The organism is Micromonospora parathelypteridis (genome assembly GCF_014201145.1).
In the GTDB taxonomy this organism is placed as follows: domain Bacteria; phylum Actinomycetota; class Actinomycetes; order Mycobacteriales; family Micromonosporaceae; genus Micromonospora; species Micromonospora parathelypteridis.
Genome location: NZ_JACHDP010000001.1, coordinates 5488084 through 5603426, shown reverse-complemented (window position 1 = coordinate 5603426; position 115343 = coordinate 5488084). Strand labels below are relative to the sequence as shown.

Sequence of the window (115343 nt, the reverse complement as noted above, 5' to 3'; positions counted from 1 at the left end):
CGTGGTTCCCTGTTACAACTACGGCCGTTATCTTCCGGCCTGCGTGCAGAGCATTCTCACGCAGGAAGGCATGGACGTCGATGTCCTCATCGTCGACGACGCCTCACCCGACGGCAGCGTCGAGGTGGCCCGCGAGATCGCCGTGGATCCGCGGGTCCAGGTGATCGAACACGTGGTCAATCAGGGTCATCTCGCCACGTACAACGAGGGCTTGGCGAAGGCGACCGGCGACTATCTCGTCCTGCTCTCCGCGGACGACCTACTCACGCCCGGTTCGCTGGCACGGGCCACCGCGTTGCTGGAGGCGCATCCGGAGGTCGGGTTCGTCTACGGCTTCTCCGCGGCGTTCAACGACCGCACTCCCACACCGCGGACCCGGGCGACCTCGTGGACGATCTGGACCGGCGCCGAGTGGCTGCGGGAGAACTGCGAACGGGCCACCAACCCGGTGTCGACGCCCGAGGTGGTGATGCGGGCGAGTGTCATGCACGACCTCAAGGGCTACGACTCACGGGTGCCGCACGCTGCGGATTTCCTGCTCTGGCTGCGGGCCGCCGCCCGCGCCCACGTCGGCCGGGTCAACGGCGTCGACCAGGCGTTCTACCGCGTACACGGTGCCAACATGCATGTCCAGGAGTTCGGCGGCATGATCCGCGACATCACCGAGCGGAACAGCGTCTTCGAGATCCTCTTCACCGAGGAGGGCGACCGGGTCGAGCCGGTGCGCCACCTGCACACCGCGGCCCGGGCGGCGCTCGCCCGCACGGCCCTGTCCCTCGCGTGCCGGGCCCACGAGCTGGATGACGGCGGGGACGAGCTGCCCGAGCGGTTGGCCGACCTGGCGGAGAGCATCGACCCCGAGGCGCGGGGGTCACGGCTCTGGCGACGTTACGAACGCAACGCACGCCGCGGACCACGGCCCGAGCGCCCACCCCGACTGCGGCGGCTGGCCGACCGAGTGGATCGCCGGGTGCGGTGGGGTTGGTGGCGTTGGCGCGGCATCCGGGTCTGACCGGCGCGGCGAACAAGCAGATCCACGAGGGTGAAGGGGGCGGTTGACGGCATGTCGGCGATTTCGGAGCGAGCGGTTGACGTCGGCGTGGCCGACCTCCCGTCGGCCGGGCGATCGGAACCACCTACCCCAGCGGACGGCCTCGGCCAGGCGCAACGGGTCGGCGCACGGTCACCCGCCGACGCCGAGGAGGTCCTCGTCCTGTCCGGCCTGACCAAGGTGTACGAGCCGACGCCGAAGTGGATGCGGGTCCTGGCGCGGACGCACATCAAGTCGGACGTCATCGCGCTCGACGGCATCGACCTGACCGTTCGCGCCGGCGAGATCTGCGCGATCGTCGGCCCGAACGGCGCCGGTAAGACCACCCTGTTCCGGATAATCGTCGGCCTGACCACGGCGACGAGCGGCGAGGGCACCCTCCTCGGGCTCGATGTCGAGCGGGACTCCGAGCAGATCCGCCAGGTCGTCGGCTGGATGCCGGCGGACGACCGGAGCCTGCTCATGCGGGCCACCGCCCGGGAGAACCTGCACATGCACGGTCGCCTGCAGGGCATGTCGCCGCGGTTGATGGCGACCCGGATTCCCGAGGTCCTGGCAACGGTGGATCTGGAGTCGCGGATCGACACGGTCGTCGCCGGCCTCTCGGCCGGCATGAAGGCCCGGCTGAGGCTGGCGCGGGCGCTGCTCTCCGGCCCCCGGGTGCTCATCCTCGACGAGCCGACCGGGGCGGTGGATCCGATCGCCGCGCACGGGCTCCTCGATCTGATCACCGATCTCGTCCAGCGGGAACGACTCGCGGTGCTGATCTCGTCGCACCGCCTCGAAGAGATCGAGGCGCTGCGGTCCCAGGCCCTGCTGCTCGACAAGGGCCGGGTCAAGTACTTCGGCGACCTCGACAGCCTGCGGGAGCAGTGGGAACGACCGCAACTCGAACTGGTCTTCGCCTCGACCGACGCAGCCGACCAGGCGGCTGCGGACCTGACGTCGCTGGGCCTGGAGCTCACCGTCGACGGGCCCACCCTCCGGTGCTGGCTCAAGGTGCGCGACGGAGCGGGTGACGTGCTGGCCGCGCTCGGCGCTGGCGCCCGGCAGGTCCGGCACGTCCGCGAGATCCCGATGCCGCTGCGGGACCTGATCGCTCGCGCCTACCGTCACGACCAGACCGCAGAAGGCGGAGCGACATGAGCCTGGCCTACACCGCCCCGATCGGCCGTCGTGGGCTCTGGCGCAAGTCGCTCGACACCTGTGCGGCCTACGTCCGGATCGACCTGGTGGAAGAGCGGATGTTCCCGGCCACCACCATCCTGCGGTACGCCGCAGTGGTCTTCCCCGTGCTGCTCTACTTCTTCCAGGGCACGTTCCTGAATGCCACCGACGCGTTCGCCTTCATGCTCATCGGCGCGAGCGTCACCGCGGGCTTCCAGGACGCGCTGACCGCGTTGACCAACCGGCTCCAGTTCGCGCAGGAGCGCGGCACACTCGAGACCTACCTGGTGGAGCCCGTGCCGTGGGCGCTGATCCCGATCGCGATGAACATCTGGCGCAGCGTCACCGGCACCGTGATGGCAGCCTTCATGATCGCGTTCGGCAGCCTGTTGGGTGCCCAGATCGAATGGCGGTCCATCCCCCTCGCGCTGCTGGTGTTCCTGGTCGGGATAGCCGCCTGCAACGCCATCGGCACCCTCGCCGCCAGCTTCATCATCCTGTTCAAGCGCGGCGAGCCGGTCATCATGCTCTACAGCCTGGCCGCGGGGGTGCTCGGCGGCACCCTCTTCCCGATCAGCGTGCTGCCGGACTGGATCCGCTGGGTCAGCTACCTCGTGCCGCACTCCTACGTCATCTCCGCGGAGCGGCAGTTGCTCATGGGTGACCCACCGGCCGAAGGGCTGTCCCCGCTGGTGTCGCTGGCGATCCTCACCGGGTTCAGTGTGGTCATGTTCGCGATTGGCCTGACCGTCTTCGACCGCTCTCTCCGGCTCGCCCGCAAGCTCGGCATCCTGAGCATCTGACGGCGGCGGACGATGGGCCTTGAGGAGCAGGCACGGCGGGCGTACCGGGTCTACCAGCAGTACCGGCAGCACGGTCCGCCCAAGATCCGGTTACGGGAGACGCCTTCCGCGGCGCCGACCATCTACTACCTGGCCCGCGACTACAACAAGCCCTCCGGCGGCATCCGCACCCTCTACCGACACGTCGATGTGCTCAACGAGGCCGGCGTCGCCGCTGCGGTGCTGCACGAGCGCCGCGGCTTCCGGTGCACATGGTTTCCTCATCGCACCCGCGTCACCGACGTGCGGTCGAGCCCACTCGGACCCGACGATCTCCTCGTGGTGCCCGAGACCGACGCCCGGCTGCTGCCCCGGTTGCCGGCGAGCGTGCGGCACGTCGTCTTCAACCAGAGTGGGCACCTCACCTGGAACGTGGACGCGGAGCTGGTCACGCGGCACTACCTGGCAAGCCCCGGTCTGCTCGGCGTCATGGTGGTCTCGGAGCACAGCCAGGACCTCCTCGAACACGCGTTCCGCAGGCCGATCCACCGGGTCCGGTTGAGCGTCGACGCGGCGCTGTTCAACCCCCCCGACCGGCCCAACGGACGGGTGATCAGTTACATGCCCCGGCGCGGGCGGGCGGACGCCGAGACGGTCCTGCACCTGCTGCGGGCTCGCAGCGCGCTGGCCGGGTGGACCATCGACGCGGTGGACGGTGTCTCGCAGGAGGAGGTCGCCCGCCGGCTACGCGCCTCGACGATCTTCCTGAGCTCCTGCTACCAGGAGGGGTTCGGGCTGCCGGCGGTCGAGGCGATGGCGTCCGGGAACTACGTCGTCGGCTTCCACGGTTTCGGCGGCCGGGAGTTCTTCGATCCCGCGTTCAGCCAGCCGACTCCCACCGGCGACCTGCTTGCCATGAGTCGCGCGCTGGAGGAATGCCTGACCCGGGAGGTTGAGCAGCCCGGCTGGTGCTGGTCGCGGGGCGTGGAGGCAGCGCGGTACGTGCGGGCTGAATATTCGGCCGAACGGGAGGCCGCCAGCATCCTGGCGTTCTTCAAGGAGATCGGCCACCGCCCCTGACCTCGCCGGTGGCCGCACCACACGGCCCCGGACCGCTCCCCGGCCGCCGGAATTCCGGCCCCACGAGGGTGGGACCGGAATCCGGGTGATCGACCGCGGGGTACGTCAGGACGTCACGGTGTGATCTTGTAGATGTGGTACGCGGACTCCCGGGCGAACGAATCCTGCAGTGCGCCGCCGCTGATCGGCACCGTTCGGTTCTCGAACAGGACCTCGGCCCGCGCCCCCTTCAAACCGGGCGGGAGCGTCAGCGTCTGGGCGCCCGTGCCGGCGGTCCGGCCCGGCATCGCGAAGACGTAGTACGCGTTCCCGTACGCCTTGAGCATCGTGTCGAGGTTCGGGTTGAACCGCCACTCGTACGACTGGGTGTTCAGCACCGGCGCCAGGGAACTCACCCGCCGGTTCAACTCGGTCACCACCGGTCGGACGGCAGCGCCACACCGATCGCGCAGCACGTGCTGGGAGAGGCAGGAGCCACCGAAGTTGTGGTTGAAGTACTGGATGCCCCGCGCCTCGTGGATCAGCGAGTTCATCACCGCGCCGGCGATCTGGTCACCGGTGATGGTCGGTGCGTTGTTCTCGGTGAACGGATGCCCCAACTCCACGAAGGCGAAGATCGGCTGACGCTTGCCGTCCGCCCCGTCGAGGCTGCGCATCCGGTCCATGGTCCGGCCATAGTTCGCGGCGCGCCGGCAGTTTTCCCGCAGGACGCCAATGCCAGGCCCCTCGGACGGGGAGTTGCAGACGCCGGGGTCGGTGTACCAGTAGATGTCGTTGGAGACCACGTTGGTGTAGCTGTTGACGAAGCGGCCCGCCTCGGCGTCGGTCTCCCAGAACATGACGCCCTTGCCGTAATTGGAGTACCGCAGCCGCCCGTCGGCGGGGAACCGCTTGAGCATCGCCTCCTGGATCGTGTATCCACAGCGGCCGTTGGCAGGTTGGCAGACCGATCCCTGGCCGGGATAGTTGCCGGTCCAGGCCGAGCTGCCCGGGCCGCCCCACATGTCAACCTCGTCGGACAGTGACCAGGCGACGGTCGACGGTCCGACCTGCCGGCTGTTGCCCCCGATCACGCTCATCCCGGCGCTCTCGATGAGCCGCAGGTTGCTGTTGTCGGTCGGCGCCACGTACGTGTTGATGCCCGCGCTCTTGTCCAGGGCGGTGTCCCGCGCCTCGATCACGCTCTCCTGCCACACCCCGATCGGGAAGAAGGCCGGGTTGGTCCAGCCCGCTCCCCGGGCGACCGGGTACGCCCCGTAGTAGGCGGGGCCGCCCTCCCAGGCAATACGAGGCAGGGTCAGCGGACTGACCGTCGTCGGTGTCGGGCTGGGCGTCGTCGGGGGGCGCGTCGGCGACGGGGACGCCGACGGGGTACGGGTCGGCGAGGTGCTCGGACGAGCGGAGGCAGTCGGGGCAGGTGTTCCACCCGCGGCGGGAGCGAAGACGACATCGACCCAGTAGTTGCTGGACTTGTAGGTCGACGTGGGGAAGCCGCCGGCGCCGTACGCGTAGACACCCGCGACGCCCGAGGTGCTCAGTGGGCCGGATGTCACGGTCCGATTGAAGAAGTTCTGCGTCGCCCGGTACCGAGTCGTGTGGTACGAGACGACGTACACCTGACCGGCCTCGATCCGGACCGGCGTCGGGAGCTTCACCTCCTCCCAGCCCGAGGCCGACTCGTTGGTCGAGGTCGCGGTGGCGAGCTTCTGTCCTCTCGCGGACCAGACGTTGACCGGGTGCGAGCTTCTGGAGCCGTTCGCCTTGAGAAACCGGACGGCGGCCAACGTCCCGTTGCTGCTCGAGGTGAAACGGAGGCCGAGCTCGACGGCCTGGGTGTCGGGGTCGGTCGGCACGCCGGAGACGTCCGATCCGGCGAAGAAGGAGAAGGTTCCGGCTCGGCTGGTCGCTGCACCGGCGGCGAGGACCGTTGCCGAGGCCATGATGGCCAGGGCCGCGACGATGGTGAAGATCAGGCGCCCACGACGCGGGCGGAGCCCCGGTGGCAGCGAGGCGGCCCCTGCGAGCGAGCGGGGGGCCGGAGGAACGGGAGGATGCTGGCTTTCCACGAGACTTGACACCTTTCGGGTTGGATCTCTTATCGCCGCCACCCCGTTTGGTCGAGATGGATACGCCTCCCCAGTGCGATTGTCTGACGCGGACAGCTACCGCTGTTCCGGCCAGTCGCCGCTGCCCGGGCTAACGAGGAGCAGGAGCCGATGAGGTACGGCCCTCCGCGAGACTTAATGGTTACTTGAGAATAGGCACACCAATCGTCCGGAATGCCCATCCGATGCTCGTACCGGCAAAAACGACATCAACCGCCGAGGCACTACCGCCTGAGCTGGGGAAACTCCCGTCGCCCCCAACCGGAGCGCACACTCCACCCTGGAGAGCGCCGCCTCGCCTCGGCCAGCAGGATGATCACGACGTAGCAGGCCGCCGCCGGCAGCAGCCCGGGCGACCGGAGCAGAACGTGCCGGAGCCAGGACCAGGAACTCGGACCGGGCACCGGGTCGACCGGGAGGCCGTACTCCGGTGGTGCGGAGCGGACGAAGCGCCAGAACTCTGCGTTGCCCTCCCGTGCGCGGGCCACCCGGCGGACGAGATCCCCCGTGCGCCGCGGCGCGCGTACGCGCACCACCGCCTCGATCTCCACCTTCTCGTCCGCGCCGACCACCGCGTCGAGGAACATGTCGTCGGCCGTGATCTCGGGAATCCGGTCGAAGCGGGACCTGGCCTCGGCGGAGAGCGCGATGATCCCGCGCCCGAAGAGGCGGTTGCGAAAGACCGGCAGCCTGGCGTTCATCGCGTAGTAGGCGCGGACGGGCCAGGCGCTCCCCGAGGTGTCGATCAGTGGCCGGGGCACCGCCGCGACGACCCCGGGCTGACTGACCGTGGCGGCAAGCTGGCGTAACAGTTCCGCCGTGACGGGCACATCGGCGTCCACATAAATTCGAACGTCGCCCTTCGATGCCTGGTCAGCGGCGTTCATTGCGGCGGATTTGGACGGCGTCGAAATTTCCAGGACATGTACGCCAAAAGAACGAGCGACTGCGGCAGTGTCGTCAGTGCATCCGTTTGCGGCGACGACGACCTCCATATCCGCACCGAATTGCGGAGATTCGAGGAGGTGCCGAAGTACACCACCGATCCCGGCCGCTTCATTGAACGCGGGCATGATGACACTGATTCGCACGCATCGATGCTGCCAGCCAGGAGGCGAATCAACAACCGGTCGAATGGCCGAGGGCTGTCTCACGAGGAAGCCCGCAGATGCTGCCCGTTCGATGCCTTGTCTGCGCGCACACCGTCGGTAGATTACTTTCCCATGCGCTCCTATGTGCACGGTTCGCGTGTCGGAAGCCGGGTCAACGTCTACGGAGTCGACTTCGACCCACTTCATGAGAAAGACGTGATTCGGCATGTCGTCGCCGAACTTGCCGCAGGCCGGGGCGGACAGATCGTAACCCCCAATGTGGACATCCTTCGACTTACTCGTCGAGATCGGGAATCACGGGCGCATGTCGAATCAGCGAGCCTTGTCGTGGCCGACGGCAAGCCGCTGGTCTGGGCGAGCCAAATTGCCGGACGTCCACTACCGGCCCGGGTCCCGGGCTCGGACCTGATCTGGAGCCTGTCGGCCGCCCTGGCCGAGCAGGACCGCTCGGTCTATCTGATGGGCGGCGCACCGAGCACCCCGAGCCGCGCGGAGCAGGTCATGCGGTCCCGCATCCCGCGGCTGCGGATCGCTGGACACCTCAGCCCGCCCTTCGGCTTCGACACCCAACCGGAGCAACTCGAGGAGGTCTGCGCCACCGTGGCGGCGGCGCAACCGGACCTGGTGTTCGTCGGGCTCGGCTTCCCCAAGCAGGAACGCGTGATCGCCCGGCTCCGCCCCCTGTTGCCCCGTGCCTGGTTCCTGGGCTGTGGCGCCGCCATCGGCTTCGTGGCAGGCGTGCACCGACGGGCTCCGCGGTGGATGCAGCTGTCCGGGCTGGAGTGGGCGCATCGCCTGGCCAGCGAGCCGGCGCGGCTGATGCGTCGGTACCTCGTCCAGGACCTTCCGTTCGCGCTGGAACTGCTGGCGGTGAGCGCCCGACAGCGGCTTCACCTCCGGTCGGGAGCCCCCGCGGACCAGGTCGCGGGTACGCCGGACGGGCCGGTGCAGGCCGGAGGACCGCATTGAGCCGGCCCGACGTCTCGGTCGTCATCGTCTCGTACAACACGCGGGACCTGACCCTGCGCTGCCTGCGGGAACTCACCGACAGCCGCACCCAGGACGTCCGGTTCGACATCACCGTCGTCGACAACGCCTCGCTCGACGACTCCGCCGACGCAATCGCCGAGCGCTTCCCCGAGGTGCGGCTGATCCGACTGGCCGAGAACGTGGGCTGGGGCCGTGGCGTCAACCGGGGCGCGGTCGCCAGCGACGGGGACTATCTGCTGCTCCTCAACCCGGACACCGTCCCGGTCGGCCACCCGGTCGCCGACCTCCTCACGTTCGCGCGGCGCCAGCCGGAGCACCGCGTCTACACCGGCCGGACGTTGCACGCCAACGGCACGGACGACGGATATTCCTGCTGGGGGCTGCCGAGCCTGTGGAGCCACTTCACCTTCGCCACCGGCCTGTCGACAGTCTTCTCCCGTTACCACTGGGCCAATCCCGAGGGCCTGCCCCGGTACGACCGGCAGTCGGTGCGCGAGGTGCCGGCGGTCTCCGGCTGCCTCATGCTCATCGAGCGTGACCTGTTCTGCCAGCTTGGCGGCTTCGACCCGCAGTTCTTTCTGTACAGCGACGACATCGACCTGGCGGCTCGGGCCGCCGCCCTCGGTGCTCGACCGATCCTCAACCCTGACGTCGCCGTGATCCATGTCGGTGGCGCCTCGTCGAGTTCGGAGGGGCAGCGGGTGAAGATCCTCCGGGGCAAGGCCACCTACGTCCGTCGTCACTGGTCAGCGCCACGGGCCCGGCTCGGCATCGGGTTGCTGGCCGCCGGTGTCGGGCTGCGGGCCGTCGGCACGACACTGCTCACCTCGGACCGGTCCCGCAGCGTCGACTGGGTCTCGATCTGGCGGCAACGCCACGTGTGGTCGGCCGGCTGGCCGCGGATCGACGAGCCCCGGCCGCCGCAGGACCCCAGAGACCGGGCCGGCGCAGTCAGTCGACCGATCGCCTGACGGGCATTCAACAGTCCACGCGCGGCGATGGCCGCGCCGGGACAATTCCCCCGCCGAGGCGTCGAAAGCCACAACCGTTTCGCACTTCTGGATCGGATCTGTCGCCAGCGCCCGTAGCATCCCTTTCGGACAACGGTGGCGCTCCGCCAGCACTCCACGCACGACAGGTCCAGCTAGTGAGACTCAATTGCAAAATCCGGTCGCAATCCGATCCCGAACGACGCCACTCTGCCAGCTTCATTTCCGGCGATTCCATCCAGAGTCAGATTATTGACAATGGACCGAGCGTCCGGTCACCGAGAGAGGCCCGGAACCGGTGCAGGTGTAACGGTCGGCGACGCGTTCGACAGCGACACGGCAACCCGCATGATGCCGATTGCACACCGCGTCGCCGACATGCCGGCGACCCGGTGATCGTCGTTCAATCACGTCGGATAGCGATGATCGACTTGGTCAAACCCAGCAGACGCTCGTTGCGGATGGTGGCGTCCGGAAACAGGTAGCGGAGTTCCGCGCGACCGATCAACTCGGTCGTCAGTACCTGCCTCATCGCCGCCTCGTAGGACTTGCCGGGGGAATAGGCGAGCGGCCACCTGCGCGCCATCACCACCCGCGCCGACACCGGCAGAAACTGCATTCCCGGCGCCACCCAGTGTGGCTCCACCGGGAAGTAGCGGTACGGCGTCTGCACCCAGTACGCGCGACCCAACTCACGGACCGCCTCCGCCATCCGGCGACGACGCTCGTGGCCGCCCACGTGCTCCAGGACACTGTTGCTGAAGACGAGGTCATACGAGCGGCTCAGGATGCTCCTGGGCAGCTCGCAGGCATCGGCATGGTCAGCCTCGGCCCAGTCGGGCAGATCCGCGGGCAGCGGCTCCAGGTTGACCACGTGCACGTGGGCCGGCCGGACGGGGACCCGCGCCCAACTGTCCACCCGGCCACCCAGGTCCAGGACGGTCATGTCCGCCAGGTTCGGGAAGGTGTCCGACAGCCAGGCCGCGCGCAGCGCCCGCCGTTTCGCGCCCAGTGAGGTCGGTGAGTCGACGAGACGGAACCTGAGCGAGTGGAGCCTCATGGGTGCTTGTCCTCCGCTCTGCTGATGGCGTCGAAGACGCAGGAGCTGACGGCGTCGACGACACGGGAGTTGCCTCGGTCAGATGCCCCGGCCACGCCGGTGGAGCGTGCGCAGCACCGTGTCGGCGCGGAGCACCCTCCCCGCCACCGCGAGCGCCAGGTACGCGCGCGGCTCGCGCGGGTTGCGCCGCAGGGCGTGCCGGGCCCAGCGCATCGCCGCCCGCCCGTCACCGGACGCGGCGTGGGCGAAGGCGATCTGCCCCGAGACCCGCGCCGCGCCGGCTGGTTGGGTCCCGAACTCGGGATAGCGCTCCAGGAGCCACTGCAACGCCTCGGAGATGGTGTCCCAGCGCTGCGCGAAGTAGGACCGTCGGTGCCAGCGCACCAGCACGTACGGCGTGCACAGGTTGACCAGTGGCGCGCTGCGCGCCGCGCGGAGCAGGAAGTCGTAGTCCTCCGCGTAGCTGCCGGGAATCTCCTCGTCGACCAGTCCGAACCCGGTGCGCAGCGCGGCGGCGCGGATCAGGAACGTGGACGGGTGCAGCTCGGTCATCCTGTTCCGCAGCAGGTCGGCGAGGGTGACCGAGTCCCGGGTCAGCACCCGGTCGACGGTCTTCCCGTCGTAGCTGACCCGGATGCCGCAGCTGACCAACTCCGCGCCGGGGGCAGCGGTGAGCGCCTCGATCTGGGCCCGCAACTTGCCGGGCAGCCACTCGTCGTCGTCGTCGCAGAACGCGACGAACTCCCCGACGGCGGCGAGGGTCCCGGAGTTGCGCGCGCCCGCCAGGCCCGGGGTCCGCTCGTTGGGGATCACCCGGACCTGGCGGTCCCGGCGAGACAGCCGAGTCAGCGATTGATCCGGTTCCGACTGGTCGTGGACCACCACCACCTCGACGGGGCCGGGGTAGTCCTGGTCGAGGATGGCCCGCACCGCGACCCGGAGCAGTTCCGGACGGTCCCGGGTGGGCACGACCGTACTCACGCTCGGGTGTCCGGTCATCGCCGTTCTCCGGGCCGGTCCGGTAGGAGCCAGGACCACCACCTCGCGCGCTGCCGCTGTCCGGCTGACGCGGCCACCAGTTCCTCCACGATTCGCCCGACCTGCTCGACCGCCGCCCGGCGTGCCGTGGACGCGTCCGGGTCCGCCGTGACGGTGAACCGGAACGGGTCGGCGAGCCCTTCGGTGAGCGCCCCGATCACCGCCTCGCGGGTCTCGGCCAGCGCCACCATGCCGGCTGCGCCCAGGCGACGGGCGAAGAGCAGTTGGTGGTCGTCGACGTGCTCGCCGCGGGCCGGGTCGCGGGGGGTGACGATCGGCAGATGACCCTGCCTGCGTGCCTCCAGGATGGTGGCGGGCCCGGCGTGGCAGACCACCAGGTCGGCCTCGGCCATCGCGGCCTGGAGCTCGCCGTGACCGAGGAAGGTCACCGCCCCGGGGATCGCGGGTGCCCGGGTGTGTCCGTGCTGGATCGTCAACCCGACGTCGTCGACACCGCGGTGCCAGTCCTCCAGCCAGCGGATCAGGCGGTCGAAGGGGTGGGTGTCGGTGCCGACGGCGACCAGCACCCGGGCCCGGGCGAGGTCACCGGCGCGGCGCGGTCGGGACAGCCCGGTGCCGGGTGCCGGCCGGGATCGACCCGCTGGGACCCGGTGCGCGGGGACGTTGCCGATGCTCTCGGCGCTCACAACAGGGTCCCCACGACGGTGGCCTCCGGGTACTGCCGCCGCTGCTCCTCCCACTGCACGAGCATCGCGGAGAGGAAGGGCCGGCAGAGTCGGGCGGTCACGGTCGGGGTGTCGATGCGGTCGTACACCTCGATGTAGACGGTGGGGATGCGCCAGAGCCGGGCCAGCAGCACGAACGGGACGGCCACCCCGGCTCCGGTGGTGACCACCGCGGCGACCCGGCGCGACCGCAGCACCCGCCAGGCGAGGACGGTGTTGCGCAACAGGTTCGGCACATTGCGGGTGGTCGGATGGTACGCCGGGACCATTTCCTCATCGTCGAGCTGCGAGACCGCCTCAGGCGTGTCGAAGGTGATCCAGCAACGCCGCCAGGTTTCATACCACGGACGCAGAGCGAGCAGTTGGGCCAGATGGCCGCCACTGGAGCCCACCAGGAGCAGGACCCCAGAGTCGTTCGCATTCTCGATTGTCGTGTCCACGCGACTCCCCACAAGTGCGCTTGGATTCTCGGTGGCAGCCATGCAACAGCAGATCACACGTCCCCAGTCGGTGAATAGAGCGATCGAGCGATACGTGGATCTTCAAGTGGGCGAACGGGGCGCTCGAACACGATCACCCACATCAATGATCACCATGGCGTGGAATTTCTTTCTCATCGTCCGGAGTCGATGTTGAGCGGGACATTGTTGATCGCGAAGGATCAGTCGCTGGTTCGTTTCTCGATGACGTCCAGCAGGGCGGGGTGCAGCGCGGCATTCCAGCCCGCACCGGCGTCGGCGAGCCGCCACACGCGCAGCCACATCTCCAGCAGGTAGGCGTCCGACACCAACCCTCGGGCGGCCGGCCCGAGCCCCAGCTCCGCGCCGTACCGGTCCAGGTGGGCGTCGACGGCCAGGGCCGCCGCGCCGGCCGGCTCGTCCCGGAGTACCAGGGCCCGCTGGAACGCGTCGTGTGCCAGATCGAAGCCGAGCGGAACGCTCGGCCCACTGTGCTCCCAGTCCCAGGCCACGAGGCGGCCGTCGTGCACGCCCAGGTTCCAGGGCACCCAGTCGCCGTGCCAGTGCCCGAACTCGACGGCCGTGTCGCCGTGCCGGCGCGCCAACGCAGCGACGGCGGCGACCGCCCGGGCGCCAACCGGTGCGCTGGCGGCGGCACGCTCCGCCTCGACGGTGAGCCGGACCAGGAACGGCGACCCGGCCAGCCGTCGCGGCGGCTGCGGAGGACTGCCCCGACGGGCGACCGCCAACAACGCGGCGACTCGCGGGGGTGCGCCGGCCGCCACCCCCCGCACGGCCGGCGGTAGCGGCTCGACCAGCACGACCATCTGCCCGCCGACGGCCGTCTCGACGAGCAGTCGAGGTGCCGCCGGGTGCTCCGGCGCTCGGGTCGCCGCAGCCAGTTCGCGCAGGGCCGCCGCCTCGACCGCCACCAGCGCCCGGGTCGCACCGTTCCAGCCGATCTTCGCGTACCCGAGGGCGCGACCGTCCGGCGCGAACAGTTGCAGGGTCGGCTTGTGGTTCGGGTCCGGCGGGCGAACCCCGCAGGCCGCGTAGACCGAAGGCACACCGAGCGCGGCGCCCAGTTGCCCGGCCAGCAGCACCTCGTCGGCCGCGACCCCTTCCGGTAGCGACACGGTCAGCCGGGGGAACGGTGCCAGGTCCATCGCGTCGACCCGGGCCAGCACGCCCAGCGCGGCCCGCACCGCCCGAACTTTCCACGGGCGCAACGCGTTGTACGCCAGCAGCGAGGCGGCGGTGGCGCGCGGCGCGCCGAGCGGCAGCAGGAACCGTGCCCGAGCCAGCGACGGGACGACCGCGTAGCGGGCGGCGGCGTGGTGCCCGGGCGGCGGCGGACCGCTCACGGTAAGTGCGATGCGCTCATCGCCGAACACCGCCCGGGTTACCCAGCCCAGTCCGTCGCCGCGAGAGCGAGGGTCGCTGGAAACGGTGGCCCGCGTCGTCATGGTCCCCGGTCCGGCCAGTCGAGGTCCAACCCCAGCCGCTGCCGTAGGGCCTCGTTGTGAGGTCGGTAGTACTCGGTCAACTCCGCTCGAACCTCGGGATCCAGCGGTGCTGAGCGGCGATCGTTGTAGACCCTGAAGGCGGGCAGGTCGTGCGCGGGCAACCCCAGGAAGTCCAACGTCCGGCGGTAGGTGCCGCAAGCGTCGCGGTAGAGGTCCTCGCTGGGGAGGAACAGGACCCGCTCGCGGTCGAACCGGTCCAGCCACGGCTGCAGGTGCTCCAGGTAACGCCCCCGCGCCCGGTAGGTGTACCAATCGTAGGGCTCGCTGAAGGACTCCGGCTCGACGATCAGTCGCTCCCGCTCCCCCGCCGTCCGCTCCTCCTCGGCGGCCAGCGCGTCGGCGAAGTCCAGCGGCTCGACGCCGTGCGTCCGCCGTTCCTTCCAGTGCGAGTACGCCCGCTCCACCGGGTCCCGCAGCAGCACGATCAGCCGCACCGTCGGCATCAGCGCGGCGACCCGCTGCGCGGCCAGGGGGTGGAACATGTAGAGCGGAGCCGCCTCCCCCACCCGTACCGGGGCGCCGTGGCGGCTCTGCAGCGTCGCCCGCTGCCGGGACGTCGGGAAGTGCGAGCGGTACCAGGCCTCGCCCCGGTGCCAGTTCTGCTCGAAGTAGTGCGAGGCCTTGGTGTTCCAGGCGGGAAAGAGACGCGGCACCAGCGGGTGCTGGATCAGGTAGTTCCACAGTGAGGTGGTGCCGCCCCGTTTGGTGCCGATGATGAGGAAGTCCGGCAACGACCGCCGATCGCTGGTGCGCACGCCGTAGTCGACCAGAGAGGTTCTCACCCGGTTGGTCACCTGGCGCGGCACAAGCTGCTTCACCCGGTCGCGGATGGATGGCACCGCTTCTCACCTGCCCTTCGGCGACGTCGAGGTGGCACGGAGTTGCCTCATGGTGGCCCGGACGAACCGTCGCACGTCGGGCACCGTCAACAAGCCGACGCAGCCGGCAGCCAGCACGCTCAACGCCACCACCAGGCCAGGGATCCCCCGGCCGCCCGCGAGCACGCCGACCAGGGCCGCGATTCCCACCCCGACGACCACCCCGGCCGCCGCCCGCAGCAGCGCCGCATCGACCAGCGGCTGACCCAGCACCGACCGAGCACAGCCGAACGCGATCAGGTTCTCGGTGGCGATGCCGGCCGCCCAGGCGACGGCCGCGCCGGTCACGCCGTACCCCGGAATAAGCCACAGCCCGAGGGAGACGGTGACCACCACCCCGATCACCGTCGCGGTCAGGTGCAGGCCGCTGCGCCCGCCCATCAGCAGCAGACTCTGCACGTTTCCCACACCGGTGTTGACCAGCATGGCCAGGGCGAGCACGGTCATGGCGGTGGCGCCAGCGGTGAACTCGGGCCCGAAGAGCTCAAGGAACGCCAGGCCGAACACCGCGAGCAGCAGGTAGACCGGCCACGACAGCACCAGCGCCCAGATCGTCAGTTGCCGGTGCACCGCCGCGGCGGCGGCCCGCTCGCCGCGCCCCAGCAACCGGGACAACTGCGGCGACACCGCGACCCGCAGCCCCTGCATGGCCAACTGTCCGGCCAGGATGTAGCGACCGACCGCGCCGAAGACGCCGGCGTCGGCCTGCCCGGCAAGCACCGAGGTGAGCAGGACGCCCACCCAGACGGCGCTGGCGTCGATCGCCGCCGACGCGGCGCGGGGCAGCGCGAAGCTCCAGAACGCCGACCAGTCGGCCCGCTCGGGTCGCAGCGCCGCACCCCGGCCGACGCCGAGCGGACCCGCCACCAGCGTCAGGCAGACCAGGACGGCGAGCGCCGCCGGGACCAGCCAACCGGTCAGACCGACCAGCACTCCACCGCTGGCAACGGCCGCCACACCGACCAGCACCGGTCGGGCCACCGGCACCAGGACGGACTGCACGCCGAGGTACGCCCGAATCGGACGGACACCGCGCACCACGGCGAGCAGGAGCGTCATCGCCACCACCAACGGCACCGCCGCGAAGCTGGCCGCGATCAGGGGCGTACCGCCATCGCCGGCGTCCAGCAGGCGGGGCCCGAGCGCGCCCGCCGCGAAGACCCCGACGAGGCCGACGACGACCGCGGCCACCAGCGGCGGCAGGAGAGCCACCGGGAGCACCCGGGCAGCGTCGCCTCGCCTTCCGAGGCGACGGCGAGGCAGCATCCAGATGAGGCCGGTCTCCGCACCCAGGGTGCACACCGCGGCGGTGACCGTGACGATGCCGACAGCGGTGAAGAACGCCCCCGAGCCGACCGTGCCGTAGCCGCGGGTGATGACGACCACCAGCAAGAAGCCAAGGAGACCGTTGGTGGCGGCTCCGGCCAGACCCGCGACACCCGTCCGGACGCTGCGCCGGGCCTCGGTCGAGGCGTCGACCGAGGGCTCGTCGTGGCCGGAGTCGACGACCGGGCGAGTGCCGGCTGTCATCCCGCCACGGCCCTTCGCCGACGAGAGGGGTGGGCCCGGTCGACGCGCCGGAGGCCCGCTTCCCGCTCGGCGAGCGCCAGCGCGACGGCGACCCCGAAGAAGGCGATCGTGATGGTGGGGCCGGCCATGCCGTAGAACGGGATCTGCACCAGACAGATCACCGGGACCACCGCCAGCCACTGCCCGGGTGCCGAGCGGGCCCGCGCGCTTCTCAACGCGACGATCACGAACCAGGCGAGGAAGCAGAGCAACGCCGGTATGCCGTGGCTGAACATCACCATCCAGAGTTGCCCCTGCGTGCCGACGGGTACCTCCGCCGTGACCGTGTCCACGCTGACCGGCGCGCCGTAACCGAGCCACGGTGAATCCCCGATACGGCGGATGACCTCTACGTAGAGGGAGAGCCGGTCGGAGTTCGTGTCGCTCGACTCGACCCGATTGTTGATCAACTCGGCGACCGGGATCACCAGAGCGGTGAGCCCGGCGATGACCAGGACCCCGACGACGGAGGCGCCCACCCGGACGTTTCCCCGCAGCGCGGCCCGCACGCCGAGCACGCCCAGACCCACGCCGAGGCTCACGAACATGACCCGGTTCAGGGTGAGGAAGGTCGGTGCCAACGACAGCGGCAGCGACACCAGCAGCGCCCAACGGAGGAATCCGCGGCGGCGCAACATGGTGAACGCCACGACGCACGGCAACGTCATCGCGTACGCGCTGCCGTAGTTGTTGGTATACGGGAACGGCGCCGCCGGACGGTAGATCGGGTTGAGCGACAGTTCGCTGTACTCGGCGGCGCTGATGTGGACCAGATCCTGCACGTACGGGTGGTCGGCCAGGCCAGCGGGCAGCAGCATCTCCATCGGGGTGGTCAGCTCGAATCGCGGCGCCAGCACACCAAGCCAGCCGAGCAGGACCAGACCGAACCAGAACGCGCAGATCGGCACGAGCGCCGCCGCCGGGTCGGCGCGCTCCCTGGCATAGACGTAGACGTAGCCGCCGACCACGAGAGCGGTGACGTAGTAGCCCAGCCGCAGACCGAAGGGGAGCAGCGAGACTGGCGAGGACAGCTGGATGGCGCTGAGGAGCACCAGAGCCAGAAACAGCAGCCAGACGCCGGTGGCCGGAGGCAGCGGCACCCGCCCCCGGACGATCAGCAACGCCAGCAGCACCGCGCCGCACAGCGGCCAGATCAGGTAGAACGCGCCGGCCAACCACCACAGCGGGACCAGACCGAACATGATCAGCAGCGGCCAACGGGGCAGCCTCGGTGGCAGCGGCGACGCGATGACCGACGGACCCTCCCCCTCCGGCTCGCTGGCCGCCAGGGCGAGGGTGACGGACACCGTCAGCCCCGTCCGCTGCCGGTGAGCACGAAACCCAGCGGGGTGACGCCAGCCGCACGAAGCCGCTCCGCGAGCCGGCGCAGGTCGCTGTGGCGGGTCCTGTCCTGTTCGACCACGATGACCGCCGTGCCCTGGCGGGCCACCGCGACGCCACGCTCGTCGGCCTCGGAGGGTGGCGCGTTGAAGAGCACGACCCCGGTGGTGACGCGCTGCCGCCACGTGCCGAAACGCACTCCGCCGGCGCCCACGGGCACCTCATCGGTGTTGTTCCCGACCGTACCCATGCCGCTCGCGGTCGCGTTGAGACTCGTTCGCGGCAGGGTCAGGGTGGCGTCCGGGTCCTTCGACGGATGGCTGCCGACCGGGTAGGGAGACGGACGGCGGGTGGGGACCTGGCCGATGACCCCCGTGCCGCTCACCGAATCGGCGCCCCGGGGCTTCGGGACGAGTGGACGGGCCGAGTTGGCCGCCGCGGGCAGTTGCTCCCGGTCCGCCAGCACCGCCGCACGCAGGCTCTCCAGGCGGCCGCTGTCGTCGGCCACGTAGACGTCCCGGCCGGTCGCGGCGAGCGCGACCGCCAGAGAGGCGGTGATGGCGCTCGGGTCCTCACGCGTGGTCAGCAACGCCACCCGGGCCGGCTCGCGAACCCGCTCGGCGATCGCCATCGCCACGTACCGGATGTCGGCGTCCACCACCTTCCGCCGGCCGCCGAACAGTTGGCCGCCGAACAGTTGGCCGGCGAACAAACGGCCGCGCACGGTGCCGAGCAGCGGCAGGCCGGTGACGTCCCGTCCGTCGTGGACCGATCGGACCCGGCGGTCCGCGGATTCCCAGGCGAACGCCAGCACCACGCCCAGCAGTACGCCGCCGAAAAGCCCGGCCAGCACGTAGAGCAGGACGTGCCGGCCGGAGGAGACCAGAACATTTTCCGCGCTCTGCGTGATCCAACCCGGGTTGACGTCGACCGCCGCGATCTCTGTCCGCGCCGACCTCAACTGGGTGAGCTGACTGTTGGTGCCGCCCAGTTCGGCGATGGCCGCGTCCAGCGAACCGTCCCGCGCACTCACTATTCGCCGCTGCAGGATCTGCCGCTGCTTGTCCACCTCCACGATGCTCTCGTCGTAGCGCTTCAGCATCTCGGCCCGCTGCTTCTCGTACATCGTCCGTCGTACGTCGAGGTAGGTCTGCGCAGCGAGGTTGACGTTGCGGACGGCGTCGTCGGCCGAGCGACCGGTGTACGAGAAGCGGAGGATCTGCCCGCCGGTCGGCACCTCCACCTCCAGGGCGTCCCGCACCTCGCGCTGGTCCCCACCCTCGGCGGCGAGCCGTTGCACGACCTCGGTCCCGGTGGCGATGCCACTCTCCACGTTCATGTTCACCGCCCGGTCGGCGGCGGCGCCGCTGGGAGTGAACGCGTCGGTGACGACCGGGCGTACCGCCACCACGGCGCTCGCGGTGACCGCGCTGGGCATGAGGAGCACGTACCCGAGGGCGGCGAGGAGGCCAACGGCGGCGACCGCCCCCACCAGCCGGATCCGGTGCAGAGGGACGCGGAGCAGGTCCGTCAAGGTGACCGTCCGGGCCGACGTGCCCCCACCGCCGAGTGCGTCGGCGGACCAGGAACCGGGAGGTGCATCAGCCATGAAACTTCACCGTCTGTCGTGAGTTGCCTGGACGTGTCGACGCCTGCGACCGGCGGGGCACCTCCCCTCGTGACGCTTCAGGCCGGCGACGTGGTCCGCCGCCGGCCCGACCGTGATCTATCGATTCTCCGTGACGGTGGGGCCCGCCGTCACTGCACGGAGAAGAAAATCCGGGGCGTGGACCAGGTCAGTCCTCCGCCCGCCGGTGCGATCACCGTGCTGGTCGCGCCGTTGACGGCCAGGTCGGCCGTGGGATCGAACGCCACGCTCCGCAGCGTGCCGTCGCTCCCGCCGTACACGATCCGTCCACCGACCCAGGCCATGCCGCGCACCGACGACCAGGTGACACCCGTGGTCTGCAGGCTGAACTCGGTGGCGCCCAGATAGTTGCCGTCGATCTCGAAGTAGCGATAGTAGAGCGCGTTGGCGCCACCGCGTGTGTAGTACAGCCGGCCACCGAGGTAGAACGCGCCGGTCATGCCCGCGGCGTTGAACCAGTCGTTGAACCCCGACGATTCCCAGGGGACGCCGATGGGGCCGCCATTGAACATCGAGACGTCGATCCGGCTGCCGGTCGGGGTACCGGCCACCGTGTGCGCCCAGTAGATGCGGTCGCTCACCCGCCAGGTCGCACCGGCATTGGTGTAGTTGGGCTGGCTGACCGTGGTGGGGGTACCGACACTCGCGCCGTTGAACGAAGCCTTGGCCAGTTGGCCCTCGCCGGTGCCGAGGTAGAGGTTGCCGGTGGTCGCGGTCGGCGGGTTCTTCGGGACCACGGTGCGACCGCCGTCGAGCGGGAACATCCCGAGTCGGCCGTGGTACTCGCTGCCCATTCCGTCGGAGTTGTGCCCGAAGTAGAGCCCGTCGCTACCTCGCCAGAGGACCGGGACCTGCGAACCCCAGTTGCTCGTGCCGGCCGGCATGGACGCGCTGCCGCGACGGCCGGGATTCCAGGCCAGCGGCAGGCCGGTCGCCGGAGTGACGGCGGCGATGCCGAGTCGGTCGATCGCCCCGTCGCCGGCCGCGTCGCTGGCGTTCGGGTTGTTCAGCCAGCGGAAGTGCCCGCCCAGGTAGATGACATTGTCGGCCACCTCCACGGAGGTGATGGTGTCGTTGCCGGTGTAGTCGACCCAGGTGCCGAGCTGAGCGCCACCCCGGTTCGCGGTCTCGAACCGGATCAGCGCGTCGCAGTACGCCGCCGGCCAACCGGCACCGCCGTTGGTGCCGACGACGAACCAACTACCGTCCGCACCGAACTTCACATCCTGGACGTAGTGCACGAAGGTCGTGGGCGCCGCGCACGGCGCGACGAACTTCTCGGTGCTCCAGTCCAGCAGCGTCGGCGTGCCCGAGAGGTCGATCATCGCCATCTGGTTGCGGGGCAGTCCGTTCACGAGGGTGAAGTTGCCGCCGGCGATCATGGTCTGCCCGTTCGGCGTGACATCGATCGTCCAGCCGTACGAGCCGGTGCCGTGCCTCCCGACCGTGGCGTTGATGTTGAACGTCGGGTCGATCGCGCCGGTGGTGGCGTCGAGTCGGCCCAGCCCGGAGTGCGCGGCGCCGTTCAGCCAGTTGAAGGCGCCCGCGACGTAGAGCCAGTTGCCGCGCAGCACCATGTCCCGGATCATGCCGCCGTCCGAACGACCGACCCAGCTGCCGATGGTCGCACCGGTCGTCGGGTCCAGCGCCACCAGGTTCTTCCGGGAGACACCGTTGACGGTCTTGAACCCGCCGCCGACGATGAGCGTGCCGTTCGGGCCGGCGAGCAGAGTGTTGACCGGGCCGTCGAGAACCGGCAGGAACGTGGTCGAGATGGTTCCGCTGATCCGGTCGTACGCGAACAGGTAACTCTGGGTGAGCCACGCCGCGGAGGCGTTCTGCCGAATCTGGGTGAAACTGCCCCCCACGTACACCTGCGAGCCGACCTGCGCGAAGGCACGGCTCTCGCCATCGCGGCCGTGCGGGGTGACGTCGGCGGGATTGGTCGACACCAGGGTCGCCGTCTCGGGAGCCGGCACCACCGCGGCCGAGGCGGCGGAGGGGACCGTCAACACCGCGGCTACGGTCACCAGACCGACTGCCGCCGCGCGGATACGAAATCGTGCAGATCGTCGAGAGGGCCTAACTTTGGGCACGCTGCGCCTCCAAGTTGGACGAGAACCTGCGTAGCGTGCCCCCTCGGTCACTGTTGGCGATATCCGCCGATTGGACGGTCGATGGCCGAACGCGACGACAGCGGGCGGTTTCGCTGTCGGGTGTCAGACACCTCGTGCGTCCGTGGTCGAACGGCGATGCGACGAACGGGTCAGGCGCTGGTCGTGACCTCGACCGGTGCCGCGTCGGCGGACCGGCTGGGTGGACGCACGCGCCCGTCGGCGACGAGTACCGCCAGCACCATCACGCCGAGCAACAGGGTGCCGAAGATCCAGCCACCGACCACATCCGTGAGCCAGTGCTTCTCGGCATAGATCCGGGTGTAACCCTCCACGGAGACCAGCACGGCCAGCGCGGTCGCGATGGCGATCCGGCCGCGTCGCGGAACGTTCCAGGTCAGCCCCGCCAGCACCGCGATGGTACCGAAGGTGAGCAGGACCCGGGCGCAGCCGCCAGAGGGATAGGTGCCGAGGTCAGTGGGTGGGTGCCCCCGGTTCACGGTCAGCGCCAGGACCTGCTGGGTGTACTGCTCGACGACGAACTGCAATGGCAACGCCAGCAGCGGAATCCACCAGCGACGGCGCCGCCAGACGATGACGAAGCCGACCGCCGCGACCACCGTCACCCACTTGAGCGGGTACCGGTCCCCGATCGCGGTGACGAACGAGTTGACGTCGGCCCACCCCTCGACACGGCGGGCGTGCACGTAGTCGAAGACCGGGTGGTCGACGGACGGCTCCAGTCTGGACAACGCTTCACCGAGGGGCCAGCAGATCGTCACCACCGCCGCCGACCCGGCGAGCAGGACGACGAGAGCGGCCCCGACTCGGCCGAGAGCCTCGGTGAGCCCGGCCACCGCGACGCGCAGTCGGTCCGCCGCTCGGCTCTCCCGTGCGACCGGCACCCAACGGGTTGCCACCACCGGAACCAGGACGGCCGGCACCAGCACCGACGCCGCCCCCAGGACGTAGATCAGTACCACCGCCGGACACCGCCGTCCGGCGGACCGGCGACAGGCCCGGCCACGTCCATGGCACGCGGCCACCTGGTATCCGCCACCGTCATCGGTCCTCCTCCACCGCCCGTGCGACCGTCAGCGGCTGACTCCGGTGGGCTGCCGCAGGTACGGGTCCTGTCCGGCCTGCGCAAAGCCCGCCACCGCTGAGGCGTCGTGGTTCATCGTCATGTCGCAGCTCGCCGTACGGCTGGTCATGCCCGCCGAGTTGAAGTAGATGGCGGCCTTGATCTTCGGGTGCGCTTTCAGCGCTGCCGGGAACTCCTGGAACCAGCGTTGCTTGGCACCCAGGTCGGCGGAGTTGAAGTTGGTGCCAAACTCGGCGAGCATCCGGGGCTTACCGGCGCCGATGCCGCTGTCGTCCAGCCAGTCGTAGAAACCGCCGACCGTCGCGCTCGGGCTCTTCCACACCGTGCTGCCGTTGCAGACGTGGAAGTTGTACGGGTCGTAGGCCACCCAGTCGACGTAGCGGTCACCCGGGTACAGGCCGGCGTACCGGGAATAATGCCCGGACCAGCCCATCATCGTCCAGACCCAGACCGCGTTGGTCGTACCCGCCGTGGCGAACCGGTCGTGGACGTAGCGCCAGGCACGGACGAAGTCGGCGTCGCTGCCCTTGGCCGGCTCGTCCTCCGGCTCGTGGTCGAAGCCCAGGAAGACCGGCACGCCGGCGGCGCGAATGCGACCCGCGACCGCGTCGATGGTCGCATCCTGCCTGCCGCTGTAGACATCGGCCCAGGTGAGGGTGGCGCCGGCGGAGAAGTCGCGGGACTCCCAGGCGAAGAACAAAAGCCGGCCCTCGCGCATCTGCCGCAGCTCGTACGCGTCGGGGAAAGCGCCGTTGCTGCCGGCGTTGGAGAAGTCGTGGTAGCGGTGCACGATGTCGAACCTGCGCCCGACCTGCGTCTCCACGTCGGTGACGGCCTTGCCGTGGTCCCAGCCGCCGGCCGCCCCGGCGGGCGAGTACATGCCCCACCAGGCGCCACAGGAGGGCACGAGCTTGTCCGACACCGAGCCGCACCCACCGGTCGGGGTGGTGGGGGTTGCCGTGGCGGAGGGCGTCCGGGTCGTCGGCGCGACGGTCGGCGGTGGCTTCGGGACGCTGGTGGTGCGGGCGGCGCCCGGCGTCAACCGGGTGGTCGGCGACGACGGCGAGGCCCCGATGTCGTAGCTGACCATCAGGCTGGGGCGCAGGTCCGGATTGCGGTTGTCGACCGACGCCCAGTAGATCCGGCTCTCCAGGCCACTCTGGGCCAGCGAGACCGTCCAGATGCCGTTGCCGGTGACCAGCTTGGAGATGTCCCACTCGTTGAACCCGCTGGACACCGCCGTCACGCTGTCCAGCGCGTCACCAGCCGACGCCGGGGCCGGCCGCGCCTCGCGCGCGCTCAGCGGTGAGGCGTACGCCGTCACCGTGGCGGCGAACTGCTGCCAGGCGTGCACCCGCAGCGTCGCCCGGAGGTTGACCGCGGCGGCCGGCACGGTGGTCACGGCGAACTCGATGACCGCCTCGCGGCCACCGCGCGGGTTGCCGTCGCAACGCGTCGGGCAGGTGGCCAGCGTCGTCTTGGCCGCGTTGTCACCGTCCTGCGACACCGCGGTCGCGGTGGTGTCGGCCGCCGCCCGGATCGACAGGTCGTCGCTGGCCAGCAGCGGCATCATGGTCGCCACGATGCCGGCGACCACCGCACCGCCGACCACGCCGATGGCGATCGCCCTGCGCCGGGGTGCGGTGCGGATCCGAGTGCTGCGGTGCAGTCCATGCCTGGCCAAGGAAACTCCCTGTATCTGCTTCCGTAACGCTCAGCAGCGTATCGACGACCAGGTGGTGTCGTATGCAGGACAGTTTCCCGTAAGCGCGTCTTAACTCTCCGCTAAGGTCGCCCCGCGTGGGAGGCCGATTTCTACCGGCGCGCAGCCAGGAGGGCTTCCCGCATCGCCTCCACCGGAGCGGCCACCCCGGTGAACTGCTCGAACTGCCCGACCGCCTGGGCCAGCAGCAGGTCCAGACCGGACACCACACGCAGGCCGGCCGCGACGGCGGAGGCAGCCAACGGGGTGGGCCACGGGTCGTAGAGCGCGTCGAAGAAGACCGCGCCCGGCCGCCAGGCGACCGCGCCGGCCAACGGGTCGGCGACCCCCTTCGGCACGGTGGAGACAGCCACCCCGGCGGCGGACAGATACCGGTGCGCGTCGGCCCAGCCGGCGGGGGTCAGCGCGACGCCCAGAGCGCGCGCCACCGGCCGCAGCTCGTCGACCGCCGCCGCACGCCGCGCCACCACCGTCACCGAGGAGCAGGCCAGCTGCGCGGCGGCGGCGAGCGCGGCGCGGGCCGTACCGCCCGCACCGAGCACCGTCACGGCAGCGCCGGCCATCACCCCGGCGTCGGTCAGCACCTGCACCATGCCGGCGACGTCGGTGTTGTCCGCGTACCAGGAGCCGTCGGGACGGCGTACCAACGTGTTGGCCGCGCCGACGGCGACGGCGACCGGCGACGCGGCGTCGGCCACGGCGAGCGCCGCCTCCTTGCCCGGCATGGTCACCGACAGCCCGGCCCACTCCGGGCCCAGGCCGGCGACCAGATCCGGCAGCTCCGCGGCCGCGCACTCGATCCGGGTGTACGACCAGCCGGTCAGCCCGGCAGCGGCATACCCGGCGTTGTGGATCACCGGGGAGAGCGAGTGCGCGATCGGCTTGCCCACCACCGCGACCTGCCGTCGGAGCGCCATCAGATGATCCCGGCCTCCCGGGCCTTGTCCTTGTTCCGCTCGTGCTGCTCCGACGTCTCGGCGAACTCCGAGTGGCCCTGCTTGTCGATCGCCACGAAGAAGAGCCACTTGCCTGGCGGCGGGGCCATCGCACCTTCCAGGGCCTGCTTGCCGGGGTTGTTGATCGGCGTGGGGATCATGCCCGGCAACTTGCGGTTGTACGGGTTCTTCGGGTCGTTCAGCTCGGCCTCGGTCATCTGCTTGGACGACTTGGTCGGCTTGCCGATCGACTCCAGGTAGTAGTTGACCGTGACGTCCATCTCCAGGCAGTTGCAGGGGAACTCGCCGTACGCCCGGTTGTAGGCCACCCGGGCGACCTTGCCCAGGTCGTCGGCGTTGCCCGCCTCGGCCTGGGCCAGCGAGGCGACGATCAACGCCTCGTACGGGCTGACACCGCCGCGTTCCTTCTGCACCCGGTCGGCGAACTTCATCTCCCCGGTCACCGAGAGGAAGCGGTTCACCATCAGCTTGAGAATGCTCTCCGCGGTGGCCTTCGGCGGGATCTCGTACGTGTCCGGGTAGAGGAAGCCCTCGATGGACTTGACGACCTTCTTGCCGTCGCCGCGGGTGAACCACCAGTCCGGGACGCCGAGCGCCTCCGGGTCCTTCGCCGCGGCCTGGAAGTTCTTGACCGGGATCTTGGTCTTCTCGGAGAGCAGCCGGTAGACGTTCCCGCTGGTGCGACCCTCGGGGATCGTCACCCCGTTGACGATCTTGTTCTTCAGGTCGAGCATCGCGGTGACGGCGCTCTCGCCGCTCATCTGCTTACGCAGCTTGTACGTGCCCGGCTGGATGTTCTTGCTGCGCGAGTTGGCTTCAGCCGCCTCGACGAACGCCTTCTGACTCTTGACCACGTCGGCCGCCACCAGGGCGTCGGCCATGTCGGCCAGCAGCGCACCGCTCTTGATCTCGACGGTGATCTCACCGGACCCGGCGCCGTCGTAGTCGGGGGTGACGAAGTAGTTCTGGATGCGGTCGAAGCCGTAGAAAGCGCCACCGCCGATGCCGCCCAACAGGACCAGGGCCATCAGCAGGGCCAGGAATGTCTTGCCCCGGCCGCCACCGGACCTGCCGTTGCGCTTACGGAAGCTGCGCCGGTGCCGGCCCTTCTCCCCCCGCTCCGGCTCGTCGAACCCAAGGTCCAGATCGTCGATCATTACGTCCGCCTCCGCTGCGCGTCCAGCCAGCTCTGCAGGATCTCCACTGCGGCCGCCTGATCGACAACCGCACGTTGACGTTTACCTCGGACGCCACGCTCGGCAAGCCTACGAGAAGCGACCACGGTCGACATCCTCTCGTCAGTGAGGGTTACCGGGACGGGCGCTATCACATCGACCAGTCGGTCAGCGTACGCCTTCACATGGACGGCTGCGGGGCCGTGCTTGCCGGCGAGATTGACCGGAAGTCCGACGACAACCCCCACCGCCTCGTGCTCGGCGACGAGCGCGGCCAACTCGGCGAGGTCGCTCGGCACCGCGTCGGGCGCCGCCGTGAGGTCCCGGGCCAGCGTGACCAGCGGCGTCGCCAGGATCCCGTCCGGGTCCGAGCGGGAAATCCCCACCCGCACCTGACCGACATCCACCCCGATCCGCACACCACGTGTCAACTCAGCCACCGACGGTCACCGCCGACGCGGAACGTGCCAGGGCGGACCAACCGGTCCGCCCTGGCTGAGAGTGACCGCCCATCACGCCTCGGTAATCGCCTTCTCGACGGTGAGCAGCAGGTTCGGCGCCTCGGCCGCGGGCAGGCCGCCACCCTGCGCCAGGTCGGGGCTGCCACCACCCCGTCCGGAGAACGCCGCCTTCACCAGATCCGAGGCGGCCAGGCCCCGGCTGCGAGCGGCCGCGTTGACCGCCACCACCAGGGACGCCTTGCCGTTCGACCGGGCCGCCACCGCGACCACCGCCGGCCGCGCCGGGTCGATCTTCCCGCGAATTTCCTGGGCCAGGGTCCGCACATCGTTGCCGGCCGCGCCCTCCGGCGCCTCGGTGCCCACGTACGCGACCCCGCGCACATCCTTGGCCTGCGCCGCGAGCGCCGCCGCCCCACCCAGCACCAGCTGGGCGCGCAGCTTCTCCAGCTCCTTCTCCGCGTCCCGGAGCTGGGTGACGGTCTGCTCCACCCGGTCGGCGACCTGATCGTTGGGCACCCGGTACATCTCGGCCAGCCGGGAGACGAGCAGGTGCTCGCGGGCCAGGAAGCCGAAGGCATCCATGCCGACCAGCGCCTCGACCCGGCGGACGCCGGACCCGATCGACGACTCCGAGAGGATCTTCACGAGGCCGAGCTGGGCCGACCGGGCCACGTGCGTGCCGCCGCACAACTCCCGCGCGTAGTCACCCACCTCGACGACCCGCACCTCCTCGCCGTACTTCTCGCCGAAGAGCGCCATGGCCCCGATCCGCCGCGCCTCGTCCAGCGAGGTGATGAAGGCATGCACCTCCAGGTCGGCCAGGAGCACCTCGTTGACCTGCTGCTCCACATCCCGCAGGACGCTCGGCGACACCCCGGTCGGAGTGTTGAAGTCGAACCGGAGCCGGCCGGGCGCGTTCAGCGAACCCGCCTGCGTGGCCGACTCGCCGAGGAAGTTCCGCATGGTCTGGTGCACCAGGTGGGTGGCGGTGTGCGACCGGGAGATCGCCCGCCGCCGAGTCGTGTCGATCTCGGCGTAGCCCGTCTCACCAGCGCGCACCTCGCCCCGGATCACCCGGGCCCGGTGCACGATCAGACCGGGCACCGGCTGCTGCACGTCGAGCACCTCGACCTGCCCGCCACCAACGGTGATCATGCCCTGGTCCGGCTGCTGGCCACCGCCCTCGGCGTAGAACGGGGTCGTGTCGAGCACCAGCTCGATGGTGTCGCCCTCGGTCGCCGCCTGGCGCGGGCCGTCGGCGCCGAGCAGCGCCCGCACCGTCGACTCACGGGCCACCTCGCTGTAGCCGGTGAACGTCACCGGGCCACCCGAGTCGAGCACCGACCGGTACGACGACAGGTCGACGTGCCCCGTCTTACGGGCCTGCGCGTCCGCCTTCGCCCGGGTCCGCTGGTCGGCCATCAGCCGCCGGAAACCCTCGTCGTCGACCGCGAGGCCCTGCTCCGCGGCGATCTCCAGGGTCAGGTCGATCGGGAAGCCGTACGTGTCGTGCAGCTGGAACGCCTTCGCCCCGGACAGCGCGGAACCGCCCGCGGTGCGGGTCTCGGCGATCGCGGTGTCCAGGATCGTCGTGCCGGCACGCAGGGTGGACAGGAACGCCTCCTCCTCCGCGTACGCGTAATCCGCGATCCGCTCGAAGTCGGTCGCCAGCTCCGGGTACGACGGGGCCATGCAGTCCCGGGCCACCGGCAGCAACTCGGGCAGCGCCCGGTCCTGCCAGCCGAGCAGCCGGATCGACCGGATCGCCCGGCGCATGATCCGACGCAGCACGTAACCGCGACCCTCGTTGCTCGGGGTCACGCCGTCGCCGATCAGCATCAGCGCCGTCCGCACGTGATCGGCGATCACCCGCAGCCGGACGTCGTCCGGGTGCGACTCGCTCGCCACGTGGCCGGAGTGCGCGCCGTACCGCTTGCCGGTCAGCTCGGCCGCCCGAGCCAGGATCGGCCGAACCTCGTCGATCTCGTAGAGGTTGTCGACACCCTGCAGGATCGAGGCCATCCGCTCCAGGCCCATGCCGGTGTCGATGTTCTTCGCCGGCAGGTCACCCAGGATCGGGTAGTCGTCCTTGGTGGTGCCCGGACCCCGCTCGAACTGCATGAAGACGAGATTCCAGAACTCCATGTAGCGGTCCTCGTCGACCGCCGGGCCGCCCTCACGGCCGTACTCCGGGCCCCGGTCGTAGAACAGCTCGGAGCACGGACCGCACGGCCCGGGAATGCCCATCGACCAGAAGTTGTCGGCCTTGCCCCGGCGGACGATCCGCTCGGGCGGCACCCCCACCGACCGCCAGATCTCGTACGCCTCGTCGTCGTCGAGGTACACCGTCGGCCACACGCGCTCCGCGTCCAGCCCGAACCCACCATCGGCCTGCGACTTGGTGACCAGGTCCCACGCGAGCGGAATCGCACCGGCCTTGAAGTAGTCACCAAAGGAGAAGTTGCCGTTCATCTGGAAGAACGTGCCGTGCCGGCTGGTCTTGCCGACCTCGTCGATGTCCGGGGTGCGGATGCACTTCTGCACGCTGACCGCCCGCTGGTACGCGGGAGTCTGCTGACCCAGGAAATACGGAACGAACTGCACCATGCCGGCGTTGACGAACAGCAGGTTCGGGTCGCTGATGGCGGGCAGCGGAGCGGACGGCACCACAGTGTGGCCATTCGCCTCGAAATGGGCGAGATACCGCCGCTTGATCTCCGCCGTCTTCATCGCTGGTGTTCCTCCGGAAATATGTCTCGATCGCCGATCCGCGGGTCTTCCCGCAGGTCAGCGAACTGATCGTCGAACGCCACGCCCTGGGCGAACGCCTGGTGGATCTCCTGCTCGCGCTCGGCCATCCCAATCCGGACGTCCTCCACGAAGCTACGCAACGACTCGAGGAGCCCGCCAGCGGATTGTGTCACCGTGCTGGCGATGCCGGCCGGCGTGTACGCCTGGGCGGTCCGGGTCGCCTTACGGACCACGACCACACCGACGGCCACCCCGATACCAAGCCAGAACAAACGCCTCATGTCCCGCTACCTCCTGGTGCGCCGGCCGGTGTCAGCTGTTGCCGCGCCGCGCGGCCCGCCGCTGCTGCTTGATGGTGTCGCGCACCTCGCGCTCGGTCTCGGCGTGCCGGCGGCCGGCGGCGGCCTTGCGCACGCTGTAACCGAACGCGGCCACCTTGACCAGCGGGTTGGCGGCCGCGGCGGAGACGACGGTGGCGAGGTTGGCGATGTTGGCGGTGACGTTCTGCGCGTGGCTGGTCATGGTGTCGACCTTCGCCAACTGGAGGTTCACGCCGTCGAGCGAGGTCTGCACCTGCTCCAGCGCGGTGTTGACGTTCTTCACCGTGGTGTTCACGTCACCGAGCAGCGGCGCGGTCCGATCGTTGAGGTCGTTGATCATCCGCGTGGTGGCGTCCACCGTGTGCCGCAACCGCAGGATGGGCAACGTCAGGATGAGCACCAGCACCGCGAACGCGCTCGCCGCGATCAGCGCCGCAATCGCTCCAATGTCGCCCACGCCTGTCCTCCTCAAGCAGAGTTCCGCAGGACCCGACGTCCCCGGAACACACAACCGTGGTACCCGTACCGGTCGCCAAGCCGTCGGCGGTCACCGGTAGCGGGCGTGCCCGCCAGCCCCAGACCCTACCGTCCGTGATGGAAACCGGCTCACGACGGTGAGGGTGTCAGCTCCCCCAGCGGATCCCCGCTGACCGTCGGGAACGGATCCTCTCCGGTCAGTGACGGGTCGGTGGTCGGCTGCGGTCTGGTCCGCTCGTCGTCGATCGCGTTGCGTACCTTCACCGACACCAACGAGCCGGTGCACTCCGTCGCAGCGGCCGACGGGTCCGGAGACGGCACCACTGCCGGCTCGCCGTCGACCGGCGGCGGTACGCAGGTCGGCTCGCGTACCCACAGGTCGAGGGTCAACTCGTCGCGACGCCAGCAGGTGTAGCTGCCCTTCGTCTTCTGCTCGGGGCAACGGCTCACCTTCCACGGCTGCCAGCCGTCCTGGCGCAGCGCGTCCTCGTAGACCTGCGCCGTATCCGTCGGCGCCTTCTCCGAGGTCACCGTGCGCTCACGCAGCCGGCAGTCGAGCAGGCACCAGCGACTGCCGCTGACGTCGTCGACCGTCTTCGCGGCGGCCCAGCCGGGCACGTTGAGCTGATCCAGGTTGTCGAAGACCGGGTCACGGCTCAGCGTCCGGATGCCGAAGAACAGCGGCACCGCGCCGAGCAGCACGACGCTGACCAGCACCAGCACCGCCGCACGCAGGCGACGCCGTTCACGCGACTGCCGGCGCAACTCCGACCGGGCACCCGGTGCGGCACCGTCGTCGGGTGTGTCCTGGCCGGCCGAGCGCAGCGCGGGTCCGCCGGCCGGCTCCGGAGCCGGCCGGTCCACCGGGCCGGACGGGGACGGCACCACGGCGGCAGCACGGGCCACACCGACCGGTTCGCCGGGGCGGCCGGGCGGTGGCACCGGGGCAACGCCGCTCGGCTCGGGACGGCCGGGCTCCCGGTGCGGAGGCAGGGCACGCCCGGCGGCACGGTCGGACGGCGCGGGCCGACCGACCGGGGCACCACCACGGGCCAGCGCCGGGGACCCGGGACCAGCGCCCGGCTCACCATGCGCCCGATCGTCGGCGAGGGGCGGCTGTGCAGCGCCCGGTGGGCGGACGGCAGCACGAGCCGGACCGTCCGGACGCGTACGCGGCGGACCGTCCACACCCGGCACCGCGGCACGAGCCGCACCATCCGGGCGGGCGGCGTCCCGGGGGGCCGCCTCGGCACCCGAGCCGGGGCGGGGCGGGCCTTCGGCGCCACGGCGCCCGGGACCCGGGACCGGTGCGTCACCCGGGATGGGCCGGGCCCGGCCGGGCGGGGCGGAGCGGGCGGCGCCCCGAACCGGTGCGGCGGGACCGGCGCCGGGCGCGGGTCGTCCACCGGCGTACGGATCGTCGCCGTGGTCGCTGGCAGGCCCGGGTCGACCCGGGCCGTCGGGGCCAGCCTCGGCCGGCGGGCGACGTCGTCGGCCGGTCGGGTCCGGCACGGGGGTTCCGTCCGGGCCGGGCGCGGCCACCGGACGGCCACGCCGGCCGGTGGGGTCCGCCCCGGGCCCCGCAGCGCCCCGGCCACGGGTGGGGCGTTCGCCGGACGCCGGCGGATAGGGCTGTTCCCCGGTGGATCCCGGCGCGTCAGGTCGGGCGGCACGACGACCGGTCGGTGCGTCCGCGCCCGGGTCAGCCGGCGGGCCGGCGGGCCGGCGGCCAGCCGTGCGCTCCACAGCCGGGTCGGGCACGCCGAGGCGACCGGACGCGTGGTCAGCGAGCGCCCCGGTGCCCGCGGCCGGCGGGGTGCCGCCTCGGCGGTTGACCACCGGCAGGCCGGGGTCGGTGTGCGGCAGGCGACCGGCTTGACGCAGCCAGTCGGCGGGCCGCTCCGGGCGGTCCGCCCGGGGTTCGTTGCCAGCCGGCGTACGTCGCTCCTGCTCATCGGAGACGGCCCGGCGGCGACCGGTGCCGTCGGCCGGCCCGACCATGGGCGTGGCGCCGCTGTGACCGCCGGCGGCCTCGGGCACGGGCGGCGCGTTGCCCGAGCGGGGAACCGCGGGCTCGTCGGGCTCGGCGGCACGGCGACGGCCGGCGGCTGCCGGACGGGAACGCTCCGCGCCACGGCGGCCGGTGGGCTCCGGTGCCCCCGGATCGACCGGGCCCGGGCGACGCCGCGCGGTACGCGGGTCACGGTCAATGGCGGGGTCGGGCCGCAGGCCGTCCGCGACCGGCGGCACGGCACCCGTCGACACGCCGTCGAAGCGGGCCGGGCCGGAGGGGGCGGCCGACCCGGCAGCGCGCGCCTGGTCGGGTGCCGGTCCGGCAGCGCGTCGTCCGACGGGCGTGCCGTCGGCGGGCGGCAGTGGACGACCGGGCTCGGTCGGCTCCGCGCCGGGTCGGCGGCCCGGAGCGACGGCATCCGGACGACGCAGCGGTGGCATCGCGTCCGGATGCCCCCCGGGCACAGCGGCCTCCGGACGACGACCCGGTGGAACAGCGGCGTCCGGACGACGACCGGGCGGAACGGCAGCCTCCGGCCGACGGCCGGGCGGGGCGTCCGAGGTCGGTGGGCCCATCGGTGGGCCGGGGGGAGCCGTTGCCGCACGGGGCCGGGCCGGGCCGCCGGGCGCGTCGGGGGTCGGGCGAGGTCCGGGCGGGTTGGCCGGGTCGCCCCCGACCGGACGGGCGGCGGGTGGCGACGGCGGTACGGCGGCGCGGGCACCGGCCGCCGGCTGCACACCGCGTCGCGCCGGCTGGCCCTGGTTGGGGGCAGCGGGGCCAGCGGCGGGTGACCGGTCGTCCGGGCGGCGGCCCGTTGGCGGCGTCTCCCCCGGCCACGGGCCGTCGGCTCCTCGACGTGCGGCGGGACCGGCCGGGTCGCTCTGGCGTGGGGCAGGCGGCGCGGCAGCCTCCGGCGGCACCGGCCCACCTCCGCGCGCACCGGCCGACTCTGCGGGCGCGCCCGTACGGGGCCCGGCGGGTTCCGCCGGCGGACCCCCACGGGGGCGGTCGGGCGGTGCCGGGGCGCCGTCCGGCCCCAGCTCGGTGCGCTGCTGCTTAGCCGACCGAAGATCGTCGATCCAGCCGAACTCCTCGCCGGCGACCGGCTCCTCCGGCTCGGGCTCGGCGGCCCGCCCTCGACCCCAGCGGCGCGTCTTGGCGCGGGGATCGCGCCGCTCGTCCGGGCCCTCGTCCGGGCGGTCCCCACCACGCGATCTCACTGTTGACCCTCTCCTGCGGCTTCCGCGCCGCTGTCCTGCGTCGTGCCGGGGGCGCCCGCGCCCGTCGTCGGGTGACCGATCTCGTCAGAAAGCGCCGATGCGGTCTGCGCCGTTACCGGCGGCTCGGCTGTCGGAGTCTGCGGACGGGCCGGCGGGGCCGGCAGGCCACGCACGATCCGGCGCAGCAGCGGCAGCCGGGTGGCCACCGCACGTTCCGCGCCGTGTGGGCTGGGCTGGTAGTAGTCGGTGCCCACCAGGTCGTCCGGGACGTACTGCTGGGTGACCACGCCGCGCTGGTCGTCGTGCGGGTAGCGGTAGCCCGTGCCGTGGCCCAGTCCTCGGGCGCCAGCGTAGTGCGCGTCGCGCAGCCCGCGCGGCACCGGGCCACCGCGACCCGCCCGGACGTCGGCGATCGCGGTGCCGATGGCGGTGGTGGCCGAGTTCGACTTGGGCGCGGTGGCCAGGTGGATCACCGCTTGGGCCAGGTTGAGCTGCGCTTCGGGCAGCCCGACGTACTCGACGGCGTGCGCGGCGGCGGTGGCGACGCTCAGGGCAGCGGGGTCGGCCATGCCCACGTCCTCACTGGCGAAGATGACCAGGCGGCGGGCGATGAACCGGGCGTCCTCACCGGCGACCAGCATGCGGGCCAGCCAGTGCACCGCGGCGTCCACGTCCGAGCCGCGCATGCTCTTGATGAAGGCGCTCACCACGTCGTAGTGGGCGTCGCCGTCGCGGTCGTAGCGCACCGCCGCCACGTCGACCGCCTGCTCGGCGGTGGCCAGGTCGATCCGCCCGCCGCCGAGCGCCGTGGCGGAGGCCGCCGCCGCCTCCAGCGCGGTGAGGGCCTTGCGGACGTCGCCGGCGGCGAGTCGGACCAGGTGGTCCTCGGCCTCGGCGGTCAGGGTGAGCAGGCCGTCCAGGCCACGCTTGTCGGCGACCGCGCGGCGCAGCAGGCCCCGCACCGCCTCGTCGTCCAGCGGTTGCAGGGTGAGCAGCACGCACCGCGACAGCAGCGGAGAGATGACCGAGAAGTACGGATTCTCGGTGGTCGCCGCCAGCAACGTGACCGTACGGTCCTCGACCGCGGCGAGCAGCGAATCCTGTTGGGTCTTGCTGAACCGGTGCACCTCGTCGATGAAGAGCACGGTCTGCGGGCCGCCCGAGCGGCGCTGGCGACGGGCCGCCTCGATCACCGCCCGTACGTCCTTGACGCCGGCGGAGAGCGCCGACATGGCGACGAAGCGGCGGTCGGTCGCCCCGGCCACCAGGTGCGCGATGGTGGTCTTGCCGCTGCCCGGCGGGCCCCAGAGGATCACCGACATCGGGGCGCCGCCGGAGACCAGCTGCCGCAGTGGGGCGCCGGGGGCGAGCAGGTGGTTCTGCCCGACCAACTCGTCGAGGGTGACCGGGCGCATCCGGACGGGCAGGGGCGAGTCGTCGGCCACCGCGGTGAAGCCGTCGACACCGGCGGGACCGACGGGCGCGCTGCGCGACCCGGCGGGTTCACCGAGGGAGAAGAGGGCGTCGGACTCCATCACGAAGACAGTACCGGGCCGGGCCCACGACGCCGGAATCGCGCCGTGGGCCCGCCACCGGTGATCGGTTCCGGTCAGCCACGCCCGGGGCGCCGGCCCCGGTACCAGCGGCCACCGCCGCCGCCGCGCGGGCCGCTGCCCACGCCGCCCAGGTAGAGGGAGAGCAGAAGCAGCCCGATGAGCACGAGAGTGTTCCAGTTGAACAGGTCCGGTGCTCCGAAGTTTGTGTTGAGCAGGTCGATCAGCAGGGCGAAGCCAAAGACGATGGCAGCGAGAATGGCGAGCATGTCGGTCCTCCGGTGGGGGTTCCCAGTAGGTCGGCGCGTGATGTACCCAATCGGTCGGCTCGCCAATCTCCACCGTGGATCGGGTATGTCGGGTGCCCCCTCACGGTCGCGCCGGAACCCGACTCCTAAGCTCGACACCATGATCATCGACGACCGGGTGCTCCAGGGCCGGGACGCCGTCCTGGCCGCCGCCGGCCACCACCCGTACGCCAGGGCGGCGCTCTGGCGTGGCCTGGAGGCACGCGGCTACCAGCGCGACGGTGCGGTGCTCTGGGTGTTCCCGCCCGAGCACAGCAACGGCGGCGACGCGATCGGCCCGGCCGAGCCGGCGATCGAGATCTGTGCCGCGCTGGTCGCCGACGGGGTGCTGCGCCCGGGGCAGTCGCTGCACCTGCCCCGGCACGGTCGTGAGCTCCTGTCGGATCGGCTGACGGTGAGCCGGCACGGCGACTGGGACTTCCTCTGGACCGGCACGCCCCCGCCCGAGCAGCCGGACGAGCAGCGGGTGGTACGCCTCACCGCCGCCGACAACCCGGCGCTGGAAGCCCTGATCGACGAGGCGTTCCCGACCTCCACCTCCCGTCCGGGCGACCCGCGGGTGGTGGACTGGTACGGCATCCGGGCCGACGACCGACTCGTGGCCTGCGGGGCGGACCGCAGTCGGGGCGACATCGGCTTCCTCGCCGGCCTGACCGTCGCCCCCGACCAGCGAGGGCGCGGGTTGGGCGCGGCGCTCACCGCCGGAATGACCCGGGCGCTGCTGGCCCGCCACGACACCGTCGGGCTCGGCGTCTACCCGGAGAACGTCGGGGCGGTACGCCTCTACCGGCGTCTCGGTTTCACCAACACCCACCACCTGACCTCGATCCGCCTCGCCTGATCAGCCCCTAACGGCTCGCGTGCTGCTCGGCGGGTGCGGGGGCCACGGGCGGGTCGGTCGGGACCGCGGCGACCCGGCGGCCGGCCCGCCAGGCCGGCAGGTAGAGCGGTGCGGCCGCGGCCAGCACCACAGCGCCGACCACCATGGCGGTGCCGACGCTGGTGGCGGCGGCGAGCGCCGTCAGGACCACCCCGCCGAGCGCACCGGCCGGCTGCGCCATCATCGAGTTCAGGGAGAGCACGCTGGTCCGGTACGGGCCGTCGACCTGCCGGTGCAACAGGCCACTGTGCAGCGGGTTGGACGCGCCGTGCACGGCGTAGCAGGCCAGGTAGGCCACGAGCACGCCGACCGGCCCGGCGAGCAGCCCCATTCCGACCACCGTCACCCCCTGCAGGATGCGCAGCAGGGCCGCGCCCGGCGCGGCGCCCAGCCAGCGCAGCAGCAGCGGGGTCAGTGCCGCGCCGGCAGCCGAGGCGATCCAGGCAGCCGAGTTGGCGGGCCCGAGCAGCGCGGCGGCGCGTTCCGGGTTGCCGATGACCTCGGCGAGCCGTACCGGCAGCAGCGACTCGAAGGTGACCATGCCGAAGCCCCAGAACAGCTCCACCGCGACCAGGGCCAGCAGCACCCGGGAGCGGCGCAGCAACCCGATCGCCTCGCCGATCATCTTGGGCGCCTGGGCCACCGAGGCCCGCATGGCCGCGAATCCGGTGGCCGGCCGCTGCTCGACCAGCAGGACGACCAGCGCGATCAAGGCGAACGCCTGCGCGAGGATGGCAGCCAGCACCGGCACCGTGAGCGCGGTGACCGGCCCGATCGGACCGAGTGCGATCAGGCCACCGCTGAGCAACGCGCCGCCGCCGATGGCACCGCCGACGACGGTGCCGGCGTACCCGAGGCCCCGCTCGTATTCGGCCTCCGGGTCGGCGGCCAGGGTGGCATCGACGTACCAGGACTCCAATGGGCCGCTGTCCAACGCCCGGTAGATCCCCTGCAACGCCCAGACCAGGAAGAACAGCGCGAACGAGTCGGCCACCGCGAACAGCGCCAGCGAGGCGAGGTTGATCGCTCCGGCGGCGAGCAGCACCGGTCTGCGGCCGAGGGCGTCGGCAAGGCCGCCGGTCGGCAGTTCCAGCGCGAGCACGAGCAGCCCCTGCGCGGTGCCGACCAGGCCGATCTGCGGAAGCGACAGGCCACGCTCCTGCATCAGCAGGATCATCACCGGGATCATCAGACCCGTGGGCAGCCAACGCAGGCCGTAGAGCGTCAGGTAGCGACGCCGGACCTGGCGTACGGTCAGCGCGCTCATTGGAGGCCCTCGCGCAGCGGGTACGCGGCCAGGAAGACCTGCACCGGGCGGGCCTCCTGGTCGACGGAATCAGCGGAGTCGACGGGGCCGGCCTCGCGGTGGTACCGCTCCAGCACCTGCCACACCTCCGCCTTGAGCTCCTCCAGCCGGGCCGGTGGGATGGTCATGAAGATGTCGCTCATACCGAAGCCGTCCCGCCAGGCGGGCGACCACTCGTGCTGGCTGGCGAACCAGCGTTCGGCGGTCTCGACGAGGAGGCGTACCTGGTCGCCCTGGATCCACTCGATCGCGGCCCGGGCGTCGGGGTCGTCGTCGAAGTCGGTCGGCTCCCAGTTGGTGACGTCGTGCGCGGCCTGCCACCAGCGCTGCCGCCCGCTGCCCCGGTCGGGGTCCTCGATGACCAGCCCGACCTCGGCGAGTTGGCGCAGGTGGTAGCTGGTCGCACCGGTGTTGGTGCCGAGCAGTTCCGCGAGGGTGGTGGCGGTGGCTGGCCCCTTCACGCGCAGGGCTCCGACCAACCGCATCCGCAGCGGGTGCGCCAGCACCCGGACCTGCCGCTTGTCGATCCGTACCTCACGCGGCGCAGGCCGCGGGGTCACTTCGTCGTTCGCCATGACAGCACAATATCGACGCACACTTCCTATGCACAAGTCTTGTGCATAGGAAGTGTGCGTCGATCTCAGAGCGCCAGGAGTTCGCGCACCCCCCGCAGCCGGGTCCGCAGCAGGTTGGCGGCACGGGAGCAGTCGAGGCGTACGTCGAGGGGACGGGCCAGGCCGGTCGCGGCGCCGGTGGTGGTCTTGAGCCCGGCGGCGTCCAGGCCGAACCGCTGCGCGACCAGCAGACCCAGGTCAGCCCGGCTCACGGCATCGGAGCCGGCCACGTTGAGCAGACCCGCGTACGACGAGGTGGCCAACTCCAGTACGGCGTCGGCCAGGTCGGTGACGTCGACCGGGCAGCGGAACTCGTCGGTGAACAGGGCGCCCCGGCCGGCGAGCGCGTCCCGGCAGAGCTGGATCTGCTTGCTGCCCTCCCCCAGGATCAGCGAGGTACGCACCAGCGCCGCGCCCGGGTCGATCGCCCGCACGGCGGTCTCCGCCGCCGCCTTCGCAGCGCCGTACGCGTGCACCGGGGTGGGCGGGTCGTCGTCGGCGTACGGCGTGGGACGGCCGGCGTGCAGCGCGTCACTGGACACGTGCACCAGCCGGGCACCCACCTCGGCGGCGGCGACCGCCACGTGTGCGGCCCCGTCGGCGGTGACCGCCCAGTCGTCGTACCGGTAGGGGGTTCCGACCACGGCGTCCGGCCGCACCTCGGCGACCAGCGTGCGCACGGCGGTCCGGTCGGTCACGTCCAGCCGACGCGCCGCGACGTCCGGCACCGAGATCTCACTGGAGTGAAAGGTCCCGACAACCGACAGCCCGGCGTCGACGGCCCGCCGACACACCGCGCGTCCGAGTAACCCACTACCCCCCACAACGAGCATCCGCACGCCGACCCACTCCCCCCACCACACCGCCTACGTCGATCGTGAGGTTAACGAGCGACACGCCGGAGCGCGGGCCCCGGCGTGTGCGCGTCGTGCGGCCCGCGTCCGCGCGTCGTGCGGCGCGAGAAGACCAGGCGGTCGTGATCGACTCCAGATCGGCGACATCGCGGCATCCGAGCAACCGGACACCGCGACATCGGCGATATGAAGTCGATCATGCGCCAGACCGGGCCAGACCGGGCCAGACCGGGCCGGACCGGGCCGGACCGGGCCGGGCCGGTGGGGTTAGACCGGGTCTGCTACCGGGGCCGCTGCTCCCGCCGTGCCGGTGTGGGCGATGGCCGGGGGCTTGGGCTTGGCGTCGATGCCGGCCTCGGTGCGCTGCTGGGCGGTGATCGGCGTCGGCGCGCTGGTCAGCGGGTCGAACCCGCCCCGGGTCTTCGGGAAGGCGATGACCTCACGGATCGAGTCGGCGCCGGCGAGCAGCATGCACACCCGGTCCCAGCCGAAGGCGATGCCGCCGTGCGGCGGGGCGCCGTACTTGAACGCCTCCAGCAGGAAACCGAACTTGTCCTGCGCCTCTTCGGGCGTGATGCCGAGCAGGTCGAAGACCCGCTTCTGCACGTCACCCCGGTGGATACGGATCGACCCACCGCCGATCTCGTTGCCGTTGCAGACGATGTCGTACGCGTACGCCAGGGCGCGGTCCGGGGCCTCCTCGAACCGGTCGACCCACTCGGCGTTCGGCGAGGTGAACGGGTGGTGCACGGCCGTCCACCCGCCCTCGTCCGTGCGCTCGAACATCGGCGCGTCGACCACCCAGCAGAACGCCCAGGCGCTCTCGTCGATCAGCCCGGACCGCTTGGCGATCTCGACCCGGGCCGCGCCGAGCAGTTCCTGCGCCTCCCGGGTGGTGGTGCTGGCGGCGAAGAAGACCGCGTCGCCCGGCTTGGCGCCGACCGCGTCGGCGAGCCCACCCAGGTGCTCGGCGGAGAGGTTCTTGGCCACCGGGCCGCGCGCCTCGCCGGTCTCGGCGTCCAGGACCACGTACGCGAGGCCGCGCGCGCCACGCGCCTTGGCCCAGTCCTGCCAACCGTCCAGTTCCTTGCGGCTCTGCGCCGCGCCGCCCGGCATCACGACCGCGCCGACGTAACCGCCCGCGTCGATCGCGCCAGCGAAGACCCGGAACTCGGTGCCGCGCAGGTAGTCGGTCAGCTCGGTCAGCTCGACGCCGTAGCGCAGGTCCGGCTTGTCGGAGCCGTACCGGGCCATGGCGTCGTGCCAGGTGATCCGCGGGATCGGCCCGGAGATCTCGTGCCCGGCCAGGTCCTTCCACAGCGTCGAGACGATCGCCTCACCGAGGTCGATCACGTCGTCCTCGGTGACGAACGACATCTCGATGTCGAGCTGGGTGAACTCGGGCTGCCGGTCGGCGCGGAAGTCCTCGTCGCGGTAGCAGCGGGCAATCTGGTAATACCGCTCCATGCCGCCCACCATCAGCAGCTGCTTGAACAGCTGCGGCGACTGCGGCAGCGCGTACCAGCTGCCGGGCTGCAGCCGCACCGGGACCAGGAAGTCGCGGGCACCCTCGGGCGTCGACCGGGTCAGCGTCGGCGTCTCGATCTCCAGGAAGTCCCGCTCGTGCAGCACACCCCGGGCGAGGTGGCTGGCGCGCGAGCGCAGCCGCAGCGCGTTCGCCGGGCCGCTGCGACGCAGGTCCAGGTAGCGGTACTTGAGCCGGATGTCGTCGCCCGCCTCGACCTGGTCGTCCACCGGCAGCGGCAGTGGCGCCGCCTCGGAGAGCACCTCCAGCTCGACGACGGTCACCTCGACCTCACCGGTGGGCAGCTCCGGGTTCTCGTTGCCGGCCGGCCGGCGGGTCACCTCACCGACGACCTTCACGCAGAACTCGTTGCGCAGCGCGTGCGCGTCCTCCTCGCGGAACACCACCTGGACGACGCCGGAGCCGTCGCGCAGGTCGACGAAGATGACTCCGCCGTGGTCGCGACGGCGGGCCACCCACCCGGCGAGCGTCACCGTCGAGCCGGCGTCCGCGGCGCGCAGGCTTCCGGCATTGTGGGTACGGATCACGGCTGGCAACTCCTCATCGTGGAACAGTCCTCACCCGCATTCTGTCAGGGGTGGCCGCCCTGCCTCCGGGCACCCGGCAGGCCGGCGCGATTCGCTGGTGGGGTGGACCGGCGAACCCGACTCAGCCGGCAGCCGTGCCGGTTAACGTGGCGAAATGCGCGCCGTACCGAACTGGGCCGTCGCCACGGCGGTGGCCGCACCCGTGCTGTTGGTGACCGGCTGGACGGTTGCGCAGGCCCGACAACCCGCGGGGTACGACCCGATCCGGGACACCATCAGCGAGCTGGCGGGGCAGGACGCCACCGACGCCTGGATCATGGTCACGGCCCTGGTGCTGCTCGGCTGCTGCTATCTGGCGGTCGCCGCCGTGTTGCACGCGGCCGGGTTGCCCAGCCGTTTCCTGCTGGCCGTCGGTGGGGTGGCGACCATCGCGCTTGTCGCGTTTCCGCGCCCGCCGGTCGGTGGTTCGCTCAGCCACGGCATCGCGGCGACGGTGGCCGTCCTCGCTCTGGCGCTGTGGCCGGCCGGCTCGGCGCTGCGACTGCCACGCGGCCCGGACGCCGCGCACCCGGACGCCGCACAGCCGCCGTGGGCGTTCCGCCGCACCGTGGGGCTGAGCGCCACGCTCGTGCTGCTCGCCCTCTTCGCGTGGAGCGCGTTCGAGGTGACCAGCGGGTCCCGCACGGGGTTGGCCGAGCGGGTGACGGCGGTGGCCGTGTCGCTCTGGCCGTTGCTGGCGGTCCTCTCGGCCCGCCGGGCGCACCTCGCCTGGGCCACCGCCGGCGTCACACCCGTCGGCCCGGCGCTGCCTGGCGTCGTACCCCCGGATCCCCTGCGTCCAGCGGACGGCCCCGATCGGCTCGCGTGAGGCGGACCCCGCGCACGACACGGGCCGCCGGAATGATCCGGCGGCCCGCGTGCGGTGATTGGATCAGAAGACGCTGACGCCGTAGCGGCTCAGGGCCTCGGTGACGGGCTGGAAGTAGGTCGTGCCACCGGTGCGGCAGTTGCCGCTACCACCGGAGGTCAGGCCCAGGGCCGTGCCGCCGCTGAACAGCGAGCCGCCGCTGTCGCCCGGCTCGGCGCAGACGTTGGTGCGGATCAGGCCGGAGACCGAGCCCTCGGCGTAGTTCACCGTGGCGTTGGTCGCGTTCACCGAGCCGCTGCGCAGACCGGTGGTGCTGCCGGAGCGCTGCACCGACTGGCCGACGGAGGCGTTGCCGGAGCCGGTGATGTCCCGGAAGCTGCCGTTGTAGAGGGAGACGTTGCCGGCCGCGTTGGCGGAGTTGCTGTGCCGCACGATGCCGTAGTCGTTGCCCGGGAAGCTGGTGCCGGTACGGGTGCCGATCAACGCGGTCTGGGCCGAGTTCGAGTACCAGCTGGCCGAGATGTTGGTGCAGTGCCCGGCCGTCAGGAAGTAGTAGGTGCTGCCGCTGCGCACGTTGAAGCCGAGCGAGCAGCGCCCGCCCCCGCCGGCGTAGATGGCCTGGCCGCCGGAGATCCGGGTGCTCAGCACACCGGCCTCGGCCTCGACCCGGACCGCGCCGTTGGCCCGCGCGGCGGCGGCCTTGACGCGCTCCAGCTTGGCGCCGGTGACGGTGCTGTCGACGGAGACGACAACCTGGTTGGTGACCGGGTCGCTCCACCAGGCGGTGCCCGGGATCTTGGCGGAGCGCTCCAGGTCGGCGGTGGCCCGGTTGAGTTCGGCGGCACCGCGGGTGACGTAGCGGACGGCAGCGCCGGCCTTGCTCGCCTTGCTGGCGGCAGCCGCGTCGGTCACCGTCACGACGGACCTGCCACTGGCGTCGATGTACGAGCCGGCGGAGCGGTCGCCGAGTTCCGCGGAGATCGAGGCGGCGGTGTCGGGCGAGGCGGCGGGAGCGGCCTGGGCCGGTGCGCCGATGAGCGCGCCGACGACAAGGCTTCCGGAAACGGCGACCGTCGCCGCAACACGGAATGAGGACCTCGTGGGTCGCATGTAACAAACCTCCTGGGCGGGGGAGCGGGTCGCCGAGGTCGGCTGACCCGAGGGCAACCCGGCCGATCTGGGGAAACCTGCCGGGCGAAGTGAAGTATTCACATACTTAAGATCATTAACAAGACTTGGTTTCGCCCCGATTCGCCGATCTTGGCCGGCCACAAAGCCGCAACACCCCAGACACGCTGGCGAACAAGCACCGTCACACTAATTCAGCCCTAGGCGCGCACACTCATCTATGTCCCGGACGGGTGCAGGTCGGTCAGGCGCCACGCGTCAGGGCGTACGGCGGCGGGCGCCCGGACCCGGCCGGGGCACCACGTCGCGTACCTGATCCACCTCGTGCCCATCGGCACAGCGCAACTCGACGCGCAGCGGGGCGCCGCAGTCACGATGCCCCACGCTCAGGGGCGAGCCCTCCGCGTCGGCGAGGTACCGATCACCCCACCCGAGCACGGCGACCAACACCGGCCACAGGTCCAGGCCCTTCTCCGTCAGCCGGTACTCGTGGCGCAGCCGGCTGCCGGGCTCCCGGTACGGCTCGCGACTCAGCACGCCCTGCCGCACCAGGGCGGCCAGTCGGTTGGTCAGCACCTGACGCGGAATGCCGGTGCGCACCCGCATGTCGTCGAAGCGGCGCACGCCCGTGAACACCTCGCGGAGCACCACCAGGGTCCACCGCTCGCCGAGGACCTCCATCGCGCGGGCGATGGTGCAGTTCTCCACCGACCAGTCCAGTGCCGCGGGTCGCATCGGACCAGGCTAGGTCTCATTGACAGACTCAGCAAGCGACTGCCAGGCTGCGTCCATGACGCAGACGCAGGAACCGGCGCGCAGCCGCACCTTCACCTGGGCGGACCCGGCGGCCAACGCCGCCCAGGTCGGTCGACGCAGCGGCATCGACATGCTCCGGGCGATGATCGCCGGCGAGCTGGCCGCGCCACCGGTGATGCACCTCATCGACATGGCCCGGATGGAGGCCGACGAAGGTCGGGTCGTCGTCGAGCTGACCCCGCAGGAGTTCCACTACAACCCGCTCGGCAGCGTCCACGGTGGCGTCCTCTCGACGCTGCTGGACACCGCCGCGGCATGCGCCGTGCACACCACGCTGCCGGCCGGCGTCGGCTACACCTCGCTGGACCTCAACGTGAAGTTCCTCCGCCCGGTCACGGTCGACAGCGGCACGCTGCGCTGCGAGGGCACGGTGCTGCAGCGCGGCCGCCGTACGGCGCTGGCCGAGGCCAGGATCACCGACGCCCGCTCCCGCCTGATCGCGCACGCAACCAGCACCTGCCTCCTACTCCCCCAAGAACCCCAACCCTGACCCACCCCCGCCCCACTTCCGCGATCGTGGACTGAGCGTCGTCGAATTGCGGGGTCTGCGCGGATCCGCCCCGCAGAAAGTGCAAGATCGCGGGAGCCGGGGTGGGGGCGAGGGGCGGGGCGGGGTGAGGGCTTAGCGGAGGGAGAGACGGGCTGCTCGGGCGTCGCGCTTCTCTTCGAAGCGGCTCGCGGCGCGCTCCAGGGATTCCAGCTGGGTGGCCAACTGCTCGCGGGCGGCTTCGCCGTCGGCGTTGAGGCCGGTCACGTTGAAGACGTCCCACTGGCGGAGCACCGGCTGCAGCACCTCGTCGCGGTGCTGACGCAGGTCGTAGATGCCGGCCAGGGCGATCGCCACCGACTTACGGGCGAAACCGTCGATGCCGCTGCCCGGCATCTGGAAGTCGGCCACCACGTCGGCGACGGCGCGCATGGCCTGGCTCGGTGCCAGCTCGAACGCGGCGGTGAGCAGGTTGCGGTAGAAGACCATGTGCAGGTTCTCGTCGGCGGCCACGCGGGCCAGCAGCGCCTCGCAGGCCGGGTCGCCGGTGGCCTTGCCGGTGTTGCGGTGCGAGATCCGGGTGGCCAGCTCCTGGAACGAGACGTACGCCAGTGAGTGCAGCACCTCGTCGCCGTGGGCGTTGGCGTAGCCCTCGGACATGTGCGTCATCCGGGCCCGCTCCAACGCCACCGGGTCGACCGCCCGGGTGACGGTCAGGTAGTCGCGGATCGCGACACCGTGCCGACCCTCCTCGGCGGTCCACCGGTGCACCCAGGTGCCCCACGCGCCGTCCCGGCCGAACAGGGTGGCGATCTCGTGGTGGTACGAGGGCAGGTTGTCCTCGGTCAACAGGTTGACGATCAGCGCGGTGCGGGCCACGTCGGGGATGGTGGAGTCCGTCGGCGACCACGCCTCGCCGCCGAGCGGCCCGTCGAAGGTGCGTCCTTCGCTCCACGGCACGTACTCGTGCGGGAACCACTCCTTGGCCAGTGCGAGATGGCGGTCGAGGTTGCGGGCAACCACCGGCTCCAACTCGAGGAGGAGCGCGGTCTGGCTCAGTGTGGTGCTCATGGTCACGAGAAACTCCCTACGGTGGCGTAACTTACGCTACCGTAGGTCCCCGAGGCCGTATGCGCCAGTGGGGGGACTCAGCTGACCGCCGGAGTGAGGTCCTCCCGGGGTGGCATCCACTCCTCGGCACCGGCCGTGACCTGCGCACCGGACCGGATGTCCTTCACCTCGTCCGGCGCTCCGTCGGCGCCCGGGAACCAGACGTACGGAATGCCGCGCCGCTCGGCATAGCGAATCTGCTTGCCGAACTTCGCCGCGCTCGGCGAGACCTCGGTGGCGATGCCACGCCGCCGCAGCGCCGCAGCGATCCGGCCACTGGCCGGGCGGTGCTCCTCGTCGGCCAACGCCACCAGGACACAGGTGGGCACCGAACGGGAGACCGACAGCTCACCCGCGCCGAAGAGCAACCCGAGCAGCCGGGTCACCCCGATCGAGATCCCCACCCCCGGGAACGAGGTGGTGCCGGCGCTGGCCAGGTTGTCGTACCGGCCGCCGGAGCAGATCGAGCCGAACCGCTCGTAGCCGCGCAGTTGGGTCTCGTAGACGGTGCCCGTGTAGTAATCCAGGCCGCGGGCGATGCGCAGGTCCGCCACGCAGAGGCCGGGCGAGTGCTCGGCGGCGGTCTCCACCACCCGGACCAGCTCCTCGATACCCTCGTCGAGCAGGGGGTCGCTCACGCCGAGCGCCCGGACGGCGTCGGCGAACGAGGCGTCCGGGGCGGAGATCTCGGCCAGCTCGAGGCACGCCTTGGCCTGGGCCTCGCTCGCCCCGGCGGTCTGGGCCAGCAGGTCGGCCACCTTCGCCGGGCCGATCTTGTCGAGCTTGTCGATCGCCCGCAGCGCCGCCTCCGGGTCGGTCAACCCGATGCCCCGGTAGAAGCCCTCGGAGACCTTGCGGTTGTTCACCTGGATCGTCACCGGCGGGATCGGCAGCGACCGCAGGGCGTCCCCGATGACCAGCGGCATCTCCGCCTCGTGGTGCGGAGCCAGGGTGTCCCGGTCGACGATGTCGATGTCGGCCTGGACGAACTCCCGGTAGCGCCCCTCCTGCGGCCGCTCCCCCCGCCACACCTTCTGGATCTGGTAGCGGCGGAACGGGAAGGTCAGCTTGCCGGCGTTCTCCAGCACGTACCGGGCGAACGGCACCGTCAGGTCGAAGTGCAGGCCGAGCTGGTCGTCACCGCCCGCACCCTCGGCGTCGGCGTGCAGCCGCCGAATCACGTAGACCTCCTTCGAGGTCTCGCCCTTGCGCAGCAACTGGTCCAGCGGCTCCACCGCGCGGGTCTCCAGCGGCGCGAAGCCGTACAGCTCGAAGGTGTCCCGGATCTTCCCGAGCACGAACTGCTCGATCATCCGCTGGCCGGGGGTCCATTCCGGGAAACCGGAGATGGGCGTGGGCTTGCTCATCGGCGTACTCCTTGCGGTTCCGCGCCCGCGGCGCGGTGGTGTCGTGGGTCCGCGCGCGGCGCGGAGAAGGTCTAGAGGCCCCGGGTGGGTGCCGCCGGTCGGCCGCCGCCGACCTGCGCCACCTCGATGAGGTACGGGTTGCTGGCGCGCTCGCGGCCGATGGTGGTGGCGGGGCCGTGGCCGGGCAGCACGACGGTGTCGTCGGCCAACGGGAGGATCTTGTCGCGCAGGCTGGTGAGCATGGCCGGCATGCTCCCGCCCGGCAGGTCGGTGCGGCCGATCGACCCGGCGAAGAGGACGTCGCCGGAGAGGCACAGCTCGTCAGCCTCCCAGCCCGACCCGGCGCCCGGCAGCCGGAACAGCACCGACCCGCCGGTATGGCCCGGGGCATGGTCGACGGCGATCTCCAGGCCGGCGAGGGTGAGGGTGGCGCCGTCGGTCAGCTCCGCCACGTCATCCGGCTCGGTGTAGCTCAGCCGACCGCCGAAGAGCGACGTCAGGTCGGCCGACAGGCCCTTGGACGGGTCAGCCAGCATCTCCCGGTCACCCGGGTGCACGTAGGCGGTGATGCCACGCGCGCCGCAGACCGGCGCGACCGAGAACGTGTGGTCGAGGTGGCCGTGGGTGAGCAGCACGGCGGCCGGATGCAGGCGGTGCTCGGCGAGCAGCGCGTCGAGCTGGTCGAGCACCCCGATGCCGGGGTCGACCACCACGCACTGCTCCCCCGGCGCGGTGGCAACCACGTAGCAGTTGGTGCCGAAGGCGTCCGCGGGAAAGCCGGCCACGAGCACGGGCGCTGTCCTTTCCGTCGAGCTGTCGTCCTCCCAGCAGCCTAACTGGCGTGCCGAGTGAGTTTGCCGCGTCCGTCCCTCGCGCCCCGGAGGGCACAGTGACAACGCCCGATAAGCGCTGCTCGGGACGGGGTGGACCTCGTACACCACATTCCCAGTCACTAGCCGTACACTCTGGCGGGCGTGTGGCGCGGCACACGTGACGCCCGGACGGGCCGGGACGCCCGGCCGCCGGCGACGACCAGGTAGAGGAAAGGGGAGCACGGGTGGCTTCCAGCAGGGACCGGCAGCGCAAACTGGCGCGTGCCAAGCTCGACCGGCAGTTGGCTCGCCGGGCCGCCGTCACGCGGCGTCGTCGGCAGATCCAGGCCGGTGTCGGCGCCGCCCTGATCCTCGTGTTGGTCGTGGCAGGCTCGGCCTGGGCGCTCGGGGCGTTCGACTCCGATGACAAGCAGAACACGGCCGCGGAGGACACCTGCCTCTGGACGCCGCAGGACGCGACGGCCAACACCAACCTCAAGGACGTCGGCACGCCGGAAGCCAAGGGTCTGCCGACCGAGGGCACGCGGGCGATGACGGTGACCACCAACCAGGGCGCGCCGATCACCGCTGAGCTGAGCCTGACCAACTCGCCCTGTGCGGCGGCGAGCATCGCCCACCTGGCGAGCCGGTCGTTCTACGACAACACCAAGTGCCACGAGATCACCGCCGACGGCGCGCTGCGCTGCGGCGACCCGAGCGGCACCGGCCTCGGTGGGCCGACCTACTCGTTCTACGACGAGGAGTTGCCGACCGTGCCGTCGGCGTCACCGTCGGCGAGCCCGGCCCCCGGCCAGCCGCCGACGTACCCGAAGGGCACCGTGGCGATGATCGCCAACCCGCCGGGCAACAACGGCAGCCAGTTCCTGCTCTTCTTCAAGGACTTCACCACCACCGACCCGAAGTACCCGGTGATCGGCCGGGTCACCGGCGGGCTGGACGTGGTCGAAAAGATCGGCGCCCTGCCGACCGTGGACAATGGGACCGGGGCCAAGGTCAAGCCCAGCACCGACGTGACGATCCAGAGCCTCACCGTCGGTGAGCCGGTCACCGGTGCGGCACCGGCACCGTCGGCCTCCGGCACCCCGGCCAGCAGCCCGAGCGCCGGCTGACCGGCCGCCACCACCCACCCAGAAGCGGCACCCAGCAGCAGACAGCCAGGAGGATCCAGGCGTGACGTCCACCAGAGAGCGGCAGCGCGCGGCGGCACGCGCCCGGCTCGAGAAGGAGATGGCCGAGCGCGCGGGCAAGGCCCGCAAGCGCCGGCAGACGCAGGCGATCGTCAGCGCGGGCGCCGTTCTGGTGCTCGTGGTCGCCGGCACCGTCTGGCTGGCGGTGACCCTCGGCGGCGACGACGACAAGTCCGCCACCAACACCGCGGCGCCCGGCGCCTCCGAGTGCGTGTACAACGCGCTGCCCACCGAGCAGCGGCCCCCGCAGATCAAGGACGTCGGGCTGCCGAGCAACCAGCAGTCCGGCACCGGCGTACAGACCATGACGATCGACACCAACCTGGGCCCGATCACCGCCAAGGTCGACCGGTCGCTGGTGCCGTGCACGGCGGGCAGCTTCACCTACCTCGCGGAGAAGAACTTCTTCGACAACACCAAGTGCCACCGACTCGTTACCGAGGGCATCCAGGTGTTGCAGTGCGGTGACCCCAGCGCCACCGGCAACGGCTGGCGGGACACCGACGGCCAGGGCGGCCCCAGCTACCGCCTGCCCGAGGAGAACCTGCCCACCGACAAGCGCCCGCCGTACCCGGAGGGTGTCATCGCGATGGCCAACTCCGGCCAGCCGGGCAGCACCGGAAGCCAGTTCTTCATCGTCTACGGCGACTCGCCGCTGGACCCCGCGTACACGGTCCTGGGCACCGTCACCGGTGGCCTGGACATCGTCAAGGACGTCGCCAAGGCAGGCGACGACGGGGCGTTCGCCCAGCAGGCCGGTGGTGGCCACCCGAAGAAGGAGGTCGTCATCAAGGACCTCGCGATGAGCGCGCCACAGGGCTGACGCCCGAGCACACGACGAAACGCCCGCCGGCTGAGCCGGCGGGCGCTTTCGTGTCCGTGGTGCGCGGTGCGGGTGGTCAGGCGCCGGAGGTGACCCGGTACGCGTCGAAGACGCCGTCGACCTTGCGGACCGTGGCCAGCAGGTGGCCCAGGTGCTTCGGGTCGGCCATCTCGAAGCTGAACCGGCTCACCGCCACCCGGTCGCGGGTGGTGGTGACGGTGGCGGAGAGGATGTTGACCCGCTCGTCGGAGAGCACCCGGGTGACGTCGGCCAGCAGCTTGTGCCGGTCCAGTGCCTCGACCTGGATGGCGACCAGGAACGTCGAGGCGGAGGTGAGCTTCCAACTCACCTCGACCACCCGCTCGCTCTGCGCGCGCAGGTCTTCGGCGTTGGCGCAGTCGTCGCGGTGCACGCTCACACCGCCGGAGCGGGTGACGAAGCCGAACACCGAGTCCGGTGGGACCGGGGTGCAGCAGCGGGCCAGCTTGATCCAGACGTCGCTGACGCCACGGACCACGACACCGGGGTCGCTGCTGCTCTGCCGGCTGCGCGGTGGCCGGGTGGCGACGGCGGTCTCGGCGATGTCCTCCGCCGCGCCCTCCTCGCCGCCGTACGCGGCCATCAGCTTCTGCACGACCGACTGCGCGGAGACCTGGCTGTCGCCGACCGCCGCGTAGAGCGAGGCCACGTCGGCCAGGTGCAGGTCGCGCGAGATCGACATGAGCGCGTCGGAGGTGAGCATCCGCTGCAACGGCATGCCCTGCTTGCGCATCGCCTTGACGATCGCGTCCTTGCCGGCCTCGATCGCCTCCTCGCGCCGCTCCTTGTTGAAGTACTGGCGGATCTTCGTCCGGGCGCGGGGGCTCTTGACGAAGCCCAGCCAGTCCTGAGTCGGGCCGGCGGTCTCGGACTTCGAGGTGAAGATCTCGATCACGTCGCCGTTGGACAGCGTCGATTCCAGCGGCACCAACTTGCCGTTGACCCGCGCCCCGATGCACTTGTGCCCCACCTCGGTGTGCACCGCGTACGCGAAGTCCACCGGCGTCGACCCGGTCGGCAGCGGGATGACGTCACCCTTCGGGGTGAAGACGTACACCTCCTGGCTGGACAGGTCGAAGCGCAGCGCGTCGAGGAACTCGCTCGGGTCGGCCGCCTCACGCTGCCAGTCGAGCAGCTGCCGCAGCCAGGTCATCTCGTCGATGTGTGCGGGCGGGCCGACGATCTGGGTGCCCTTGTGCTCCTTGTACTTCCAGTGCGCGGCGATGCCGAACTCGGCGGTGCGGTGCATCGCGTAGGTGCGGATCTGCATCTCCACCGGCTTGCCGGTGGGCCCGATGACCGTCGTGTGCAACGACTGGTACATGTTGAACTTGGGCATCGCGATGTAGTCCTTGAAGCGACCCGGCACCGGCTGCCAGTTGGCGTGGATCACGCCGAGCGCCGCGTAGCAGTCGCGCACCGTGTCGACCAGGATCCGAACGCCCACCAGGTCGTAGATGTCGTTGAAGTCGCGACCTCGCACGATCATCTTCTGGTAGATCGAGTAGAGGTGCTTCGGCCGCCCGGTGGTCTCCGCCTTGATCTTGGCGGCCTTCAGGTCGGTCTGCACCTTCTGCGTCACCTGCCGCAGCAGCGCCTCACGCTGCGGCTGGTGCTCACCGATCAGCCGGTTGATCTCCTCGTAGCGCTTCGGGAACAAGGTGCCGAAGGAGAGATCCTCCAGCTCCCACTTGATCGTGTTCATACCGAGTCGGTGCGCGAGGGGGGCCAGGATCTCCAGCGTCTCCTTGGCCTTCTGCTCCTGCTTGGGGCGGGGCAGGAAGGTCAGGGTGCGCATGTTGTGCAACCGGTCGGCCAGCTTGATCACCAGCACCCGCGGGTCCTTGGCCATCGCCACGACCATCTTGCGGATCGTCTCGGCCTTGGCCGCGTCGCCCAGCTTGACCTTGTCGAGCTTCGTGACGCCGTCGACCAGCAGGGCGACCTCGCCACCGAAGTCGGCGCGCATCGCGTCGAGGGTGTATTCGGTGTCCTCGATGGTGTCGTGCAGCAGCGCGGCGACCAGCGTGGTGGTGTCCATCCCCAGGTTGCCGAGGATGGTCGCCACCGCGAGCGGGTGGGTGATGTACGGGTCGCCGGACTTGCGGTACTGCCCGGAGTGCCACCGCGCGGCCGTGTCGAAGGCGCGCTGGAGCAGGCGGGCGTCGGCCTTGGGGTGGTTGTCGCGGTGGCTCGCGATGAGCGGCTCCAGCACCTCGCTGACCTGCGAGGTCTGCCAGGGCGCGTTGAACCGGGCCAGCCGGGCCCGGACCCGCCGGCCGGTGGGCGCGTTGGACAGCCCGAAGCCACCGCTCGGCGACGGATCGACGCCGGCGTCGCTCGGGAACGGCACCACCACACCATCGGCGCCGGGAGACGCCTCGGCGCTCGGCGGGCCGCTGGTCGGACGCACCGCGCTCTCGCCCGCAGCTTTGCCGGAGCCGTTGCCCGTCACCCGGGCCGACGCGTCGCCTGTCCGGTCGGTCACCGAGCCGTCAGCGTCGCCTGTCGGGTGCACCGTGCCCTCCGCCGGAGGGACGACATCGTGGGACACCGGCCTCCTCACCGCTCGCCGGAAACACACCGGCCGAACATCGGCCGGCCTGGTCTCGCGCCGCCGGCGGGGTACCGCCAGCGTCAGCAAAGGGCAATGCTACCCGCACGGACGGCCCCCTGCCGCTCCGCCGGACGGTCGGCGCCGGCTCCGCCCGACGGGTCTGGGACCAAACGGTCAACAGGGCGCGGACTTGTTCAAACGGTCAACCGGGCGCCTACCTGCTCAGACGGTCAACAGGGCATGAACAGGTCGCGGTGCCAGCCGCTTGCGCCCACCCAGGAAGCCGAGTTCCAGCAACACGGTGAAACCGGTGACGGTCCCGCCGGCCCGCTCGACCAGCTCCAGCGTCGCCTCGGCGGTGCCGCCGGTCGCCAGCACGTCGTCGACCACCAGCACCCGGTGCCCGGCGGTGAACGCGTCCTCGTGCACCTCCAGGGTCGCCTCGCCGTATTCGAGGGCGTAGGAGACCGAGTGCGCCGCGCGCGGCAGCTTGCCGGCCTTGCGCACCGGCACCACGCCCACCCCGGCCGCGTACGCGATGGCCGCGGCGACGACGAACCCACGCGCCTCGATGCCGACCACGACGTCGAAGGTGTCCCGCCCGTGGTACGCGACGATCCCGTCGGTCACCTCACGGAAGGCCTTCCCGTCGGCGAACAACGGCATCAGGTCCTTGAACATGACGCCGGGCTTGGGGAAGTCGGGCACGTCCAACACCCGGCTGGCCACCAGTCGGGCGGCCTCCGGGCCGCTGTCCCCGCGCGCCGCGGTGCTGTGGGTCTCCGTCACGGCTGTTTCGTTTCCCTTCAACGACGACGGCGTCCGGCAATGCTGCTCGCACAGCATGCCGGACGCCGTTCGGGTGTTTCCTGGCGGGTCAGCGCCGCTTGGCGCCACCCGGCCGGTTGCCGCCGCCACCCGGGCGACCGCCCCGGGCACCGGTCGGCCGCTTGCCCGCCGGCCGAGCGCCCACCTTGGGGGCGGCACCGGCCAGCGCGGCGGCGTCCGGGTCGAGCGGCTCATCGGTCGCGTCGGCCGGGGCCGGGCTCGCGGAGCCCTTCCCGGTGACCTCGCCACGGCCGAGCGCCCCCCGGCGGGCCAGGACGCGCTTGTTGTGCGCCTGGATCCGCGGGTCGTAGTTCTTCAGCAGCGCCAGCAGCGGCGTGGCCACCAGGATGGAGGTGAGGAACGCGACCGCCATACCGACGAACAGCACCAGGCCGAGGTCCTTCAGCGTGCCGGCGCCGAGCAGGCCGGCACCGATGAAGAGCAGACCGCCGACCGGCAGCAGAGCGACCACCGAGGTGTTCAGTGACCGCATCAGGCTCTGGTTGACGGCCAGGTTGGCCGCCTCGCCGTACGTCTGGTTGTTGTTCGCGGTGATGCCGCGAGTGTTCTCCTGGACCTTGTCGAAGACCACCACCACGTCGTAGAGCGCGAAGCCCAGGATCGTGAGGAAGCCGATGATCGTCGACGGGGTGACCTCGAAGCCGACCAGCGAGTAGATGCCGGCGGTGAGGATCAGGTTCGTGAACAGTGACGCGACCGCGGCGACCGCCATCCGCCACTCGAAACGCAGGATCAGGTAGACCATCACCAGCGCGATGAAGATGACCAGACCGAGCACGGCCCGCTCGGTCACCTGGCTGCCCCACGCCTCGCTGACCTGGTTGCTGCTGATCTGGTCCGCGTTGATGCCGAGATCCTCGGCGATCTGACCCTTGACCGCGTTGGTCTGCCCGGCGTCGAGCTGCGGCGTACGCAGTTCGTAGGTGTCACCGCCGGTGCCGCCGACCTTCTGTGCGGTGACCACCTCGATGCCGGTGTTCTGGGCGGCGAGGGCCGAGTTGACCTCCCGCTCGGCGTCGTCCAGGGAGCCGACGCTGGCCGGCACCTGGAACGAGTTGCCGCCGGCGAACTCGATGCCGAGGCTGAAGCCGCGCAGCCCGAAGCTGAGGAGCGCGATCAGGATCAGGATCCCGGCGACACCGAACCAGACCTTGCGGCGGCCGACGACGTCGAGACCGGCCTCGCCGTTGTAAAGGCGGCTCGCCAGACCGTTTTCAGCCATCTCAGGCCTCCTTGGCGCGCGGGTTGCGGGGCTGAGTCTGCTGGTTGCGGGCCGGCAACGCCCGGCCCAGACCGCTGACCCGCGGGGACAGGAACGCCCGGGTCCGGGCGAACATCGTCATGATCGGGTGCCGGAAGAGGAAGACCACGACCAGGTCCAGCACGGTGGCCAGGCCGAGGGCGAAGGCGAAGCCCTTGACCGTGCCGACCGAGACCACGTAGAGCACCACCGCGGAGAGCAGGGTGATCGCGTTGGCCGAGATGATCGTGCGTCGTGCCCGCATCCAGGCGCGGGGTACCGCGCTACGCGGGCTGCGCCCCTCCCGGATCTCGTCCTTCAACCGCTCGAAGTAGATGACGAACGAGTCCGCCGCCACACCTAGCGAGACGATCATGCCGGCGATGCCGGCGAGGGTGAGCGTGAAGCCGATCTGCCGGCCGAGCACCACCAGCGCGCCGAAGACCAGCAGCGCGGAGAGGATGAGGCTCAGGAAGATCACCGAGCCGAGCAGCCGGTAGTAGAAGAACGCGTAGATGATGACCAGCAGCATGCCGATGCCGGCCGCGAGCAGACCGGCGCGCAGGTGGCTGGCACCCAGCGTGGCGGTGACGTTCTGCGCTTCCTGCTGCTCGAAGGTCACCGGCAGCGCGCCGTAGCGCAGTTGGCCGGCGAGCGCGCTGGCGTCCTTCTGGTTGAAGTTGCCGGTGATCTGGGAGTTGCCGGTCAGCACGCCCTGGATCTCCGGGGAGGAGACGATCAGGTTGTCCAGCACGACGGCCACCCGGCACTTGCCGTCCTGACCCAGTGCGGTCGCGTCGCAGGCCTGGCCCTCGTTGTTGAACGCCTCACGGGTCAGCGCGGTCCACTTGCCCTGGCCGTCGCCGGTGAAGTCCAGGCTGACCACCCAGGCGTTGGTCTGGTCCAGCACCGCATCGGCGTCGGACACGTCGGTGCCCAGCACCTTGGCCTGGTCGAGCAGGTACTTCGAGGCGCCGTCCTCGCAGGAGACGACCTGCTGCTTCGCGTCGGAGATCGACGCCGGCGGACGCTTGTCGAGCTGCGCGCAGCCGATCGTCGGCACGTTGAACTGCATCTGCGCCGGCAGCACGGCGACCTCTTGCGGCGACAGCGTGCCGAACGGCTTGAGCTTGTCGGCCAGCGACGGGTCGGCGGTCAGGTCGGCGGGGGCCTGCAGCCCGCTCGCGGCCTGCCACGCGGGGGCCCCGACCTTCTGCTCGACGGCCTTGCGCTGCTCCTCGATGCTGGCCGGCACCGGCTCGGCGCTGGCGCTGGCGCTGGGCGCGGCGCTCGGCGTGGCCGAGGCGGACGCGGAGGTACTCGGCGTGGCGCTGGGCGACGCCGGGGCCATTCCGCCCTGACCACCGCTGGGCGACGAGGTCACCTTCGGCGCGGCGCTGCCGGACGGGGTCGGGGTGGCGCTGCCGGACGGGGCCGGGCTGCCCGACGGAGTCGGCGTCGCGGCCGGCGGCGGCACGGCGGCCGTTCCGCTGCCGTCGGCGGCCTTGAGCACCTTGCGGAAGCGCAGCTCGGCCGCTTCGCCCACGTCGTCGAGGTTCCGGTTCTCACCGGGCAGGGAGATGACGATGTTCCGGTTGCCCTCGGTGACCACCTCGGCCTCGGCCACGCCGAACGCGTTGACCCGGCTCTCGATGATCTGGCGGGCCTCTTCGAGGTTCTCCGCCGTCGGAGGCTTGCCGTCGACGCTGTTGGTCGCCTCCAGCGTCACCCGGGTGCCGCCGATGAGGTCCAGGCCGAGCCGAGGCTCGAGCCGGTCCTTCAAGCTGCCGCTGGCACCAGAGAAGAACACCAGAAGATAGAGGACCACGAAGATGAACCCGAGCACGGCGAGCTGCCGCCCGGGGCGCATCTGTCCCTGAGGTGGTGCCACGGCTGTCCTGTCTCCCTGTACGGTCGCGCCGCTGTGCGCAGCGGCGGCGGTGTCGGGCCGGGGGTCCCGGCCGACGGGTCTGACCTGAGCCGACGAGATGCCGACACGAGGACCGGACACACCGGCGCGGAACGCCGACGGTCACGGGAACGTGCCGACGCCCGGCGTCGACCCAACTATCCAGTTTTCACGTCTTGTCCGCTGCCCCGTCGGGCGCGGTGGCCCGGAAGCCGGTCGACCGGCCGTACGCCGGTTTCGCCACCCCCGGGAGAAGGGGGTCAGTCCTTGACGGTGTCGGCGTCCTCGCTGACCGGCTCGCTCGGCAGCTCCGCGCGGGTGACAACGCGCGCGATGGCCGGGCGGGCGTAGCGGGTCTGCACGCCCGGGGCGACCTCGATCAGGACGGTGTCGTCCTCGATGCCGGTGACCGTGCCGTAGAGCCCGCCGATGGTCACGACCTCGTCGCCGGGGCCGAGGTTGGACTGCATCGACTCCGCCTCGCGGCGGCGCTTCTGCTGGGGCCGGATCATCATGAAGTACATGACACCGAAGAGCAGGGCGATCATCAGGATCGGCGTGAAACCGCCGGCCCCACTGCCCGCTGCTAGGTATTCCACGGTTACTGACCTTCCCATTGGCCACCTGCCCGGCACGGGGGGTGCCGGAGCGGAGGCGGATTCTCACGTCCTGTACAGACCGCGGCGAAGTCTAAACCCTGCACCTGAGAACACCGAATGCGGCACAGATCACGTTCACATCACGGCTGATCGGTGTCCAAGGAGAACAGATCGGGCACAGGAGGACTATCCGCACCAAAGATACCATTCGGTGGAGTGCGCCCCAGATGGTGCCAGGCAGCCTCGGTAGCCACCCGACCCCGGGGCGTACGGGCCAACAGACCCGCCCGGACCAGGAACGGCTCACAGACCTCCTCGACCGTGTCCGGCTGCTCCCCCACCGCCACGGCAAGGGTGGACAGACCCACCGGGCCACCCCGGAACGAGTCGACCAGCGCGGTCAGCACCGCCCGGTCCAACCGATCCAGCCCGAGCGCGTCCACGTCGTACACGATCAGGGCGGCACGAGCGGTGTCGAGATCCACCAACCCGTCGGCCCGGACCTCCGCGTAGTCGCGGACCCGGCGCAGCAGCCGGTTGGCGATCCGCGGCGTGCCCCGGGACCGGCCGGCGATCTCGGTCGCACCCTCGGGGGTGATCGGCACGCCGAGAATCCGCGCCGAGCGGTGCAGCAGCGTCTCCAGATCCGCCGGAGCGTAGAAGTCGAGGTGCGCGACGAAGCCGAACCGGTCCCGCATCGGTCCCGTCAACAGGCCCGAACGGGTCGTCGCGCCCACCAAGGTGAACGGCTCGACGTCCAGCGGGATCGCCGTCGCCCCCGGCCCCTTGCCGACCACCACGTCGACCCGGAAGTCCTCCATGGCGCTGTAGAGCAGCTCCTCGGCCGGCCGCGCGATGCGGTGGATCTCGTCAATGAAGAGCACGTCGCCCTCGGCGAGACTGGTCAGGATCGCCGCCAGATCCCCGGAACGCTCGATCGCCGGGCCGCTGGTCACCCGGATGCCCGCGCCCAGCTCAGCGGCGACGATGTTGGCCAGACTCGTCTTGCCCAACCCGGGCGGGCCGGAGAGCAGGATGTGATCCGGGGGCGACCCCCGCCGCATCGCGCCCTGCAACAACAGGTCGAGCTGATCGCGCACCCGGTCCTGGGCGATGAACTCGGCCAGCCGCCTCGGCCGCACCGTGGCCTCCGCGTCCCGATCCGCGTCGTTGACGTACGCCGAGACAAGCCCGTCGGTCTCGCTCATCGTGCCCTCTTCATTCGCGGCCGTGCGTTCATCGGGTGCGACCGAGCAGGCGGATGGCCTGCTTGAGCAGGACCGGCACCGGCGGAGTCTCGCCCTCGATCGTCTCCGCCACCGCGGCCACCGCCTGATCGGCCTGACCGGCCGTCCAGCCCAGCCCGACCAGCGCCTGCCGAACCTGGTCGGTCCAGCTGCCACGGGTCACCCCGGTCACGCCGTCGGCGCCGATCGGCACCGGGCCGATCCGGTCGCGCAGCTCCAGCACCAGGCGTTCGGCGCCCTTCTTGCCGATCCCGGGCACCCGGGTCAGCGCGGCCGTGTCGGCGTTGGCGATCGCCTTGCGCACCGCGTCCGGGGTGTGCACCGCCAGCACCGCCTGGGCCAACCGCGGGCCAACCCCGCTGGCCGTCTGGAGCAGCTCGAACAGTGACTTGGCGTCGTCGTCGGCGAAGCCGTAGAGAGTCAGCGAATCTTCCCGCACGATCAGGCTGGTGGCGAGCCGGGCGACCTGACCGACCCGCAGCTCCGCGAGGGTCCCCGGGGCACAGTGCACGGCGAGGCCGACACCGCCCACCTCGATCACGGCCTGGTCCGGACCGGTCGCGGTCACCGTGCCGCGCACGCTGGCGATCATCGTGCTCCTCCTCGTCGTGCCCGGTCGGCTGCCGCGGCCAGCTTGGAGCGGGTCCCACCGCGCCAAACGTGGCAGATGGCCAGGGCGAGCGCATCGGCGGCGTCGGCCGGCTTCGGTGGCTCGTCCAGCCGCAACAGCCTGGTCACCATGGCGGTCACCTGCGCCTTGTCGGCCTGACCGGACCCGGTCACGGCCGCCTTCACCTCGCTCGGGGTGTACGTCTGCACCGGCAGACCGGCGCGCGCCCCGGCCAGCACGGCGACGCCGCTGGCCTGTGCGGTGCCCATCACCGTACGGACGTTGTGCTGGCTGAACACCCGCTCGACGGCGACGCTCTCCGGCTGGTGCTCGGCGACCAGGTCGGTCAACGACCGGTCCAGGTGCAGCAGGCGCAGCGACAGGTCGTCGGCCGGGTCGGTGTAGACCACGTAGTAGGCGATCAGAGTGCAGGGACGACCGGGCACACCCTCGACCACGCCCACCCCACACCGGGTCAACCCCGGGTCCACCCCCAACACCCGCACGCCGCACCCTCCCCCACCGTCAGCAGTACGTGTGTTCGACACCCTAACTGCCCGCCTTCCCACCGGCCCCACGGGACACGCCCCCGCGCCCCGCGCCCGCGCCCGCGCCGCGCCAAGATCGCGCTCGATCCAGGAAGTAGTGGCCTCACCGACGCGCCGATACCACTCGATCCTGGATCGAGCACGATCTTGAACACCCGACCCCGGACGGCGGGGCGAGGGCGGGTGGCAGGGCGGACCGCGAGGCGGGCGGGTGGGGCCACACAGCTTTGGTGCGGAGTATGTGTTGCTGACCCATGTGCCGGGGAGCACACAGCTCGTAACTTCTTGCGCCATGACGGCAGAACCCGTGGCGGTCCCCCACGTCGTACAGGTCGACCTCGCCGGTCGGACCGCCCTGGTCACCGGGGGCGGTAGCGGCATCGGGCGGGCGTGCGCCCTGCGGCTGGGCGCGGCCGGCGCCAAGGTGCTCGTGGTGGACCGCAACCTGGAGGCGGCCAAGGCGGTGGCTGCCGAGGCCGGCGGCCGGGCCGAGGGCGTCGACCTTTCCGACGCCGCGGCGGTGGACCGCCTCGACGTGGACGTGGACATCGTGGTGAACAACGCCGGGCTTCAGCACGTCGCGCCGGTACAGGACTTTCCCGTCGAACGCTTCGAGTACATCCAGCGGGTGATGGTGGAGGCGCCGTTCCTGTTGATCCGCCGGGCGCTGCCACACATGTACGCCCGGGGGTGGGGGCGGATCGTCAACATCTCCTCGGTGCACGGGTTGCGTGCCTCGCCGTACAAGGCGGCCTACGTCTCGGCCAAGCACGCCCTGGAAGGGCTGTCGAAGGTGGTCGCCCTGGAGGGCGCCGCGCACGGGGTCACCGCCAACTGCATCAACCCGGCGTACGTGCGTACCGCCCTGGTGGAGAGCCAGATCGCCGACCAGGCGGCCAGCCACGGCATCGGTGCGGACGAGGTGATCGAGAAGATCATGCTGGCCCGGGCCGCGATCAAGCGACTGATCGAACCGGAGGAGGTGGCCGAGCTGCTGGCGTACCTCTGCTCGCCGCCGGCGGCGTTCATCACCGGCGCGTCGATCGCCCTCGACGGGGGCTGGACGGCCAACTAGTGGGCCTGAGCACAATGTCGACCATGTCATCGCCGGTGGAGTTCCTGGAACTGCTCGCCCGTGAGGCCGCGGCGGTCGAGTTCGAGGGACCACTGGTGGCCGCTCGGGCCGCCGGGCTGCCGCCGGACCGGCTGGCCGAGCTGGAGCAGGCCAAGTCCGTGGCGTTGCGGGTCCGCGCGCTGCTGGAGCGTCGGCGCCGCCGCGAGACCGAGCTGTCCGGCCTGTACGACACGGTCAGCGACCTGGCCGGACTGCGCGACCTGGACGACGTGCTGCGGGCGATCGTGCATCGTGCCCGCAACCTGCTCGGTGCCGACGTGGCGTACATGACGCTCAACGACGACGAGCGCGGCGACACGTACATGCGGGTGACCGACGGGTCGGTCTCGGCCCGTTTCCAGCGGCTGCGCCTGCCGATGGGCGCCGGCCTCGGTGGTCTGGTGGCCCAGTCCGGCGCCCCGTACGTCACCGCCAACTACGGCGAGGACGCGCGCTTCCACCACACCGGCGAGATCGACGCCGGCGTCGGGGAGGAGGGCCTGGTGGCGATCCTCGGGGTGCCGCTACGGCTCGGCTCCACCTCCATCGGGGTGCTCTACGCGGCCAACCGTTCGGCCCGGCCGTTCGTCCGGGAGGAGGTGGCGCTCCTGGTCTCGCTCGCCGCGCACGCCGCGGTGGCGATCGACACCGCCCGGCTGCTGACCGAGACCCGCTCGGCGCTGGCCGAGCTGTCGGCGGCGAACACCACCATCCGGGCGCACAGCAGCTCGGTCGAGCGGGCCGCGGCGGCACACGACCGGATGACCGCGCTGGTGTTGCGCGGCGGCGGGGTGGAGGACGTGGCGGCCGCGGTGACGGAGGTGCTGGGCGGCGCGCTGCTGGCGTTGGACGCCGAGGGCCGCCTGTTGGCCCGGGTCGGTGAGATCGACGAGCCCGACCGCGCGGACATCGTCGAGGCGGTGGCCGCATCCCGGACGGAGGGACGCAGCGTCCGGCGCAGCCCCCTCTGGTACGCGGCGGTGGTGGCGGGCGCGGAGAACCTGGGTGCCCTGGTGCTGCGCCCGGACGACGAGTTGGTCGACGCCGACCAGCGGATCCTGGAGCGGGCCGCGCTGGTGACCGCGCTGCTGCTGCTGTTCCGCCGGACCGTCGCCGAGGCGGAGGGGCGGGTCCGCGGCGAGCTGCTGGACGACCTGATCGCCCGCCCGCTGCGGGACACCGACGCGCTGCGTAGCCGGGCCCGGCGGCTCGGGGTGGACCTGGACGCACCGCACGTGCTGGTGGCGGTGGGCGACGACGCGATCGCCGCGACCGGCTCGGCCCGCCAGCGGGTGCTCTCCTGGGCAACCACGTACGCCTCGGCCCGTGGTGGGCTGGCGGCGGCGCGCGACGGTCGGGTGGTGCTGATGCTGCCGGGGCTGGACGCCGGTGGCAGTGCCCGCGCGGTGGCCCGGGATCTGTCCCGGGTGACCGGCCGACCGGTGACCGCCGGGGCGAGCGGCCCGTCGAACGGGCCGGCGGCGCTGGCCGGGACGTTCCATGAGGCGGACCGGTGCCTGACGGCGCTGGGCGCGCTGGGCCGGGCCGGTCAGGGCGCGAGCACGGCGGAGCTGGGCTTCGTCGGGCTGCTGCTGGGCACGGTCGGTGACCGGGGTGAGACGGACGTGACGCAGTTTCTCAGCGCCACCGTCGGGCCGGTGGTCGACTACGACGCGCGGCGGGGCACGGCTCTGGTGAAGACGCTGGAGGCGTACTTCGGGGTGGGTGGCAGCCTGGCTCGGGCGGCCGAGCAGTTGCACGTGCACGTCAACACGGTGACCCAGCGGTTGGAGCGGGTCGGGCAGTTGCTGGGTGCCGACTGGCAGCGGCCCGAGCGCGCGCTGGAGGTGCAGCTCGCGCTGCGCCTGCACCGGCTGCGCGCCCCGGCCGGCTGACCACCGCCAGCCGGCCACGTCGGCGTCAGCGGACGCGGATGCCCTCCAGCACGGCGTCGACGACCTGGACCGGCAGGGTCCGCTCGTCCAGCTCCGGATTCCACTGGAGCACCCGCTGGATCAACATCGGCCCGGTGAGCAGCGCCATCGTCACCTCCACGTCGATGTCGGGCCGGAGCAGCCCTTCCTCGATGCCGCGCCGCAGCACGTCGCGCATCAGCTGCCGCCGGGGCGCGATGATGTTCTGGTAGAGCTGGAACTGGTCCGGGCTGCGGTTCACCGCGGGCACCAGGCAGGGCATGATCTTCGCCGCTCGCGGGTCGATGTTCTTGCCGATCGCTCCGACCAGCAGCACCAGGTCGTCGCGGACCGAGTGGCCGGCCGGCTGCGCCATGATGCCCTTGAGTCGGCGCAGGGCATCCAGCAGCAGCGCGTTCTTGCCTGCCCAGCGGCGGTAGATGGTGGCTTTGCCGACCCCGGCGCGGGCGGCGATTGCCTCGATCGAGAGTGCCTCGACGGTGCTGCCCTCGGCGAGCAGGTCGAGGGTGGCCTCGATGATCGCCTCGTCGGCACGGATGCTCCGCGGTCGCCCAGGCGACCGCGGAGCATCAGCAGTGGACGTCATGTCCGACATTGTGCGCGAACCTATGCCGTGCCGGCCAACTCGGGCTCGGCGACCGGCGCCGGTGCGGCAGCGACAGCCTCCCGCCCCGGCATCCAGCGCAGCACCACGATGATCCCGAGCGCGGCGATCACCGCGGACAGCGCGGCCGCCCAGTGCATGGCGGTGACGAAGGCGTCGTTGGCCGCCGAGATCAGCGCGGGCGCCGCCGGGCCGAGCTGGCCCGCCGCCGCGTACGCCCCGGAGATCGACTCGTTGGCCGCGTCGTGGGCCTGCGCGGGCAGGCCGGTCAACGCGTCGCCGATGTCGCTGCGGTAGACCGCGGAGAGCACCGAGCCCAGGATCGCCACGCCGAGCGCGCCGGCCACCTGACGGACGGTGTTGCTGATCGCGGAGCCCACGCCGGCCTTCTCCCGGGGCAGCGCCGACATGATCGACTCGGTGGCCGGCGGCATGATGTTGGCCATTCCGGCGCCCTGGATGAGGAAGACGAGCAGCACGATCCAGATCGGGGTGGACGCGCCGATGAAGACGAACGCGGCGAGTGACACCGCGGTCAGCGCCAACCCGACGGTGGCGACGGCCCGGCCTCCGTAGCGGCGGACCATCGCGGCGCTACGCGGCGCGAAGATCAGCTGGGCGCCGGCGAAGGGCAGGAAGAGCAGGCCGGTCTGCAGCGGGCTGTAGCCACGCACCAGTTGCAGGTAGAACGAGCCGAAGAACATCGAGCCCATCGCGGCGAAGAAGACCAGGCCGACGATGGCGACCGGCGCGGCGAAATGGGGCATCTTGAAGAGCCGGACGTCCAGCGACGGGTGGTCGCTGCGCCGTTCGTGCTGGACGAACCAGGCCAGCACCGCGAGACCGACCAGGATCGAGCCCCAGGCCAGCGGGCGGTCGAAGCCGTGCTCGCCGCCGTCGATGATGCCGTAGGAGAGGGCGACCAGGCCGACCACGGAGAGCAGGACGCCGAGCACGTCGACGCGGCCCGGCCGCGGGTCGCGCGACTCGGGGACCAGCAGTGCGACCAGGACCACGCCCGCGACGACCACCGGCACGTTGATCAGGAAGACCGAACCCCACCAGAAGTGCTCCAGCAGCGCGCCACCGAGGATCGGGCCGATCGCCACCGCGAGGCCGACCGCGCCGGCCCAGACGCCGATCGCCCGGCCGCGCTCACGCGGGTCGAAGACGTTCGAGATGATCGACAGCGTCACCGGCATGATGGCCGCGCCGCCGACGCCCATCAGGGCACGGGCCGCGATGAGCTGGCCGGGGCTGTCGGAGTACGCGGAGAGCAGCGACGCCAGGCCGAACAGCGCCAGCCCGACCATCAGGAAGCGCTTGCGGCCGACGCGGTCGCCGAGCACCCCGAAGGTGAACAGCAGCCCGGCGAAGACCAGCGTGTAGGAGTTGATGGCCCACTCCAGCTGGCCCTGGCTGGCGCCGAGGCCGTGCGCCGGGTCGGCCAGGGTGCGCAGGGCGACGTTGAGAATCGTGTTGTCGAGGACGACCACGAGGAGGCTGATCACCAGCACTCCGAGGATCGCCCACCTCCTCGGGTGGCCCGTGTTGTTGTGCAGCTCCATGCCTGAATTCCCCCCACGCTTTACCCGCCACGCAATACGATACGGGCCAGACTCGTAACGGGGATCAGCGTACGGGGCGGATTAACGATACGGGACCGATCCGTATCGTATGTGGTGGGCATCACGCTCCGGCGCGACGGCCAGGCAGGCGGCGACGGCGTCCGGCAACGTGCCGAGGTGGCCCACCCGCCCGGTGAGCGGCTCGATCCAGCCCGGCCCCGCGCCGTACACCCGCAGGAGCGGAAAATCCCGGGCGAGACGCACCAGGCGGTACGCGCGGCCGGTGGCCGGCGTCTGCGACCAGAGCACGACGGTGTGCGGGCGTGCCCGGAACACCGCGCTGGTCAGCGCGGACCAGGGCAGCGCCTGGCCGAGATTCAGACAACCGCGGCCCTGTTCGCGCAGCGCGGCGGCGAGCGCGTGCAGGCCGAGGCAGTGCGCCTCCTTCTCAGCGCCGGCCAGCAGCACCCCGCCGGCGGGCAGTGACCGGCCGGGCTCCCGGCGGTGCACGTCCAACCCGACCCGGACCCCCTCGCAGAGGGCATGCTCGACGGCGACCTCGGTCGCGCCCCGCCCCGGCAGCCCGGCCAGCAACGGACGGCAGACCTGCTCCCAGAGCGCCGGCACACCCCAGGTGTCGGCCAACTCCAGCACCAACGTGGCGACACCGTTGCCGTCCAGGTCCTCGGCGGCCAGCGAAACCTGCTTGTACGCGATCTGGACGGCCTCCGCCGGCATCGGATCGGTCAGCACCACACGTACCCCCGGGTAGACGTTCGCTACCCGGGGGTTCGCTCGGCGGGCGCCTGGCGGATGCGCCGTCGCCGGATCTACCGGCGACGCGCCGCCAGCCGGTGGGCCAGTGCGGCGACGCTGCCCCAGATGCCGCGCCGGAACAACACCACGACGAGGACGAAGATGCCGCCGGTCACCAGGCCGATCGCCTCGAACCCGGAGAACGACAACCAGTCCTCCAGCCGGACCACGATGCCGGCGCCGAGCACCCCGCCCCAGAGGGTGCCGATCCCGCCGAGCACCACCACGATGACCGCCTTGCCGGAGGTGGTCCAGTGCAGCACGTCCAGCGAGACGAACCGGTGGCCGACCGCGAACAGCCCACCGCCGAGGCCGGCGATGAAACCGGAGAGCACGAACGCGGTGAGCTTGTAGCGGTGCACCGGGTAGCCCAGCGCCCGCGCCCGGGCCGGGTTGTCCCGGATGCCGACCAGCACCCGACCGAACGGTGAGTGCACGATCCGCCAGGCGGCGGCCAGCCCGAGCAGCACGATCGGGAGGATCGCGTAGTAGAAGAAGTAGTCGTCGGTGAGGTCGACGCCGAACAGCTCGCGGGGCACCCCCTGGAGGCCGTTCTCGCCCTGGGTCACCGAGCGCCACTCGTTGGCCACGTAGTAGACCATCTGCGCGAAGGCCAGGGTCACCATGGCGAAGTAGATGCCGGTCCGCTTCACCGCCAGGTAGCCGATCGGCACCGCCAGCACGGCCGCGGCGAGCGCCCCGGCCAGCACGGCCAGGGGGAACGGCAGGCCCACGTGGATGGCCACCAACCCCGTGACGTACGCCGACGTGCCCCAGAACGCGGCGTGACCGAAGGACATCAGCCCGGTGAAGCCGAGCAGCAGGTCCACCGCCACGGCGAACAACGCCCAGCAGAGGATGTCCACCGCGACCGCCGGGTAGAGGCCGTTGGGCAGCCACGCCGCGATGGCCAGCCCGACGGCGAGCAGCGCGTACCGCACCCAGCCGGGCGCCTGAGCCACGGCGAGCAGCCCGGACGGTGGTGTCGAGCGGGACGCATCGGCGGGCGTGTCCACGGTGCTGGTCATGCGGGAGCCTCCTCACGACCGAACAGGCCGGCCGGGCGCCAGAGCAGCACGCCGGCCATCACGATGAAGACGATGGTCTGGGAGACGATCGGGAAGTTGGACAGGTACGACTCGCCCCATGCCTGCACCAGGCCGATGCCGAAGCCGGCGGCGACCGAACCGAAGATCGAGCCCAGCCCGCCGATCACGACCACCGCGAACACCACGATGATCAGGTCGGCTCCCATCAGCGGGTTGACGGCGCGCATCGGCGCGGCCAGCACCCCGGCGAGACCGGCCAGCCCGATGCCGAAGCCGAAGACCGGGGTCACCCAGCGCCCGACGTCGATGCCGAACGCGCGGGTCAGGTCGGGCCGCTCGGTGGCCGCGCGGACCACCATGCCGATCCGGGTCCGGGTCAGCGCCCACCACACCGCGACGCAGAGCAGCACCGTGAAGCCGAGGATGAACACCCGGTACGTCGGGAAGTCGAAGAGCCCGAAATCGACCGACCCGCTCAGCAGCGACGGCGTGGCGTACGGGCTGGACTGCACGCCGTAGCGCAGCTTCACCAGGTCCTGCAGGATCAGCGTCAGGCCGAAGGTGAGCAGGAAGTTGTAGAGCGGGTCGAGCTTGGTCAGCCGGTGGATCACGGCGCGTTCCAGCGCCATGCCGAGCAGGCCCAACCCCACCGGCATGATCACCAGGGCCGCCCAGAACGGCACACCCGCCTCGGTGAGCAGCACGTACGCCCCGAACGCGCCGAGCATGTAGAACGCGCCGTGCGCGAAGTTGACCACCCGCAACATGCCGAAGATGACCGCGAGCCCGAGGGCGAGCAGGGCGTAGAACGCCCCGCTCACCAGCCCGTTGAACGTGTTCTGCGCGAATCCGGTCATAGCTTGCAGTCCGCCGAGGGCGCCCGGAACGCCTCGGCGGCGGGGATCGTCTTGAGCACCTTCACGTAGTCCCACGGCTCGGTGACCTCGGACTGCGGCTTCACCTGGGCCAGGTACGCGTCGTGCACCACCCGGTGGTCCTCGGCACGGATCTTGCCGTTACGCAGGAAGACGTCCTCGACCGTCTTGCCCTCCAGGCCCTTGACGACGGCGTCCGCGTCGTCCGTCCCGGCGGCCTGCACCGCCTCCAGGTACTGCAGGGCCGCGGAGTAGTTGGCCGCGTGCGCGAAGGTCGGCCGGGTGCCGGCCTTCTGCTGGAAGCGGTCGGCGAACTCCCGGTTCTTCGCGTCGAAGTTCCAGTACCAGGCGTCGGTGTACGTGGTACCCGCCAACGCGGCCGGGGTGAGCGAGTGGATGTCGGTGAGGAACATCAGCCCCACCGCCAGGTCGACGCCCTTGTCACGCAGCTTGAACTCGTTGTACTGCTTCACCACGTTGACCAGCTCCGCGCCGGCCTGCATGGTGCCCAGCACGTCCGGCTTCGGGTTCAGGTTCGGCGCCTTGAGCAGGAAGGTGGAGAAGTCGCCGCTGGTGTTCGGGAACGGCGCGCCGTCCTTGCCCACCACCGTGCCGCCGGCCGCCGTGATCGCGGTGGAGAAGCTCTTCTCCATGTCCTGACCGAAGGCGTAGTTCGGGTAGAGGATGTACCAGTTCTTGCCGATCTGCTCGGTCGTCGTCTTCCCGGTGCCGTTGGCCAGCATGTACGTGTCGTACGCGTAGTGGAACGTGTACTTGTTGCAGCTCTTGCCGGTCAGATCCGTGGTCGCCGCACCGATGTTGAAGTAGAGCCGCTTCTTCTCCTTCGCCACGTCGGCCACCTTCAACGCGGCCGACGAGGTGGGCACGTCCAGGATCAGGTCGACGCCCTTGCGGTCGTACATCTCCTGGGCCTTGGAGTTGGCAACGTCCGGCTTGTTCTGGTGGTCGGCGGTCTCCACGGTGATGTCCTTGGTCACCGCCTTGTCTCCGTATTTCGCGGTGAAGTCGGCGATGGCCATCTCCACCGCCGTCACGGAGTTCTTTCCGGACAACTCCGAGTACACCCCGGACTGGTCGTTGAGCACGCCCAGCACGATCTTGTCGCCGGTCAGCTTCCCGTCGCCACTCGACTGGGGGCCACCGCCGCCACAACCGGCGACCAGCACCACCGCGGCCGACGCCGCGGCCACACCCATCGTCCTGCGCATGCCCACTCCATCCATCCCGTGCCTCGTCGCGCGGGTCGTCGTTTGGAAAATCAGATCCCGAGGTACGCGAGCAGCTCGCGTTCCCGCGAACGCACCTCGGAGTTGTCCATCGCCTCGGCGACACGCCCCTCGGCCAGCAGGTAGTGCCGGTCGGCGACACCCGTGGCGAAGTGCAGGTTCTGTTCGACCAGCAGCACGGTCACCCCGTGCCGCTTGGCCTCGCGCAGCAGGTCACCGACCTGCTGCACCAGCAGCGGCGAGAGCCCCTCGGTGGGCTCGTCGCAGAGCAGCAGCCGGGCGCCCATCCGCAGCACCCGGGCCAGCGCGAGCATCTGCTGCTCGCCGCCGGAGAGCATGGTGGCCGCGGAGTCCCGCCGGGTGTAGAGGGCGGGGAACGCCTCGTACACCCGCTCCAGCGACCACGGGTCGGGGCCGACCGTGGGCGGCAGCGTGAGGTTCTCGGTGACGGTCAGCGTGGCGTAGCTGCCCCGGTCGTCGGGCACCCAGCCCAACCCGAGCCGGGCCCGTTTGTGGGCCGGCAGCTTGGTGATGTCGCGCCCGTCCAGCTCGATCGTGCCGCGTTGGCCGGAGTGCAGCCCCATCACGCAGCGCAGCAGTGTGGACTTGCCGGCGCCGTTGCGCCCGACCAGGGTGACCACCTCGCCGGCGCTGACCTGGAGGCTGACCTCGCGCAGCACCTGCGCCTCGCCGTAGGCGGCGGAGAGGTTCTCAATGCGCAGCATCAGCGGCTCCCAGGTAGGCGGTGATCACACGCTCGTCCGCGCGGACCTGCTCGTACGGGCCTTCGACGAGGACCTTGCCGGCCTGCAGCACGGTGACGGTGTCGGCGAGTCGGCCGACCACGCTCATGTTGTGCTCGACCATCACCACGGTCCGGCCCTGGCGGACCCGGCTGATCAGCTCGACGGTGCGGTCGACGTCCTCCATGCCCATCCCGGCGGTCGGCTCGTCGAGCAGCAGCACCTTCGGGTCGAGTGCCAGGGCGATGGCCAGCTCCAGGGCCCGCTTGCGGCCGTACGCCAGTGACTCGGACGGGGCCTGCGCCAGGTCGACCAGCCCCACCATGGTCAGCAACTCGTCCGCGCGCTCGGTGTAGCGGGCCATCAGCTTCGCCGAACGCCAGAACCGCCAGCCCAGGCCACTGGGCGACTGCAGGGCCAGCGCCACGTGCTCCCGGGCGGACAGTTGCGGAAAGAGGCTGGTGATCTGGAACGAGCGGGCCACGCCGAGCCGGGCCACCTGCTCCGGCGGCAGCCCGGTGACGTCCCGCCCGGCCAGCTCGATCCGCCCGGCGCTGGGCCGCAGGAAGCCGGTGAGCAGGTTGAACAGGGTGGTCTTGCCGGCGCCGTTCGGGCCGACCAGCGCGTGCACACTCTCCGAGGCGACGTCGAGGTCGACGTCGTCGACCGCCCGGAAGCCCCGGAAGTCGCGGGTCAGCCCACGGGCCGACAGGAGCGCTTGCCCGGCCATCGCCATCCTCCGCACGTCACGGCGACGGTCGATCCGGTGACCGTGGTCACAGGTCCGTCGCGTGGACGAAACCTACGGGGGGCCGCGTAAGTCGAACCATGTCGATGGCATCCATATTCGACCGGCAGGTGACGTGTGCCGACGCCACTCCCCAGCGCCGCCGACTTGACCGCGCCTCCTAGGTTGATGATCCACACAGCCCAACGAAAGGCCCCCAACCCATGCCCGTCGGCTTCACCATGGCGATCGTCTTCGCCGTCGCCCTGGCGATCAGCGCCGTCCTGGCCCTCGTCACCTCCGCGCGGCCCCTGAAGCGGATGGCCGTCCTCGCGGCGTTCGCCTTTCTCGCGCTCACCGTGCTGGTCGGTGTCGTCTCCAGCGCCCACTCGGTGCCCATCCGCTCGGTCGGCATCGTGACCAGCTTCGGCAAGCCCACCGGCGAGGTGACCGGTTCGGGGCTGAAGTGGGTGGCGCCGTGGCAGAAGGTCGGCGAGTGGGACGCGGGCCGGCAGAAGTACGACCACATCGGCGGCGACAACTGCGTACGGGTCCGCACCGGCACGCTCGCCGACGCCTGCGTCGAGGTTCTCATCGAGTGGCAGGTCAAGCCGGAGAACGCGCCCAAGCAGTTCATGGACTACAAGGGAGACTTCGGCAGCTTCCGGGGCCAGCGGGTGGGCGTGCAGCTCGACAGCGCGGTGAACGACGCCTTCGCCGCGTACAACCCGCTGGAGAAGATCGACGCCCAGACCGGCGACCTCAACGTCGACCTGAAGCCGTTCGCGGCGAACATCAAGACCAGCGCGGAGACCCGCCTCGCCACCGACGTGGACATCCTCTCGGTGACCATCACCCGGGTGAACCACGACGACAAGACCGAGGGCAACATCAAGGCGTTCCAGGACAAGCTGGCGCAGACCCGCAACCTGGAGCAGGACCGCAAGAACGCCGAGATCTCCAAGCAGATCACCGAGACCAACGCGAAGGTCGACAAGGTCACCCGCTGCCTGGAGATCGCGGAGAAGAACGGCGCCAACCCGGGTCTCTGCATCAACCCGGGCATCGTCACCGGCAAGTGACCGAGGGCTCCGGCCTCAGACCATGCGGCGCAGCGCGGTCTCCACGGCATCGATCAGCGGATCACCCTCGGTCCGTGGGTGCCGTGCGAGACCGAGCTCGACGTCCGGCAGGACGGGTAGGGCGTCCGCGTCGTGGCGGGCCATGCCCGGTTCGAGGTTCGCGGGCATGAGCGCCGCGACACCGAGCCCGGCCCGTACCGCGGCGAGCACACCAATCAGGCTGTTGCTCTCGAAGGCCACCCGCCAACGCCGACCGGCATGTTCGAGCGATTCCAAGACGGACGTACGCCAGAAGCACGGGTTGGAGAACAGCACCACTGGCAGCGGGTCGACGGTCACGTCCACACCCTGGCCGACCGCCCAGACCAGCGGGCGGCGGACCGTCCAGCGCGGCGGCGCGGGGATGTCCGGCACCGCGTCGAGCACGAGTTGGACGCGGCCGTTGTCGTAGGCCTCCCGCATCGCGGCGTTGGAAACGGTGAGCACCTCCAGCGTCGCGCCGGGGTGCAGCCGGGCGAGGTCGGCGAGGGCCTGCGGAAGCTGGGACGCGGCGAGGTCTTCGAGCAACCCGACGCCGCAGTGGCCGGTAAGCGCGTGCCCGGTCTTGGTGAGTGCCTGAGCGCAGAGCGAGAGGATGCGTTCGGCGTACGGCAGGAGTTCCTCGCCCGCCCGGGTCGGCGAGACGCCAGACGGCGACCGGTGCAGCAGCGGATGGCCGACGGCGCCCTCGAGCTTGCGCAACTGCTGACTGAGTGCGGGTTGGGAATGCCCGAGCGCGGTCGCGGCCCGGCTGATGCTGCCTGCCCGCACGGCGGTGACGAACGACCGCAGCAGGACCGTTTCCAAATCTCTTGCCATAAGGATCCATTATGCCAACCCCAACAAGATAGGCACTTCTTATGAGGTCTGGGTTGACCTAGCGTCACGTAGGTGACCAGTTATCGACAGGTGCTCGCGGTGCCGGGGATGGCACCGCTGCTCGGCGTCTCGCTGATTGCCCGCACCGCGATAACGGCCGACGTGACGGCGCTGACCCTGTATGTCGTGCTGGGCCTGGACCTGAGCTACGCGGCAGCGGGCGGTGTCGCGGCGGCCCTGACCGCCGGAGTGGCGCTGGGTGGGCCGCTGCTCGGCCGCATGATCGACTCGCGGGGCCTGCGCAGCGTGCTGCTGGCAACCAGCATGGTGCAGGTCGTCTTCTGGCTGGGCGTGCCGTTCCTGCCGTACGCGTTCCTGCTGGTCGCCAGCTTCGTGGCGGGTCTGTTGATGGTGCCGGCCCAGGCGGTGGGCAGACAGGCGATCGCCGCGATGACGACGGCCGAGCAGCGCCGGGCCGCGTTCGCGTTGGAATCGGTGCAGGGCGAACTGTCGTACATCGTGGGCCCGGCGGTGGTGATCGTGTGCGCGGCGACGGTGTCCCCCGAGGTGGTGGCATGGGGGGTCGGTGCCGCGATCCTGGTCGGCGGAGCCGGCATCGCCTTGCTCAATCCACCGATGCGTGCCGAGGACGAGGCGGATGTCGCCGCGGTCGGACGACCTCCACGCAGGCAGTGGCTGGGCGCCGAAATGATCGCCGCGCTGACGATGGCGTTCGGCACGACGACGCTTCTCAGCGGCGTCGACCTCGCCATCATCGCCACACTGCGAGAAGCAGGTCAGGTGTCCTGGGCCGCCGTGGTCGTCGTGGTGTTCGGCGTGTCGTCGGTCGTCGGTGGACTGATCTACGGCGCGCTGTCCCGGCCGCTGCCCACGTGGTTGCTGCTCGGCCTGCTCGGGCTCGTGACGATTCCCGCCGGGCTCGCCCAGGACTGGCCCTGGCTGTGCGTGGCCGTCGTCGGCAGCGGTCTGCTCACCGCGCCGACCCTTGGCACGGTGGCCGACGCGGTGAGCCGGCTGGCGCCGCCCGGCGTGCGGGGTGAGGTGATCGGTCTGCAGTCCTCAGCGCAGAGCGCTGGTTTCGCGCTCGGAGCCCCACTCGTCGGCGTGGCGATCGACCTCTCGGTGCCAGCGGGCGGCTTCGCGGCGGCTGGGCTTGCCGGCCTCGCCGCCGCACTGACCGGACACCTGCTGTCCCGCCGCTCGTCCGCTCGAACGGCGGCGCCTTTCCACGCTGACCATGTCGTCCTTGGCGCCCATCCCGACCACGGTCACCGCTCCCCCCGCGCCGGGTGAGCCGCCAGGCAGCTCGGCTGACCTGACGCCGGCCCATCCGTGGCAGGTGGGCCGGCTTCCGCGTCGCGTTCTGGCTATGCGTAGTTGAACAACGGTGGGAAGACGAGGACCACGATCCAGGCCCACGCGGCGTACACCGGCAGGTAGCCGGTCTGCCACCGTTCGAGCGCCGCGAACGGTGTGCGCCGACGGATGAAGGCCAGCAGGAGCCACGCCGACCACGCGAGGTTGACCAGCAGGATGACGTTCTCGCCGAGCGCGGCCGCCCGGTTGGGCGTTCCGCCGTACTCGTCGGTGATGCGTCCGGTGATCTCCAACAGCACCAGCACGTCGATGGCCAACGCACTGACCACGAGCGCGAGCTGGAGCTTGTCGAACGGGCCGGGCGGGGCCAGCGGATCGCGGGCCGAGAGCGAGTAGAGCAGCAGCCCCAGCACCACGACGAGCAGCAGGTCGAACAGGATCAGAGCTTCGCGCTCGACCTCGATGCCGTGGCTGGTCCAGACGACAGCGACGAGGAAGGCGAGCAGGGCGGCCGTGAAGAGCGGGGTGAACAGCCGGGTGAGGACCGGCGCGATGTTCTCGACGACACTCTGCTTGGCCTCGACCAGCCACCCGGCCACGACGACCGCGGCCGCGGCGCCGCAGGGCAGGAGCCACTGCGAGATGAACGCCTCCGGGACGATTCCGATGGCCGCGAAGGTGTTGAACAGGAACGCGGCGAGCACGCCGCCACCGAGGGCCATCAGTACGAAGTAGATGAACCACTCGCCGGTGAAGCGGATGAAGTCCATGCGTCGACGAGACGAGCGCCAGTCGTCGGCGACGTAGGCCAGACCGACCACGAGCCACAGGGCGATGGGAAGATGGACGCTGCTGACGACCACGGACTGCGAATCGTCCGCCAGGGGATAGGCGTTGGCCGCCACCGCGCCGAGGACGAACAGCGCCACCAGCACCGCGATCATCACCGGTCGGGCTTGCCGGCGCCAGGCCAGGAACGCCGCCAGCCAGGGCAACGCGAACAGGGTGGCGTTCCGCGCGTAGAACGAGCCGTCGTCGTCGAAGGTCAGCCCGAACAGCGCTGGCGCCTTGACGGACACCACCGCACCCGCCGCGCAGCCGAACATGACCCACAGGTCCCGCCGGGAACGCGCGCCGGCGACCGGACTGCCGGAGTCGCCGGTCAGCACCAACTGCTTCCACAGTCGCTCCGAATGTTCCCGGGCGAACTCGCGGGAGATGTCGTCGAGGCTGCCCATCCGCTTCACCGCGACCAGGAACGCCTCATCCGGGCTCAGGCCCGCCGTGATCAACTCGTCAACGGAGCCGCGAAGGTGGTCTTCGAGCTCATCGGCGTCCACCGCTTGCAGCTCCCGGCGACGCAGCACGTACTGACGCCACTGCGCGAACTGCGCCTCCAACTCCTCCGGCCCGTCGTGTGCCGTCATGCGAGGCCCTCCAAGGGGTGCGCCGTCAGCGGCGCACGGTCGTGCCAGATCTCCTTGAGCGCACCCACGACGGTGTCCCACTGCCGGCGCTGCTCGGCCAGCTCGGCCAGACCCCTGTCGGTGATGCGGTAGTACTTGCGTTTCCGCTCGCCGACGACCGACTGCCAGCTCGCCTCCACATAGGCGAGGCGCTCAAGCCGGTGCAGCAACGGGTACAGCAGCCCCTCGGTCCAGTCCAGCTCGCCACCGGACAGCTCGTTGATCCGCCTGAGGATGGCGTAGCCGTAGCTCTCACCCTCGGCCAGGATGCCGAGCACCATCGGTGTCGCCGAGGCGGCCACCAGATCCTTAGCGACCTTCACGAAACCTCACCACGCTCCCCCAATCCAAACCTAGAACCATTATGCATAGTAGTGCTAGGTATCGGAGGGCGCAACGGACCGATCATCCGAGCCAATCAGCGGTGCCTGGGGTCCGACGGGCATCGTGCCGGCTCCCGGGACGGGCCGCCGGTCGTGCCGGAAGGCCAGTCGTGTCCAGACGTCCCAGGGCAGTGGGACGACGTCCGCCGTGTCGGGCGGCGCCCAGTGCTCGCCCGTCTGTGGGTGTTGCGGGATCTCGCACTGGCCGACCCACGTGCTCAGTCCAGGGTGACCACCCAGCGAGCGCCCTCGCCCCGCGCCAGCCGGTCGAACGCCGTCGGCGCCTCCTCCAGCGAGATCGTGCCGCTCACCAGCACGCGCAGGTCCAGAGCGCCCGAGGCGAGTTCGGCAGCCAGCACCGGCACCTCCCGATCGGGGTCGGACGAGCCGTACACCGAGGAGCGCAACGTGCGGGCGGAGTGGAAGATGTCCAGCGCGCCGAGGCTGACCATGTCGTCCTTGGCACCCATGCCGACCACGGTCACCGCTCCCCCGCGCCGGGTGAGCCGCCAGGCAGCGCGGATGGTGGCGGCGCGGCCGACGCACTCGAAGGCGTGGTCGACACCGCGGCTCTCGGTGCGCGCCCGCACCTCCTTGGAGAGCCGGTCGTCGGAGAGCAGGAAGTCGGTCGCCCCGGCGGCGAGCGCCAGGTCCCGCTTGGCCTCGGCGACGTCGATGGCCAGGATCGTCGTGGCACCGGCCCGGCGGGCCGCGCTGAGCACGGCGAGCCCGACCCCACCGAGCCCGACGACGGCCACGGACTCGCCGGGCGCTACCCGGGCGGTGTTGCGGACCGCGCCGACGCCGGTGAGCACCGCGCAGCCGAGCAGTGCGGCCTGCTCAGGCGGCAGACCGGCGGGGATCGGGATGACCGCGCGCTCGGGCACCACCACCGCCTCGGCCAGCGCGCCGAGGCCGAGGGTCAGGTGCAGCGGGACTCCGTCGTCGGTCTCGCCGCGCGGCACGGTCGGCGACGTGGTGTCGGCGCAGAGCCACGGCTCGCCGCGCCGGCACCACCAGCAGGCCCGGCAGGCCGGCGCCCAGTTGAGCACCACCGGGGTGCCCACCCGCAGGCTGCTGCCCGGCCCGGTCTCGGCGACCACGCCGGTCGCCTCATGCCCGAGCACCAGCGGGAACCTGGCGGCGAGAGTGCCGTTGACCATCGACAGGTCGGAGTGGCAGACGCCGGCCGCCGTGATCGTCACCCGCACCTCGCCCGGGCCGGGCGCGGGCAGGCGTACCCGCTCGACCCGCAGCTCAGCACCGGAGGAGCGCGCGACGAGCGCGCGGACGGTGACCGGCGCGCCAGCCGGCTCGGTGCCGCCGTGCGACGCGGCCGGGGGCAGCCCGGGGCCGGTCATCGCTGGATCGCCTTCAGCTCGCTGAACTCGGCGAGCCCGTGCACGCCCAGCTCCCGGCCCAGGCCGGACTGCTTGTAACCGCCGAACGGGGCGAGCGGGTTGAACGGTGCGCCGTTGATGTCGACCGCGCCGGTGCGCAGCCGCCGGGCCACCGCGAGCGCCGCGTCGGTGTCGGCGGACCAGACCGCGCCGGCCAGCCCGTACTTCGAGTTGTTGGCGATGGCGACCGCCTCGTCGGTGTCGTCGAACGGGAGGACGGCGAGCACCGGGCCGAAGACCTCCTCCTGGGCGAGCGCGCTGTCGGGGTGCACGTCGGCGAAGACGGTCGGGGCGACGAAGTGCCCCTGGGCCGGCACCGGGGCGTCCGGGCCGCCGGCGACCAGCCGGGCACCGTCGGCCAGCGCCCGGTCGATGTGGCCGCGCACTCGTTCGGCCTGTGCGGCGGAGACCAGCGGGCCGAGCCGGGTGGCCGGGTCGAACGGGTCGCCGAGCCGGTACCCGGCCACCGCCGCGGCGATCAGGTCGAGCGCCTCGTCGTACCGGTCGCGGTGCACCAGCATCCGGGTCCACGCCGTGCAGGTCTGACCGGAGTTGAGCAGGGCGTTGCCGACGCCCACCTTGACCGCGGTGGCCAGGTCGGCGTCGGGGAGGATCACGTTGGCGGACTTGCCGCCCAGTTCCAGCGCGACCCGGGCGATCCGGTCGGCGGCGAGCCGCATGATCCGGGCGCCGGTGGCGGTGGAGCCGGTGAACGAGACCAGGTCGACGTCGGGGTGCCCGACGAGCGCCTCGCCCACCACCGGTCCGGTGCCGGGGACCAGGTTGAGCACGCCCGGCGGCAGCCCGGCCTCGGTGACCGCGTCGAAGAGCAGGTACGCGGTCAACGGGGTCAACTCGCTGGGTTTGAGCACCACCGTGCAGCCGGCGGCCAGAGCGGGCGCCACCTTCGCCATCACCTGGTGCAGCGGGTAGTTCCACGGGGTGATCGCGCCGACCACGCCGACCGGCTCACGCACGACGAGGGAGTTGCCGATGCTCTCCTCCACGGGTGCTCGGGCGGCGAGCGCGACGTGATCGCGCAGCACGGTCAGCGGCAGGCCGACCTGCACCCGGGTGGCGAGCTTGAGCGGCGAGCCCAGCTCCACGGCGATGGTGCGGGCGAGGTCGTCGGCGCGGGCGGCGAGCGCGGTGTGCAGCCGGTCGAGGTGGGCGGACCGCTCGACGGGAGCAGTGGCCGACCAGCCGGGGAACGCGGCGCGGGCGGCGGCCACGGCGCGGTCCACATCGGCCGGGGTGCCGGCCGGCACCTGCCCGATCAGCTCGCCGGTGCTCGGGTTTTCCACCTCGATCAGATCGGCGTCGGCGGGAGACGTCCAGGCGCCGCCGAGGTGCAGGTGGCGCCGGAGGCGCAGGGCGTCGGGCAACTGCGACGGCGGGGCGGCGAGGTCCATGTCGTCCCTTCGGGGGTGGGCGATGGGCGATGGTGACGGGGTCGCGATGGGCGATGGTGACGGGGGTCGCGGCGGGCGATGAAACTAGCGCTGGGAGTTTGGACGCTACCCGTTGGGCCGGGCGGACTCCACCGTGGCGACGGTGCGGGTGTATTCGGCGGCCAAGCCGTGCAGCAGAGCGTCCAGGCCGAGGGCGAATGCGCCCTCGTCCACGCTCTGCTGGTGCTCGGCCAGCCGGTGCGCCTGACGCAGGTGCGGGTAGTGCGCGGCGTACAGCTCGGGGTCCTCGACGAAACCGCGGGCGAACGAGCCGAGCGCCGACCCGGCCACGAAGTAGCGCAGCGCGGCACCGATGTGGGTGGCCCGCGCGGGCGGCCAGCCGGCACGGACCAGGCCGCCGTAGACCGCGTCGGCCATGGCCAGCGCGGCCGGACGCCGGCCCGGGCCCTGGGCCAGGTACGGCACGATGTTCGGGTGCGCGGTGAGCGCCCGCCGGTAGGACCAGGCCCACTCGCGCAGCGCGGCGGCCCAGTCCCGGCTGGCGAAGCCGCTGGTGTCGACCGCGGCGGTGACCGTGTCGGCGACCGCGTCGAGGATCTCGTCCTTGGTGGCGAAGTGGTTGTAGAGCGACGGCCCGCGCACACCCAACTCGGCGGCGAGCCGCCGGGTGGAGAAGGCGGGCAGGCCCTCGGCGTCGATGAGCGCGGTGGCGGTCTCGACGATCAGCTGCCGGGTGAGCCGGGGCTGGCGGGGTCGGGGCACTGCGCTCCTCGCGGGTCTCGGCCGTCAGGTCTGGACGCGACAAAACTTGCACCGCTAGTTTAAGGGTGACCGGCAGCACCGACGCCAGGAGGATCACCGTGGACTTTTCACTGACCGACGAGGAGCGGGCGGTACGGGACACCGTCCGATCGTTCATCCGCCGCGAGGTGATGCCCCTGGAGGCGGAGGTGCTCCGCCGGGAGCGGGCGCACCAGCCGGGCCTCGACCACTCCGAGCTGCGCGAGCTGCAGCTCAAGGCGCGCAAGTTCGGCTTCTGGGGCCTCGCCACCCCGGAACAATACGGCGGGATGAACCTGCCGGCGGTGCTCCAGTCGCTGATCTGGACCGAACTGGGCCACACGTTCGTGCCGTTCCGCTTCGGCGGTGAAGCCGACAACATCCTGTTCCACGCCACCGAGGAGCAGAAGCGGGAGTTCCTCATCCCGACCATCGAGGGCGAGCGGCGCTCCTGCTTCGCCATCACCGAGCCGGGCGCCGGGTCGGACGCGGCGAACATCCGGCTGTCCGCCCGCCGCGACGGCGACGACTGGGTCCTCGACGGCGAGAAGACCTTCATCACCGGCGGCCACGACGCCGACTTCGTCATCGTGGTCGCGGTCACCGACCGGGAGAAGGGCGCCCGCAACGGTGGGGCCACCGCGTTCCTGGTGGACCGGGCGATGGGCTGGCGCTCGGAGTTCATCCAGACCATGGGCGAGGGCGGGCCGGCGTCGCTCATCTTCGACGGCGTACGCGTGCCGCACCGCAACATCCTCGGCGAGATCGGGCAGGGCTTCACGCTGGGCATGGAGTGGATCGGCAAGGGCCGCTACACCATCCCGTCACACGCCATCGGCATCGCCGAGCGGGTCCTGCAGATGGCGATCGACTACGCCAACACCCGGGAGACCTTCGGCACGAAGATCGGCACCAACCAGGCCATCCAGTGGATGATCGCCGACTCGGAGACGGAGTTGGAGGCGGCCCGCTGGCTGGTGCTGCGCTCGGCATGGACGGTGGACCAGGGCCTGGACCCCCGGCACGCCTCGTCGATGGGCAAGCTCTACGGCGCCGGGATGGTCAACCGGGTGGTCGACCGGGTGCTCCAGATCCACGGCGGCATGGGCTACACCCGTGAGCTGCCCATCGAACGCTGGTACCGGCAGGTCCGGCTCTACCGGATCTTCGAGGGCACCGACGAGATGCAGCGGCTGATCATCTCCCGCGATCTGCTGCGCGGATACACGAAGATCGGCGGTCACCTGGCCTGAACGGGTCAGCCCGTCAACGCCGTGAGGGCCGCGTCCACATCAGCCTCGGTGGAGTAGATGTGGAAGGAGGCGCGGACCCGTCCGGCCCGGACCGCCGCCCGGATGCCGGCCGCCGCCAGCCGCTGCTGCGCGTCGGGCACGTCGACGCTGACGATGGCGCTCTCCCCCGGCGGCCGGCCCAGCCCGGTCAGAAACCGGTTGGCGAGCGCCACGTCGTGCGCCCGGATCGCCGGCACCCCGATCTCGGCCACCAACTCCAGGGCGGGCGCCGCGCCGACCCAGCTGAACCAGGCCGGTGAGATGTCGAACCGGCGGGCGTCGTCGGCCAGCCGCAGCGGCGCGCCGTAGTAGGAGGCGTGCGGGTCACCGCCCGCGTACCAGCCGGCGGCGTCCGGGCGCAGCCGCTCGCGCAACGCCGGGGCCAGATAGGCGAACGCGGTGCCACGCGGATTCATCAGCCACTTGTAGCCACCGACCGCCACCACGTCGGCGCGGCTCCCGTCGAACGGCAGCCAACCGCACGCCTGGGTCGCGTCCACCACCACCAACGCGCCGTGCGCGCGGGCGGCGGCCACGATCTCGTCGTACGCGCTGACGGCCCCGTCGGCGGACTGCACCAGGCTGAACGCGACCACATCGGTGTCGGCGTCGATCGCGTCGACGAGGGTGTCCGGCGGCACCGTACGGACCTTGATGCCACGATCCTCCTGGACCAGCCAGGGGAACAGGTTCGAGGTGAACTCGACGTCGGGGACCACCACCGTCGCCCCGGCCGGCAGCGCCGCCGCGACCGGCGCGAGGACCTGCGACACGGCCGCGCCGACCGCCACGTCATCGGCCGGCACCCCGATCAGCGCGGCGAACGCGACTCGGGACCGCTGCACCGACTCGCCCCAGCCCTCCCACGACGTGCTGCCGACCCGCCAGGCCGCGAGAGCGTCCTGCAACGCCGTCCACGCCGGCTCGGGCGGCAACCCGTAGGAGGCGGTGTTCAACCAGCCGGGCTCCGGCTGCCACAGCTTCTGTGCCTGCTCGATCTCCATATGGAAGACGCTAGGCGGGACGGCGTCCGTCGGGCACGGCCAATCGGCGACCGGCGGCCTGTCAGATCCGTACGAAGTCCTGCCCGAGCAACGCCCGCAGCTTGGTCAGTGCGCGGGCGTTCTGCGTCTTCACCACGGACGCGGTGACGCCGAGGGTGCTGGCGACGGCCTCGACGCTCTGATCCTCCCAGTGGCGGAGCACCACGATGGCCTGGTCGCGCAGCGGCAGGGTGGCCAGCGCCTGAAGCAGGGCGACGTGCAGTTCCACGGTGTCGTCGAGTCGTTGGGGCGGTGCCTCGGGCAGCTCGGCGAGCACGATTTCGGCGGCACTGCGCCGCTTGGCCTGGTCGAAGACGGCGTTCATGAGGACACGCCGGCTGTACGCGTCGAGGTTCACGGTGTGCCGGATCCTGCCCCAGTTCGCGTACATCTTCGCGAAGGTGGTCTGGGTCAGGTCCTGTGCGAGGTGCCAGTCGCGGCACATCAGGTAGGCGGTCCGTCGCAGCCTCGGTGCGGAGGTTTCGACGAACGCGGTGAACTCCGCCTGCCGGGCGGTCTGCTCGCGCCGCCGGGCCGCGCCCCAACGGGCAGGTGCCATCAGTCGACCGCCGAAGCGCTCGTGCCGGCCGGGCAGTCGATGCCGATCATCTCGTCCACCCCGGGCATGCGTTCGACACGGACAGCCAGGTTGGCGTACTGGGACCGCCCGGTCAGCTTGATCCGAAACGACTCGGGAAGCTGGTCGGCCCGGACGGGGGCGACGAGTTCCGGGACATCCGCGAAGATCTTCCTGTACCTGGCCAGCGCCTGGTCGCGACTCTCGAACACCAGGGTCCCGACGGCCGGATCCGTGGCCAACGCGCGGTTGACGGCGCTGCGCTGCTGATCGGTGATCTCCATGGTGAGGAAGACCGACGCGTCGGTAGCGGTCTCCCGGGCGGGAAACGCGCACGCCTTGTTCACGAGCATGCCGAACGCCGCCGGCACCGCCGTCGGGGGAGGCGCCGAGCGGTCCGGCGGTCTCGCCACGCTCGCCACCCCCACCGCCGCGACGGTGACCACGGCCGCCACACCTGCCGCAACGGTCTGCTCCCGGCGGCGGCGCAGCCTGCCACCGATGGCCATGGCGTGACCGGCCAGGTCGACCGAGGGCGGCTCGGGCTCGTCGGCCAGGGCGCGGTCGAAGAGCATCCGCAGGTTCTGATCCATGGTGCACTCCCGTGATCCGGTGGACTCCCACAGGTGAAGACTGGTTGGAGCACCGGATCGGTCACATCGTCAGGAGTCCCCGCCCCGGCCAGCCGGCCCGCCAGCAGGCGGATGGATGCGGGCGATGCTGTCCATCAGGCCGGCGAGCCACCGGTCGACCTCCACGAGGTGTCGGACCGACCGCGCGTCACCCTCGCTGAGCAGCGGACGGATCCGGTCCAGTTCACCGGCACAGCCGGTCGGGGCGGGCACCGGGGCCGAGGCGTGGCCGTGCGCCACCTCGGCCGCGAGGTCGTCGTACGCCGATCGCAGTTGCCCGGCGGAGTCCCGCAGCAGCGTCGCGGCCGCGGGCCAACCGGCGAGGCAGCCGGGCGGGTTGCGGCGCAGCAGCGACTCGGCGCCGGGCACCACGCGGTGCCCGGCGCTGAGGACGGCGTCCCAGTTCACCTGCCGGTTGTGCGGGCCGTGCCGCTCCGAGTGGTACTGGCAGTACGACGAGTCGACCAGGATCATCCGCTGCCGGACCCTCCCCAGGGCACGGTCCGGTGGCGGAGCGCCGCCGAGCACCGCCTGGATGGTCTGCTCGACGGCGTCCGCGCTGGTCGCCAGATAGCGGGTGGCGTTGAGCCGCAGGTCGTGGCTCGCCCCACGCGGCCACATCGCCACGCCGGCGAGCACGCCGATCACCACACCGAGCAGCACGTCGACGAGACGGGCCTCGGCGAGCTTCCACCCTTCGGGGTTGAGCTGGGTGAAGACGCCCGTCAGCAGCAGCGTGAACAGCGCCTGCTGCCACACCGGACCGAGCAGACGACCAACACCGAAGGCCAGCATCAAGGTGATCGGCAGTACGACCGCGTAGATGATCGGATCGTCGACGACCAGCATCAGCCCGCCGCTGACGACGGCACCGGCGACCGTGCCCAGCACGGCCGGCCGCAACGCGGTGCGGGTGTCGGCGGCCGAGGTCCGCAGGACCGTCAGGGTGGCCAGCAGCACCCAGAAACCGTGGGTGAGCTGCAACAGCCCGGCGGCGACCCGGGCGATGGCGAGCGCCACGGCCAGCCGCACCGAGCTGTGCAGGTGGGCGGAGCGGGGCGCCAGGTGGGCGCGGAACTGCCACCAGTACAGCCTCCAGGGGCTGTGCCGCGCGTACTCGAAGAGCCCCGAGTAGGTGTCCGCACCGTCGAGCGGCGACCCGGTCGCCACCCGAACACCGACGGCGAAGATCCGCGCCTGGTCGGCGAGGGCCAGCGCCGTCGCGTCCCGACACAACCGGGGGACGTCCGGCGCGTCGTGGCCGTCACCCTCTCCTTCGGGGTACGCCACCTCGGCGCGCCCGATCGCGGCGTCCAGGTCGCCGAGTTCCACTGTCGGGCCACCCGGCGACAGGGCCCGGCCGGTGGCGCGAGTCGTCTCCGCACACGCGCGCAGCAGACGCGCCGCCGCCAGGTCCGGGATCGGCTCCGACGGGGTGTCCGCGGCCAGCCGGTCCGCCTCGACGAAGACCTCCCGTAACGCGGCCGCGCAGATCCGTAGCGCCCGATCCTGAGCGCCCGCCGCGCTGGGGGCCCACTCGGGAGGGTTGCGGCCCAACTCGATGGCGGCGACCAGGTCGTAAGCCCGTTCGCGCCGCGTGTCCCGGCCACCCGGATCGGCCTGCGGGTCGGTCAATCCGTCGGCGGCGGCATCGAGGAACGCCGCGACGCCGCCCGCCGCCTCGGCGAGGCGCTGCCGGTAGGAGACCGGCACCGGGTCGGGCCAGAGGAGCACCTCGGCCGCGGCGAGCAGCACGATGGCGAGCGTGACCCCGCCGAGTCGCTCCGGCACGGTGCCCGGCTGGTACGGCGGGAAGGACGCCAGGATGTAGAAGAGCTGAAACGCGCTCGCCAACCCCACCAGGCGTGGATTGCCCACCCCGGCGAACGCCACGACGAAGCCGATGACCAGCATGCCGCCGGCTGCCGCCCACGTGTTCCACGCCAGCAGCGAGCCCGCGGCGATCAGCGCCCAGACCGCCGGCAGGGACATGACGAGGATCCGCGCCCGTTGCGGCGCCGGACCGGGCAGCTGCGCGAACGCCCCGGCGGCGATCGCGCCGAACAGGCCGTAGGTGGCGAGCACCGGGCTGCCCGCGCCGTAACGGCAGCCGTAGAAGACGACGGACGCGACGAGCGTCAGCCGTGCCGCTCGCCGCAGGATGGCGTCCCCCGGGTCACGGCGGCGGAGCCGGCCAAGGAGGCTGGTTCCGAGCACGCCTGCTCCCCCGGGTTCGTCGCAGCACCCCTCCCCGACCCATCATGCGCCGCCGAGCCTCCCGGTTACTGCGGGTTCCCGCCGAATCACCGCCGAGAGCCCCCGAACAAGCCGAGTCGGAGGGCCCGCAGCAGCGTGCCGGGACGGCTCAGGGTCGCCGGGTGGTCGAGCATGGTGGTGACCCGACCGAGCCGGGCGTTGAGCACCGGATCGGTCAGCGACGTCCGGAAGAGCAGGTCACCGAACCACTTGGTGACCTTGTAGCCGGGCGGGTACGGCCCGTCGACGTGCGGCAGCTCGATGTCGGCGGTGGTGGAGATCTGCCAGGCGGCGTCGACGACCACGCGAACCTGGTCGAAGTACGCCCGCGCGGGCTCGTCGTGCGGCTTCGGGCCGGACCGCAGGTATGCCGACAGGCAGGAGGCGTGCAGCGTCGCGGAGGTCATGCCCTGCCCGTACACCGGATTGAAGGACGCGACCGCGTCACCGGCGGCGACCAACCCGGCGGGCAGGCGGTCGAGCTTGTGGAAGTCCCGGCGTCGGCTGTCCGCCTGGTGGTAGGTGACCACCCCACCCAGCATCTCCCCGCGCTCGGCGATGTCGCCGAACATCTGCGGATAGTGTTCCCGGCAGCGGGCGGTGAAGTCGGCGACGTCGCGGCTGGGCCGGTCCTCGTCGTAGCCGGCCACCAGCATGATCCACCGGTCACCCTCGACCGAGTTGATCCCACCGATCCGGGCCGTACGCCCCTTGCCCGCCATGGTGTGGAAGACCGCCACCCAGGCGTCGCTGACCTTCTCGTCGCGCTTGTAGAGCGCCGTCGCGTAGTTCAGTTTGATCGGCATTCGTTGCATCGGCGGGCGGGGCCACCCGTGCTCGGCCAGCCAGTCGCTGACCCGGCTGGACCGCCCCATCGCGTCGACCACCAGGTCCGCCGCTTCGACGAGCGGTTCGGTGCCGCCCTCGGGCACGTACCGGGCGCCGGTGACCCGCCGCTCGTCGAAGAGCAGGCCCTCCGCCCGGCCGTACACCAGGCGGATGTTGTCGACGGCGAGGGTCCGACGGCGGACCAGCGCTTCCAGGAAGGGACGCGTGGTGATCAGCGCCGGCCCGGTGTCGGTCGTGGCCGGCGGCAGCCCCAGCATGCCGTTGACGAAGACCTTCGCCGTGCCCTGGTCGCTCGGCGGCGGAGGGGCGCCGAGCGCGAGCGCCTCGTCGGCGATGCCGGGAAACCATCGTTCCAACTGGACCTGACCGGCGGGCAGCAGCGCGTGCACCTGGCTGCCCTGCGGCACACCCGGCCGTGGTCCGGCATCGACATCGGACGGGTCCCGTTCGATGATCAGCACTTCCTCGGCGTGGTCGCTCAACACCCGAGCAGCCATCAGCCCGGCCATGCTGCCGCCGAGGACCACGGCACGTCGCATGAGCACTGGGGTCTCGACCGGTGGTTCGGCCGTCGCTATCTCCGCGAAGAGCCGGGACGGAGAGGGGGCCATGCGATCACTCCTCGATCGGTCGGGGATCCGCGACATCCACGACCGTAACCACCGCAGCGCCCGCAGTCAGGCTCAGGTGGCCCGCCATTTCTGGTTCGCATTCCCGTTGCACTGCCAGAGCTGCAGTCGGGCGCCGTTGTCCGGGTTCGCGTCGAGCACGTCGACGCACCTGTCCGCCTTGGTGTTCACCAGGTCGTAGGCCTTGTTGAGGGTGAACTTCTGTGACGCCGCGCCGGAGCAGTCGGCCAGTTGGATGGCCGCCCCATCCTGGGTGGAGTGTCCGGCGACCTCCAGGCACTTGCCCATCGACCGGACCGTGCCGTCCGAGGGGAAGGTCCACAGTTGCTTGGCGGTCCGACGGCAGTCCCAGATCTGCAGTCGGACGCCGGCGGTGGCGTTGCCATCCGGGATGTCGATGCAACGGTCGCTGGCGAAGCTGAGGATCTGCTTCCCGGCGGGCGCGTTGCTCTGCGTCGGAGAGGGCGGTGGCGGGGCCGACGGTTGCTGCCCCGGATTCCCCGGATCGGTCGTCGCACCGTTGCCCGTCCCCGGTGTCGGCTGCACCGCGCCTCCGGACGGCGGCGGGCCGGCAGGTTTGGACGGCGAGCCGCCCGTGACCGGCGCACCCTGCACCGGCATCCCCTGGAAACCGTCCGTGATCAGCGCGAAGACGCCCGCGCTCGCCGACCATTCGGCGGCCGAGGTGGTCCAGCCGATCGAGTACGCGTGCCCGTTGTGACCAACGAACGCGCGGCTCACCGTGCGCAGCGGCGTGCCGTCCTCGTCGGTGTGGGTCCACTCCCATTCGGCGGCCCGCACCTGGTAGCGCAGCGCGGCGAGCCGGACCTGCCGGTAGTCGGCGTACCTCTTGCGTTCCGCCGCCTCCCGCGCCCGCAGCTCGGCGACCAGGTCCGCGGGGACGGCCCGGAGTTCGTCGACCACGAGCACCCGGCTGCCGTCCGGCTCCCGGAACTCGGCCCGCTCACCGTCGCGCCGCACCCGCCAGCCGTCCGGCACCGGTACGAGGAAACGGGGATCGTCGCGGTAGTAGCGCCACCCGGCGGGCGCCGGTGGCAGCACCCTGGACACCGGCGTCTCGGCGATCGGCGACGGGTTCACGGCAGGCGCCGCCATCTCGCCGTCACCCGCGTCGCCGAACAGCCCGCCGTTCAGCAGAGACGCGGTCACCAACAGGGCGACCAGCAAACCGGCGGCGGCGGTCGAGCCGATCAGCCGAGCCCGACGCTTCCGGCCCGGCCCGGTCACCGGGGCACCGGGGACAGGCGGCGGCGTATCGGCGACAGCCGGCGACGCGGGCGGGCCGGACTCGGCGGTGACGAACTCGGGCACGATCTTCGGACGGGGCCCGTCGCCGGTGGTGCTGCTGGCCCCGGTGATCCGGGTCAGCGGCCCACCACCGGTGCCGCTCACCTTCGCGACCGGCGCGTCCGCGGTGGCGGCCTGGCGCAGGAGCCGATCTGCCTCTTCGGCGTCGATCCGCTGATCCGGTTCCCGGCGCAGCAGTCCTTCGAGGAGCGGGGTCAGCCGACCGGCTCGCTGCGCCGGCGGTGGCGGCTCGGTGGCGAGCGCCGCCAGCGTGGCGATCGGAGACGACCGCTGGTACGGCGTGCGTCCCTCCACCGCCGCGTAGAGGGTCGCGCCGAGCGACCAGAGGTCGGCGGCCGGACCCACGTCGCCGTCGGTGGCCCGCTCCGGCGCGAGGAACGCCGGCGAGCCGAGCACCATCCCGGTCTGGGTCATGCGTGGGTCACCGGGGAGGGTGGCCAGACCAAAGTCGGTCAGCACCACTCTGCCGTCGTCGGCGAGCAGCACGTTGGCCGGCTTGACGTCGCGGTGCAGCACGCCGGCCTGGTGCGCGGCGCGTAGCGCGCCCAGCACGCCGAGCCCGATGTGCGCGGCGCGGGCCGCCGACATCGGCCCCTCGGCTTCGAGCACCTGGTGCAGGGATCGGGACGGGACGAGCTCCATCACGATCCAGGGGTCGTCGGCCGAGTGCAGCACGTCGAAGACGCGTACCACGTTGACGTGACCGAGGCGGGCGACGGCCCGCGCCTCGCGCATGGACCGTTCACGCAGCTCTCGGCGTTCGTCGTCACGCAGGCCGGGCGGCGCCACCAACTCCTTGATGGCCACGTCACGCTGCAGCATCTCGTCACGGGCCTGCCACACCCGGCCCATGCCACCCTGACCGAGCGGACGGACCAGCCGATAGCGATCGGCAATCAACTGTCGAGAGGCGTCAAGCACGCCAGGAAGGTACCCGGCGAAGTTTACGGGCCCAATTTTTCGGGGCAGCCGGAAAAGCGACAGTTGGATATGTCACAGGCAAGATCGATTGCTGACCGATCGTTCATTTCGACACAACTCCACAAATGGCGCGACACACTGTCGCCCAACGCGATGTTACCAACACGTATATCGGCAATCTGCTATGAATATCGAATGAATTCGAATTCCGCGTCGACCCGAGCCACCCGCGCCCTGGTCCTGGCCAGCGCGTTCATGGTCGCGGTGCTGACCGCGTGTACGCCCGCAAGCGACGCCCGCCAACCCGGCACGCCACCTGTCGACAGCGCAACGTCGTCGGCGCGCGAGGGCGGTGCCGCGCTGCCGTGCACGCCGTCGGTAACGGCAATGCCGACAATACCGGCGGGTTATCGACTTGTCGGAAAAGACGTTGCCGTGCCCGACCGCGCGGTGTTGCCCGTGGAGGACTCCGGGGAGGCTGATCGAGCAGCTCGGCTATTCGCCAAATGGGGGCTGGTCGTACGCGCAGGCGCGGTTGTCGACCTTCAGGTGGCACCGGGATCAGAAGGCGTGGCCCGGATCGGATGGGGTGCTCTCAGCCCGCCAGCGACGGCCGTCACGGTGCACGCCTGTTCGCCAGAGGGTGCACAGGCGCAGTGGAGGGCATTCGTCGGCGGCACGTGGGTCGCCCAGGCCGCCTGCGTACCGCTCGTCGTGCGGTCGAACGGCCAAGAGGACCACGTCACCCTCGGCATCGGCGTCGCCTGCGACAAGCCCAACACGCCATAGATCACCTGGGTGCCGTCGACGGCGGCACCGGCCTGTTCGACGGGGCTCGATCGCCGGGGCGGCCCTGTTGGGTACCACCGTCTACTGTCTAGTGGACATGCTGCCGGGAGGTCATCGCCATGCTGGAAGCCGAGGACCTTCCACCGTTCCAGCGTGCCGTGTCACACGAGTCGCAGCGCGGGCAGCGAGTGTTCGCAACCCTGATCGCACTGCGGCTGTCGCTGCTCCTGCTGGCCGCGGTGGCGGGGGTCGGCGCCTGGAAGTTCGACGATCTCACCACGCTGGGTCCGGCAATCGCGGTGGGCGCCTTCGCTGCCACCTCGTTCGTCGAGGTCTTCCTCCTTACCAATCGCCCAAACGAGCGGTGGTATGTCGGAAGGGCGCTCTCCGAGTCCATCAAATCGTTGACATGGCGATTCACGACAGCAGCAGATCCATTTCCCAGATCGCGTGACGACGCGGATTGTGTCGAGGAATTCACCGGCCGACTGTTGGGCCTGACCAGGGACATGGCAGCAGCCGGGCTGGCGGCACCTGCCGTGAGCGGGCAACAGATCACGGAAGGGATGCGAACCTTACGCGCCGCCTCCCTTGAGGACCGTCGAGCGACGTACCTGAGCGGCCGCCTCGAAGCCCAGAGGGCCTGGTATGCCGAGCGCTCACTGTCGAATCGCGCGCTAGCGACCCGCTGGTCCGTCGGCATGCTCGTACTGGAGATAGCGGGCCTGACCCTGGCGGTGTTGAGGGTGGCCGGGCTGATGGAAGTCGACCTGTTTGGCGTGGCCGCCGCGGCAGTCGCGGCCGGTGCGGCGTGGACGCAGACGCGGCAACACAGCGCGGTGGCGACCGCCTACGCCCTGGCGAGCCAGGAGCTTGCCGCCATGGGGTCACTCGCGACCCGGATCACCTCGGAGACGCAGCTGTCGCAGTTCGTGAGCGACACGGAGACGGCGATTTCGAGAGAGCACACGATGTGGCGAGCACGCCGGCGTTGACGCCTACTATGTACGGCGGCGCAGCCATGGCCGCGTCAACGACATCGACATGAATCGAGGGGGTCAGTGCTCACCGTAGCCTCGGCGGACACCATCGTGGTGCCCGAGGGTGAGCGCTTCGGCTTCTGGCACGACCTGGTGGCGCGTGAGTCGGTTCCGATGCGGATCCACAGTGCCCACGCAGCGGACTTCCGAGCCCGGGCAGAGGTCATCAGCCTGGGTGAGGTCGTGCTGTCGTCCTGGCAGTACCCATCCCTGGACATGCAGCGGACCGGCACATTCATCCGCCGCAGCGACCCGGAGATGTACCAGTTCGCGCTGCCGTTGTCCGGGCACGGCGGGGTGGAGCAGGAGCGGCGCGCGAACCTGTTCACGCCGGGGCATTTCGCCGTCGTCGACACGTCCCGGCCGCATCAGTCGACTCATCGGGGGCGGTCGCAGCGCGAGAGTCTGTTGACGACCCTGACGATCCTCGTTCCGCACAATCTCATACCGCTGCACCCCGACAAGATCGCCCAGCTCCTCGGCACGAACATCCCCGCCACCGAGGGGACAGGCGTGCTGCTCAGCCAATTCGTACGCCAGATCCTGACCCACCCGGAGCAGTACCGGGAGAGCGACGTTCCGCTCCTGGGCACCGTTGCGCGGAACCTGATCTCCGCGGCGGTGGCCCAGCACCTGGACCTCACCGACGCTCTACCGACCGAGGTACGCGGGCACAGCCTGCGCGTACGGGTCAAGGCGTTCATCGACGAGCACCTGGGCGACCCGGACCTCTCACCGAGCACCGTCGCGGCCGCGCACCACGTCTCGCTCCGCAGCCTGCACCGGGCGTTCGAGACCGAGGACCAGACAGTCGCTGAGATCATCCGGACGAAACGCCTGGACCGGTGCGCACGCGACCTGCGCGATCCCCTGCAACGAGCGCGGCCCATCCACAGCATCGCCGCCCGCTGGGGCTTCCCCGCGAAGGCTCATTTCAGCCGGGTCTTCACCGCCGCCTTCGGGATGTCGCCCCAAGCCTTCCGTGCCGACCCCTCCGATCGACCCGGTCGCGTCCGGTAAGGACGGTGACCGCGCACGCTCACAGCCACGCCAGAAAGACCGTGTCGGCACTCAGGCTGTCGTTGGAGATCGGGACCGTCTCCCCTCCCGGGTTGGTCGGCACAACCCTGAGGTCCGGGGGCTGGAGAGGATCCCCGTACGGATCGTTGGGGATGTGGACGGCGGCGATGAAGTGTTTCCCGTCCGCCGAAACCACCATCCCCTCGGCGACGGTGCCGTCGTTCGCGCCGACCACCTCGATCGCGGCTCCCACGGGATCACCGGAGTGGGCGTCCGCGACCTGGAACGACCCGGACGGGGCGCGGCACAGCACCTGGGCGTCACTGATCCAGCCCACGATGGCGACACAGTCGCGGACCAGGGTGGCGTTGCTGGCCGACTTTCCGCTGAGCGCGATCGACGAGTCCGAGGCGTCGAAGATCCTTCCGAAGACCTTCGGCGCGAACCCCGTGAACCGTCGGCCGTTCGGCGAAACGCGGACCATGCCAGCCTGGATGGCGCGCGGCGGCTTTCCCGAGACGGTCAGCGGGAGTTCATTCCCGGCCGCCGGCCCCTCGTCCGTCAGGTCCTGGTTGCCCTGGATGGCCCGGGATCCGATTCTCTGCTCACCGGCAGGGTTCCTGTAGGTGAACCACACGCTGCGCCCGTCGGGCGCCATCGCGGCGTTCTGCTCGTCGTTGCCCGTCGCGCCGCTCGGGGCCGCGGCGTCGCCCTGGGGGTCGCCGCTTGCCACGGAACCGGCGTGTGTGGCCTTGCCGTCGGGCTCCCGGAAGACGACTGCCATCCGGGTGAATCCGAGGTCGAAGAGGGCGCGGATCCGCGGAGCCATGTGTTCCAGGTCGTCCAGGCGGTAGGGGGACGGGCGGTCCGTGCTCTGTCGGCACAGGTCCACGAGAGGGCTGTTGACTGCCTCGACGCCGGGATAGTTGCTGAAAGCGGCGCCGGCCGGTATGTCGAACATGTGCTCGTCGAGTGGTTGCCACCCGTCGGGATCCCATGCCTGCACCACAACGGCCGCGGCGCGCGCACCGATGGAACAGGTCGCGGTGATGACGGCGCCCTTGCGGGTGAACGGGGTGTCCGGCAGGTCGTACCCGTCGTTGCCCCGGTTCGCAGTGGCCGGGCCGGAGCCCTGCTTCTCCGCTTTCGGCGGCGAACTGCAGGCCGCGAGACACAGGACGGCCAGCGTGACGGCCACAGCTCTCGGAGCTACGCCAAATCGCATGAGTCCCCCTGAGGGTTCAGGTGGCACGGCGTCCAGGGAACCGAGCCGAACACCCACTTCTGTCGAGGGTTCTCGGGCGCCGATTCCGTGTGGATACGTAGGGGGCTCCCGTTGCCGTCTTTCAGTTGGACGTATTCGTCCTGATGGTGGGCGTCCGTGTAGTGGACCTCGATGCCCCACTCGCACGACTGGCCGGGGGGCGCGATCGCCTCCACCCGGAGGGCGCCCACGGATTGGCCGCCTCCGACCTCGATGAATCGGCTGTCGAAGTAGGGCTTGCCCTGCCCCTCGGTGTCGTCGGTCAGGACCGGCTCGTCCGCTCGGGGCGGGAGGTGAAGGCTGATCCCTTCGTAGGCCGCTCCGCCCTGCGCAGGGCGGGAGACGACAGTCTTCCTGGTGCTCTTCACACAGGTGAGGTCAACAACCTTCCAGTCGTCGATCATCACCGGGTAGGCCCGGGTGCTTAGGAAACCAATCTTGAACGTGTCGACGTTCTCCAACCTGCCGGAGGCGAACTGCTGTTCCCTGTATCGCTCCGGGGCATTCTCCAGGAGAGACGCGTATTGCAGCGGGTGACCACCCAGGTCTCGCAGGTAGGAGAAGGGAGACGAACTCTCCTGCATCTTCTGCGTCTCGTCGGCGGTCAACTCCCGGTCGAGGAGCATGGTCCAGGAATCCGGCTCACCCCTCTCCGGCTGCACGGACACCGTGAACGGCAGTTCGGACGCGTCGACCTTCTTCTGAGCGGCGTTCTCCTTGGCAGAAAATAACGAAGTCAGGCCATAGTCTCGCACCGTTTCGAACGCCATGGCCGAGGCGCCCATTACGACGGCTGCCACCACCGTCAGGACGATCCAGCGCCTGTTCTTGCGACGGGAGGCTCCGGGGCCCGCTCCGAATTGTTCATAGGCGATCGCTGCAAAGCCCTCGCCGGCCTCTCTCCTGGAGCCAACGGGTGCCCGTTGCTGTTCAGCGCCGGCCGGTGCGTCGCCGTGTGGACCCGGACCGGGGGTTGCCGGCTCCTGGGGGGATGCTCCACCGCCGACAGGACTCGACCCCGATGTCTCCTCGGGTGGTGGCGTTGCCGTCATAGCCATCGACTGTACGGTCGTGCGTCGATCCGCAGAGTCCCGGACGTGGCCCGTCCACAGTGGGCCGATGTTGGGTCAACGAGAGCCCTGGCCGGGATTGACAGCCCAGCCAGGGCGACTCGTACGCCAGGGTCAGGCTTGCGCCCCGACGGGCGTGGCCGATTCGTCGGAGCGGCGCGGCTCCACCTCGTCGGCGTCGTCGTGCTCGTCCAGCATGGTGGCCTCGTCGAACGGGTCGTCGCCGTTCAGCACCCCGACCGCCCGGTCCCGGTCGAACTCCCCGGTCCAGGTCCCCACCAGCACGGTCGCGACGGCGTTGCCCGCGAAGTTGGTCAGCGCCCGAGCCTCCGACATGAACCGGTCGATGCCGACGATCAGCCCCACCCCGTCGACAAGATCCGGCCGGTGCGACTGGAGCCCACCGGCCAGCGTCGCCAGCCCGGCACCGGTAACCCCGGCGGCACCCTTCGAAGCGATGATCATGAAGAGCAGCAGCGAGACCTGCTCGCCGATCGACAGCGGCTTGCCCAACGCGTCGGCGATGAACAGTGACGCCATCGTCAGGTAGATCGCCGTGCCGTCGAGGTTGAACGAGTATCCGGTCGGCACCGTGATGCCCACGACCGGCTTGCTCACGCCGAAGTGCTCCATCTTCGCGATCAGCCGCGGCAGCGCCGACTCCGACGACGAGGTCGACAGGATCAGCAGGAACTCCCGGCCGAGGTAGCGCAGCAGCCCGAAGATCGAGATCCGGGCCACGAACCAGAGCAGCGCACCCAGGAAGACCAGCACGAAGATCAGACAGGTCGCGTAGAAGCCCAGCATGATCTGGGCGAGGCTCTTGAGCGCGTCCACGCCGGTCGCGCCGACCACGGCGGCCATGGCGCCGAACGCCCCGATCGGCGCCAGCCACATGATCATGGCGAGGACCTTGAAGACCACCCGCTGAATGACGCCGATGGCGCTCAGCACCGGCTCACCGCGCCGGCCCATGGCCTGTACGGCGAAGCCGACCAGCAGGGCGACCAGCAGCGTCTGCAGGACCTCGCCCTCGGTGAGCGCGGAGAGCAGCGTGGTCGGGATGATCCCGAGCAGGAAGTCCGCGGTCCCGCCGGCCTCGTCACCGGCGGCGGCCTTGCCCGCGCCCGCGAGGTCCTGGCCGAGGTCCAGACCGGAGCCGGGGTGGATGAGGTTGCCGACGACCAGGCCGATGGCGAGCGCGACGGTCGACATGGTGAGGAAGTAGCCGAGGGCGAGGCCGCCGACCTTGCCGACCTTCGCGGCCTGCCGGACGGAGCCGACGCCCAGCACGATGGTGCAGAAGATGACCGGGCTGATCATCATCTTGATCAGGTTGACGAAGCCGGTGCCGATCGGCTTGAGTTCCTTGCCGAAATCGGGGGCGACCAGGCCAACCACGATGCCGGCAACCACGGCCACGATGACGGCCAGGTAGAGGTAACGGGTACGGTCCCGGCGGACTGCCGGTGCCGGTGAGGTGGCGGGTGCAGTGGTGTTCATGTCGTCAATGTGAAGTAGATCTCACACGTTGACAGCCTTGCGGTCATTCTGTTCACCGCGAAAGCACCAACCGCGGCGGCGCGACGAGAAGGAGGTGGGGGTGGCCCGACGTCAGTGGAGCATCGCGGGGCAGCTCTTCGCCCTCCAGGCGGTGGTGGTGACGCTGCTCGTGCTGGCCGGCGCGGCGGGCGCCGTCTGGCTGGCCCGCAGCGACTCCCAGCAGGCGGCTGAGGAGGAGGTGCTCGCGGTGGCGCTGACCGTGGCCGGCTCCCCCGACGTCCGCGCGGCCCTCACGACCGTCGACCCGGCCAGCAAACTCCAGCCGTACGCCGAATCGACCCGGAAGGCGACGGCCACCGACTTCGTGGTGGTGATGGCCCCCGACCGCACCCGCTACTCTCATCCGACCCGGGAGCGGATCGGCGAGCCGTTCGTCGGGGAGATCGGGCCCGCCCTGGCGGGCCACCCGTTCACCACCACAAACGTCGGCACGCTCGGTGAGTCGGTGCGCGCGGTGGTTCCGGTCTACGACGAGCAGCAGCGCATCGTCGGTCTGGTCTCGGTGGGCATCACCACCCGCGCGATCGACCGCAAGTTGCTCGGCCAGTTGCCGGTGCTGCTCGGTGTCGCCGCACCGGCTCTCGCGCTCGCCGCGACCGGCTCCTGGCTGCTCAGCCGCCGGCTGCGTCGCCAGACACACGGTCTGGGGCCAGCACAGATGACCCGGATGTACGAGTACTACGACGCGGTTCTGCACTCGGTGCGTGAAGGTCTCGTCGTGCTGACCGTCGACCGACGGGTGGCGCTGGTCAACGACGAGGGCCGCCGGCTGCTGGCGCTCGACACGGACGCACCGGTGATCGATCAGCCGGTGGCCGGGATCGACCTACCGCCCGCGGTGGCCGAGCTGCTCGGCTCCGGGCGCGACGCCCGCGACGAGCCGATCCTCGCCGGTGACCGGGTGCTCGTCGCCAACCAGCGGACCACCCGCTTCGAGGGCACGGTGCTCGGCACCGTGCTGACGCTGCGCGACCAGACCGAGCTGCGCACGCTGGCCAGTGAGCTGGATTCGGTGCGCGCGTTGACCGAGGCGTTGCAGGCGCAGACCCACGAGTCGGCCAACCGGCTGCACACCGTGCTCACGCTTGTGGAGTTGGGCCGCACCGACGAGGCCGTACGGCTCGGCACCCGGGACCTGGCGCTCGCCCAGCAGCTGACCGACCGGGTGGTCGGCGCGGTGACCGAACCGGCGTTGGCGGCGCTGCTGCTCGGCAAGTCCGCGCAGGCCGGCGAGCGCGGGGTCGACCTGATCATCGACCCGGACTGCCGTCTCGACGACAGCCCACTGCCGACCGGCGACCTGCTCACCGTGGTCGGCAACCTGGTCGACAACGCCCTGGAGGCGGTGGCCGGCATGCCGGCGCCACGCCGGGTGCGGGTCTTCGTCGGCGCTGTCGACGACGAGTTGGTGGTACGGGTCGCCGACAGCGGCCCGGGGCTGGCCCCGGAGCGGGTGGCCGACGCGTTCCGGCGCGGCTGGTCCACCAAGAGCACCGGACGGGGTCTCGGCCTGGCGCTGGTCGGGCAGGTGGTTCGCCGGCACGGCGGTAGCTACGAGGTGGCCCGCTCGGACGACGGCGGCAGCCTGTTCACCGTCCGGCTGCCGGGCCGCGGTGAACGGTCATGACCGACATCCGGGTACTGGTCGTCGAGGACGAGCCGCTGCTCGCCGAGGCGCACAGCGCGTACACCGAACGGGTTCGGGGTTTCGTGGTGGTCGGGGTGGCGCACACCGCGCGGGCGGCGATGGCGGCGCTGCGCGCCAACGACGGTGGCGACGTCGACCTCGTACTCCTTGATTTTCGGCTGCCCGACCTGCACGGCCTGGACGTCTGCCGGGCGTTGCGGGCGGCCGGCAGCAGCGTCGACGTGCTCGCGGTGACCAGCGCGCGGGACCTGGCGGTGGTGCGCACCGCGGTGTCTCTCGGGGTGACCCACTACCTGCTCAAACCGTTCACGTTCGCCGCGTTCCGCGACAAGCTGGAACGGTACGCGGACTACCGCGCGCAGGCCCTCGCCGAGGGCGAGGTAGCCGCCCAGCACGAGGTGGACCAGATGTTCGCCACCCTGCGTGGCACCGCCGGGCACAGCCTGCCCAAGGGGCTCGACGCGCAGACCCTCGATCGGGTACGCGCCGCGCTCACCGACGGAACCCGCACGGAGGTCGGCCTGTCGGCGACCGAGGTGAGCGGGCTGACCGGCATCTCCCGGGTGACCGCCCGCCGCTACCTCGAATATCTGGTGACCATCGACCGAGTGGTTCGCAGCCCCCGCTACGGCACCCCCGGCCGCCCCGAGGTCGAGTACCGACCCAGGTGAGCGGCCTGAAACTCCGACCCGACATCGGCGGCGAGGTGCAGCCCGTCGATGTCGGAAGTGGGAGAATCGACGACGAACCGATACCCAGGAGGTGAGCCGTGGCGTCGAGCAACGCTGAGCGGATGCCCGAGTGGCCGACGGCTGAGCACGTGCCAGCCGAGGAGTTGGCCCGTCGTCAGGGCATTCGACCGATCGCCTCCGTGGACGACCTGGCCCGTCCGGACCTGTTCGAGTCGGACGACGAGTTGGACGCGTTCCTCGCCGACCTGTACAGCTCTCGACGGGCCGGTGCCGCGTGAGCCTTGTCGTCCTCGACACTGACGTAGCGTCAGCCATCCTCCGGGGGCGGTTACCTGAACGTCTCCGTGCCCGTCTGGTCGGTAAAACGCCCTGCATCACCTTCGTGACACTCGGGGAGCTGACAAAGTGGACGGCACTGCGCAGTTGGGGGCCGCGCAAGCTCGCTGACCTCGCGCAGTGGCGGTCCGGGATCGTGCTGCTTCCCTTCGACGAGGCGGTGGCGGTGACCTGGGGGCATCTCCAGGCGAGGGCTCAGCACCGAGGGCGGCCTCGGCCGACCAATGACTCCTGGATCGCGGCGTGCTGCCTTGTCGATCGGTTACCGCTAGCGACGTTCAACGTCAAGGATTACGCCGACTTTGCCGAGTACGACGGGCTACGCCTCTTCGACGTTTCTTAGGTGGGCGCGGGCCGAGAACGGTGGTCCGGGCTCGTAGAGCGGCGGTAACTGGCCGGTAACCCAATGGCGGGGTGAAGATCCGTTGTTAGACTGGCCGGGTTGGGTTAGCGGTACGACCAGGGAGACCAGACATGGCGGGTGACGACGACATCTCCGGGTGATACCGGACGTGTTCGGCCACCGGTTCGGCGCGCGTCTGCGCAGCCGCCGTGGCCATGTCGTCGTTCCACCGGTCCCCGTTTCGTCGGGCGGCTTCGGCGCGCCCACCCCACCCATCGAGGTCACTCGCATGTCTGATGCGTTCATCGTCTGCTCGAACCTGTCTTTCTCCTGGCCGGACGACACCCCGGTCTTCTCGGAGCTGTCCTTCACCGTTCCCGGCGGTCGCACCGGCCTGGTCGCGCCCAACGGGGCGGGCAAGAGCACCCTGCTGCGGCTGATCGCCGGGGAGCTGCGGCCCAGCGACGGCAGCGTCACCGTCGACGGCCTGCTTGGCTACCTCCCGCAGACCCTGCCGCTGGCCGGCGACCTGACCGTGGCCGAGGTGCTCGACGTCGCCAAGCGGATCGCGGCGCTGCACGCCATCGAGTCCGGCGACGCCAGTGAGGAACACTTCGCCACGATCGGCGACGACTGGGACATCGAGGAGCGCACCCGCGCGGAACTGGACCGGCTCGGCCTGGGCGACCTGTCGCTCGACCGCCGGCTGCACACCCTCAGCGGTGGCCAGGTGGTGTCCCTCGGCCTGGCGGCGCAACTGATCCGGCGTCCGGACGTGCTGCTGCTCGACGAGCCGACCAACAACCTGGACCTGGAGGCCCGGCACAAGCTCTACGACGTCCTCACCGAGTGGTCCGGGTGTCTACTGCTGGTCAGCCACGACCGGGAGCTGCTCGACCGGATGGACCGCATCGCCGAGCTGGACCACGGCGAGATCCGCTGGTACGGGGGGAACTTCACCGCGTACACCGAGGCGGTGCAGGCGGCGCGGGAGGTGGCCGAGAGCAACCTGCGCAACGCCGAGCAGGACGTCAAGCGGGAGAAGCGGGAAATGCAGCAGGCCCGGGAACGGGCCGACCGGCGGGCCAGCAACGCCTCCAAGAACCTGAAGAACGCCGGGCTGCCGAAGATCTTCGCCGGCACCATGAAGCGCAACGCGCAGGAGTCCGCCGGAAAGTCTCACGAGACGCACTCCGCCCGACTCGGTCAGGCCAAGGCTCGGCTCGACGAGGCCGGCCGGGCGGTACGCGAGGACGACCGGATCGTCGTGGACCTGCCCGAGACCACCGTCCCCGGTGGTCGCACGGTCTTCTCCGGCCAGGGAATGCGAGCCCGCTTCGACGACCGGGAACTGTTCGGCGGCGACGGCGCCGACCTGGTGATCCGAGGGCCGGAACGGATCGCGCTCACCGGGGCGAACGGCGCCGGCAAGTCGACCCTGCTGCGTCTGGTCAACGGCGATCTCGACCCGGCCGGCGGCGAGATCCGGCGGGCCGACGCACGGATCGCGTACCTGTCGCAGCGGCTGGACCTGCTGGACCTCGATCGCACGGTGGCGGAGAACTTCGCCACGTACGCGCCGAGCCTGCCGGACGCGAAGCGGATGAACCTGCTCGCCCGGTTCCTGTTCCGGGGTGCCCGAATGAACCTGCCCGTCGGGGTGCTCTCCGGTGGCGAACGGCTGCGCGCCACCCTCGCCTGTGTGCTCTGCGCCGAGCCGGCGCCGCAACTGCTGCTGCTCGACGAGCCGACCAACAACCTGGACCTGGTCAGCGTTGCCCAGTTGGAGAGCGCACTGTCCGCGTACCAGGGTGCGTTCGTCGTGGTCAGCCACGACGAACGGTTCCTGGCCGAGATCGGCGTGCAGCGCTGGTTGCGGCTGGCCGACGGCCAGCTGCGGGAGATCGGGGCCCCCGACCGGGTCTGAGCCCGGTCGGAACGTCCGCGGCCCGGCCGGCGCACGCCGGCCGGGTCGCGGCCCGGTCAGCTCACGTTGGCCGGGCCGAGAACGCTCTTCAGGTCACCCATCAGCGCGGTGGTCGCCGCCACCCGGAACGGGCCCAGCCGCAGGGTGGTGGTGCGCCCGCCGTTCTGCAGCTTGACGTGCACCTCGGTGTCGCCGGGGTGCAGCACCAGGGTCTCCTTGAGTCGCTCCACCAGCGGTGGCGTGCACCGGTGCACCGGGATGGTGAGGGTCACCGGCTTGTTGGTGGCGCTGGTGCTGACGTCCGGCATGGACATGTCCATCGCCATGATCCGGGGTGTGTCGTCACGGCGGTCCACCCGGCCCTTGACCACCACGATGGCGTCCTCGGCGATGTACTGCCCGATCACCTCGTAGGTGTTGGGGAAGAACAGCGTCTCCACCCCACCGGCCAGGTCCTCCAGCGTGGCCGACGCCCAGGCCCGGCCCTGCTTGGTGACCCGGCGCTGCACCCCGGAGAGGATGCCGGCGAGAGTGACCACCGCCCCGTCGGGAACCCCGCCCTCCTCCGCGAGCGCGGCGATGGTGGTGTCGGCCGCCGCGTTGAGAATGTGTTCCAGGCCGAACAGCGGGTGGTCGGAGACGTAGAGGCCGAGCATCTCGCGTTCGAACGCCAGCTTGTCGCGCTTGTCCCACTCGCTGTCGCCGATGGTCGGCATCACCGTCGTGCTGCCGGTGTCGCCGTCGCCGAAGCCGGCGCCGAAGAGGTCGTACTGACCGACCGCCTCCTTGCGCTTGACGTCGGCGTACGCGTCGATCGCGTCGGCGTGCACCGCGAGCAGGCCCTTGCGTGGGTGCGCCATCGAGTCGAACGCGCCGGCCTTGATCAGCGATTCGATGGTCTTCTTGTTGCAGACCACCGCGTCCACCTTCGACAGGAAGTCGTAGAAGTCGGTGTAGTCGCTCTTCTCCTCGCGGCAGCGCATGATCGACGCGACCACGTTCGCGCCGACGTTGCGCACCGCGGCCAGACCGAAACGGATGTCCGAGCCGACCGGGGTGAACGGCCCGGCCGACGTGTTCACATCCGGTGGCAGCACCTGGATGCGCATCCGGCGACACTCGGCCAGGTAGAGCGCCATCTTGTCCTTGTCGTCTCCGACGGAGGTGAGCAGCCCAGCCATGTACTCGGCCGGGTAGTGCGCCTTGAGGTACGCGGTCCAGTAGGAGACCAGGCCGTACGCGGCGGAGTGCGCCTTGTTGAAGGCGTACCCGGCGAACGGCACCAGGACGTCCCACACCGCCTGGATCGCCTCGTCGGAGTAGCCGCGCTCGCGGCAGCCGTCCCGGAACGGGATGAACTCCTTGTCGAGGATCTCCTTCTTCTTCTTACCCATCGCCCGGCGCAGCAGGTCCGCCTGACCAAGGGTGTAGCCGGCGAGGATCTGCGCGGCGCGCTGCACCTGCTCCTGGTAGACGATCAGGCCGTGCGTGGGCGCCAGGATCTCCCGTAGCGGCTCCTCCAGCTCCGGGTGGATCGGCGTGATCTCCTGCAGGCCGTTCTTACGCAGCGCGTAGTTGGTGTGCGAGTCGACGCCCATCGGGCCGGGCCGGTACAGCGCCAGGACGGCGGAGATGTCCTCGAAGTTGTCCGGCTTCATCAACCGCAGCAACGACCGCATCGGCCCACCGTCGAGCTGGAACACGCCCAGGGTGTCACCGCGGGCCAGCAGCTCGTACGCGCCCGGGTCGTCCAGCGGCAGGGCCAGCAGGTCGAGCTTGAGGCCGTGGTTGAGCTCGATGTTCTTGACCGCGTCGTCGATGATCGTCAGGTTGCGCAGGCCGAGGAAGTCCATCTTCAACAGCCCGAGCGACTCGCAGGTCGGGTAGTCGAACTGCGTGATGATCGCCCCGTCGGCGTCGCGGCGCATCAACGGGATGTGCTCGATGATCGGCTCGGCGGACATGATGACGCCGGCGGCGTGCACACCGGTCTGTCGGATCAGCCCCTCGATGCCCTTGGCGGTGTCGATCACCTTGCGGACGTCCGGGTCGGAGTCGTACAGGCCGCGGATCTCGCCGGCCTCGGCGTAGCGGGGGTGCTTCGTGTCGAAGATGCCGGTGAGCGGGATGTCCTTGCCCATCACGGCCGGCGGCATCGCCTTGGTGATCCGGTCGCCGACCGCGTACGGGAAACCCAGCACCCGGGCCGAGTCCTTGATCGCGGCCTTCGCCTTGATCGTGCCGAAGGTGGCGATCTGGGCGACCTTGTCCTCGCCCCACTTGTCGGTGACGTACTTGATCACCTCACCGCGCCGACGCTCGTCGAAGTCGATGTCGACATCCGGCATCGACACGCGCTCGGGGTTGAGGAACCGCTCGAAGATCAGCCCATGCTGGATCGGGTCCAGGTCGGTGATGCCCAGTGCGTACGCGACGAGCGAGCCGGCGGCCGAACCACGACCCGGACCCACCGCGATGCCCTGGTTCTTCGCCCACTGGATGAAGTCGGCGACCACGAGGAAGTACGACGGGAAGCCCATCTGGTTGATGACGCCCAGCTCGTACTCCGCCTGGACGACGTGCCCCTCCGGGATGCCGTTCGGGTAGCGGCGGCCCAGACCGGCGAACGTCTCCTTGCGGAACCAGGACTCCTCGGTCTCCCCCTCGGGCACCGGGAAGCGCGGCATCAGGTTGTGGAACTCGAACATGCCGGTCGGGTCGACCTTCTCGGCGACCAGCAACGTGTTGCGGCAGCCCTCCTGCCACAGCTCCGACGAGTCCACCGCGCGCATCTGGTCGGCGCTCTTGATGAAGTAACCGCCACCCTCGAGGCGGAACCGGTTGGGGTCGTCAATGTTGCTGGCGGTCTGCACACAGAGCAGCACGTCGTGCGCGGTGGCCTGCTCCTCGACCGTGTAGTGCGAGTCGTTGGTGACCACCGGCGGGATGTTCAGCTTGCGGGCGATGTCGGTGAGCCCTTCACGGACCCGGGTCTCGATGGAGAGACCATGGTCCATGATCTCAACGAAGTAGTTGTCCTTGCCGAAGATGTCCTGGTACGTGGCGGCGACCTTGAGCGCCTCGTCGAACTGGCCCAACCGCAGCCGGGTCTGCACCGCGCCGGACGGGCAGCCGGTGGTGGCCATGATCCCCTCGGCGTACTCGGCGATCAGCTCCATGTCCATCCGGGGCCACTTGATGTAGTGCCCCTCCATGGACGCGCGCGAGTTGAGGGTGAACAGGTTCTTCAGGCCCTGCGCGTTCTTCGCCCACATCGTCTTGTGGGTGATCGCGCCGTTACCGGAGACGTCGTCGCTCTTCTGCTCCGGCCGACCCCACTTGACCCGCGCCTTGTGATAGCGCGACTCCGGCGCCACATACGCCTCGACGCCCAGGATCGGGGTGATCCCGGCAGCCATCGCCTGGTTGTAGAAGTCGTTCGCGCCGTGCATGTTGCCGTGGTCGGTGATCGCCACCGCGGACATACCGAGCCGCTTGGCCTCGACGAACAGGTCCTTGAGGCGGGCCGCTCCGTCGAGCATCGAATACTCGGTGTGCACGTGCAGATGCGCGAACGAGTCGGCCATGCGTGGCGCCCCCCGGCGGTGTGGATCTTGATGGTCGGAGCCGACCGGGACCTACCCTACCGAGGTGATCTCGGTGGCTCCACCGTCCGCGCCGACGGTCGTGGCCCTCGTCTCCTCAACGCCTCCGGATGAGCCTAGGCTCGGGGCATGGCCAGGTACTACGACGTGCACCCGGAGAACCCACAGCCCCGGATCATCGGCCAGGTCGCCGACCTGATCCGCGGTGGCGGGCTGGTCGCCTACCCCACCGACTCCTGCTACGCGCTCGGCATCCAGCTGGGCAACCAGGACGGGCTGGACCGGATCCGCCAGATCCGCCAGCTCGACGATCGGCACCACTTCACCCTGGTCTGCCGCGACTTCGCGCAGCTCGGCCAGTTCGTCCAGATCAGCAACTCGGTCTTCCGCCTGGTGAAGGCGTCCACCCCGGGCAGCTACACCTTCATCCTGCCGGCCACCCGAGAGGTGCCGCGCCGGATGCTGCACCCCAAGAAGCGCACCGTCGGTGTCCGCGTACCCCGGCACACCGTCACCCAGGCGCTGCTGGCCGAGCTGGCCGAGCCGCTGGTGTCGAGCACCCTGGTCCTGCCCGGGGACGACGAGCCGATGACCCAGGGGTGGGAGATCAAGGAACGCCTCGACCACCAGCTCGACGCGGTGCTCGACGCCGGCGACTGTGGCAAGGAGCCGACGACCGTGATCGACCTGTCCGGGCCCGAGCCGGAGATCCTGCGCCGGGGCGCCGGGGACGTGTCCCGCTTCGAGTAGCGCGCCGGCCGGTTCCCGTCGGGTGCCGGACCGTACCGGGCCCTCGGGCGTCACCGGTCGTACGCTTGAGGATCGGCACCGGCGAGCATTGGACACCCGGCATGCCCGACGCGGACGACATCGATGCCCTGGCCCGGTCCGCCGCCCGCGGTGACCCGGCGGCACTGGACGCCCTGCTGCTCGCGGTACGCCCCGAGGTGCTGCGGCTGTGCGCGCGGTTCCTGCCCAGCCGGGAGGACGCCGAGGAGGCCTGCCAGGACACGTTGGTGGCCCTGGCCAGGGGTATCACCCGGTTCGAGGGACGCTCCTCGTTCCGCACCTGGCTGCACCGGCTGACCGCCAACCGGGCCCGCTCGACGTACCGCACGCTGCGCCGCCGCTGGCGGCTGGAGGCCGGCGGCGTACCGCTGCCCGAACAGGCCGACCCGCGGCGGACCAGCGTGGTCGCCGGCACCCGCCTCGACCTGCTCGACGCCTTCGATGCCGTCCGCCCCGACCTCGCCGAGGTGGTGGCCCTTCGCGACGTGCTCGGGCTGAGCTATCCCGAGATCGCCGCACTGCTCGACGTGCCGGTGGGCACGGTGAAGTCCCGGCTGCACCTGGCCCGACGGCAGGTCCGGCAACACCTCGGCGCCGAATGAGCCGCGCCGCGCAACGCCGCGCGCTCCGCTGGCTCCACGCCGGTGTGGTCGTTCTCGTGGCCGCCGTGGCGGTCGCCGCCTGCGGCGCGGACGCGGTCGCGCCGCTGCCCGTGCAACCGCCCGGTCCATCCGGACCGCCCGGTCCATCCCGACCGCCGGCAACCCCCTCCGCGACCCCCGCGCCCGCCGGGTCGCCGTCCCGACCGCCGCCGACCAGCGGACATCCGATCGCGGCACCGCCCGCACCCACCAGCGCCAGGGGTACGCCGCACCGACCGGCCCCCGCGCCGACCACGCCGACCGGGCCGACCACGAGTTGCCAGGGCGCCGTCCGCTACGACCTGCCGCTGGCCGAGACCGAGCTGGAGCTGCTGCGTTCCCTCTGCTTCGCCACCGGCGCGGTGCTGCGGATCCAGGGCATCGGCCCCGGCCTGGTCACCGTGGACCGCCCGGAGCTGGTGTCGCAGCAGTACGAGGCCGGGGTGGTGGACATCCGGTTCGTCCGCCCCGGCACCGTCGACGTCACGATCCCCCAGCAGGACCGGTCGCACACCATCACGGTGGTGGTTCGCTGACCCGGTCAGGAACTGGCCGGCACCGGGACGGGTCGTCGCCGCATCCGGAGGGACTCGCCGACCGCGACCCCCAGGAGCACCAGGCCGGCGGCCACACTCACCGCCAGACCGGACAGGTGCGCCGCGAACGGCGCCAGCGCGACCGTCGCGACCACACCGATGACGTGGGACATCGGCAACCGCTCGTAGACCTCGTGTTCGAGCACCGCCCGACCGCACAGGAAGAGCCCGGCGCCGCCCAGGATGAGCGCGGTCATGGTGGCGCCGGTCCGCTCTCCGGGTTGATCCATGATCCGTTCGATGCCGGCGGCCGTGGCGACCACGCCGACGATCATCAACCAGTGGGCGTACGGATTGGTCTGCACCAGCCGGGTCCGGTGCGGTGACGAGTCGATGGCAGCCCGCAGGGTCGCGCCCGCTCCTCGTGCGTAGCTCCACTAGAGCACCACGGCCGTCAGGAACGCGACGACGAAGGTGGCGAGCCGGCCCACGCTGAAGGACTGGTGCCCCAGGCTGAGAACACTGATCAGGACGAGTTCACCCACGGCGAGGATGTAGATCTGCTGGTACCGCTCGGCGAGATGCTCGGGCGTCACCTGGTACTGCGGCAGGGGCGGCCGGCCGGGGATCGGGAAGCGGAACCCGTAGGCGGTGTAGTCCAGGGCCAGCGCGGCCAGCCACACGGCGAGTCGCCACTCCGGGTCGGGCACCAGGCCACCGACCACCCAGAGGCTCCCCGAGCCGAGATTCCACACGAGGGCGCGCACCGAGCGTTCCTGCTCCTGCCGACCGCGCAGGGACCAGATGAGCACCAGCCCTCGACCCACGATGATCACGGCCCAGGTCCCACCGAAGATCAACCCGTGGTCACCGAACGCACCCGGCAGCGCGGCGGCCATCAGCATGACGCCGAACATGGCGGCCAGGATCACGAACGGGATCGGTTGCTTCCGCGGACTGTAGCTGTCGGTGACCAGCGTCGTGGTCACCCACACCGCCCAGAGCGTCGACAGGGCGAGCAGCGCCTGGACGAAGCTGGTCCAGGTCAGCTCGGTCGCCATCTTCTGCGACGTCATGGCCAGCCCCGCGACGAAGGACAGGTCGAAGAAGAGTTCCAGCAGGTCCGTCCGCTGCGACCCGCCCGGCCCGCGGGTCGGCGGTGGACGTGTGCCGGCCGTCCCCGACCTCCGCCTGCCCTTTGCCGCCACGATGACAGCTTCACACCCGATGGTCCGCCCCCGGGGACGTTCGCCCGCGACGCGACGGCCGTCACCGCACCCGCACGCCGGCGAGCAGCGTGTCCACGAAGTCGGGCCCACTGTCGACCGGTGGCACGATCTGCACATACAGAAGAGCGCCGCGGCCGGGGTGCCGCCCGGCCGACTCAACGATCCGCGGCCGGCCCCGGTCACAGCGGTACGCCACCACGGTCCACTCGACGCCCGCCTGCCGGATGGTGCGGGCCGGCGCGGACGTGCAGTCGCCGTGCGTGCGCTCGGCCAGGAACCCGGCGGGCGTGGTGCGCGCCGCCGCCGTGGCGGAGAAGCCGACGAACGCGCCGGGCACCCGGGGGTCGGCGGCCCAGCGGCGGGGCTGCGGCGACATCACCAGCGCCGGTTCCGCTTCGCCGTCGACGCCGTACTGACCGGCCCACGTCGTACCGGCGGCCGACCAGCCGTCCGGCAACGTCACGGTGAGCGGCCCGGCGGTGTACGTGCCACCGCCGGGTCGTCCGGACCCGGTGCCGCCCGGCTCGGCGCCCGCGCCACCCAGCACGACGACGGCCACGACGGCCGCTCCGGCCCGCGGCAACCGGCACCGGCGACGAGCCGGCGGCCGGGGCGACGGCGGCGGCCGTACGGGGTTGACGGCACGTTCCAGCGCGGCGTGCAGCGCGGCCGCGTCCGGATACCGGTCGGCCGGACGATGAGCGGTCGCCCGGATGAGCACCGCCGCCACCCGCACCGGCACGCCGTCGCGTATTCGAAGAGGGCTGGCCGATCGGGGCGGGTCGGAAGCGACGCGCAGGGGATCCGCAGCGAGCAGACGGATCCCGAGCCGACCGAGCCCGTACACGTCGGCGCGGGTGTCGATCACCGCGCCCGGGTCGTCCTGCTCCGGCGCCATGTAACCCGGGGTGCCGGCCCTGGCGGTGAGGCCGGAGGCGGCGGCGAGCGCCTTGGCCAGACCGAGGTCGGCGATCAACACCCGTTCGACGCCCGGACGCGCGCCGACGGAGTGGAACAGGATGTTGCCCGGGGTGAGATCGCGGTGCACGACGCCGTGCCGGTGCAGCACGGTCACGCCCGCGCAGACCTCGCCGAGCAGGCGCAGCGCCGCCGGGCCGGAGATCGGACCGGCGGCCAACCGGTCCCGCAGGCTCCCCCCGTCCGCCCAGGCCAGCACCGCGTACGGCCGGCCGTCGGGCAACTCACCGACGGCGTGCACCCGGACCAACCGATCGTGCTCCAGCCGCCGCAGCAGCCGGAACTCGTCCCGGAAGCGTTCCCGGACCCGCAGGTCGTGGCTCCAGTTCTCGGCCAGCACCTTGATTGCCACGTGCGCGTCGAGCACCGGGTCGTAGCCCAGCCAGACCGTCGCGAACGAACCGACGCCCAGCAGCCGTTCGATGGCGTAGGGCCCGATCCGCTGCGGAGCCGTCACGGCGTCACCCCCGGCCAGCGCCGTCGGTTGGGATCCCTCTGCACAGTAGACCGACCCGGTCGGAAATCCGACGAACCGTTGGCCCGGGCGCGGTGACTAACAGGGCAGAGACCCGTCACCGAAGGAGCGCACCATGAACCGTCGATCGATCCTCCTCACCACCGCCGCGCTGGCGCTCAGCACGCTCGTTCCGCTGACCACCGCCGGGCCCGCCTCGGCGGCTTCTCCCACCGGCGGCTCCACGCCCGCCACGGCGGGTGCCTCGCTCGCCACCGCCACCCTCGTCGGGCACAGCCACCCGCAGGTGCTCAGCGTTCACGGCGCCAGGGCGTACCGGATCGGCGTCAGCCTGGCGGCGCTCACCGCGGCCGGGCGCCTCGACTGGACGGCGCCGGGCTGCGGCGGGGTGGTGCACGCCGGCGCGACCGGGTCCTGGGCCGGCGTGCTCATGCTGGCGTTCCGCGACGGTCGGCTGGTGGCGGTGGGTACGGCCACCGCGCCGCCCCGCTCCCCCGCCGGAGCGATGGTCGGCATGTCCTTCGCCGAGTTGGAGGAGATCTACGGCCGGCGGGGTTCGCTGATCCGCAACGACGCGGGGGACGCCGAGGCGTACCTCGTGCGGGTCGGCTCGCGGGTGGAGCTGTTCACCGGACACCCGATCCGTCCCGGCGTGGGCTTCTTCGAGGTCGGGCCAGCCGTCTTCGTCGAGCGGAACTTCCGGCTGGGCTCGGCCTGCTGATCAGGGTCAGGCCTCGGGGCGTCCGGTCGGTACCGGACGCCCCGAATGCTGTCCGACGCACAGGGTCTGCGAGCAACACGATGATGTCGGGGTAGACAACACTGTGTGGCACACAGTATGGTGTGACACATGGTTAGCGAGGACGTTCTACGGACGCACCTACAGGAGTTGCGTCGAGGCACCGTCGTGGTAGCCAGCCTGGTCGCGCTGCGGCGGCCGGACTACGGCTACGCACTGCTGCAACGGCTCACCGACCACGGCTTCCCGGTGGACGCCAACACCCTCTACCCGCTGCTGCGCCGCCTGGAGGACCAGGGCCTGCTGACCAGCGAGTGGAACACCGAGGAGAGCCGGCCGCGCAAGTTCTACCGGACCAGCGACGAGGGCGAGTCGATGCTGAGCCGGCTTCTCGACGACCTCGCCGCCGTGCAGACCTCCATCACCGGGCTGATCCAAGGAGTGGACCGATGAACACCCTGACCAACCGCTACCTCGCCGCCACCCTGCGCTCAGTGCCCGCTCCGCGACGCGAGGAGATCGCCAGCGAGCTCCGCGCCTCGATCGAGGACATGATCGAGGACCGGACCGGCGGCGGCCAGGACGCCACCACCGCCGAGCGGGAGGTGCTCACCGAGCTGGGCAACCCCGACCTGCTGGCCGCCCAGTACGCCGACCGGCGGCTGCAGCTCATCGGCCCGACCTACTACCTGGTCTGGCTGCGCCTGCTGAAGCTGCTGCTCAGCTTCATCCCGGCGCTCGCCGGCACAGTGGTCGCCATCGTCACGGCCGCCGAGGGCAAGGGCTTCGGGGCCATCGGGACGGGCGTCGTCGTCGCCCTGCACGTGGCCGTGCACATCAGCTTCTGGCTCACCCTGGTCTTCGCCCTCATCGAGCGCTCCCAAACGACCGTGGAGCTGCCGGAGTGGAGCCTCGACCAGCTGCCCGACGCGCCGGTGCACCGGGGCATTCCCCTCGCCGACACCATCGCGTCGGTGGTCATGCTCGTGGTGACCATCGTGTACCTGCCCTTCCAGCACTACCAGTCCTGGGTGCACGACACCGACGGCGACAACCTCCCGATCCTCGACCCGGCGCTGTGGTCGTTCTGGCTGCCGGCGCTGATCGTGGTGCTGGTCGCCAGCGTGATCTTCGAGATCGTCAAGTACCGGATCGGGCGCTGGACCTGGACCCTGTTCGGCGTCAAGGCGCTGCTCAACGTGGCGTTCGCAGTGCCGCTGATGTGGTTGGCTCTCACCGACCGGCTGCTCAACCCGGCCCTGGCCGAGCGCCTGAGCTGGCTGGCAGAGGCGGACAACCGCAACGCCCTCGGTCTGGCCATCGCGCTGGGCGCCGCCGTGGTCATGGTCTGGGACCTGGTCGACACCGCGATCAAGACCCGACGCCAGACGGCGTGAGCGACACCCGACAGGGCGGCCCGGCGCGTACCCCGCGCCGGGCCGCCGCCCGTTGGCCGGCACCCGACCCGCCCGCCGGAAAGGCCTGGCCGGTCGCGTGGCATCGTTCTCGGATGACCGCGGCACAGCAGGGGGAATGGCACCGCCCGGGTCCAACGGCCGAGCAGCGCCGCAACGACCTGTGGCTCGGGTTGGGAATAACGGGGCTGGCGCTGGTGAGCCTCACCCTGGCTCGCAGCACCGGGGCGTTCCTGCTGGGTCCACCGCCGTCCGGCCCGGAGCAACTGTTGTGGACCGTCGCGGTGACCCTGCCGTTGATCTGGCGGCGGCGCTGGCCGGCCGCCACCCTGCTGATCATCTCGGTGGTGTTCATCGCCGCGCAGGCACGATCGGCGCCGGAGACCCAGTTCTCCTCCTGGGCCCTGTTCTGCGCCCTCTACACCGTCGGCGCCTGGGGGCAGGACCACCAGTTGGCCCGTCGGCTGCGCATCGGCGTGATCGCCACGATGTTCGCCTGGCTGGGGGTCTACTACGCGGTGACGATCGACCACATCCCGCCCGGTGCCTTCGCCGACGCGGTCGGGCCGGTGCCACCGGTGCTCGCCGCGATGGTCAGCGGCGTACTGGTCAATGTTCTGGTCTTCGGTTTCGCGTACTTCTTCGGCGAGACCGCCTGGGTGTCCGCGCGGCGTGAGCACGAGCTGCAAGCCCAGGCCGAGTACCTGCGCGGGTCGCAGGCCGAGTCCCGGGAACGTGCGGTGCTCGGCGAACGGGTCCGGATCGCCCGGGAGTTGCACGACGTGGTCGCCCACCACGTGTCGGTGATGGGGGTGCAGGCGTCCGCCTGCCGCCGGGTGTTCGACCGCGACCCGGGCAAGGCCCGCACCGCGCTCGCCGCCATCGAGCAGAGCGCCCGCACCGCCGTGGACGAGCTACGTCGGATGCTGGGCGTGCTGCGGACCTCCGGCGACGCCCTCGCCGAACCGCCGGTCGCCGGCGGCGTCGAACGCATCGGTGAGCTGGTCGAGCGGGCGCGGGCCGCGGGCCTGACGGCCACCCTCGGGGTGTACGGGGACTCGGTCCCGCTGCCCGAATCGGTCTCGCAGGCGGCCTACCGGGTGACGCAGGAGGCGGTGACCAACACCCTGAAGCACGCCGGGGCGGACATGCTGGACGTGCGGGTTCGGTACCTGGCTCGGGAGGTGGAGGTCGACGTGACCGACGACGGACGGGCCGGTGGCACGGCCAACGCCGTCGGGCTGGGACTGATCGGGATGCGCGAACGGGTCACCGCGCACGACGGCGACCTGGAGACCGGGCCGCGCGCCGGCGGCGGGTGGCGGGTACGCGCCCGCTTCCCCCTGCCGGTTAGCGCGGGGCGATCCGCGTGAACGCCACACCGGGAGCGCCGATCCGGGTGCTGCTCGCCGACGACCAGCACCTCGTCCGCACCGGATTCCGGGTCATCCTCGAGGTGGAGGACGACATCGAGGTGGTCGGCGAGGCCGCCGACGGCGAACGTGCCGTCACCATGACCCGCGCCACCCGCCCCGACGTCGTACTCATGGATGTGGAGATGCCCGGGATGGACGGCCTGGAGGCCACCCGGCAGATCACCGCCGACGGGCCGGGCACGCCCGCGGTGCTGATCCTCACGACCTTCGACCGCGACGACTACCTGTTCGCCGCGCTGCGGGCCGGGGCCAGCGGCTTCCTGCTCAAGAACGGCACCCCGGAGGAACTGATCGAGGCGATCCGGGTGCTGGCCAGGGGCGACGGTCTACTGGCCCCGGAGATCACCCGCCGAGTGATCTCCACGTTCGCCCGCCCCGGCGACCCGTCGGGCACCGCCCACCGGGGGCCGGAGGCCGATGCCGCGCTGGGTGAGCTGACCGCGCGGGAACGAGAGGTGCTGATGCTGCTCGCCTCCGGCTCCAGCAACGCGGAGATCGCCGCGACCATCCACCTGGGCGAGGCGACGGTGAAGACGCACGTGAGCCGGGTGCTGGCCAAACTCGGCCTGCGCGACCGGGTGCAGGCGGTGGTGTTCGCGTACGAGAACGGAGTGGTCCGACCCGGCGGGTGACCGGCATCCGTCGCGAGGCGGACCCGCCCGCTCAACCGCCCGGCGGACGGCGGACGGCCGTATTTGATCTAGCGTGGGTGCGTGACCAGAACGCTTCGCCTCGACGGCGTCGACCGCAGCTTCGGCGACCGGCAGGTACTCAAGAACGTTTCCTTCGAGGTGGCCGCCGGCCGGATGACCGGCTTCGTGGGCGCCAACGGCGCCGGCAAGACCACCACCATGCGGATCATCCTGGGTGTGCTCGCCCCGGACGCCGGCGAGGTGAGCTGGGGTGGCACGAAGCTGACCCGGCAGGACCGCCGACGCTTCGGATACATGCCGGAGGAGCGGGGCCTCTACCCCAAGATGACCACCCGGGAACAGGTGACCTACCTGGGCCGACTGCACGGGCTGGACGCCCCCGCGGCCCGGCGTGCCACCGACACGTTGCTGGAACGGGTGGGGCTCGGCGAACGCGGCGACGACCTGCTGGAGACGCTGTCGTTGGGCAACCAGCAGCGCGCCCAGATCGCGGCCGCGCTGGTGCACGACCCCGAGGTGCTGGTGCTCGACGAGCCGTTCTCCGGCCTCGACCCGCTGGCCGTCGACACCGTCGTCACCGTGCTGCGGGAGCGGGCCTCGGCCGGAGCGCCGGTGCTCTTCTCCAGCCACCAGCTCGACGTCGTGGAGCGGCTCTGCGACGACCTGGTCATCATCGCCGACGGTGTGATCCGGGCGGCCGGCAGCCGGCAGGACCTGCGCGACTCGTACACCGTGCCCCGCTACGAGCTGGTGGTGGCGAGCGACGCCGGCTGGGTGCGCGACCAGCCCGGGGTCAGCGTGGTCGAGCTGGACGGCGCGCGAGTGGTCTTCGACCTGCCGGCCGGCGCCGACGAACAGCCCCTGCTGCAGGCAGCCCTCGCCCGTGGCCCGGTCCGCGTCTTCCGCCCGGTCAGCCCCTCGCTCACCGAGATCTTCCGAGAGGTCACCCAGTGAACATCACCCAGGCCACCCGGCTGGTCGCCGAACGCGAGATCCGGGTCAAGATCCGCGACCGTACCTTCCTGTTCGGCACGCTCTTCTTCCTGCTCATCGCTGCGGCGGGCACCATCCTGCCGCCGCTGCTCTCCGGCGGCCCGTCCACGGTGGCGGCGACCGAGAGCGTGGCCGCTCCGCTGCGCGCGGCCGGCCTGGAGGTCCGGGTGGTCGCCGACGACCGGGCCGCCGAGCAGGCCGTCCGCGACGACGACGTCGACGCCGCCGTGGTGTCCGGGCCGGCCGTCCTGGCCATGGAGGAGGCCCCCGACGACGTCGTGGCGGCGCTGAGCAGCCAGCCGACCGTACGCCTGCTCGACCCGGACGCGGTCGACCCGGTGGTGGCGTTCCTGGTGCCGTTCGTCTTCGCGTTCGTCTTCTTCATCACCTCGCAGACGTTCGGTGTGCAGATCGCGCAGAGCGTCATCGAGGAGAAGCAGACCCGGATCGTGGAGATCCTGGTCGCCGCCGTGCCGGTCCGAGCGCTGTTGGCCGGCAAGGTGGTGGCCGGCGGCATCCTGGCGTTCGCACAGATCGCGCTCATCGCGTTGGTGGCGGTGGTCGGCATGCAGATCGGCGACAGTGGCGGTCTGCTCACCCTGCTCGCCCCGGCGATCGGCTGGTTCGTGCCGTTCTTCCTGCTCGGTTTCGTGCTGCTCGCCGCGATGTGGGCGGCGGCCGGCGCCCTGGCCAACCGGCAGGAGGACATCGCCGCGGTATCGACGCCGGTACAGCTCGCCGTCATGCTGCCGTTCTTCGCGGTGATCTTCCTGAACGACAACGACACCGCGATGCGGGTGCTGTCCTACCTGCCGTTCTCGTCGCCCACAGCCATGCCGCTGCGGCTGTTCACCGGTGACGCGGCCGGCTGGGAGCCGTTCGTCTCGCTGGTCATCCTGCTGCTCGCCGCCGGTGCGTTCCTGGTCGCCGGGTCGCGGGTGTACGAGGGGTCGCTGCTGCGCACCAACGGCCGGACCTCCCTGCGGACCGCCTGGCGGGAGCGGGAGACGATCGGCTGAACCCTGGTTCCCCCACGCGGGCGTCGGAGTCCTGATCGGACTCCGGCGCCCGCTGCCGTACGGCACCGGTCCGAACGCTGTTCGGCGGCTGCGAACAGGGCGAACGCTCCTACGGTGAGCCGATCCTCACGGCAACGACCTGGTCGTCGCCGGTCCCGGACCGGAAAGGCTCTCGATGACCCCAACGATCGACGCCCGGCACGGGCGGCACGTCCGTCGCCTGGTCGGCGGGGTGCTCGCGATCGTTCTCACCAGCACCCTCGCGTCCGCCATCGGGCCCGTGCCCGTCGCCGCCGCCCCGGGCGACCTCATCGTCAACGGCACGTTCGACGACGGCAGCACCCAGCCCTGGTGGACCCGGCTCGCCTCGACCAGCACGACGGTCAACGCCGGGCAACTGCGCGTACGTACCAGCGCGACGGTCGGCAAGCCCGTCTGGGAGGACCTGGTCGGCCGCTTCGAGTTCGGGTTGACCGCCGCGCAGCCGTACCGGCTGCAGTTCGACGCCTCCGCCGACGTCGGCCGCCCCCTCCGCGCCACGGTCTCGCGGGCGGACACGCCCTTCACCTCCGCCGTCGACCAGACCGTCACGCTGACGTCCACGATGCGCCGGTTCAC

100 protein-coding genes and 2 pseudogenes (2 of these 102 only partly in view) are annotated in these 115343 nt (G+C 71.0%); 35 read left to right on the top strand and 67 right to left on the bottom strand.

Going from position 1 to position 115343, the window contains the following annotated elements; translation table 11 throughout:
• The 4 genes in view from HNR20_RS25390 to HNR20_RS25375 are tightly spaced (at most 51 nt apart) and all read left to right on the top strand, a layout consistent with a single transcriptional unit that may run on beyond the window.
• A protein-coding gene (locus HNR20_RS25390; RefSeq protein WP_260321886.1) for a glycosyltransferase family 2 protein crosses the window boundary here: on the top strand, positions 1-1012 show its 3' portion. 53 nt of this gene lie to the left of the window's left edge; only the last 1012 of its 1065 coding nucleotides appear in the window; the start codon falls outside the window, past its left edge; its stop codon occupies positions 1010-1012.
• Between the two features lie 51 nt (positions 1013-1063).
• The gene (locus HNR20_RS25385) at positions 1064-2197 is read left to right on the top strand and encodes an ABC transporter ATP-binding protein (protein WP_184184607.1); all 1134 of its coding nucleotides are present in this window, start codon (positions 1064-1066) and stop codon (positions 2195-2197) included.
• Positions 2194-3021 (top strand): ABC transporter permease, encoded by an 828-nt coding sequence (locus HNR20_RS25380; RefSeq protein ID WP_184184604.1) that lies wholly within the window; start codon positions 2194-2196, stop codon positions 3019-3021. Before HNR20_RS25385 ends, HNR20_RS25380 begins: the two co-directional genes overlap by 4 nt.
• Before the next feature lie 12 nt (positions 3022-3033).
• The gene (locus HNR20_RS25375; protein ID WP_184184601.1) at positions 3034-4080 is read left to right on the top strand and encodes a glycosyltransferase; all 1047 of its coding nucleotides are present in this window, start codon (positions 3034-3036) and stop codon (positions 4078-4080) included.
• 113 nt (positions 4081-4193) lie between these two features.
• Here HNR20_RS25375 and HNR20_RS25370 read toward each other — a convergent pair whose 3' ends face one another.
• Positions 4194-6146 carry a DUF4082 domain-containing protein gene (locus HNR20_RS25370; RefSeq protein ID WP_184184598.1) on the bottom strand — a complete coding sequence of 651 codons (1953 nt, stop codon included), beginning with the start codon at positions 6144-6146 and terminating at the stop codon, positions 4194-4196.
• Positions 6147-6409: 263 nt separating this feature from the next.
• Positions 6410-7276, bottom strand: a complete 867-nt coding sequence (locus HNR20_RS25365; RefSeq protein ID WP_184184595.1) for a glycosyltransferase family 2 protein — start codon at positions 7274-7276, stop codon at positions 6410-6412.
• A 6-nt stretch (positions 7277-7282) separates the two neighbouring features.
• On the opposite strand from HNR20_RS25365, the gene HNR20_RS25360 reads away from it, so the two are divergent.
• Positions 7283-8266 carry a WecB/TagA/CpsF family glycosyltransferase gene (locus tag HNR20_RS25360; RefSeq protein WP_311736899.1) on the top strand — a complete coding sequence of 328 codons (984 nt, stop codon included), beginning with the start codon at positions 7283-7285 and terminating at the stop codon, positions 8264-8266.
• Positions 8263-9258 carry a glycosyltransferase family 2 protein gene (locus HNR20_RS25355; RefSeq protein WP_184184592.1) on the top strand — a complete coding sequence of 332 codons (996 nt, stop codon included), beginning with the start codon at positions 8263-8265 and terminating at the stop codon, positions 9256-9258. Before HNR20_RS25360 ends, HNR20_RS25355 begins: the two co-directional genes overlap by 4 nt.
• 421 nt (positions 9259-9679) lie before the next feature.
• Here the strand turns inward: HNR20_RS25355 and HNR20_RS25350 are convergent, their stop codons facing one another.
• The 21 genes from HNR20_RS25350 to HNR20_RS25250 form a co-directional block, all read right to left on the bottom strand.
• Positions 9680-10336, bottom strand: coding sequence for a class I SAM-dependent methyltransferase (locus HNR20_RS25350; protein WP_184184589.1), 657 nt, complete (start codon positions 10334-10336; stop codon positions 9680-9682).
• 78 nt (positions 10337-10414) lie between these two features.
• Entirely contained in the window at positions 10415-11335 is a 921-nt protein-coding gene (locus HNR20_RS25345) for a glycosyltransferase family A protein (protein WP_184184586.1), read from the bottom strand.
• Entirely contained in the window at positions 11332-12021 is a 690-nt protein-coding gene (locus HNR20_RS25340) for a glycosyltransferase (protein WP_373291092.1), read from the bottom strand. The genes HNR20_RS25345 and HNR20_RS25340 overlap by 4 nt, the downstream gene beginning before the upstream one ends.
• Positions 12018-12500 carry a glycosyltransferase family protein gene (locus HNR20_RS25335; protein WP_229687339.1) on the bottom strand — a complete coding sequence of 161 codons (483 nt, stop codon included), beginning with the start codon at positions 12498-12500 and terminating at the stop codon, positions 12018-12020. The genes HNR20_RS25340 and HNR20_RS25335 overlap by 4 nt, the downstream gene beginning before the upstream one ends.
• A gap of 221 nt (positions 12501-12721) precedes the next feature.
• Entirely contained in the window at positions 12722-13984 is a 1263-nt protein-coding gene (locus tag HNR20_RS25330; protein ID WP_184184580.1) for a protein kinase family protein, read from the bottom strand.
• Positions 13981-14883 (bottom strand): sulfotransferase domain-containing protein, encoded by a 903-nt coding sequence (locus HNR20_RS25325; RefSeq protein WP_184184577.1) that lies wholly within the window; start codon positions 14881-14883, stop codon positions 13981-13983. The genes HNR20_RS25330 and HNR20_RS25325 overlap by 4 nt, the downstream gene beginning before the upstream one ends.
• 6 nt (positions 14884-14889) lie before the next feature.
• Positions 14890-16452 (bottom strand): lipopolysaccharide biosynthesis protein, encoded by a 1563-nt coding sequence (locus HNR20_RS25320; protein ID WP_184184574.1) that lies wholly within the window; start codon positions 16450-16452, stop codon positions 14890-14892.
• Positions 16449-17798 (bottom strand): O-antigen ligase family protein, encoded by a 1350-nt coding sequence (locus tag HNR20_RS25315; RefSeq protein ID WP_373291093.1) that lies wholly within the window; start codon positions 17796-17798, stop codon positions 16449-16451. Before HNR20_RS25315 ends, HNR20_RS25320 begins: the two co-directional genes overlap by 4 nt.
• 2 nt (positions 17799-17800) lie before the next feature.
• Entirely contained in the window at positions 17801-19441 is a 1641-nt protein-coding gene (locus tag HNR20_RS25310; protein ID WP_184184571.1) for a lipopolysaccharide biosynthesis protein, read from the bottom strand.
• A gap of 149 nt (positions 19442-19590) precedes the next feature.
• Positions 19591-21534, bottom strand: coding sequence for a hypothetical protein (locus HNR20_RS25305; protein ID WP_184188968.1), 1944 nt, complete (start codon positions 21532-21534; stop codon positions 19591-19593).
• Positions 21535-21746: 212 nt separating this feature from the next.
• Entirely contained in the window at positions 21747-22577 is an 831-nt protein-coding gene (locus tag HNR20_RS25300; protein ID WP_184184568.1) for a phosphatase PAP2 family protein, read from the bottom strand.
• A gap of 111 nt (positions 22578-22688) precedes the next feature.
• A complete protein-coding gene (locus HNR20_RS25295) occupies positions 22689-24383 on the bottom strand; it encodes a glycoside hydrolase (RefSeq protein WP_184184566.1) in 1695 nt (564 codons plus the stop codon).
• 131 nt (positions 24384-24514) lie between these two features.
• The gene (locus HNR20_RS25290) at positions 24515-25339 is read right to left on the bottom strand and encodes a shikimate dehydrogenase (RefSeq protein ID WP_184184563.1); all 825 of its coding nucleotides are present in this window, start codon (positions 25337-25339) and stop codon (positions 24515-24517) included.
• Positions 25339-26535: an endolytic transglycosylase MltG gene (mltG, locus tag HNR20_RS25285; protein WP_184184560.1), complete on the bottom strand. Its 1197-nt coding sequence runs from the start codon at positions 26533-26535 to the stop codon at positions 25339-25341. The genes HNR20_RS25290 and mltG overlap by 1 nt, the downstream gene beginning before the upstream one ends.
• Positions 26535-26993 (bottom strand): Holliday junction resolvase RuvX, encoded by a 459-nt coding sequence (ruvX, locus tag HNR20_RS25280; RefSeq protein ID WP_184184558.1) that lies wholly within the window; start codon positions 26991-26993, stop codon positions 26535-26537. The genes mltG and ruvX overlap by 1 nt, the downstream gene beginning before the upstream one ends.
• 72 nt (positions 26994-27065) lie before the next feature.
• Positions 27066-29744, bottom strand: coding sequence for an alanine--tRNA ligase (gene alaS / locus HNR20_RS25275; RefSeq protein WP_184184556.1), 2679 nt, complete (start codon positions 29742-29744; stop codon positions 27066-27068).
• Positions 29741-30046, bottom strand: a complete 306-nt coding sequence (locus HNR20_RS25270) for a hypothetical protein (protein ID WP_184184554.1) — start codon at positions 30044-30046, stop codon at positions 29741-29743. The genes alaS and HNR20_RS25270 overlap by 4 nt, the downstream gene beginning before the upstream one ends.
• 31 nt (positions 30047-30077) lie before the next feature.
• Positions 30078-30542, bottom strand: coding sequence for a DUF948 domain-containing protein (locus HNR20_RS25265; RefSeq protein WP_184184552.1), 465 nt, complete (start codon positions 30540-30542; stop codon positions 30078-30080).
• A 149-nt stretch (positions 30543-30691) separates the two neighbouring features.
• Positions 30692-31387, bottom strand: a complete 696-nt coding sequence (locus HNR20_RS25260) for a hypothetical protein (protein WP_184188965.1) — start codon at positions 31385-31387, stop codon at positions 30692-30694.
• Between the two features lie 2405 nt (positions 31388-33792).
• On the bottom strand, positions 33793-35331 hold the full coding sequence (locus HNR20_RS25255) for a replication-associated recombination protein A (RefSeq protein WP_184184550.1): 1539 nt from the start codon (positions 35329-35331) through the stop codon (positions 33793-33795).
• 74 nt (positions 35332-35405) lie between these two features.
• Positions 35406-35618, bottom strand: a complete 213-nt coding sequence (locus HNR20_RS25250; protein ID WP_184184548.1) for a hypothetical protein — start codon at positions 35616-35618, stop codon at positions 35406-35408.
• Positions 35619-35757: 139 nt separating this feature from the next.
• Between HNR20_RS25250 and HNR20_RS25245 the strand changes: the two genes are divergently transcribed.
• Positions 35758-36498 carry a GNAT family N-acetyltransferase gene (locus tag HNR20_RS25245; protein ID WP_184184545.1) on the top strand — a complete coding sequence of 247 codons (741 nt, stop codon included), beginning with the start codon at positions 35758-35760 and terminating at the stop codon, positions 36496-36498.
• Positions 36499-36505: 7 nt separating this feature from the next.
• Here the strand turns inward: HNR20_RS25245 and HNR20_RS25240 are convergent, their stop codons facing one another.
• The 4 genes from HNR20_RS25240 to aspS form a co-directional block, all read right to left on the bottom strand.
• Complete coding sequence (locus HNR20_RS25240) at positions 36506-37804, bottom strand: MFS transporter (protein ID WP_229687340.1); 1299 nt, start codon at positions 37802-37804, stop codon at positions 36506-36508.
• Positions 37801-38418: an ArsR/SmtB family transcription factor gene (locus HNR20_RS25235; protein ID WP_184184542.1), complete on the bottom strand. Its 618-nt coding sequence runs from the start codon at positions 38416-38418 to the stop codon at positions 37801-37803. The genes HNR20_RS25240 and HNR20_RS25235 overlap by 4 nt, the downstream gene beginning before the upstream one ends.
• Positions 38419-38483: 65 nt before the next feature.
• Positions 38484-39296 (bottom strand): SDR family oxidoreductase, encoded by an 813-nt coding sequence (locus HNR20_RS25230; protein ID WP_184184539.1) that lies wholly within the window; start codon positions 39294-39296, stop codon positions 38484-38486.
• Positions 39297-39578: 282 nt separating this feature from the next.
• Positions 39579-41384, bottom strand: a complete 1806-nt coding sequence (gene aspS / locus HNR20_RS25225) for an aspartate--tRNA ligase (protein WP_184184536.1) — start codon at positions 41382-41384, stop codon at positions 39579-39581.
• A 154-nt stretch (positions 41385-41538) separates the two neighbouring features.
• Between aspS and HNR20_RS25220 the strand changes: the two genes are divergently transcribed.
• Complete coding sequence (locus HNR20_RS25220; protein WP_184184533.1) at positions 41539-42252, top strand: DUF998 domain-containing protein; 714 nt, start codon at positions 41539-41541, stop codon at positions 42250-42252.
• Between the two features lie 63 nt (positions 42253-42315).
• Here the strand turns inward: HNR20_RS25220 and HNR20_RS25215 are convergent, their stop codons facing one another.
• The gene (locus HNR20_RS25215; protein ID WP_184184530.1) at positions 42316-43362 is read right to left on the bottom strand and encodes a S1 family peptidase; all 1047 of its coding nucleotides are present in this window, start codon (positions 43360-43362) and stop codon (positions 42316-42318) included.
• 276 nt (positions 43363-43638) lie between these two features.
• Positions 43639-44115, bottom strand: a complete 477-nt coding sequence (locus HNR20_RS25210) for a winged helix-turn-helix transcriptional regulator (RefSeq protein ID WP_184184527.1) — start codon at positions 44113-44115, stop codon at positions 43639-43641.
• A 55-nt stretch (positions 44116-44170) separates the two neighbouring features.
• On the opposite strand from HNR20_RS25210, the gene HNR20_RS25205 reads away from it, so the two are divergent.
• The gene (locus tag HNR20_RS25205) at positions 44171-44686 is read left to right on the top strand and encodes a PaaI family thioesterase (protein ID WP_184184524.1); all 516 of its coding nucleotides are present in this window, start codon (positions 44171-44173) and stop codon (positions 44684-44686) included.
• A 132-nt stretch (positions 44687-44818) separates the two neighbouring features.
• Here the strand turns inward: HNR20_RS25205 and HNR20_RS25200 are convergent, their stop codons facing one another.
• The 3 genes from HNR20_RS25200 to HNR20_RS25190 all read right to left on the bottom strand — a co-directional run bounded on the left by HNR20_RS25200 (position 44819) and on the right by HNR20_RS25190 (position 47951).
• Positions 44819-45754, bottom strand: a complete 936-nt coding sequence (locus HNR20_RS25200; protein WP_184188961.1) for an acyl-ACP desaturase — start codon at positions 45752-45754, stop codon at positions 44819-44821.
• Between the two features lie 77 nt (positions 45755-45831).
• Positions 45832-47160, bottom strand: a complete 1329-nt coding sequence (gene hisS / locus HNR20_RS25195; protein ID WP_184184521.1) for a histidine--tRNA ligase — start codon at positions 47158-47160, stop codon at positions 45832-45834.
• 71 nt (positions 47161-47231) lie between these two features.
• A complete protein-coding gene (locus HNR20_RS25190; RefSeq protein ID WP_184184517.1) occupies positions 47232-47951 on the bottom strand; it encodes an MBL fold metallo-hydrolase in 720 nt (239 codons plus the stop codon).
• A 266-nt stretch (positions 47952-48217) separates the two neighbouring features.
• Between HNR20_RS25190 and HNR20_RS25185 the strand changes: the two genes are divergently transcribed.
• Both HNR20_RS25185 and HNR20_RS25180 read left to right on the top strand, forming a co-directional pair.
• Positions 48218-49102, top strand: coding sequence for a peptidylprolyl isomerase (locus HNR20_RS25185; protein ID WP_184184514.1), 885 nt, complete (start codon positions 48218-48220; stop codon positions 49100-49102).
• A gap of 61 nt (positions 49103-49163) precedes the next feature.
• A complete protein-coding gene (locus HNR20_RS25180; protein WP_184184511.1) occupies positions 49164-50003 on the top strand; it encodes a peptidylprolyl isomerase in 840 nt (279 codons plus the stop codon).
• Positions 50004-50079: 76 nt separating this feature from the next.
• On the opposite strand, the gene HNR20_RS25175 is transcribed toward HNR20_RS25180, so the two are convergent.
• The 8 genes from HNR20_RS25175 to ruvC form a co-directional block, all read right to left on the bottom strand.
• A complete protein-coding gene (locus tag HNR20_RS25175; protein WP_184184508.1) occupies positions 50080-52596 on the bottom strand; it encodes a RelA/SpoT family protein in 2517 nt (838 codons plus the stop codon).
• 225 nt (positions 52597-52821) lie between these two features.
• Positions 52822-53388: an adenine phosphoribosyltransferase gene (locus HNR20_RS25170; protein ID WP_184184506.1), complete on the bottom strand. Its 567-nt coding sequence runs from the start codon at positions 53386-53388 to the stop codon at positions 52822-52824.
• Between the two features lie 88 nt (positions 53389-53476).
• Positions 53477-54670, bottom strand: coding sequence for a protein translocase subunit SecF (gene secF / locus HNR20_RS25165; RefSeq protein ID WP_184184503.1), 1194 nt, complete (start codon positions 54668-54670; stop codon positions 53477-53479).
• A 1-nt stretch (position 54671) separates the two neighbouring features.
• Positions 54672-56579, bottom strand: a complete 1908-nt coding sequence (gene secD, locus HNR20_RS25160; RefSeq protein WP_184184500.1) for a protein translocase subunit SecD — start codon at positions 56577-56579, stop codon at positions 54672-54674.
• A gap of 278 nt (positions 56580-56857) precedes the next feature.
• A complete protein-coding gene (yajC, locus tag HNR20_RS25155; protein ID WP_221309906.1) occupies positions 56858-57214 on the bottom strand; it encodes a preprotein translocase subunit YajC in 357 nt (118 codons plus the stop codon).
• A gap of 122 nt (positions 57215-57336) precedes the next feature.
• Positions 57337-58404, bottom strand: coding sequence for a Holliday junction branch migration DNA helicase RuvB (gene ruvB / locus HNR20_RS25150; protein WP_184184497.1), 1068 nt, complete (start codon positions 58402-58404; stop codon positions 57337-57339).
• Between the two features lie 28 nt (positions 58405-58432).
• Positions 58433-59035 (bottom strand): Holliday junction branch migration protein RuvA, encoded by a 603-nt coding sequence (gene ruvA, locus HNR20_RS25145; RefSeq protein ID WP_184184494.1) that lies wholly within the window; start codon positions 59033-59035, stop codon positions 58433-58435.
• The gene (gene ruvC / locus HNR20_RS25140; protein WP_184184491.1) at positions 59032-59559 is read right to left on the bottom strand and encodes a crossover junction endodeoxyribonuclease RuvC; all 528 of its coding nucleotides are present in this window, start codon (positions 59557-59559) and stop codon (positions 59032-59034) included. The genes ruvA and ruvC overlap by 4 nt, the downstream gene beginning before the upstream one ends.
• Before the next feature lie 334 nt (positions 59560-59893).
• On the opposite strand from ruvC, the gene HNR20_RS25135 reads away from it, so the two are divergent.
• Both HNR20_RS25135 and HNR20_RS25130 read left to right on the top strand, forming a co-directional pair.
• A complete protein-coding gene (locus HNR20_RS25135) occupies positions 59894-60676 on the top strand; it encodes a 3-hydroxybutyrate dehydrogenase (protein ID WP_184184488.1) in 783 nt (260 codons plus the stop codon).
• Between the two features lie 14 nt (positions 60677-60690).
• A complete protein-coding gene (locus tag HNR20_RS25130) occupies positions 60691-62610 on the top strand; it encodes a helix-turn-helix domain-containing protein (RefSeq protein WP_184184485.1) in 1920 nt (639 codons plus the stop codon).
• 25 nt (positions 62611-62635) lie between these two features.
• Here the strand turns inward: HNR20_RS25130 and HNR20_RS25125 are convergent, their stop codons facing one another.
• The 8 genes from HNR20_RS25125 to HNR20_RS25090 form a co-directional block, all read right to left on the bottom strand.
• Complete coding sequence (locus HNR20_RS25125) at positions 62636-63244, bottom strand: TetR/AcrR family transcriptional regulator (protein ID WP_184184482.1); 609 nt, start codon at positions 63242-63244, stop codon at positions 62636-62638.
• Positions 63245-63255: 11 nt separating this feature from the next.
• A complete protein-coding gene (locus HNR20_RS25120) occupies positions 63256-64821 on the bottom strand; it encodes an MFS transporter (protein ID WP_184184480.1) in 1566 nt (521 codons plus the stop codon).
• An 81-nt stretch (positions 64822-64902) separates the two neighbouring features.
• Positions 64903-65574, bottom strand: coding sequence for a transcriptional regulator (locus HNR20_RS25115; RefSeq protein WP_229687341.1), 672 nt, complete (start codon positions 65572-65574; stop codon positions 64903-64905).
• Between the two features lie 77 nt (positions 65575-65651).
• Positions 65652-66665: a branched-chain amino acid ABC transporter permease gene (locus tag HNR20_RS25110; protein ID WP_184184477.1), complete on the bottom strand. Its 1014-nt coding sequence runs from the start codon at positions 66663-66665 to the stop codon at positions 65652-65654.
• Entirely contained in the window at positions 66662-67543 is an 882-nt protein-coding gene (locus HNR20_RS25105; protein WP_184184474.1) for a branched-chain amino acid ABC transporter permease, read from the bottom strand. The genes HNR20_RS25110 and HNR20_RS25105 overlap by 4 nt, the downstream gene beginning before the upstream one ends.
• A complete protein-coding gene (locus tag HNR20_RS25100; RefSeq protein ID WP_373291095.1) occupies positions 67540-68790 on the bottom strand; it encodes an ABC transporter substrate-binding protein in 1251 nt (416 codons plus the stop codon). Before HNR20_RS25100 ends, HNR20_RS25105 begins: the two co-directional genes overlap by 4 nt.
• 50 nt (positions 68791-68840) lie before the next feature.
• Positions 68841-69533 carry an ABC transporter ATP-binding protein gene (locus HNR20_RS25095; protein WP_184184471.1) on the bottom strand — a complete coding sequence of 231 codons (693 nt, stop codon included), beginning with the start codon at positions 69531-69533 and terminating at the stop codon, positions 68841-68843.
• Entirely contained in the window at positions 69520-70281 is a 762-nt protein-coding gene (locus HNR20_RS25090; protein WP_184184468.1) for an ABC transporter ATP-binding protein, read from the bottom strand. The genes HNR20_RS25095 and HNR20_RS25090 overlap by 14 nt, the downstream gene beginning before the upstream one ends.
• A gap of 221 nt (positions 70282-70502) precedes the next feature.
• Between HNR20_RS25090 and HNR20_RS25085 the strand changes: the two genes are divergently transcribed.
• The gene (locus HNR20_RS25085; RefSeq protein ID WP_184184465.1) at positions 70503-71360 is read left to right on the top strand and encodes an SPFH domain-containing protein; all 858 of its coding nucleotides are present in this window, start codon (positions 70503-70505) and stop codon (positions 71358-71360) included.
• A 15-nt stretch (positions 71361-71375) separates the two neighbouring features.
• On the opposite strand, the gene HNR20_RS25080 is transcribed toward HNR20_RS25085, so the two are convergent.
• Positions 71376-72218 carry a LysR family transcriptional regulator gene (locus tag HNR20_RS25080; RefSeq protein WP_184184462.1) on the bottom strand — a complete coding sequence of 281 codons (843 nt, stop codon included), beginning with the start codon at positions 72216-72218 and terminating at the stop codon, positions 71376-71378.
• 72 nt (positions 72219-72290) lie between these two features.
• Between HNR20_RS25080 and HNR20_RS25075 the strand changes: the two genes are divergently transcribed.
• Positions 72291-73532 carry an MFS transporter gene (locus HNR20_RS25075; RefSeq protein ID WP_221309905.1) on the top strand — a complete coding sequence of 414 codons (1242 nt, stop codon included), beginning with the start codon at positions 72291-72293 and terminating at the stop codon, positions 73530-73532.
• Positions 73533-73606: 74 nt separating this feature from the next.
• Here the strand turns inward: HNR20_RS25075 and HNR20_RS25070 are convergent, their stop codons facing one another.
• The 5 genes from HNR20_RS25070 to HNR20_RS25050 all read right to left on the bottom strand — a co-directional run bounded on the left by HNR20_RS25070 (position 73607) and on the right by HNR20_RS25050 (position 78979).
• Entirely contained in the window at positions 73607-74983 is a 1377-nt protein-coding gene (locus tag HNR20_RS25070) for a permease prefix domain 1-containing protein (RefSeq protein WP_184184459.1), read from the bottom strand.
• Positions 74980-75345, bottom strand: coding sequence for a PadR family transcriptional regulator (locus HNR20_RS25065; RefSeq protein WP_184184456.1), 366 nt, complete (start codon positions 75343-75345; stop codon positions 74980-74982). Before HNR20_RS25065 ends, HNR20_RS25070 begins: the two co-directional genes overlap by 4 nt.
• A 278-nt stretch (positions 75346-75623) precedes the next feature.
• Positions 75624-76766: an alcohol dehydrogenase catalytic domain-containing protein gene (locus HNR20_RS25060; RefSeq protein ID WP_229687342.1), complete on the bottom strand. Its 1143-nt coding sequence runs from the start codon at positions 76764-76766 to the stop codon at positions 75624-75626.
• Complete coding sequence (locus HNR20_RS25055) at positions 76763-78217, bottom strand: aldehyde dehydrogenase family protein (protein ID WP_184184453.1); 1455 nt, start codon at positions 78215-78217, stop codon at positions 76763-76765. The genes HNR20_RS25060 and HNR20_RS25055 overlap by 4 nt, the downstream gene beginning before the upstream one ends.
• 105 nt (positions 78218-78322) lie before the next feature.
• Positions 78323-78979 carry a TetR/AcrR family transcriptional regulator C-terminal domain-containing protein gene (locus tag HNR20_RS25050; RefSeq protein ID WP_184184450.1) on the bottom strand — a complete coding sequence of 219 codons (657 nt, stop codon included), beginning with the start codon at positions 78977-78979 and terminating at the stop codon, positions 78323-78325.
• Between the two features lie 98 nt (positions 78980-79077).
• On the opposite strand from HNR20_RS25050, the gene HNR20_RS25045 reads away from it, so the two are divergent.
• Complete coding sequence (locus tag HNR20_RS25045) at positions 79078-80250, top strand: acyl-CoA dehydrogenase family protein (protein WP_184184447.1); 1173 nt, start codon at positions 79078-79080, stop codon at positions 80248-80250.
• A 5-nt stretch (positions 80251-80255) separates the two neighbouring features.
• Here the strand turns inward: HNR20_RS25045 and HNR20_RS25040 are convergent, their stop codons facing one another.
• The 7 genes and pseudogenes from HNR20_RS25040 to HNR20_RS25015 all read right to left on the bottom strand — a co-directional run.
• Positions 80256-81293: an aminotransferase class V-fold PLP-dependent enzyme gene (locus HNR20_RS25040; RefSeq protein WP_184184444.1), complete on the bottom strand. Its 1038-nt coding sequence runs from the start codon at positions 81291-81293 to the stop codon at positions 80256-80258.
• Positions 81294-81354: 61 nt separating this feature from the next.
• Positions 81355-81891 carry a SigE family RNA polymerase sigma factor gene (locus HNR20_RS25035; RefSeq protein ID WP_184184441.1) on the bottom strand — a complete coding sequence of 179 codons (537 nt, stop codon included), beginning with the start codon at positions 81889-81891 and terminating at the stop codon, positions 81355-81357.
• A complete protein-coding gene (locus HNR20_RS25030) occupies positions 81891-82502 on the bottom strand; it encodes a permease-like cell division protein FtsX (RefSeq protein WP_184184438.1) in 612 nt (203 codons plus the stop codon). Before HNR20_RS25030 ends, HNR20_RS25035 begins: the two co-directional genes overlap by 1 nt.
• A 69-nt stretch (positions 82503-82571) precedes the next feature.
• Positions 82572-84758: an FUSC family protein gene (locus HNR20_RS25025; protein WP_184184435.1), complete on the bottom strand. Its 2187-nt coding sequence runs from the start codon at positions 84756-84758 to the stop codon at positions 82572-82574.
• Between the two features lie 86 nt (positions 84759-84844).
• Positions 84845-86257, bottom strand: coding sequence for an FAD-dependent oxidoreductase (locus HNR20_RS25020; RefSeq protein WP_221309904.1), 1413 nt, complete (start codon positions 86255-86257; stop codon positions 84845-84847).
• Positions 86258-86329: 72 nt separating this feature from the next.
• Complete coding sequence (locus tag HNR20_RS32780) at positions 86330-86896, bottom strand: RICIN domain-containing protein (RefSeq protein WP_308425480.1); 567 nt, start codon at positions 86894-86896, stop codon at positions 86330-86332.
• Positions 86882-88525: pseudogene (locus tag HNR20_RS25015) on the bottom strand (serine/threonine-protein kinase); the annotation flags it as partial. The gene HNR20_RS32780 and the pseudogene HNR20_RS25015, both read right to left, overlap by 15 nt.
• Before the next feature lie 63 nt (positions 88526-88588).
• On the opposite strand from HNR20_RS25015, the gene HNR20_RS25010 reads away from it, so the two are divergent.
• From HNR20_RS25010 to HNR20_RS25000, 3 genes are all read left to right on the top strand, one after another.
• The gene (locus tag HNR20_RS25010; protein ID WP_184184429.1) at positions 88589-89314 is read left to right on the top strand and encodes a hypothetical protein; all 726 of its coding nucleotides are present in this window, start codon (positions 88589-88591) and stop codon (positions 89312-89314) included.
• Positions 89315-89433: 119 nt separating this feature from the next.
• The gene (locus HNR20_RS25005) at positions 89434-90309 is read left to right on the top strand and encodes a DUF4231 domain-containing protein (RefSeq protein ID WP_184184426.1); all 876 of its coding nucleotides are present in this window, start codon (positions 89434-89436) and stop codon (positions 90307-90309) included.
• 66 nt (positions 90310-90375) lie between these two features.
• Positions 90376-91374, top strand: a complete 999-nt coding sequence (locus HNR20_RS25000) for an AraC-like ligand-binding domain-containing protein (RefSeq protein WP_184184423.1) — start codon at positions 90376-90378, stop codon at positions 91372-91374.
• Between the two features lie 19 nt (positions 91375-91393).
• On the opposite strand, the gene HNR20_RS24995 is transcribed toward HNR20_RS25000, so the two are convergent.
• The 3 genes from HNR20_RS24995 to HNR20_RS24985 form a co-directional block, all read right to left on the bottom strand.
• Positions 91394-92599, bottom strand: a complete 1206-nt coding sequence (locus HNR20_RS24995; RefSeq protein ID WP_184184420.1) for a hypothetical protein — start codon at positions 92597-92599, stop codon at positions 91394-91396.
• Positions 92584-93441: a hypothetical protein gene (locus tag HNR20_RS24990; RefSeq protein ID WP_184184417.1), complete on the bottom strand. Its 858-nt coding sequence runs from the start codon at positions 93439-93441 to the stop codon at positions 92584-92586. Before HNR20_RS24990 ends, HNR20_RS24995 begins: the two co-directional genes overlap by 16 nt.
• 381 nt (positions 93442-93822) lie before the next feature.
• On the bottom strand, positions 93823-95211 hold the full coding sequence (locus tag HNR20_RS24985) for a cation:dicarboxylate symporter family transporter (protein WP_184184414.1): 1389 nt from the start codon (positions 95209-95211) through the stop codon (positions 93823-93825).
• Positions 95212-95311: 100 nt separating this feature from the next.
• On the opposite strand from HNR20_RS24985, the gene HNR20_RS24980 reads away from it, so the two are divergent.
• From HNR20_RS24980 to abc-f, 5 genes are all read left to right on the top strand, one after another.
• Positions 95312-96898 (top strand): ATP-binding protein, encoded by a 1587-nt coding sequence (locus HNR20_RS24980; protein WP_184184411.1) that lies wholly within the window; start codon positions 95312-95314, stop codon positions 96896-96898.
• Positions 96895-97590, top strand: coding sequence for a response regulator (locus tag HNR20_RS24975; protein WP_184184408.1), 696 nt, complete (start codon positions 96895-96897; stop codon positions 97588-97590). Before HNR20_RS24980 ends, HNR20_RS24975 begins: the two co-directional genes overlap by 4 nt.
• Positions 97591-97688: 98 nt before the next feature.
• Positions 97689-97889, top strand: a complete 201-nt coding sequence (locus HNR20_RS24970) for a hypothetical protein (RefSeq protein ID WP_184189397.1) — start codon at positions 97689-97691, stop codon at positions 97887-97889.
• Entirely contained in the window at positions 97886-98290 is a 405-nt protein-coding gene (locus HNR20_RS24965) for a type II toxin-antitoxin system VapC family toxin (RefSeq protein ID WP_184184405.1), read from the top strand. Before HNR20_RS24970 ends, HNR20_RS24965 begins: the two co-directional genes overlap by 4 nt.
• 289 nt (positions 98291-98579) lie before the next feature.
• Positions 98580-100217, top strand: a complete 1638-nt coding sequence (abc-f, locus tag HNR20_RS24960) for a ribosomal protection-like ABC-F family protein (RefSeq protein ID WP_184184402.1) — start codon at positions 98580-98582, stop codon at positions 100215-100217.
• A gap of 56 nt (positions 100218-100273) precedes the next feature.
• Here abc-f and dnaE read toward each other — a convergent pair whose 3' ends face one another.
• A complete protein-coding gene (gene dnaE, locus HNR20_RS24955; RefSeq protein ID WP_184184399.1) occupies positions 100274-103804 on the bottom strand; it encodes a DNA polymerase III subunit alpha in 3531 nt (1176 codons plus the stop codon).
• A 147-nt stretch (positions 103805-103951) separates the two neighbouring features.
• Between dnaE and HNR20_RS24950 the strand changes: the two genes are divergently transcribed.
• The 3 genes from HNR20_RS24950 to HNR20_RS24940 all read left to right on the top strand — a co-directional run bounded on the left by HNR20_RS24950 (position 103952) and on the right by HNR20_RS24940 (position 105788).
• Positions 103952-104572, top strand: a complete 621-nt coding sequence (locus HNR20_RS24950; RefSeq protein WP_184184396.1) for an L-threonylcarbamoyladenylate synthase — start codon at positions 103952-103954, stop codon at positions 104570-104572.
• 101 nt (positions 104573-104673) lie between these two features.
• The gene (locus tag HNR20_RS24945; protein ID WP_184184393.1) at positions 104674-105213 is read left to right on the top strand and encodes an RNA polymerase sigma factor; all 540 of its coding nucleotides are present in this window, start codon (positions 104674-104676) and stop codon (positions 105211-105213) included.
• On the top strand, positions 105210-105788 hold the full coding sequence (locus HNR20_RS24940) for a hypothetical protein (protein ID WP_184184390.1): 579 nt from the start codon (positions 105210-105212) through the stop codon (positions 105786-105788). The genes HNR20_RS24945 and HNR20_RS24940 overlap by 4 nt, the downstream gene beginning before the upstream one ends.
• Positions 105789-105793: 5 nt before the next feature.
• Here HNR20_RS24940 and HNR20_RS32455 read toward each other — a convergent pair.
• Together HNR20_RS32455 and HNR20_RS24925 are read right to left on the bottom strand one after the other, a co-directional pair.
• A pseudogene (locus HNR20_RS32455) lies at positions 105794-106996 on the bottom strand (low temperature requirement protein A).
• Positions 106997-107057: 61 nt separating this feature from the next.
• Positions 107058-108452 (bottom strand): serine/threonine-protein kinase, encoded by a 1395-nt coding sequence (locus tag HNR20_RS24925; protein WP_184184382.1) that lies wholly within the window; start codon positions 108450-108452, stop codon positions 107058-107060.
• 133 nt (positions 108453-108585) lie between these two features.
• Here HNR20_RS24925 and HNR20_RS24920 point away from each other — a divergent pair, with 133 nt between their 5' ends.
• The 8 genes from HNR20_RS24920 to HNR20_RS24885 form a co-directional block, all read left to right on the top strand.
• Positions 108586-109191 (top strand): hypothetical protein, encoded by a 606-nt coding sequence (locus HNR20_RS24920; protein ID WP_184184379.1) that lies wholly within the window; start codon positions 108586-108588, stop codon positions 109189-109191.
• Between the two features lie 129 nt (positions 109192-109320).
• Positions 109321-109662 carry a PadR family transcriptional regulator gene (locus tag HNR20_RS24915; protein WP_110564981.1) on the top strand — a complete coding sequence of 114 codons (342 nt, stop codon included), beginning with the start codon at positions 109321-109323 and terminating at the stop codon, positions 109660-109662.
• A complete protein-coding gene (locus HNR20_RS24910) occupies positions 109659-110606 on the top strand; it encodes a permease prefix domain 1-containing protein (RefSeq protein WP_184184376.1) in 948 nt (315 codons plus the stop codon). The genes HNR20_RS24915 and HNR20_RS24910 overlap by 4 nt, the downstream gene beginning before the upstream one ends.
• Positions 110607-110719: 113 nt before the next feature.
• Complete coding sequence (locus HNR20_RS24905; protein WP_184184373.1) at positions 110720-111997, top strand: sensor histidine kinase; 1278 nt, start codon at positions 110720-110722, stop codon at positions 111995-111997.
• Positions 111994-112692, top strand: coding sequence for a response regulator (locus HNR20_RS24900; protein WP_184184370.1), 699 nt, complete (start codon positions 111994-111996; stop codon positions 112690-112692). Before HNR20_RS24905 ends, HNR20_RS24900 begins: the two co-directional genes overlap by 4 nt.
• A gap of 81 nt (positions 112693-112773) precedes the next feature.
• Positions 112774-113667: an ABC transporter ATP-binding protein gene (locus HNR20_RS24895; RefSeq protein WP_184184367.1), complete on the top strand. Its 894-nt coding sequence runs from the start codon at positions 112774-112776 to the stop codon at positions 113665-113667.
• On the top strand, positions 113664-114725 hold the full coding sequence (locus tag HNR20_RS24890) for an ABC transporter permease (RefSeq protein WP_184184364.1): 1062 nt from the start codon (positions 113664-113666) through the stop codon (positions 114723-114725). The genes HNR20_RS24895 and HNR20_RS24890 overlap by 4 nt, the downstream gene beginning before the upstream one ends.
• A gap of 175 nt (positions 114726-114900) precedes the next feature.
• Positions 114901-115343, top strand: the 5' end (the start) of a protein-coding gene (locus HNR20_RS24885) for a carbohydrate binding domain-containing protein (RefSeq protein WP_184184359.1). 1357 nt of this gene lie beyond the right edge of the window; the window shows 443 of its 1800 coding nt (coding positions 1-443); it begins with the start codon at positions 114901-114903; the stop codon falls past the right edge of the window.

What these genes read in the sequence shown, in the direction of transcription:
- HNR20_RS25385 (WP_184184607.1), top strand. Translation starts at nt 1,064, where the DNA reads ATGTCGGCGATTTCGGAGCGAGCGGTTGACGTCGGCGTGGCCGACCTC.
- HNR20_RS25380 (WP_184184604.1), top strand. Translation starts at nt 2,194, where the DNA reads ATGAGCCTGGCCTACACCGCCCCGATCGGCCGTCGTGGGCTCTGGCGC.
- HNR20_RS25375 (WP_184184601.1), top strand. Translation starts at nt 3,034, where the DNA reads ATGGGCCTTGAGGAGCAGGCACGGCGGGCGTACCGGGTCTACCAGCAG.
- HNR20_RS25360 (WP_311736899.1), top strand. Translation starts at nt 7,283, where the DNA reads ATGCTGCCAGCCAGGAGGCGAATCAACAACCGGTCGAATGGCCGAGGG.
- HNR20_RS25350 (WP_184184589.1), bottom strand. Translation starts at nt 10,336, where the DNA reads ATGAGGCTCCACTCGCTCAGGTTCCGTCTCGTCGACTCACCGACCTCA.
- HNR20_RS25345 (WP_184184586.1), bottom strand. Translation starts at nt 11,335, where the DNA reads ATGACCGGACACCCGAGCGTGAGTACGGTCGTGCCCACCCGGGACCGT.
- HNR20_RS25330 (WP_184184580.1), bottom strand. Translation starts at nt 13,984, where the DNA reads ATGACGACGCGGGCCACCGTTTCCAGCGACCCTCGCTCTCGCGGCGAC.
- HNR20_RS25320 (WP_184184574.1), bottom strand. Translation starts at nt 16,452, where the DNA reads ATGACAGCCGGCACTCGCCCGGTCGTCGACTCCGGCCACGACGAGCCC.
- HNR20_RS25310 (WP_184184571.1), bottom strand. Translation starts at nt 19,441, where the DNA reads ATGGCTGATGCACCTCCCGGTTCCTGGTCCGCCGACGCACTCGGCGGT.
- HNR20_RS25290 (WP_184184563.1), bottom strand. Translation starts at nt 25,339, where the DNA reads ATGGCGCTCCGACGGCAGGTCGCGGTGGTGGGCAAGCCGATCGCGCAC.
- mltG (WP_184184560.1), bottom strand. Translation starts at nt 26,535, where the DNA reads ATGATCGACGATCTGGACCTTGGGTTCGACGAGCCGGAGCGGGGGGAG.
- alaS (WP_184184556.1), bottom strand. Translation starts at nt 29,744, where the DNA reads ATGAAGACGGCGGAGATCAAGCGGCGGTATCTCGCCCATTTCGAGGCG.
- HNR20_RS25270 (WP_184184554.1), bottom strand. Translation starts at nt 30,046, where the DNA reads ATGAGGCGTTTGTTCTGGCTTGGTATCGGGGTGGCCGTCGGTGTGGTC.
- HNR20_RS25255 (WP_184184550.1), bottom strand. Translation starts at nt 35,331, where the DNA reads ATGGAGTCCGACGCCCTCTTCTCCCTCGGTGAACCCGCCGGGTCGCGC.
- HNR20_RS25250 (WP_184184548.1), bottom strand. Translation starts at nt 35,618, where the DNA reads ATGCTCGCCATTCTCGCTGCCATCGTCTTTGGCTTCGCCCTGCTGATC.
- HNR20_RS25245 (WP_184184545.1), top strand. Translation starts at nt 35,758, where the DNA reads ATGATCATCGACGACCGGGTGCTCCAGGGCCGGGACGCCGTCCTGGCC.
- HNR20_RS25240 (WP_229687340.1), bottom strand. Translation starts at nt 37,804, where the DNA reads ATGAGCGCGCTGACCGTACGCCAGGTCCGGCGTCGCTACCTGACGCTC.
- HNR20_RS25235 (WP_184184542.1), bottom strand. Translation starts at nt 38,418, where the DNA reads ATGGCGAACGACGAAGTGACCCCGCGGCCTGCGCCGCGTGAGGTACGG.
- HNR20_RS25220 (WP_184184533.1), top strand. Translation starts at nt 41,539, where the DNA reads ATGCGCGCCGTACCGAACTGGGCCGTCGCCACGGCGGTGGCCGCACCC.
- HNR20_RS25215 (WP_184184530.1), bottom strand. Translation starts at nt 43,362, where the DNA reads ATGCGACCCACGAGGTCCTCATTCCGTGTTGCGGCGACGGTCGCCGTT.
- HNR20_RS25210 (WP_184184527.1), bottom strand. Translation starts at nt 44,115, where the DNA reads ATGCGACCCGCGGCACTGGACTGGTCGGTGGAGAACTGCACCATCGCC.
- HNR20_RS25205 (WP_184184524.1), top strand. Translation starts at nt 44,171, where the DNA reads ATGACGCAGACGCAGGAACCGGCGCGCAGCCGCACCTTCACCTGGGCG.
- HNR20_RS25200 (WP_184188961.1), bottom strand. Translation starts at nt 45,754, where the DNA reads ATGAGCACCACACTGAGCCAGACCGCGCTCCTCCTCGAGTTGGAGCCG.
- hisS (WP_184184521.1), bottom strand. Translation starts at nt 47,160, where the DNA reads ATGAGCAAGCCCACGCCCATCTCCGGTTTCCCGGAATGGACCCCCGGC.
- secF (WP_184184503.1), bottom strand. Translation starts at nt 54,670, where the DNA reads ATGGCTGAAAACGGTCTGGCGAGCCGCCTTTACAACGGCGAGGCCGGT.
- yajC (WP_221309906.1), bottom strand. Translation starts at nt 57,214, where the DNA reads ATGGGAAGGTCAGTAACCGTGGAATACCTAGCAGCGGGCAGTGGGGCC.
- ruvB (WP_184184497.1), bottom strand. Translation starts at nt 58,404, where the DNA reads ATGAGCGAGACCGACGGGCTTGTCTCGGCGTACGTCAACGACGCGGAT.
- ruvA (WP_184184494.1), bottom strand. Translation starts at nt 59,035, where the DNA reads ATGATCGCCAGCGTGCGCGGCACGGTGACCGCGACCGGTCCGGACCAG.
- HNR20_RS25135 (WP_184184488.1), top strand. Translation starts at nt 59,894, where the DNA reads ATGACGGCAGAACCCGTGGCGGTCCCCCACGTCGTACAGGTCGACCTC.
- HNR20_RS25130 (WP_184184485.1), top strand. Translation starts at nt 60,691, where the DNA reads ATGTCGACCATGTCATCGCCGGTGGAGTTCCTGGAACTGCTCGCCCGT.
- HNR20_RS25125 (WP_184184482.1), bottom strand. Translation starts at nt 63,244, where the DNA reads ATGTCGGACATGACGTCCACTGCTGATGCTCCGCGGTCGCCTGGGCGA.
- HNR20_RS25120 (WP_184184480.1), bottom strand. Translation starts at nt 64,821, where the DNA reads ATGGAGCTGCACAACAACACGGGCCACCCGAGGAGGTGGGCGATCCTC.
- HNR20_RS25110 (WP_184184477.1), bottom strand. Translation starts at nt 66,665, where the DNA reads ATGACCAGCACCGTGGACACGCCCGCCGATGCGTCCCGCTCGACACCA.
- HNR20_RS25105 (WP_184184474.1), bottom strand. Translation starts at nt 67,543, where the DNA reads ATGACCGGATTCGCGCAGAACACGTTCAACGGGCTGGTGAGCGGGGCG.
- HNR20_RS25100 (WP_373291095.1), bottom strand. Translation starts at nt 68,790, where the DNA reads ATGCGCAGGACGATGGGTGTGGCCGCGGCGTCGGCCGCGGTGGTGCTG.
- HNR20_RS25095 (WP_184184471.1), bottom strand. Translation starts at nt 69,533, where the DNA reads ATGCTGCGCATTGAGAACCTCTCCGCCGCCTACGGCGAGGCGCAGGTG.
- HNR20_RS25090 (WP_184184468.1), bottom strand. Translation starts at nt 70,281, where the DNA reads ATGGCCGGGCAAGCGCTCCTGTCGGCCCGTGGGCTGACCCGCGACTTC.
- HNR20_RS25085 (WP_184184465.1), top strand. Translation starts at nt 70,503, where the DNA reads ATGCCCGTCGGCTTCACCATGGCGATCGTCTTCGCCGTCGCCCTGGCG.
- HNR20_RS25080 (WP_184184462.1), bottom strand. Translation starts at nt 72,218, where the DNA reads ATGGCAAGAGATTTGGAAACGGTCCTGCTGCGGTCGTTCGTCACCGCC.
- HNR20_RS25070 (WP_184184459.1), bottom strand. Translation starts at nt 74,983, where the DNA reads ATGACGGCACACGACGGGCCGGAGGAGTTGGAGGCGCAGTTCGCGCAG.
- HNR20_RS25060 (WP_229687342.1), bottom strand. Translation starts at nt 76,766, where the DNA reads ATGACCGGCCCCGGGCTGCCCCCGGCCGCGTCGCACGGCGGCACCGAG.
- HNR20_RS25055 (WP_184184453.1), bottom strand. Translation starts at nt 78,217, where the DNA reads ATGGACCTCGCCGCCCCGCCGTCGCAGTTGCCCGACGCCCTGCGCCTC.
- HNR20_RS25040 (WP_184184444.1), bottom strand. Translation starts at nt 81,293, where the DNA reads ATGGAGATCGAGCAGGCACAGAAGCTGTGGCAGCCGGAGCCCGGCTGG.
- HNR20_RS25035 (WP_184184441.1), bottom strand. Translation starts at nt 81,891, where the DNA reads ATGGCACCTGCCCGTTGGGGCGCGGCCCGGCGGCGCGAGCAGACCGCC.
- HNR20_RS25030 (WP_184184438.1), bottom strand. Translation starts at nt 82,502, where the DNA reads ATGGATCAGAACCTGCGGATGCTCTTCGACCGCGCCCTGGCCGACGAG.
- HNR20_RS25020 (WP_221309904.1), bottom strand. Translation starts at nt 86,257, where the DNA reads ATGGCCCCCTCTCCGTCCCGGCTCTTCGCGGAGATAGCGACGGCCGAA.
- HNR20_RS32780 (WP_308425480.1), bottom strand. Translation starts at nt 86,896, where the DNA reads ATGCCGGTGCAGGGTGCGCCGGTCACGGGCGGCTCGCCGTCCAAACCT.
- HNR20_RS25005 (WP_184184426.1), top strand. Translation starts at nt 89,434, where the DNA reads ATGCTGGAAGCCGAGGACCTTCCACCGTTCCAGCGTGCCGTGTCACAC.
- HNR20_RS24995 (WP_184184420.1), bottom strand. Translation starts at nt 92,599, where the DNA reads ATGCGATTTGGCGTAGCTCCGAGAGCTGTGGCCGTCACGCTGGCCGTC.
- HNR20_RS24985 (WP_184184414.1), bottom strand. Translation starts at nt 95,211, where the DNA reads ATGAACACCACTGCACCCGCCACCTCACCGGCACCGGCAGTCCGCCGG.
- HNR20_RS24975 (WP_184184408.1), top strand. Translation starts at nt 96,895, where the DNA reads ATGACCGACATCCGGGTACTGGTCGTCGAGGACGAGCCGCTGCTCGCC.
- abc-f (WP_184184402.1), top strand. Translation starts at nt 98,580, where the DNA reads ATGTCTGATGCGTTCATCGTCTGCTCGAACCTGTCTTTCTCCTGGCCG.
- dnaE (WP_184184399.1), bottom strand. Translation starts at nt 103,804, where the DNA reads ATGGCCGACTCGTTCGCGCATCTGCACGTGCACACCGAGTATTCGATG.
- HNR20_RS24950 (WP_184184396.1), top strand. Translation starts at nt 103,952, where the DNA reads ATGGCCAGGTACTACGACGTGCACCCGGAGAACCCACAGCCCCGGATC.
- HNR20_RS24945 (WP_184184393.1), top strand. Translation starts at nt 104,674, where the DNA reads ATGCCCGACGCGGACGACATCGATGCCCTGGCCCGGTCCGCCGCCCGC.
- HNR20_RS24940 (WP_184184390.1), top strand. Translation starts at nt 105,210, where the DNA reads ATGAGCCGCGCCGCGCAACGCCGCGCGCTCCGCTGGCTCCACGCCGGT.
- HNR20_RS24920 (WP_184184379.1), top strand. Translation starts at nt 108,586, where the DNA reads ATGAACCGTCGATCGATCCTCCTCACCACCGCCGCGCTGGCGCTCAGC.
- HNR20_RS24915 (WP_110564981.1), top strand. Translation starts at nt 109,321, where the DNA reads ATGGTTAGCGAGGACGTTCTACGGACGCACCTACAGGAGTTGCGTCGA.
- HNR20_RS24910 (WP_184184376.1), top strand. Translation starts at nt 109,659, where the DNA reads ATGAACACCCTGACCAACCGCTACCTCGCCGCCACCCTGCGCTCAGTG.
- HNR20_RS24905 (WP_184184373.1), top strand. Translation starts at nt 110,720, where the DNA reads ATGACCGCGGCACAGCAGGGGGAATGGCACCGCCCGGGTCCAACGGCC.